The 83,891-nt window shown below is 30.9% G+C and carries 75 protein-coding genes, 1 pseudogene and 1 riboswitch; of the genes and pseudogenes, 10 read left to right on the top strand and 66 right to left on the bottom strand.

Annotated elements, in window-relative coordinates; all coding sequences use genetic code 11:
* From B2P65_RS12240 to B2P65_RS12120, 25 genes are all read right to left on the bottom strand, one after another.
* A partial coding sequence (locus B2P65_RS12240) for a flagellar export chaperone FliS (RefSeq protein ID WP_346880222.1) occupies nucleotides 1-195 on the bottom strand: 195 nt, incomplete at its 3' end.
* A gap of 15 nt (nucleotides 196-210) precedes the next feature.
* Nucleotides 211-558 carry a flagellar protein FlaG gene (locus B2P65_RS12235; protein ID WP_346880221.1) on the bottom strand — a complete coding sequence of 116 codons (348 nt, stop codon included), beginning with the start codon at nucleotides 556-558 and terminating at the stop codon, nucleotides 211-213.
* A 310-nt stretch (nucleotides 559-868) separates the two neighbouring features.
* Nucleotides 869-1,084: a carbon storage regulator CsrA gene (csrA, locus tag B2P65_RS12230; protein WP_346847866.1), complete on the bottom strand. Its 216-nt coding sequence runs from the start codon at nucleotides 1,082-1,084 to the stop codon at nucleotides 869-871.
* Nucleotides 1,085-1,088: 4 nt separating this feature from the next.
* Nucleotides 1,089-1,490: a flagellar assembly protein FliW gene (gene fliW / locus B2P65_RS12225; RefSeq protein WP_346880220.1), complete on the bottom strand. Its 402-nt coding sequence runs from the start codon at nucleotides 1,488-1,490 to the stop codon at nucleotides 1,089-1,091.
* A gap of 84 nt (nucleotides 1,491-1,574) precedes the next feature.
* The gene (gene flgL / locus B2P65_RS12220) at nucleotides 1,575-2,510 is read right to left on the bottom strand and encodes a flagellar hook-associated protein FlgL (protein WP_346877352.1); all 936 of its coding nucleotides are present in this window, start codon (nucleotides 2,508-2,510) and stop codon (nucleotides 1,575-1,577) included.
* A gap of 25 nt (nucleotides 2,511-2,535) precedes the next feature.
* Complete coding sequence (flgK, locus tag B2P65_RS12215) at nucleotides 2,536-4,224, bottom strand: flagellar hook-associated protein FlgK (protein ID WP_346878714.1); 1,689 nt, start codon at nucleotides 4,222-4,224, stop codon at nucleotides 2,536-2,538.
* A gap of 10 nt (nucleotides 4,225-4,234) precedes the next feature.
* Entirely contained in the window at nucleotides 4,235-4,645 is a 411-nt protein-coding gene (locus B2P65_RS12210; RefSeq protein ID WP_346877350.1) for a flagellar protein FlgN, read from the bottom strand.
* Nucleotides 4,646-4,933 carry a flagellar biosynthesis anti-sigma factor FlgM gene (gene flgM, locus B2P65_RS12205; protein ID WP_346847861.1) on the bottom strand — a complete coding sequence of 96 codons (288 nt, stop codon included), beginning with the start codon at nucleotides 4,931-4,933 and terminating at the stop codon, nucleotides 4,646-4,648. It lies immediately after the preceding gene.
* A gap of 121 nt (nucleotides 4,934-5,054) precedes the next feature.
* The gene (fliY, locus tag B2P65_RS12200) at nucleotides 5,055-6,239 is read right to left on the bottom strand and encodes a flagellar motor switch phosphatase FliY (RefSeq protein ID WP_346847860.1); all 1,185 of its coding nucleotides are present in this window, start codon (nucleotides 6,237-6,239) and stop codon (nucleotides 5,055-5,057) included.
* Complete coding sequence (gene fliM / locus B2P65_RS12195; protein WP_346877349.1) at nucleotides 6,232-7,227, bottom strand: flagellar motor switch protein FliM; 996 nt, start codon at nucleotides 7,225-7,227, stop codon at nucleotides 6,232-6,234. Before fliM ends, fliY begins: the two co-directional genes overlap by 8 nt.
* A gap of 26 nt (nucleotides 7,228-7,253) precedes the next feature.
* The gene (locus B2P65_RS12190; protein ID WP_346847858.1) at nucleotides 7,254-7,652 is read right to left on the bottom strand and encodes a chemotaxis protein CheW; all 399 of its coding nucleotides are present in this window, start codon (nucleotides 7,650-7,652) and stop codon (nucleotides 7,254-7,256) included.
* A 16-nt stretch (nucleotides 7,653-7,668) separates the two neighbouring features.
* A complete protein-coding gene (locus B2P65_RS12185) occupies nucleotides 7,669-8,028 on the bottom strand; it encodes a response regulator (protein WP_346847857.1) in 360 nt (119 codons plus the stop codon).
* A 17-nt stretch (nucleotides 8,029-8,045) separates the two neighbouring features.
* The gene (locus B2P65_RS12180; RefSeq protein ID WP_346847856.1) at nucleotides 8,046-8,639 is read right to left on the bottom strand and encodes a chemotaxis protein CheC; all 594 of its coding nucleotides are present in this window, start codon (nucleotides 8,637-8,639) and stop codon (nucleotides 8,046-8,048) included.
* Between the two features lie 10 nt (nucleotides 8,640-8,649).
* On the bottom strand, nucleotides 8,650-10,806 hold the full coding sequence (locus B2P65_RS12175; RefSeq protein ID WP_346880219.1) for a chemotaxis protein CheA: 2,157 nt from the start codon (nucleotides 10,804-10,806) through the stop codon (nucleotides 8,650-8,652).
* Nucleotides 10,807-10,817: 11 nt separating this feature from the next.
* Nucleotides 10,818-11,582 (bottom strand): protein-glutamate O-methyltransferase CheR, encoded by a 765-nt coding sequence (locus B2P65_RS12170; protein ID WP_346878712.1) that lies wholly within the window; start codon nucleotides 11,580-11,582, stop codon nucleotides 10,818-10,820.
* Nucleotides 11,582-12,709 carry a chemotaxis response regulator protein-glutamate methylesterase gene (locus tag B2P65_RS12165; protein ID WP_346880218.1) on the bottom strand — a complete coding sequence of 376 codons (1,128 nt, stop codon included), beginning with the start codon at nucleotides 12,707-12,709 and terminating at the stop codon, nucleotides 11,582-11,584. Before B2P65_RS12165 ends, B2P65_RS12170 begins: the two co-directional genes overlap by 1 nt.
* Nucleotides 12,710-12,734: 25 nt before the next feature.
* On the bottom strand, nucleotides 12,735-13,223 hold the full coding sequence (locus B2P65_RS12160; RefSeq protein ID WP_346880217.1) for a chemotaxis protein CheD: 489 nt from the start codon (nucleotides 13,221-13,223) through the stop codon (nucleotides 12,735-12,737).
* A gap of 3 nt (nucleotides 13,224-13,226) precedes the next feature.
* Nucleotides 13,227-13,685, bottom strand: coding sequence for a chemotaxis protein CheW (locus B2P65_RS12155; protein ID WP_346867717.1), 459 nt, complete (start codon nucleotides 13,683-13,685; stop codon nucleotides 13,227-13,229).
* Between the two features lie 11 nt (nucleotides 13,686-13,696).
* Nucleotides 13,697-15,460, bottom strand: a complete 1,764-nt coding sequence (locus B2P65_RS12150; protein ID WP_346880216.1) for a FapA family protein — start codon at nucleotides 15,458-15,460, stop codon at nucleotides 13,697-13,699.
* A gap of 93 nt (nucleotides 15,461-15,553) precedes the next feature.
* Complete coding sequence (locus B2P65_RS12145) at nucleotides 15,554-16,375, bottom strand: aminotransferase class IV (RefSeq protein WP_346880215.1); 822 nt, start codon at nucleotides 16,373-16,375, stop codon at nucleotides 15,554-15,556.
* 2 nt (nucleotides 16,376-16,377) lie between these two features.
* Nucleotides 16,378-17,016: an HAD-IB family hydrolase gene (locus B2P65_RS12140; protein ID WP_346880225.1), complete on the bottom strand. Its 639-nt coding sequence runs from the start codon at nucleotides 17,014-17,016 to the stop codon at nucleotides 16,378-16,380.
* A 140-nt stretch (nucleotides 17,017-17,156) separates the two neighbouring features.
* A complete protein-coding gene (locus tag B2P65_RS12135; protein WP_346847848.1) occupies nucleotides 17,157-17,549 on the bottom strand; it encodes a DUF1292 domain-containing protein in 393 nt (130 codons plus the stop codon).
* Nucleotides 17,550-17,722: 173 nt separating this feature from the next.
* On the bottom strand, nucleotides 17,723-21,235 hold the full coding sequence (gene nifJ / locus B2P65_RS12130; RefSeq protein WP_346880214.1) for a pyruvate:ferredoxin (flavodoxin) oxidoreductase: 3,513 nt from the start codon (nucleotides 21,233-21,235) through the stop codon (nucleotides 17,723-17,725).
* Nucleotides 21,236-21,459: 224 nt separating this feature from the next.
* On the bottom strand, nucleotides 21,460-22,860 hold the full coding sequence (locus tag B2P65_RS12125) for an MBL fold metallo-hydrolase (RefSeq protein ID WP_346880213.1): 1,401 nt from the start codon (nucleotides 22,858-22,860) through the stop codon (nucleotides 21,460-21,462).
* Nucleotides 22,861-23,075: 215 nt separating this feature from the next.
* Nucleotides 23,076-24,149, bottom strand: a complete 1,074-nt coding sequence (locus tag B2P65_RS12120; RefSeq protein WP_346880212.1) for an undecaprenyldiphospho-muramoylpentapeptide beta-N-acetylglucosaminyltransferase — start codon at nucleotides 24,147-24,149, stop codon at nucleotides 23,076-23,078.
* Between the two features lie 373 nt (nucleotides 24,150-24,522).
* Between B2P65_RS12120 and B2P65_RS12115 the strand changes: the two genes are divergently transcribed.
* Both B2P65_RS12115 and B2P65_RS12110 read left to right on the top strand, forming a co-directional pair.
* Nucleotides 24,523-24,726: a small, acid-soluble spore protein, alpha/beta type gene (locus B2P65_RS12115; RefSeq protein WP_150845036.1), complete on the top strand. Its 204-nt coding sequence runs from the start codon at nucleotides 24,523-24,525 to the stop codon at nucleotides 24,724-24,726.
* A gap of 128 nt (nucleotides 24,727-24,854) precedes the next feature.
* Nucleotides 24,855-25,046 carry an alpha/beta-type small acid-soluble spore protein gene (locus tag B2P65_RS12110; protein WP_035129176.1) on the top strand — a complete coding sequence of 64 codons (192 nt, stop codon included), beginning with the start codon at nucleotides 24,855-24,857 and terminating at the stop codon, nucleotides 25,044-25,046.
* A gap of 150 nt (nucleotides 25,047-25,196) precedes the next feature.
* On the opposite strand, the gene recJ is transcribed toward B2P65_RS12110, so the two are convergent.
* The 11 genes from recJ to B2P65_RS12055 form a co-directional block, all read right to left on the bottom strand.
* Nucleotides 25,197-26,972, bottom strand: coding sequence for a single-stranded-DNA-specific exonuclease RecJ (gene recJ, locus B2P65_RS12105; protein ID WP_346880211.1), 1,776 nt, complete (start codon nucleotides 26,970-26,972; stop codon nucleotides 25,197-25,199).
* Between the two features lie 15 nt (nucleotides 26,973-26,987).
* The gene (locus B2P65_RS12100) at nucleotides 26,988-28,307 is read right to left on the bottom strand and encodes a pitrilysin family protein (protein WP_346880210.1); all 1,320 of its coding nucleotides are present in this window, start codon (nucleotides 28,305-28,307) and stop codon (nucleotides 26,988-26,990) included.
* Between the two features lie 21 nt (nucleotides 28,308-28,328).
* Nucleotides 28,329-31,244 (bottom strand): DNA topoisomerase IV subunit A, encoded by a 2,916-nt coding sequence (locus B2P65_RS12095; RefSeq protein ID WP_346880209.1) that lies wholly within the window; start codon nucleotides 31,242-31,244, stop codon nucleotides 28,329-28,331.
* An 11-nt stretch (nucleotides 31,245-31,255) separates the two neighbouring features.
* Complete coding sequence (locus B2P65_RS12090) at nucleotides 31,256-33,211, bottom strand: DNA topoisomerase IV subunit B (RefSeq protein ID WP_346847842.1); 1,956 nt, start codon at nucleotides 33,209-33,211, stop codon at nucleotides 31,256-31,258.
* 403 nt (nucleotides 33,212-33,614) lie between these two features.
* Complete coding sequence (mnmH, locus tag B2P65_RS12085; RefSeq protein ID WP_346880208.1) at nucleotides 33,615-34,649, bottom strand: tRNA 2-selenouridine(34) synthase MnmH; 1,035 nt, start codon at nucleotides 34,647-34,649, stop codon at nucleotides 33,615-33,617.
* Nucleotides 34,650-34,830: 181 nt separating this feature from the next.
* Complete coding sequence (locus tag B2P65_RS12080) at nucleotides 34,831-35,772, bottom strand: alpha/beta hydrolase (protein WP_346847840.1); 942 nt, start codon at nucleotides 35,770-35,772, stop codon at nucleotides 34,831-34,833.
* 148 nt (nucleotides 35,773-35,920) lie between these two features.
* Nucleotides 35,921-37,321, bottom strand: coding sequence for an MATE family efflux transporter (locus tag B2P65_RS12075; RefSeq protein ID WP_346847839.1), 1,401 nt, complete (start codon nucleotides 37,319-37,321; stop codon nucleotides 35,921-35,923).
* A gap of 204 nt (nucleotides 37,322-37,525) precedes the next feature.
* On the bottom strand, nucleotides 37,526-38,800 hold the full coding sequence (locus B2P65_RS12070; protein ID WP_346847838.1) for a serine dehydratase subunit alpha family protein: 1,275 nt from the start codon (nucleotides 38,798-38,800) through the stop codon (nucleotides 37,526-37,528).
* Nucleotides 38,801-38,985: 185 nt separating this feature from the next.
* The gene (locus B2P65_RS12065) at nucleotides 38,986-39,855 is read right to left on the bottom strand and encodes a radical SAM protein (RefSeq protein WP_346877339.1); all 870 of its coding nucleotides are present in this window, start codon (nucleotides 39,853-39,855) and stop codon (nucleotides 38,986-38,988) included.
* 199 nt (nucleotides 39,856-40,054) lie between these two features.
* Nucleotides 40,055-40,852, bottom strand: a complete 798-nt coding sequence (locus tag B2P65_RS12060; RefSeq protein ID WP_346868479.1) for a hypothetical protein — start codon at nucleotides 40,850-40,852, stop codon at nucleotides 40,055-40,057.
* A gap of 209 nt (nucleotides 40,853-41,061) precedes the next feature.
* The gene (locus B2P65_RS12055) at nucleotides 41,062-42,237 is read right to left on the bottom strand and encodes an FprA family A-type flavoprotein (RefSeq protein ID WP_346877337.1); all 1,176 of its coding nucleotides are present in this window, start codon (nucleotides 42,235-42,237) and stop codon (nucleotides 41,062-41,064) included.
* Nucleotides 42,238-42,696: 459 nt separating this feature from the next.
* Here B2P65_RS12055 and B2P65_RS12050 point away from each other — a divergent pair, with 459 nt between their 5' ends.
* Nucleotides 42,697-43,275, top strand: coding sequence for a sigma-70 family RNA polymerase sigma factor (locus tag B2P65_RS12050; protein WP_346880207.1), 579 nt, complete (start codon nucleotides 42,697-42,699; stop codon nucleotides 43,273-43,275).
* A gap of 207 nt (nucleotides 43,276-43,482) precedes the next feature.
* Here the strand turns inward: B2P65_RS12050 and B2P65_RS12045 are convergent, their stop codons facing one another.
* Nucleotides 43,483-44,298, bottom strand: coding sequence for an SGNH/GDSL hydrolase family protein (locus B2P65_RS12045; RefSeq protein WP_346880206.1), 816 nt, complete (start codon nucleotides 44,296-44,298; stop codon nucleotides 43,483-43,485).
* A 363-nt stretch (nucleotides 44,299-44,661) separates the two neighbouring features.
* Between B2P65_RS12045 and B2P65_RS12040 the strand changes: the two genes are divergently transcribed.
* On the top strand, nucleotides 44,662-46,686 hold the full coding sequence (locus B2P65_RS12040) for a methyl-accepting chemotaxis protein (RefSeq protein WP_346880205.1): 2,025 nt from the start codon (nucleotides 44,662-44,664) through the stop codon (nucleotides 46,684-46,686).
* 173 nt (nucleotides 46,687-46,859) lie between these two features.
* Here the strand turns inward: B2P65_RS12040 and B2P65_RS12035 are convergent, their stop codons facing one another.
* On the bottom strand, nucleotides 46,860-49,670 hold the full coding sequence (locus B2P65_RS12035) for a M4 family metallopeptidase (protein WP_346880204.1): 2,811 nt from the start codon (nucleotides 49,668-49,670) through the stop codon (nucleotides 46,860-46,862).
* Nucleotides 49,671-49,959: 289 nt separating this feature from the next.
* Between B2P65_RS12035 and B2P65_RS12030 the strand changes: the two genes are divergently transcribed.
* Complete coding sequence (locus B2P65_RS12030; RefSeq protein ID WP_035129150.1) at nucleotides 49,960-50,388, top strand: CBS domain-containing protein; 429 nt, start codon at nucleotides 49,960-49,962, stop codon at nucleotides 50,386-50,388.
* A 65-nt stretch (nucleotides 50,389-50,453) separates the two neighbouring features.
* Here the strand turns inward: B2P65_RS12030 and B2P65_RS12025 are convergent, their stop codons facing one another.
* On the bottom strand, nucleotides 50,454-50,579 hold the full coding sequence (locus tag B2P65_RS12025) for a hypothetical protein (protein ID WP_346847830.1): 126 nt from the start codon (nucleotides 50,577-50,579) through the stop codon (nucleotides 50,454-50,456).
* A 419-nt stretch (nucleotides 50,580-50,998) separates the two neighbouring features.
* On the opposite strand from B2P65_RS12025, the gene B2P65_RS12020 reads away from it, so the two are divergent.
* From B2P65_RS12020 to B2P65_RS12005, 4 genes are all read left to right on the top strand, one after another.
* Nucleotides 50,999-51,346 carry a zinc ribbon domain-containing protein gene (locus tag B2P65_RS12020; protein WP_346847829.1) on the top strand — a complete coding sequence of 116 codons (348 nt, stop codon included), beginning with the start codon at nucleotides 50,999-51,001 and terminating at the stop codon, nucleotides 51,344-51,346.
* Nucleotides 51,347-51,523: 177 nt separating this feature from the next.
* Nucleotides 51,524-51,877, top strand: coding sequence for a DUF2085 domain-containing protein (locus B2P65_RS12015; RefSeq protein WP_346847828.1), 354 nt, complete (start codon nucleotides 51,524-51,526; stop codon nucleotides 51,875-51,877).
* Between the two features lie 29 nt (nucleotides 51,878-51,906).
* The gene (locus B2P65_RS12010) at nucleotides 51,907-52,758 is read left to right on the top strand and encodes a zinc ribbon domain-containing protein (RefSeq protein WP_346880203.1); all 852 of its coding nucleotides are present in this window, start codon (nucleotides 51,907-51,909) and stop codon (nucleotides 52,756-52,758) included.
* A gap of 33 nt (nucleotides 52,759-52,791) precedes the next feature.
* Nucleotides 52,792-53,139, top strand: coding sequence for a zinc ribbon domain-containing protein (locus B2P65_RS12005; RefSeq protein ID WP_346880202.1), 348 nt, complete (start codon nucleotides 52,792-52,794; stop codon nucleotides 53,137-53,139).
* A 157-nt stretch (nucleotides 53,140-53,296) separates the two neighbouring features.
* Here the strand turns inward: B2P65_RS12005 and B2P65_RS12000 are convergent.
* The 20 genes and pseudogenes from B2P65_RS12000 to B2P65_RS11905 all read right to left on the bottom strand — a co-directional run.
* Nucleotides 53,297-54,403 (bottom strand): annotated as a pseudogene (locus B2P65_RS12000) (UDP-N-acetylglucosamine 4,6-dehydratase family protein); the annotation flags it as partial.
* A 40-nt stretch (nucleotides 54,404-54,443) separates the two neighbouring features.
* Nucleotides 54,444-55,589, bottom strand: coding sequence for a non-hydrolyzing UDP-N-acetylglucosamine 2-epimerase (wecB, locus tag B2P65_RS11995; protein ID WP_346880201.1), 1,146 nt, complete (start codon nucleotides 55,587-55,589; stop codon nucleotides 54,444-54,446).
* A 205-nt stretch (nucleotides 55,590-55,794) separates the two neighbouring features.
* Nucleotides 55,795-56,853, bottom strand: coding sequence for a non-hydrolyzing UDP-N-acetylglucosamine 2-epimerase (wecB, locus tag B2P65_RS11990; RefSeq protein ID WP_346880200.1), 1,059 nt, complete (start codon nucleotides 56,851-56,853; stop codon nucleotides 55,795-55,797).
* Between the two features lie 266 nt (nucleotides 56,854-57,119).
* The gene (locus B2P65_RS11985) at nucleotides 57,120-58,370 is read right to left on the bottom strand and encodes a hypothetical protein (RefSeq protein ID WP_346880199.1); all 1,251 of its coding nucleotides are present in this window, start codon (nucleotides 58,368-58,370) and stop codon (nucleotides 57,120-57,122) included.
* On the bottom strand, nucleotides 58,360-59,727 hold the full coding sequence (locus tag B2P65_RS11980) for an O-antigen polymerase (RefSeq protein WP_346880198.1): 1,368 nt from the start codon (nucleotides 59,725-59,727) through the stop codon (nucleotides 58,360-58,362). The genes B2P65_RS11985 and B2P65_RS11980 overlap by 11 nt, the downstream gene beginning before the upstream one ends.
* Nucleotides 59,702-60,904 carry a glycosyltransferase family 4 protein gene (locus B2P65_RS11975; protein WP_346880197.1) on the bottom strand — a complete coding sequence of 401 codons (1,203 nt, stop codon included), beginning with the start codon at nucleotides 60,902-60,904 and terminating at the stop codon, nucleotides 59,702-59,704. The genes B2P65_RS11980 and B2P65_RS11975 overlap by 26 nt, the downstream gene beginning before the upstream one ends.
* A 26-nt stretch (nucleotides 60,905-60,930) precedes the next feature.
* Complete coding sequence (locus B2P65_RS11970) at nucleotides 60,931-62,010, bottom strand: capsular biosynthesis protein (protein ID WP_346880196.1); 1,080 nt, start codon at nucleotides 62,008-62,010, stop codon at nucleotides 60,931-60,933.
* Nucleotide 62,011: 1 nt separating this feature from the next.
* Nucleotides 62,012-63,136: a non-hydrolyzing UDP-N-acetylglucosamine 2-epimerase gene (wecB, locus tag B2P65_RS11965; RefSeq protein WP_346880195.1), complete on the bottom strand. Its 1,125-nt coding sequence runs from the start codon at nucleotides 63,134-63,136 to the stop codon at nucleotides 62,012-62,014.
* Nucleotides 63,137-63,139: 3 nt separating this feature from the next.
* The gene (locus B2P65_RS11960; protein ID WP_346880194.1) at nucleotides 63,140-64,249 is read right to left on the bottom strand and encodes a capsular polysaccharide biosynthesis protein CapF; all 1,110 of its coding nucleotides are present in this window, start codon (nucleotides 64,247-64,249) and stop codon (nucleotides 63,140-63,142) included.
* Between the two features lie 8 nt (nucleotides 64,250-64,257).
* Complete coding sequence (locus B2P65_RS11955; RefSeq protein ID WP_346880193.1) at nucleotides 64,258-65,313, bottom strand: nucleoside-diphosphate sugar epimerase/dehydratase; 1,056 nt, start codon at nucleotides 65,311-65,313, stop codon at nucleotides 64,258-64,260.
* Between the two features lie 6 nt (nucleotides 65,314-65,319).
* Nucleotides 65,320-66,555 (bottom strand): glycosyltransferase family 4 protein, encoded by a 1,236-nt coding sequence (locus B2P65_RS11950; protein WP_346880192.1) that lies wholly within the window; start codon nucleotides 66,553-66,555, stop codon nucleotides 65,320-65,322.
* Nucleotides 66,556-66,585: 30 nt separating this feature from the next.
* On the bottom strand, nucleotides 66,586-67,521 hold the full coding sequence (locus tag B2P65_RS11945; RefSeq protein ID WP_346880191.1) for an NAD(P)-dependent oxidoreductase: 936 nt from the start codon (nucleotides 67,519-67,521) through the stop codon (nucleotides 66,586-66,588).
* Nucleotides 67,518-68,384, bottom strand: coding sequence for a polysaccharide deacetylase family protein (locus B2P65_RS11940; protein ID WP_346880190.1), 867 nt, complete (start codon nucleotides 68,382-68,384; stop codon nucleotides 67,518-67,520). The genes B2P65_RS11945 and B2P65_RS11940 overlap by 4 nt, the downstream gene beginning before the upstream one ends.
* Nucleotides 68,381-69,160: a methionyl-tRNA formyltransferase gene (locus tag B2P65_RS11935; RefSeq protein ID WP_346880189.1), complete on the bottom strand. Its 780-nt coding sequence runs from the start codon at nucleotides 69,158-69,160 to the stop codon at nucleotides 68,381-68,383. Before B2P65_RS11935 ends, B2P65_RS11940 begins: the two co-directional genes overlap by 4 nt.
* Nucleotides 69,161-69,235: 75 nt before the next feature.
* Nucleotides 69,236-69,874, bottom strand: coding sequence for a sugar transferase (locus B2P65_RS11930; protein ID WP_346880188.1), 639 nt, complete (start codon nucleotides 69,872-69,874; stop codon nucleotides 69,236-69,238).
* Between the two features lie 44 nt (nucleotides 69,875-69,918).
* Nucleotides 69,919-70,446 (bottom strand): hypothetical protein, encoded by a 528-nt coding sequence (locus tag B2P65_RS11925; protein ID WP_346880187.1) that lies wholly within the window; start codon nucleotides 70,444-70,446, stop codon nucleotides 69,919-69,921.
* A 158-nt stretch (nucleotides 70,447-70,604) separates the two neighbouring features.
* A riboswitch (cyclic di-GMP riboswitch) is annotated at nucleotides 70,605-70,688 on the bottom strand.
* Between the two features lie 120 nt (nucleotides 70,689-70,808).
* Nucleotides 70,809-71,579 (bottom strand): tyrosine-protein phosphatase, encoded by a 771-nt coding sequence (locus B2P65_RS11920; RefSeq protein ID WP_346880186.1) that lies wholly within the window; start codon nucleotides 71,577-71,579, stop codon nucleotides 70,809-70,811.
* A gap of 36 nt (nucleotides 71,580-71,615) precedes the next feature.
* Complete coding sequence (locus B2P65_RS11915) at nucleotides 71,616-72,269, bottom strand: CpsD/CapB family tyrosine-protein kinase (RefSeq protein ID WP_346877313.1); 654 nt, start codon at nucleotides 72,267-72,269, stop codon at nucleotides 71,616-71,618.
* Between the two features lie 50 nt (nucleotides 72,270-72,319).
* A complete protein-coding gene (locus B2P65_RS11910) occupies nucleotides 72,320-72,994 on the bottom strand; it encodes a YveK family protein (protein WP_346880185.1) in 675 nt (224 codons plus the stop codon).
* A 50-nt stretch (nucleotides 72,995-73,044) separates the two neighbouring features.
* Nucleotides 73,045-73,719, bottom strand: coding sequence for a YveK family protein (locus B2P65_RS11905; protein WP_346880184.1), 675 nt, complete (start codon nucleotides 73,717-73,719; stop codon nucleotides 73,045-73,047).
* 429 nt (nucleotides 73,720-74,148) lie between these two features.
* Between B2P65_RS11905 and B2P65_RS11900 the strand changes: the two genes are divergently transcribed.
* On the top strand, nucleotides 74,149-75,120 hold the full coding sequence (locus B2P65_RS11900; RefSeq protein ID WP_346878673.1) for an LCP family protein: 972 nt from the start codon (nucleotides 74,149-74,151) through the stop codon (nucleotides 75,118-75,120).
* A 61-nt stretch (nucleotides 75,121-75,181) separates the two neighbouring features.
* On the opposite strand, the gene B2P65_RS11895 is transcribed toward B2P65_RS11900, so the two are convergent.
* From B2P65_RS11895 to B2P65_RS11865, 7 genes are all read right to left on the bottom strand, one after another.
* Nucleotides 75,182-76,507 carry a nucleotide sugar dehydrogenase gene (locus B2P65_RS11895; protein WP_346848500.1) on the bottom strand — a complete coding sequence of 442 codons (1,326 nt, stop codon included), beginning with the start codon at nucleotides 76,505-76,507 and terminating at the stop codon, nucleotides 75,182-75,184.
* A gap of 118 nt (nucleotides 76,508-76,625) precedes the next feature.
* Nucleotides 76,626-77,750: a DegT/DnrJ/EryC1/StrS family aminotransferase gene (locus tag B2P65_RS11890; RefSeq protein ID WP_346876511.1), complete on the bottom strand. Its 1,125-nt coding sequence runs from the start codon at nucleotides 77,748-77,750 to the stop codon at nucleotides 76,626-76,628.
* 276 nt (nucleotides 77,751-78,026) lie between these two features.
* Nucleotides 78,027-79,223 (bottom strand): hypothetical protein, encoded by a 1,197-nt coding sequence (locus tag B2P65_RS11885; RefSeq protein ID WP_346876510.1) that lies wholly within the window; start codon nucleotides 79,221-79,223, stop codon nucleotides 78,027-78,029.
* Between the two features lie 61 nt (nucleotides 79,224-79,284).
* Nucleotides 79,285-80,379, bottom strand: coding sequence for a glycosyltransferase (locus B2P65_RS11880; RefSeq protein WP_346876509.1), 1,095 nt, complete (start codon nucleotides 80,377-80,379; stop codon nucleotides 79,285-79,287).
* Between the two features lie 80 nt (nucleotides 80,380-80,459).
* Nucleotides 80,460-81,665: an O-antigen ligase family protein gene (locus B2P65_RS11875; RefSeq protein ID WP_346876508.1), complete on the bottom strand. Its 1,206-nt coding sequence runs from the start codon at nucleotides 81,663-81,665 to the stop codon at nucleotides 80,460-80,462.
* Nucleotides 81,666-81,731: 66 nt separating this feature from the next.
* Entirely contained in the window at nucleotides 81,732-82,853 is a 1,122-nt protein-coding gene (locus tag B2P65_RS11870; RefSeq protein ID WP_346880183.1) for a glycosyltransferase family 4 protein, read from the bottom strand.
* 1 nt (nucleotide 82,854) lies between these two features.
* Nucleotides 82,855-83,517: a sugar transferase gene (locus B2P65_RS11865; RefSeq protein ID WP_346876506.1), complete on the bottom strand. Its 663-nt coding sequence runs from the start codon at nucleotides 83,515-83,517 to the stop codon at nucleotides 82,855-82,857.
* Nucleotides 83,518-83,891: the final 374 nt, after the last annotated feature.

The raw sequence follows: 83,891 nt of genomic DNA, 5'->3' as shown, positions 1-83,891 counted from the left end.
TTCTGTAAATATATCTTGAGTCTTAACAAGATTTTCATGACTACTTTTTACATCTTTATCTAATATAGCTTGTCTAGCCATTTTAGCAAATTTTACAGCTCCATCTAAAAGCATTAATAATAACTGCTCCTTAGAAGCATAATTAACACTATTACTTTTGTACGCGTTATATGCATTAGCACCTGCATTATACATTTTATCTCCTCCAGTTTAGGCCTTTTTGTCTACAAGTATCCCCACCATTTCACACATTTTAGCAACCATATCTAGGATTTTTTTTGGTGGTACTTCAAGTAATACATCCTTGGTTTTATTATCTACTATTTTTATCATTATCTGATTAAATTTATCATGTACCTCATACTCTGCATGGATATCTTCGTCTTCCATAAATTTATTAAGTTTATCAACGGCCTTATGAATCTCTTCTAATTTATAATTTTGATTTTTATCTATAGCTTCCTGTGTCGTTGCATTATTTTGTGTTATAGGTTGAACTTCTCTTGCTGGAGTTACACCTTCCATGGCTCTTCCAACATTAACTCTACTAACTTCCATATTAATTCCCCCAAATTATAATATTTTATAATAAATGTTTCTGTAAATTATATTAATTATCTTCCCTGATTTTTATATATAAACAGAGTTCTTAGNNGACGTAGCAGCTCTTTACTCCTACTTCAAATAAGATGGAGTATTAGAGCTGGTAGTCATCGGATAAACCTCTAAACCCCGCACTATGACAACAACTAGTTAACTATTTAACTAGTTATATAGCTGTATAGTTTTATATTTATATAGCTAACTATTTATATAGTCATATAGTTAAAAGTGTGAATATTTAACTATTTGGGGGTTATGTATAAAATTATTTTTTTATTTTAGGTAATAGCTCCATGTTTATTTTAGAAGCATTGATGTTTTCTTCTCCTACTTCTTTATAAAGTTCACTTCTTAATATTTTAACTTCCTTAGGTGCATTGATAGATACCTTAACAGAGTTATCGTCAATTTTAACTATAGTTATCTCTACATTGTCTCCAATTTTAATTCCTTCACCTGGTTTTCTTGTTACCACTAGCATACTATCACTCCTTTATTAAGGGATGTTTAATGCTATAGTTTTCCCTATCTAGAATCATTTGATACCCTAGGTTATTTTTCAAATTTATTATAATAGGAGCCTTTAAATTAGTAGTTATCTTCTTAACATCGCTATTAAGAGTAACCGTATTTAAAATCAAAACATCTTCAGGAGCTTCTATCTTAAGAGAATTTATAACAGCCTCCGTTAACTTAACTTCATAATCCACTTTGAAATCAAAGGGAACTATAGTAACAAAGCCAATATTCTCATCCTCTGTAGACTTAAGGGTCTTAAAAGGCTCTGACCCTTCTATCTCCTCAAGAACAAAAGTTTTTAAACTCTCAAACCCCGGCAACCCATTATTAAAGGTAATAACATTCTTATCTTTTTTCTCTGCGGTCATCATAACACCTCTTATCTTTTTAGAGTTTCTTAATAAAAATTTTGCTTCAAGCACTTATCCTGTCACGGAAAAGAATTTCCAATCCTATAAAAAGTCTAGAATTGATGGCTGAAGGACTTTGGAGCTAGTTTGTAGGGATGCTACGTAGATGGTTCTTGCTACAGCCATCTCCATACTCTTTTCCATGAAATCTATATCTTCATTACCAGATAGTATTTCTGTAAGGTTTTCATTTTGTGCTGTATTCAGCTCCTTAGCACTTTCCATCCTATTTTGCACAGTACCAACCTTAGCACTTATACTAATCATATTTTCTATTACCTTATCCATCTGATCCAAGTTTTCTCCTACAACCTTAGACTTACCATTTACATCACTCAAGTTATGTAGAAGGTCATCAAAGAATTGTGTAACTTCAATATCATTACCTGCTTTGTCCTTAAACTTTAAAACTTCTACAGCATTTACATTGTAATCCACTTTAACACCAGAAGATATCTCTACTTTTAGAGATTTATTTATAATATTTTCATCTCCTGATATACTTATGGAATTTTCACCTGTTACCCCATCTAAATTTACTTCTACTGGTTTTAAAGCTCCATCTTTACCACCAAAGATATACTTTCCATCAAAGCTAGTATTTAAGATCTGTCCAAATTCTGCTACTCTCTCATTTATCTCTTCTTTAATAGCAGTAAGTTCTGATGAACCATAGGCAGCATTTCCAGAAGATACCATAAGTTCCCTTATTCTTTGAAGACACTTAGTACCATTGCTTAGAGCTGTGTCTGTGGTATCCATCCAGTTTATAGTATCCTTTATATTAGTGTTATATTGTTTATTAGCATTTATTTCTGAATACATCTGCATGGATCTTGCTACTTTAAAAGGGTCATCTGAAGGTTTTGAAAATACCTTACCAGTATTTAATTGCTTTTGTATTTTGTTTAAGCTATTTAAGTTAGTATTCATATCACCTAAAAAGCCACTAACCATTACACCATGAGTTATTCTCATTTTATCACCTCAACTTCTTATCTTTTTATCTAACTAGACCAATTACTACATCAAGGAGTTGATCTACCGTTGTTATTACCTTTGCATTAGCTTGGAAGGCATGTTGGAATTGTACAAGATTTATAGCTTCCTCATCTAAGGATACTCCTGAAGTTGAAAGTCTTCTTTCAACAAGTCCCTTTAACAAAGTGTTTTGGTTTTTAACAATTCTAGTAGCTTCCTCAGACTGAACTCCTAACTTATTTATAGTATTTTTAAAGAATCCCTCTACCTTGACTCCTCCATCTATAGTATTAAACTTTGGTACCTCTCCTCCAGCAGTAGTACCTAGATGTTCCTCTACAAAAGCTTTATAGTCATATACTGAGCCATCCTTCTTTTTACCACTTTGAATACTATCTATATTAAGTCCAAAGTCTCTTAGGCTTGCTAATGCTCCTGCTCTATCTCCATCAGTAGAACCTGAACCCTTACTTGCTCCAGCCTGAATTAGCATAACATTTTTTAGGATATCTGAATTCATTGTTATATTTCCTGCTGTAATACCATCGTAATCAAGAGGGTCATTTCCTGAATTAACAAAGAAGGCATACTGTTCACCTGCTGGAACTCCTTCTGTATGAATAGCATTTACTGCAAATGCTAAAGTCTTTGCCAAGGTATTAACTTGTTCGATGTAACTTTCAGCATCTTCGTGAATTGATTGAAGTCCACCTAGTCTTCCTGAGGATGGATTAAATATTTGATCATTATTTAATGCTCCACCTGTAAGATTCACACTTCCATCTTCTTCAGTAACAAGTACTCTTCCATTATTTAAATTTTCATATTGCTCATCAGAAATGGTAACTCCTGTTAATGTAACCTTATTTTTATCTGAAGTCATATCTCCATTTTTATAGTATTCTATATCATAACTTCCATCTGGATTTTTTGTTAGTTTATTTACAAATCCTAATTTATTAATATCTTGAGAATCTTTATTTCTTATTAGATTCATAGAGTCATTATCTTCTGGTTTACAAGTAATTCCATTAAGTATTTGATTTCTAGTATCGATACCAAACTTTGTACTTAGCTCATCTAAAAGTAAATCTCTGCTATCTAATAAGTCATTCGGATTGTTCCCTGCAATGGTAACAGTTATTATTTCTTTATTTATAGAATTTAATTGATCAAGAATAGTGTTTACTTCAAAAAGGTTGTTTTGTATTTCTTTAGCTGCATTATCCTTAGTATCATTTAACTTCTTATAAGTATGATTTAATTCATCTGCTAAAGCTTTTGCCTTTTGAGCTACTACTGTTCTAGCATCAGACTTTTCTGGATTTTTAGAAAGAGTTTGCCAAGCATCGAAAAACTCCGACATAAGTTCTGACATTCCTGTATCAGAAGGTTCATTAAAAATACCTTCAATTTCTGATAAGTAATCTTGTCTAACACCATAATTTCCAAGAAGAGAGCTTTCTTTTCTTATTTGAAAATCAAGAAACTGATTTCTTGTTCTTTCAATGGAACTTACTGTTACTCCTGTACCAATCTGTCCTACGCCCCCTGCTATGGTTTGAGGTCTTGCTGTTTGAAGTACAATATGTTGTCTTGAAAAACCTGGCGTATTAGCATTTGAAATATTATGGCTAGTTACATTGATATATTGCTGTTGAGCAAACATACCGCCCTTTGATGTATTTAATGTTGCAAATAATCCTGACATAACCTTCTCCTTATCTCTTTATTTTTCCATATCCATTATAAACTACCGGCTCTTTTTTAGGACTTATCATAGCTAACATAGAATTTGTATAGCTAAGACTTTGTTTTATTAGTAGTTCATTAGTTTCCTTTTGAATTACTAAAGCGTTAATAGCTTTAACCATCTCATCATATATATGAGTAATTTCCTTTTCATCTACTTCTTCTACTATTTTTTTAATAGATTCTTTACCTGTTAAGCTTCTTCTTAAACCTTCAGCTCTTGCTAAGTTTCTACTACAATCATCAATATCTTTAGTTATAGCTTCTAATTTAAACACATCTTGAAGAACCAATAGTTCATGTTGAGCTTCTAAAATATCTATAAGAGCCTTTATTGCCTTTAGCTCTTCTTCTAATATTCCTTTAAGCTGGTTTTTCATCTATTGTCCACCTTTCCCATATGCCATCATAGCCTTAGCCAAAACCTGTGAATCCACAGTATAGGTTCCTTTAGAAACTCTACTTTTTATCTTTTCTACTTCTTTATCACTGATACCAACACTTTCTTCTTCTAATGCTAATTTATTCAAGCTCTTTCCTAAAGTTGAAAGCTGACAAGTATCCTTAACCATATCCTTGTTTGATTTAGAATTTTCTGCTTTAGCATTTTCTTTAGTCTTATAGCTATTTACATATAGAGCGTGAATATTTCCATTATTAATTTTCATGTTTTCACTCCCAACTACTTCTCTCTACCTTTATACTCGAACCTATTTAATTAAAGTTTATAGGGTTTTTTAGTAAATTTTTTACAAACTTGTTATTGCCTCATTAATAGAAAAAAAGTCTTTACTTAGAAAGACTTTTTACTCTATCCTCTCCACTAGCAATTTCAGTAATTTTAACGCCAAAGTTTTCATCTACTACAACTACTTCACCATGGGCAATTCTTTTACCGTTGATAAAAATGTCTACTGGTTCCTCTGCTAGTTTGTTTAATTCAATTAAAGAACCTCTAGTAAGAGCTAGAATATCTCTTATATTCTTCTTTGTTCTACCAAGCTCTACTGATAATTCTAATGGAACATCTAATATTAAGTCTATATTTTTAGGCATTTCTGCACCTCTAATTTCTTCTAGTTGTCCAAAGGATGCTTGCTTCACGTTAACAGGTTCTTCATGATTTTCTACAATTCCTTGACCTTGAACACTGTAATTATTTTCATTTCTATTAGTGTCTTTTGAAGCTATTTCATTAGCTACAACTTCATTATTCATAGAAATTTCTTTAGGCTCAGCTACAACTTTCACTTCAGTTGATGCCTTTGTAGATTCTGATACTGGTGCACCTTCCTCAGTTCCCATCATAATACTTACAATTTTCTTTGCTGTAGCAATTGGTAATATTTGAACAATATTACTATCTACTAGATCACCTATAGTCATTCTAAAAGAAACATTCACTATTTCTTCGTCTGCAGATATATCTGTAGATATTTCCTCTGAATTTTCATCACAAACAGAAGATATAGGAGGTGATATATTTACCTCTCTACTGAACATAGTTGCCATGGAAGTTGCTGCTGAACCTATCATTTGGTTCATAGCCTCCTGAACAGCACTTATTTCTAATTCAGAAAGTTCATTTGGCGGCTCTACAACACCATCTCCACCCATCATTAAGTTTGCTATAACAGCTGAATCTTCAATATTTATTATAAATAGATTTCCCCCAACTATTCCACTGACAAATTGAACATCTAATACTATATTAGGTGTTTTAAAGCTTTTTTTCAGCTTATCTAATGTACTAAGAGTTATAGTTGGAGTTGTAATATTTACAGGTTTACCAACTACAGCTGAAAGCGCTGTGGCTGCTGTGCCCATAGATATATTTCCTACTTCACCTAATAAATCCTTTTCTAAATCTGATAATTCCTCAGCTGGTTCATTAACTGGTTCAGTTTCCGAAGAACCACCATCTCCATTTAGAAGTGCATCTATTTCCTCTTGTGAAAGAAACGAATTATCCATCATTCTCAACTCCCTTGTCAATATATTCAATTATTTGAACTGCCTTATTCTTACCCTTTAATCCTGGTTTAGCTTTAAATAGAAGTTCATCTTCAACATAAATATCAACTGTACTATCATAACTTCTATCTAGGGTAACAATGTCTCCTGTAAATAAATTCAAGAAGTCATTTACGGAAATCTTCGTTTCTCCAAGGACAGCCTTCATTGCTACATCTACATTTTTTATAGTTTTGTTTATATTTGCTTTTACCTCTTCACCTTGTTCATTATCTATGGTGCTGAACCAATTTTTTATAACCAAGTTGTCTAAAACTTTTTCTATGCTTAAATACGGAATACATATATTTATAAGTAAACTTGTATCAAACATATCTACACTAAAAGTTACTAATGCTACAGGCTCATTAGGAGCTAGAATTTGATTCAATGCTGGATTAGTTTCTATACTATCTAGAATTGGTTCTACTTCCATTACATCTTCCCAAGCTAACTTTAACTTAGAAATCATCTCCTGATTAACATGCTTAATAATGTTTTTTTCTATATCTGTGAGTTCCTTAAATTTAGGCTTTTTGTCTCCACTTCCTCCAGCTAGAACATCAAATATTCTAAGGACAAATTCCTCGTTAGTCTCTAATATTATTTGACCATCAAGGGGAGGCATTCTAAACAAATTAAGCACAGTGGTGCTTGGAATAGAATGTATAAATTCTTCATAGGTTATTTGTTCTACACTTTCTATCTTCACCTTAACATTACTTCTAAGCTGAGCTGTTAAGTAGTTAGATACTATCCTTGCATAATTATCGTGGATAACTTCTACTGCTCTAATAACATCCTTAGAAAACTTTTGTGGTCTTTTAAAATCATAATTTTTAATTTTAACGTTTTCTTCATCTTTTTCAATGTCACTTGGTTCTAAGTCACCAGAAGACAAGGCAGATAAAAGTGCATCTATTTCACTTTGCGATAAGGTTTCTGCCATATTCTACCTCTTTCTACCCAGTGGGTCTATTGTAGTAGTTTATCAATATCAATCATAGTTAATATTCTATTTTCAAGATTTATAAGTCCTTTTATAAAAGGCTTATTTTTATCTTCATGAACTCTTTTAATCATATCTTCTTCCACATTCATGACTTCTTCTACATGGTCTACAGTTATTCCAACCTGCTCACCATCTAAATCTATTACTATAATGTTATTATTGTTTTCATCACTTACATTCATACCTAAAAGAAGATTAATATCTAATACGGAAAGTATACTTCCCCTTAGATTTATAAGTCCTTTAATATATTTTTCCGCTTTGGGAACCTTTGTGATTTTCATTAGTCCGTTTATTCCTTGAACTTTGCTTGTCTCTACTGCGAATTCTTCGTCACCTATTGTAAAAACCACAACTTGCACTAAAATCCCTCCCATATTATCCTAATACTTTTTTTATAGCTTCAAGTACCCTGTCTGCTTGGAATGGTTTAACTATAAAATCCTTTGCTCCAGCCTTTATAGCATCCATAACCATGCTTTGTTGTCCCATTGCACTACACATAACTATCTTTGCACTTGGGTCAAATGCTTTTATTTGTTTAACTGCTTCTATTCCATCCATCTCAGGCATTGTAATATCCATGGTCACTATATCTGGTTTTTCTGCTTTATAGATCTCCACTGCCTTAATTCCGTTATTAGCTTCTCCAATAACTTCATATCCATTCTTCTCTAAAATATCCTTAACCATCATTCTCATAAAAGTCGCATCGTCTACTATTAATACTCTTGCCATTTTCTACATAACCTCCGTTAATTTAATCCTAATGATTCTAATATTCTTTCCAAAGACCCTGGCGCTGGGATAAAATAAAAATCACCTTTTAAGTCTTCATTCTCCTGAGAAAATCCTGTTTCTATATCTAATACATAGTCATTAAATTGACCAGATTCAATGAAAGTTGTGGAAAGCACTGCTGTAAGCATGTCCTTTGCTACTGCCGGTACCGACGGGAATAGCCTTAAATTAGTCATTTGACTTATGGCATTCATATAGGTTGCAAATATTATGTTACCTATTTCTCCAAGGGCTGAATAACCTAGTTCATTTAACTCTTCTCCCTCTTGCTTTCCAACTAACATTTCTGCAATCTTCATCATTGTAGCTGTATCAAACATAAATAATATATTTCCTGGGGCTTCACCAAGAACTCTTGCAATTACCGCATAAACTACAGTTTCTTCATCTACCCTTTCAAAAATATCCTCTAAGGAAATAACATTTACCCGGGGAACTGATATTTGAATCTCTTTCCCCAAGATTTGCGCCATGGCTGTAGCTGCATTTCCAAGACCTATATTGCCTATCTCTCTCAATGCATCTATTTGTAACTCGGTAAACTCCATAGCTCTCCTCCTAAATAAGTGCTGCTACATCTAAAATTAAGGTTACTAATCCATCACCTAATATGGTAGCTCCAATATATTCTTTTGTTGATTTTAGTATATTTCCAAATGTTTTAATAACTATTTCCTTTTGTCCTAATAATGAATCAACTAGTAAGGCAACTTCTTTTTCGCCAACCTTTGCAAGTATTACGTATTTTTTTCCATAATCCTTACTTTCTATATCTAATTTATCATTAATTCTTACTAATTTAAACACCTTATCATTATATACCACAATTTCTTTATTATTTGTTCTTTTAATTTCCTCTGGATTATATTCCATAACTCTATCTATAAATCCTAAGGATATAGCCATAGTCTCTGTTCCAATCTTAACAAGTAAGGATTGAATTATTTGTAGAGTTAAAGGCAACTTTATTATAAAGGAGGTTCCTTTTCCTTCTTCACTGAATACATCTACGGTTCCTCCAAGGCTTGAAATTTTTGTTTTTACAACATCCATTCCAACTCCTCTTCCTGATATATCAGTAACTACTTCATTAGTACTAAACCCTTGAGAGAAAATAAGATTTTTTATATCATTATCACTCATTCCTTCAGTATTAATACCAACTTTCTCTGCCTTAGCCTTAACCTTTTCTACATTGATACCACTACCATCATCTTCTACCTTTATAACAGCCTTGGTACCTTCAGAATAGGCAATTAATTTTATCTTTCCTGCTGCTGGCTTACCTTGACTAATTCTTTTTTCTGCTGACTCAACTCCATGGTCTGCAGCATTTCTAAGTAAATGTATTAAAGGTTCACCTATCTCTTCAATTACAGTTCTATCAAGCTCTGTATCCTGTCCTTGAATTTCAAAATCAATCTCTTTATTTAGTTCCATTGATAAATCTCTTATCATTCTTGGGAATCTATTAAATACTACATCTAAAGGTAACATTCTAATCTTCATAACTAAATCTTGAAGATCAGTAGTAGTTCTTGCTACTTCTTCTAAGGTTTCATTTAATTCCACAATCTTATGATTAGCACTTATTTGCTCTAATCTAGTTCTATGAATTACTAGCTCAGATACCATATTCATAAAGTTATCTAATCTTTCTAAATCCACTCTAACAGATTGTCCAACACCTTTATTTTTATGTTTTACTGGTTGTTTTTTATTTTCCTCTTTGGTACTAGGTGCTGTTTCTACAGTTTTTGCCTTAAGATTATTTTTTGAATCCTTCAGCTCTACTACTTTGTTAGAACTTTCTTTGTCTTTAGCAATTTCAGCAGTATTTGTAGCCTTAGTACTAGTAGCTAAAGCTGTGGCAGCAACTTCATTAGCTCCTTTAGCATCGTTAATACTTTTACCATTTATAACCAAGCCACTTATATCTCTTACATCTACTTGCCTTATTTCAGATATTCCATTAATAGAATTTCTTATTATGTCCTGAGATGTTTCTGTTACAAATACTAAATCAATATCAAAATCAAAATTTTCACTTTCTAAATCTTCAAGCTTTGGATTTGATTTTAGGATTTCTCCATTCTCCTCTAAAGTCTGAAATAAAATAAATGCTCTAGCAGATTTTAAAATAGTTTTTTCATCAAGTCCAACATGAACATGGAAGGTATTGAAATTATTCTTTAAAGCTTCCTTTAAGGTATCAATATCATATTCATCAAGACCTAAGTCTACAATCTCCTCACTGCCAATTATATCTTGTACCACTTCTTTATCTTTATTCTGAATTACCTCTGATGAATTTTCTTCCTTTTGGATGTTTTCATTTCCCTCTGCTATCTTTACTAGCTGAGTTACAATGTTATTAATCTCTAAGTCTCCATCACCTCCATCAGTAATATCACCTACCATGGATTCTAAAATATCTAAACAATTAAACAATACTGTTACCACTTCATGGGTTACTTTAAGTTGTCCCTCTCTAAACTTAGAAAGTACATCCTCCATCTTATGGGTAAGTTCTGCCATTTTAGTATAACCCATAGTAGCAGCCATTCCTTTAATGGTATGTGCAACTCTGAAAATCTGATTTAATATTTCCATATCTTCCGAATCATTTTCTAATATAAGTAATGACTCATTTAATAGTTGTAGATTATCACTTGACTCTTCTAAAAACATAGATAGATATTGAGAAGTGTCCATGTTACCCCTCCTTAAATTTTCTTATAGATAAATGTTGAAAGTTTCTCAAAACCAAAATTTTTATATCCATATATACTTTCTGTAGCACCTATAAATAATAAACCTCCTGGATTTAATGCTTTAGAAAACCTTTCATAAATTTTTTCTTTTACTTCATTAGTAAAATATATAACCACATTTCTACATACAATTATGTCAAAGCCACCTTCATAGCTATCTAATATAAGATCATGTTTTTTAAAGGTTACTAGATCTTTTACTTCCTGGTTAATTATAAATTTTTCCCCCTCATGTTTAAAATACTTATGAAGCTTAACTTTAGGTATGTTTTTAATATCTCCACTTACATACTCTCCTGCTTTTGCTCTTATTAAGATGTTAGTATCTATATCCGTAGCTAATATCTTATGCCTAACACTAGGAGTCATCTCCTTTAGCATCATAGATATAGAATAAGGTTCTGCACCAATAGAGCAAGCTGCACTCCATATTTTTAGTGGTCTGTTATAGGATAATTCACTTTTTATAAAATTTTCAAGTTCCTGAAATATTTGTGGGTTTCTATAGAACTCTGTTACATTTATCGTAACATAATCCAAAAACTTTTCCCTTATGACCTTATCTTTTTTTATTAATATCATATATTCATCTAAATCTTTAGCTCCAGCTCTAGACATAATAGTAAGTATTCTTCTATGTAACTGAGCTGATTTATAGCCAGACAAATCTAAATTAAACTCTCTTAATATAAAACTTTCAAACTTTGTAAAATCCATTAATTCTTCACATCCCCCAGTACTATATTAGCTATTCTTTTACTAATATCATAAAGTGGAATAACTTCGTCTATCATATTAGTTTCATAAGCTGCTTTAGGCATTCCATATATTATACAAGTAGACTCATCTTCTGATATAGTGGCTCCACCTGCTTTTTTAACTTCTATAATTCCATCAGCCCCATCTCTTCCCATGCCAGTGAGGATAATCCCTAATAAATTCTCTCCATATACCTTAGCTCCTGATATAAATAGCTTGTCTACAGCTGGCCTCACTCCCCACATTGGAGGTTCTAAATTTAAGGTTATAGTTTTGTTTCTACTTATCTCCATATGTTTACCACCAGGTGCTATATATACAACATCCTTTTCTATGGACATACCTTCCCTGGCTTCCACCACCTTAACCTTAGAAAATTTATCAAGTCTTTCAGCAAATGCTTTTGTAAAGCCTTCTGGCATATGCTGAACCACTAATACAGGAACTCCTAATTTTTCTGGAAGATTTGTAATGACATTAAATAATGCCTTAGGACCACCTGTAGATGCCCCCATTACAATTGCTGAGATTTTTTTATTACCTATCTCTTTACTTCTTATAGCTTTAGGCATTGAGTCTCTTTCTCTTATTTTCAATACTGTAGAAACTCTATGTATTTCTCTTTTTTTATCTTCTTTAATGTCAACATCTTTTGTGTTACTAACGGAAGAAGTCTTTCTAACAAATCTGATGCCTCTTATTTTTGAAACTAAAATTTCTCTAACTACATTAATGTTTAAAGAAATTGAACCTGATGGTTTTGGTACAAAATCTATAGCTCCATTTTCTAAACATTCCATAGTTTCCTCGGCACCATCTTGTGTTAAACTACTAATCATAATAACTTTAGTAGGTATCTTTAACTCCATTATTTTCTTCAAAGCTTCTATTCCATTCATCTTTGGCATTTCAATATCTAAAGTGATAACATCTGGAACCTGCTTTTTTAACTTTTCTAAAAGATCTTCTCCATTTCTTGCAATTGCTATCACTTCCATGTCATCTTCCATATTTATCATGTCTGATATCATCTTTCGCATTAAAGCGGAGTCATCTACAACCATAACTGAAACCTTTTGTACCATATGTAATCACTCCAATCATTAATTTCTATATAATTTTAATACCTTCTCCTACAGTTTTTACATATAGCTCCCCTGTTACTGTATCAAAGGTTATTGTTCTTCCTTTAGTTCCTCCAATTTCTTCACTATCTATAGGTATCTTTCTAGCCTTTAATATACCCTTAACTGCTAGGCTATTTCTAGCACCTATATCCATATTAACCTTACTGTCTGCAAAGTTAAACATAGACGCTCCACCAGCAATCTTGGCTCTTAGATCCTTTTCTCTTGCACCATTTTCTACCATTTCTTTAATCAGAATAGGTATTGCAAGATTAGCAAACTTTATTTCATTTGCTATCTTATTAAACTTTTCACTGTCTGGAAGCATAATATGGGCAAGGCCTCCAATTCCACTTTTTTTATCTATTATGGCAATACCAATACAAGAACCTAGCCCAATTGTCATAAGTCTATCTGGACATTTGGCTATTTTATAATCTGCAATGCCTACTTTTATCTCCTTGTATTCCATAGCTTACCTTTCTATTTTCTCCTTTTCATCCTTTGAAAGAAGTTCATTTAAATTTAAAAGTAAAATAATAGTATTTTTGTTCTTGTCTTTTATTATACCCTTCACATATCGCTTCGATATATTAGAAGATATATCTGGTGTGGGTTCTAAATCCTCAACTTTCCTAGATATAACTTCATTAACAGCTTCTACTATAACTCCCATGGCACCATCTTCGTTTCTAGCAACGATTATTGAACCATCCTTTTCTTTATCTTCCAGATTGTATATTCCAAATTTTTTAGCTAAACTAATAACTGGTAATATTCCATCTTGATAATTTATAACTCCTTGTAAAAAATCTTGTGAATCTGGAATTTTTGTTGGCTCTTCATAGTTTAGAATACGTTCTACCTCTCTAATATCTGCTGCAAAGCACTGGTCTCCTAATCTAAACACAAGTAATTTAAATTCCTCTGCCACTTTTACCCCTCCTAAATTTTAAACTTATCAACAATTAAATCTCGATTTTTATCTATATATACATGAACATTTTTGCATGTTTCATCCATTATAGTTTCCATATTTCCAACTATAAACTTAGTATTTAAGTAAGCAACATCACAATAAATATGTCCTTCCTTACCTACTACGACCTCCGTCATAACCCCCGAAGGTGAACCTACTACCTTAGCCTTAATTTCACTTTCCGCCTTAACTTTTCCACCTCGAAGCTCGCATTGACCTTCTCCTGTAAAATATATACCCTTTTCTGCGTAAACATTGGATTTATAAATGCCTTTTCCATTTATTGTCAAGACCCCAGAGCAAAATACTGTACAATCTTGAATGTACCCTATTGTAGCATCTGAATTAATATCTTTCATAGCTTCTATGGCCTTTATTTTCTCTTCTGCCAAAGTTTTAACCTTAATTAGTTCTTCTACACCACTTATTAACATGTAGTTCTTATTAGCATATTTAATCTTTAACACTCTAAATAATTCATTGTTATTATCATTAATTTCAACCATTGTATTTAATACTTTATTAATTATCTTTATTATCAAAGGAAATTTACTCTTTATAACAAGGGCTATAATATCACAATCTCTTATATTCCCCTTTATATCTCCACCTTCTTTAACAGCTATTACAGCCTTATACAAGCTATGAAAACTATCCACTATGGCAGATAACTCTTCTAAATATCCTTTAAACTCAGAGAACTCACTTCTAATCTTTATGGTAGATGAAATTGCACTACCAATAATTTGCATATCTCCCTCTGACCAAAGACTACATCTTACTGCATTTCCCTTTATAATTATGGTATTTCCTGATTTAACCTTCATACCTTCTTTAACATCAGCATTAATAATTACATCGCCTATAAAATTAATATCCCCTGTAGTTATATCTACATCACTAAGAACCTCATGAACATTATTAACCTGAAAAATACATCCCTTTACTTGAGGTTTTCCCTCCATTGTAGACACTATAGTATCCTTATCCTTAAATTTGCATCCTGATTTTACCATCATGTCCTTAACTTTTCTTTTCTTTGGTTGGATAGGTTGTGAAAATAGGTTAATACCTATGGTACCTTCTTTTCCTACAGTACGCTTTGCAAGGATATCATCTTTCTTCACACTTGTTATACTACCTATAGATTTAAAATCTACATTACCACTTTGGTCACTTTTAAATCCTTTATGGGTACTAGTATCAAAATATACTTCTAATACATCATCTATAGGTTCAATAGGTTCCTTTCCTCTAGCAACTACAACATTTTCTATCTTGTCCATATTTTTTATGTCATCTAACATCTTATTGTCAATCCCATAAACTATGTTCTTATCTTTAAGTTCTTTTAATAATTCATCTCTTGTATATTTAGGTGGAAATTTCTCTCCTTTTACCTTTGCATTTAATGTAATCATAGGTGCTTCTGGTGTATCTTCTAAAGTATAAATTACTTCTGGACTATAGTTTATTGATATACTAGCTGTCATTTTGTCTTCACTAATATTTATATTCAATTCTCTTATTGCCTTAGATTCATTAAAAATTATATCTATCTTACTTTCAGAGCTAACTCTAGCTCTTCCTTTTACTTCTTGTTCATCTACAAATAAACCAACATCCTTGCCCTTTACAATCCAAGGACCCTCAGAAATATTTTCTTCATCAGTAATAATCAGTTTGCCATCAAGTACTTTTGCAGTTCCCCTTAATGTCTTATTTTCCACATTATCACCCCTAATACATAATACAGATCATTTCCTTCTAAAATACAAAAACAATACTATAATATATTATCGTATTGTTTTTGACATACTTTACTATTTACTTGTTTTATAATTCTTCAAGTTTCTTGTAATTAATTCTTCAAACTTATCTTTTATATCATAAATTCTTTGATAAATTTTATCATATTTTATAATACCTTCAACTTCATTTATAGGTAGCACCTTAGGAGAAGTTCCAGATATAAATAATCCATCTAAATTTTTTATATGTTCATAATGAATATTTTCTTCTCTTACCTTTAAGCCCAATTCTTCACAAGCTTTTATTATCTCACTTCTAGTTATTCCTGGAAGTATCCCTTCTACTGGGGCTGTAATTATTTCATCACCCTTGATCATAAATATATTGGACTTGCTTCCCTCTGTAATGTACCCTTTACTATTTACTAAAATAGCTTCATAACTGCCACTAGCATCTATTTTTTCATTAACTTTTCCCCTAAAGGAATTATCTATAACCTTTGCATTAGGATTATGTCTTTCTCCAAAATAAAGAATAGTCTTTACTCCATTACTATACATATCCTTAGTTGGATAAGAATGCTTTATAAAAAATATAAATAGATTATCCTTATTTATTACAAGCTTTAAATTACCATTTTCAACTCTGTTTAGAGTTATTAACTTTCCTATGTACTCCTTAATCTTATCCATAGATATAAGTTCTTCTTTTTTTTCTAACTTTAAAGAATTTTCAAGCCTAGCTAAATGTTCATCTAAAAATAGAGGAGCTCCATCTATAACCCTAATAACTTCATATATGCACTTACCTTCTACCACATATATATCTTGAAATTCCTCCCTTTCATAAGCTTCATCATTTTTTATAAAGTAATCATTTATACAATTCTCCATAATTATCGCCACCTTAAAATCTCTAATTCATGATTCTTCTTATAATTTATTAAATATCCCTTGCCCACTAACTTCAAAAGAGGTAAATCCGAAAGAGAATCAGAAAACATATAGGAATTTTTAAAATCCACTTCTATATTGTCTTTTTTTAATTCCTCCATTAATCTTTTTACCTTTGCTTCACCTTTGCAATTTTCCCCTAAAATTTTAGGATTAAATTTTCCTTCATCAATATGAAACTTAGTTCCAATAACCTTATCTACTTCTTTTATACTATAAAATTCATTAACATAAAACTCAGGAGAGGCAGAAATTAAATATATCTTATAGCCCTTTTCCTTAAAGTCCTTAATTGCTTTAATTGCATCTTCATACAATATACTCTCTATCTTTTCCTTATAAAATCTTTTCACTAGCTTCTTTAAGTCTTCCTCACTGGTTCCTGCTAAAAATCTTAAAAAATTCTCCTTAGTTCTTCCAGCATTATAAACCTTTAAACCATAAAAAATACCAGTTATTATATGTGATGGTAAATACCTAAGTAACTTCCTATCCTTCTTAAGCATATATTTATATAATTCTATAGAAGTCTCCTTTTTAGTTAATGTATAATCAATATCAAATATAGCTAGTTTTTCCATGTGAAATTGACCTACTTTCATGTTATTCTTAACCATTGATCATCCATTCCATATCCTTCTTAATATATTATTTCCATAGGAGAATATGGAGTAGCTAAGCATAAAAGCCGCTATATAAATAGCGGCTCTTAAAAGTTTAATTAGTTTTCACTATTTTCATTTGCAAGTAATTCTTCGTAATATGCTTTTGCTGCATCATACTCTGAATCTTCTGGTACAACAAGTTCTCCTACTTCATCATCACCAACTACTTTAAATAAGTATATTGAACCATCATCTGGATTTTGTACTAAGGCATATTCATTTTCTTCAAATAAAAATCCATCAACTATTTCACATTGAGTTACATTTCCTTCTTCATCTTCTAACTCAACGAACATTGCTTCGTGCTCTCCGCAGCCACAACCACACTCTTCGTGCTCATGTTCATGGTCGTGTCCTCCACAGCAGCATTCATGACTTTCTTGCTCATGTCCTCCGCAGCATCCTGTTTCTTTTTTATCTTCATTATTTCCACAACAGTTATTTCCCATATTAATAGCCTCCTTAAATAATACTCCTCTTCATTGTACCCTTAATCTTCATATTTTAGAAGTGTTTTATAATATTTTAATACAAAGTTTTTATTTTCATCCAACAATTATCCTAATTTTGCATAAAGAAAAGGGCTGCCCCAAAACGGAGACAACCCTTAAATTATTTAAAACTATTGTTGAGCTGCAAGTTTTTTATAAGATTCTAATCTTTCTTTTGCATCTTGTTCAGTCTTAACAAATAATTCCTCAGCTACTTCTGGGAACATTTTTTGAAGTGATGCATATCTTACTTCGTTTAATAAGAAGTCTCTGAAAGATTCAGTTGGCTCTTTAGAATCTAAGCTAAATGGATTCTTACCTTCTTCTTTAAGAGTTGGGTTGAATCTATATAATCCCCAATATCCGCAAGCAACAGCTTTTTTAGATTCTAATTGAGTATTACCCATTCCGGTCTTAATTCCATGGTTGATACATGGAGCATAAGCAATTATTAAAGATGGACCTGGATATGCCTCTGCTTCTCTTATAGCTTTAAGAGTTTGAGCTTGGTCAGCTCCCATAGCTATTTGAGCAACATATACATAGCCATAGCTCATTGCCATCATTCCAAGATCTTTCTTCTTAGTTCTCTTACCTGAAGCTGCAAATTTAGCAATTGCTGCAGTTGGAGTAGCTTTAGAAGATTGTCCACCAGTGTTAGAGTAAACTTCTGTATCAAATACAAATACATTTACATCTTCTCCTGATGCTAGAACGTGGTCAACACCGCCATATCCAATGTCGTATGCCCAACCGTCTCCACCAAAGATCCATTGAGATCTCTTAACGAAGAAGTCTTTGAATTTATATAACTCTTCCATTGTTTCGCAGCAAGTTTTGTTTGCTTCGATTAATGGAAGTACTTTCTTAGTAGCAACTTTTGAAGCTTCTGCATTATCTTTATTCTCTAACCATTCATTTAAAGCAGCTTTTAACTCTTCATTACAACTTGTTGATACTGCTTTTTTAACTAAATCAGTAAGTTTTTCTCTTTGATGATTAGCACCTAAGAACATACCTAAACCGAATTCAGCGTTATCTTCAAATAATGAGTTAGCCCAAGCTGGTCCTTTACCTTCTTGATTCTTAGTGTATGGAGTTGAAGGAGCACTTCCTCCCCAAATTGAAGAACATCCTGTAGCATTAGCTATCATCATTCTGTCTCCAAATAATTGAGTTATAAGCTTAGCATATGGAGTTTCTCCACAACCTGCACAAGCACCTGAGAACTCTAGAAGTGGAGTCTCAAATTGGCTACCTTTAACTGAAGCAACACCTAATGGATTTTCAGGTTTTTTCATTTTAACTGTGAAATTCCAAGACTCTATTTGATCCTTTTGAGTATCAAGAGGTTTCATAACTAAAGCTTTTTGTTTAGCTGGACAAACTTGTGCACAGTTTCCACAGCCTGTACAATCTTGAACAGCTACAGACATTGTGAATTTTAAGCCTTTAAGTTGTCCGCCTTTTGCATCTGCAAGCTTAATAGCTGCTGGTGCATTAGCAAAATCTTCTTCTGTTCCAATAGATGGTCTTATTGTAGCATGAGGACATACATAAGAACATTGGTTACATTGGATACAATTTTCTGGAATCCATTCTGGTACGTTAACAGCTATTTCTCTCTTTTCATAAGCAGCTGTTCCATGGTCAAAAGTACCATCTTCTCTTCCTTCAAAAGCACTTACAGGAAGTTTGTCTCCTTCTTGTCTATTCATAACTTCAACGATGTTTTTAATGAAGTCAGGAGTATCCTTCTTACATTCATTTTTATCTTCTGCATTTTTCCAAGCTTCTGGAACGTTAACTTTAACTATAGCATTAACTCCAGCATCTATAGCATCGTTGTTCATTTTAACAATTTTTTCACCTTTTTTACCATAGGATGTTTGAACTGCATCTTTAAGGTATTTAATAGCTTCATCTACTGGAATAATTTCAGCTAATTTGAAGAAAGCAGCTTGACAAATCATGTTAATTCTTCCGCCAAGACCAATTTCTTGAGCAACTTTTACAGCATTTATTGTGTAGAAGTTTATGTTATGCTCAGCAATATATCTCTTCATTGATGCTGGTAAATGTTCTTCTAAATCTTTTTCATCCCAAATACAGTTTAATAGGAATGTACCACCATCTTTAATTCCAGCTAATACATCATAGCTATTAACATAAGATTGGTTATGACATCCAATGTAGTTAGCTTGGTTGATTAGGTATGGAGATTTAATCTCTTCTTTACCAAATCTTAAGTGAGACATTGTTACTCCACCAGATTTTTTAGAGTCATAAGCAAAGTATGCTTGAGCATACATGTCTGTATGGTCTCCTATAATTTTTATAGCACTCTTATTAGCTCCAACTGTTCCGTCAGATCCTAATCCCCAGAATTTACACTCAACAGTTCCTGCTGGTGTAGTAGCTATAGTTCTTGTAATGTCTAGTGATGTATTTGTAACATCATCAACTATTCCTATAGTGAATCCATTTTTAAGTTCTTTTTCTTTTAAGTGATCGAATACAGTAACTATTTGAGATGGAGTAGTATCTTTTGAACCTAATCCATATCTTCCACCAATAATAACTGGTCTTTCAGCTCTATCATAGAATGCATTTCTAACATCTTGATATAGTGGCTCTCCAGCAGATCCTGGCTCTTTTGTTCTATCTAATACAGCAATCTTTTTAACTGTTGCTGGCATATGTTTAAAGAAGTGTTCTAATGAGAATGGTCTATATAAGTGAACTTTAACTAGTCCAACTTTTTCTCCCTGAGCTGTTAAGTAATCAACTGTTTCCTCAGCAACATCACATACTGAACCCATTGCAACAATTACTCTCTCTGCATCTGGTGCTCCATAGTAATTGAATAGGTGGTAATCAGTACCAATTTCTTTATTGATCATTTCCATATATTTTTCTACAACTCCTGGAATTGCATTGTAGAATGGGTTTGAAGCTTCTCTAGCTTGGAAGTATATATCAGGGTTTTGAGCTGTTCCTCTAGTTACAGGATTCTCTGGGTTTAAAGCACTTGCTCTATATGCATCTACTGCATCCCTATTTAAGAATTTTCCTAGAGTTTCATAGTCCCAAGTTTGAATTTTTTGTATTTCATGTGATGTTCTAAATCCATCGAAGAAATGTAAGAATGGAACTCTACCTTCAATAGATGCTAAGTGAGCTACTGGAGCAAGGTCCATAACTTCTTGAACGCTATTAGTAGCAAGTAAAGCAAAACCTGTTTGTCTTGTAGCCATAACGTCTTGATGATCTCCAAATATGGATAAAGCTTGTGCTGCTAATGCTCTAGCACTTACATGTAAAACACCTGGAAGTAATTCTCCAGCAATCTTGTACATGTTTGGAACCATAAGTAATAATCCTTGAGATGCTGTGAAAGTAGTTGTTAATGCACCTGCTTGTAGTGAACCGTGAACTGCTCCAGCTGCGCCTGCCTCTGATTGCATTTCCATTATCTTTAGCTTTTGTCCGAATACATTTTCTCTACCTTGTGCTGCCCACTCATCACAGTGTTCAGCCATTGGTGATGAAGGAGTAATTGGGTATATAGCTGCTACATCAGTATATGCATAGGCTACGTGAGCTGCGGCGGTGTTACCGTCCATAGTTTTCATTTTTCTCATTGTAAGCAACCCTCTTTCTTCTATAAATATTTTATTAGCAAACTCATAATCTTATTTTTTCTTTGTGAAAATGCTATCATGAATTCACTTATATTTAGCTATTTCTCTAAGACATATTAATGCCAAACTAAAGGTTTGGTAATGTTTAACATGACCTTACATTTAAATTATACCTTAATTTTATTAAAATTCAACCCTAAAAATTAACACACTTTGTTAAGTTTTTAATTAATTTCTAAGGGAAATTCATCCAAAAAATCCGGTATAACTACGGAATAATTTTCACTTTTTAATTTATTAGTGAAGGATTCAATATTTTTTCCTTCACCATGAACTAGAAATATTTTCTTAGGTTTTTCCTTCATACTACTTACCCAATTATATAGTCCTGCCTTATCTGCATGACCTGATAGTCCATCCATATAAAAAACTTTTCCTTTAACCTCAATTTTCTCACCTTGGAGTTTAATTCTTTTATTTCCTTTTAACAATTTATTTCCAATGCTCTGGTTCCCTTGATAGGAGGTAATTAATACGCCACACTCTGGTCTAGGAAGATTATTTCTTAGATGGTTAGATATTCTCCCCCCATCATAAACTCCTCCAGCTACAATAATTATGGATTTTGACTTAACTTCATAAACCTTTTTTCCATCATCACTACTTTCAACAAAATGCAGTCCTTTAAAGCTCAATGGATCATCACCTTTTTCTATAAGAGCCTTAGCCTTCTTATCAAAGTATTCTTCATACTTTCTAAATATCTTGGTAATTCCTGCTGCCAAAGGACTATCTATATATACATTACAGCCCTGCACCTGTCCACTTTCTATAAAAGTATTTAGCATGTATATAATCTCCTGGGTTCTTCCTAAGGAAAAACAAGGAATTATTAAATTTCCGTCACCCTCCATGATATCCTTTACAATTTCTAGGAGTTTTGCATAATTATCTTTTTCTTCATGCATCTTATCTCCATAAGTACTTTCAAGGATTAAAAAATCTCCCTGGAGTTCCTTTTCTGGATTATTTAAAATATCTCTATTAATATTTCCTATATCTCCAGTATATATCAATTTAATCCAACTTTCACCACAATTTTTGATTAAAATTTCACATATTGCAGAACCTAATATATGACCTGCATCTCTAAAAATAACTTTTATATCCTCTTCCAATAGGATTTCCTCATTATATCCGTAGGTATAAAAACTTTTTAGAGCTAGTTCCACATCCTCTTCATCATATAAAGGACTTAAAGCTTTAACTCCCTTACCATGTCTAGAAAGATTTTCAAAATAAGTTTCCTCCTGTTGAATCCTAGCAGCGTCCTTAAGTAAATACCCACATAATTCCTTAGTAGGCTCAGTACAAATTACCTTCCCTTGAAATCCTAACTTAAAGAAAAGAGGTATCCTACCACTATGATCCACATGACTATGAGATAACACAATATAATCAATTTCCTTAGGATCCACATTCAATATATCATTACTATAAGACTTTAAATCATTACTTTGAAATAAACCACAATCTAAAAGTATTTTTTTATCATTAACAGTAAGTAAATGACTAGAGCCTGTAACACACTTAGTAGCTCCTAAGAACTTTAACTTTATCTCCATTGAAACTTCTCCTATCTTTCCTATGTTTAATATATTTACTATTATTCACTAATGCCATAGGATTTTATGTATGGACTATTTATATATTTATCATTTTCACTATATAAAAATATCCCTATATAACTATTTATATAGGGAAAATTTTATATATTTAACTATAAAACTATTTAACTAGTTAACTAGTTGTTGTCATAGTGCGGGTTTCAGGGATTTTCTTATTTTCTTTTACTGCTTTCAATTAGATCTATTATTTTTCCAAGGCTGTCCCTTTGTCTGCTTTTGCTCATGTTTTTAATATAAGTTTCTTTATCTCTATTAACTTCATCAATAGCTTCTAAAAGAGTCAATGCATTTAAATTTTCTTCCTCTATAACTTTACTATATCCTGATTTATTAAAAGACTTGGCATTTAAAATTTGATCTCCTCTACTTGCCTTAGCTGATAGCGGTATTAAAATATTTGGTTTCTTTAAAGCTAAAAGTTCAAATATAGTATTAGACCCTGCTCTAGAAACTACTATATCTGCCAATTGCATTAAATCTGATAACTGTTCTTTAATATAATCAAACTGAGCATATCCCTCAACTACATTAAAACTTTTATCTAAATTACCTTTTCCACATAGATGTATTACATTGAAAGTTTTAAGTATATCTTGTAGTGCTTCTCTAACACATTCATTTATAATTCTTGAACCTAAGCTTCCTCCAGTAACTAAAATTACAGGCTTATCATCTTTAAATTTACAAAATTCCTTAGCCTTTGTTTTGCTGCCCTTAAATAGTTCACTTCTAATTGGTGAACCTGTAAGTACAGCTTTCTTTTTATTAACATGATCCATAGCCTCTTCAAAGGTAACACAAATCTTTGTTGCATAGGGCATGGATATTTTATTTGCTAGACCAGGTGTAATATCTGACTCATGTATTATAATTGGAATTTTATTAAAATAAGCTCCTAACACCACTGGAACTGATACAAATCCTCCCTTTGAAAAAACTATGGCTGGTTTTTCTTTTTTTATAATTGACTTTGCTTCAAAAACCCCTTTAATAACCTTAAAAGGATCTGTAAAGTTCTTTACATCAAAATATCTTCTTAACTTACCACTAGAAATACTATGATATTTAATTTTTTCTGCTTCTATAAGTTTTCTTTCTATTCCATGTTCAGTACCTATATACTGTATTTCATATCCTAGCTCCTTTAGCTTGGGCACAAGTGCGATATTGGGAGTTACATGTCCAGCTGTTCCTCCACCTGTCATAATGATTTTTTTGTTACTCAATTTAAAAGTCCTCCTAAAATTACCTAGTAAAAGCTTTAATAGCTTTGAAATATTTAAAATAAAAATATCTAAGCCTTAGACGAGTATATGTAATCTCGCTAAAGCTAAAAATAATGTTATTACTATATAGATTTTATAGATTTTTATTATAATATGTTTTTTATTATATTAGATATATTATGCTCCTTATTAAGTTATGCCACATATGAAGACAAATGTAAATATAAAATATGAATTTTATATTTAAAACTATTGAATATATACATAAAAAGGTAATTGCTCATAATCTTTCATATGTTTCCACCCATTCTCTTAAATAATCTTCTTATATCCGGGTACAATACTATTATCAAAACAAAGGAGGTGAAAATACATGTCAAACAATAATAATAATTCTAATCAACCAGCAGTACCTCAAGCTAAAGCAGGTTTAAACAAATTTAAAATGGAGGCTGCTCAAGAAGTAGGAGTTAATCTTAAAGAAGGATATAACGGAGACCTAACTTCTAGAGAAGCTGGATCAGTTGGTGGTCAAATGGTTAAAAAAATGGTTGAAGCTTACGAAAAAAATCTTTAATCAAACATTTGTAAGTAGCGTGTGGTAAGTTTATTATTTAAGAAGTTAGCAAAGTTTGTTTAAATAATAAGAGGTTCACATTAATATGTTTGTTGACTTCTACTAATTTATTGGAGGAGGAATATAAAATGACAAGCAAAAGTAGATTATTAGTACCAGAAGCTAAAGCAGGTTTAGACAGATTTAAGATGGAAGCAGCTCAAGAAGTTGGAGTTAACCTAAAAGAAGGATATAATGGTGATTTAACTTCTAGAGAAGCTGGATCAATCGGCGGACAAATGGTTAAAAAAATGGTTGAAGCTTACGAAAGAAATTTATAGGATATATTAATATCTGAATAAATTATTTAATAGTAAGTAAACCCTAAATAGGAGATGCACCTTATAGGTGCATCTCTTTATTAATGGGATTTTAACTTTTAATTGACTTTCTTATATAAAACTTTTAATTACCTTTTACATCTTATACTTTTAGTTGCATTTTATATCTTTAAGTTTTAATTGCACACTTCTTCTTCCCATATATTCATTTATATCTGGCTGAAATAATATATTTAGAAATAGACCCTTCGGTCTTATATACCCACTTCCAATATCTCCATATTCATCTCCATAGACATCTTTTAAAATCTCAATAACTTCATCCCTTTTATTGAAATATAAACCATCTATCAGATTATTGGTACTTTCCACATTAAATCTAAATTTAACATGCTGATATTCATTTCCTAAAAATCTTATATCTGCCACTAAAACTCTATTAGCCTTTAGAATTGGCGTTGGATTTCCCTTTCCAAAGGGCTCTAATAACTTGAATTCTTCTACAACCTGTTCTGTTATATAATTTAACTTTATGGGAGAATCTACTCTCATTTTAGAAGCAAGATCTTCCTCACTTAAATAGCAGTTTTCATTTAATAATTGTCTAAACTTTGAAATATTTTTTTCTTCTATGGAAAGTCCTGCTGCCATTGGATGTCCACCAAACTTGCTTAGTAAATCCTTACATTTTAGCATTTCTTCAAACATATTATATTCTTCAATGGATCTACCTGAACCCTTTGGCATATCTTTTCCCTGGGTTAAAATAAAGGTTGGCTTACCATACCTTTCCTTAACTCTGCCTGCTACAATTCCTGCAATACTCTCATGGATATGCTGGTTATATACTACAAGTACTCTATCATTTATCAAAGAAGACCCTTCTATGTCAGCACAAACTTGTTCCACACTTTCTGTGGTAAGGTCTTGCCTTTCCTTATTAAGATTAAAAACCTTTGTAGCTATATCCATAGCCTGACCCATATCTTCACAAAGTAGTAGATCTAAGGATAGCTCAGCAGTTTCTAGCCTTCCTGTAGCATTGATACAAGGACCAATGTTAAAGCCAACATTATAACAAGTTACCTCATCCTTTATATCAATTATATGTTTTAAAGCTTTTATTCCTAAATTTCTTGTATTAGAAAGTATCTTTAGCCCTTCCTTTGCAATGATTCTATTTTCATCCATTAAATCTACCACATCGCATATAGTGCCAATGGCAGCTAATTCTAGAAGATCATCAGTATTTTTATCCTTCATATTCATAGCTCCATATAAAGCTAAAGAAAACTTATAAGCCACACCGGCTCCACATAAAAGTTTAAAGGGATAATTACAATCCTCCTGCTTAGGGTTTATTAAGGCATCACTACTTGGAATTACCATCTTTCTTTCTCCATCTATCTCCTCAAAGGGAAGTTCATGATGATCTGTGATAATAACCTTTAATCCAAGTTCCTTAGCTCTTTTTACCTCTTCTATAGCAGAAATCCCATTATCGCAACTTATTATAAGATTAAAGCCTTCCTCTGCTATGGTCTCTATTCTAGAAATACTCATACCATAGCCTTCATTTTCCCTATGTGGTATGTGATAAGCTACTATTCCACCACAGCTTTTTATAGCCTTATAAAGAATGGCAGTACTAGTAACTCCGTCTGCATCATAATCTCCGTAGACCATAATTTTTTCCTTATTATTTATAGCATCCACCATAATTTCTATGGCCTTATCCATATCCTTCATAAGATAAGGGTTATATAGCTTATTCAAAGAAGAATTTAAAAATTCATCTGCCTTTTCCTTAGTATCTATTCCTCTATTCATAAGCACCCTAAGAGTAATAGGAGTAACCTTTATATCCTTAAGTAGCTCCTTTAAAACCTCCATCGAGCACTGACTATCTTTCCAAACAGTATTCACCAAATCACCTTACCTTTAATTCCTTATGATTCCTATTGTTTCCTTAATAAATACCTTATCTATTACACTAAGGATTTCTTCTTCTGTGCAATTACTTAGGTTATAAAACTCATTTAAAAGTAATTCTCCACCACTGTGCATTATTTCATAGACAGCTAGGTGCATAGATAAAACTATGGATTTCTCTAGAGCTAACATTCTCTTTAAATTTTGACTCTTTATATATTTTTTAAAGAAATCTTCAGTAAATATGCCCTTTAAAGCTTTTACTTTATCAATGTTTTCTTTAATTATCTCTCTAACCAAATCAATATTTTCCTTAGATGTAGATAAAGTTATGGTATATAGTTTTATTCCCTTTTCTCCTTTAACCTTTCCTTGAATATCATATACTAAACCTCTCTTAGTTCTGATTTCATCATAGAGCAATGAGCTAGTGCCCCCTGCAAAATATTCATTAAATAATTGAAGTAAGGTAACTTCCCTTTCACTTAGGTTATGAATGGGAAATATATATTGAACCTTGCATCCATTAATTGAGAGATTCTCTTCAATATACACTCCAGCCTTGGGATTCTCGTAAAGGGAAAAAGTCTTTTCTTCTTGACTTTCCCTTGATGAAACTCTTTCAGAGCTCCTTTGGGTGAAGGATGATTTTACCCCTTCCAGGACTTCTATTTCACAGGTGTTATGCGTTAATAAAGGTTTTGTCTTATTCAAGGATGCTATTTCACCTTCAATAATTTCAATAACCTCACTTAGGTCTAAAGAAGTTACTACAGAAACTACACAGTTATCTAGGATGTAAAACTTCTCATGGTACTCCCTTATCTCTTCTAAGGTTAGAGCCTTTATAGTTTCTTCTCTACCTATGATTAACTCCTTTATTCTTCTTTTTTCAAAGGTTTCATAGAATAAAAAATCTTCACAGTGCTGAACTACATCATCACTCCACTCCTTAAGTTCCTCTATGATAACTGCCATTTCTTCCTTAAAACCTTCTTCTCTAAAGGCCGGATTAAATACTATATCAAAATATATATTAAAGGCATTTTTAAAATCTTCCTTTAAGGAGCTTCCATAATAAACTACATAGGGATAATTAGTCATAGCATTATGAAATCCTAGGTACTCATTGCATATCTCATTGATTTCCTTCTCGCTTTTACTATAGGTACCCTTAAATACCATGTGTTCTACAGCATGGGCAATGCCCAGATTATTAGAATTTTCACTATTAGCTCCTGCTTCTAACCCTATGGTAAAAGAAGTTATATTTCCTGGAACTCTTTCATAAAGCAACCTAACTCCATGTTTTAAAAATATCTTATCCATGCTACCCCCACTTTACTTCTATTACTTAATTAGCTCTACCTTTTCTATAAAGTCATCATCCATAAATACAATGACATTTTTACCTCTACCAGCTCTATTTTGAATTGGTAAGGCTCCTAAATCCACTATGTTCTCTTGCCCATTTTGGGTAGTTATTTTCAGGTTTTCTTCAAATAAGTCTACGCATAATTCATTATTTTTATTTGAAATAGCACCACTTCTTGCTTTTGCAAAGATAACTTTATCATCATCCTTTAAGCTAATTCCCATAACTCCAGTGGCATTTTTCCCCATGACATTTATAGCTTCTAAATCAAATTTAAGGCACATACCCTTTCTTGTGAATAGTAACCCTTCTCCTTTGTCAGCTTCAACCTCTACTTTAATTAGCTTATCCTCCGGAGTCTTAAATTTATATGCTGAGATATTAGTAAAATCACCAGTGAATTCTTCTATACTAGTTTTCTTTACTACACCCTTTTCAGTAAAGAAGTAGAAATTTTCTTTAGAGCTTCCTTCATTATCCACAGATATTATTGCAATCACCGGATCCTTAGAATTATAACCTTCAAATAGCTTTTCCAGTTCAATACCTTTTTTATCTATGTTTTGTATCATTAAGGCTGACATTTTAAACAACTCTCCACCAGCTGTAAATAGGAATAACTCACCGTTAGAGTTTGATGTAGTTATAACCGGTTCTCCGCTTCTTCTACTGGAAGTTCTTAAGATCCCCTTTTTATTAACAGTTATATAGAACTCTTTATAATTAAATTCATCTACATAACTACACTGAGTTATACTATCTCCATGGGTTAAATTAACTATAGGTTTTCCAACTATACCTCTATCCACTGGCTCAACCTTAGGCTCCTGTGCAATGAAGTTTAATCCCTTAGCAGTAGTTATTTCAATAAATCTTTCTTCTCTATCTTTATCCACTAATTCAGCACTTATCAATTCTTCATCCTTTTTAAGCTTAATACCTTGAAGTCTTGAATTATTAGTAATAAACTTGCTAAGTTCAGTTTTCTTGATAAGACCTCTAGAGGTCATAAGAAGCACATCCCTAGTAATAGAGAAATCCTGTACTACAAAGGCATTTACTATGAGTTCCTTATCTAAATCTAGAGTTCTAATAAATCCTTGAATTCTCTCACCCTTGTCTCTCCACTTAAACTCAATTAAATTTGCAACCTTACATTGATACATATTTCCCTGATTTGTAAAGATACATAGGGTATCTCTGGTATTACATTCAAAGAAGAATCTATTAAAGTCTCCTTCTCTATATTCTATATCCTCAGTATTTTGTGTTGTTCTAATAAAGGATTTTAAAGCAGTTCTCTTAACATATCCATCCTTAGACATGGTTACTACCACATCTTCCTCTACTATAAGTTCTTCTAATTGAATATTAGCATCACTATCATCTTCTAAAATAGTAGTTCTCCTTGGGTCATCATATTTTTCCTTAACCTCTAGAAGCTCCTTTTTAATAACTTTAATAAGCTCCTTTTCACTACTTAATACCTTCTTAAGTCCCCTAATCTTAGTCTCTAATTCCTTATGTTCCTTTTGGAATATCTTAATTTCAAGACCTGTAAGTCTATAAAGCATCAACTCTAAAATAGCTTCTGCTTGAGGGTTAGTAAAGCCAAATTTGCTTATTAAATTTTCTCCTGCATCCTTTTTAGATTTAGATGCCCTAATAGTTTTAATTATTTCATCCATGATTCCAATAGCTTTAATAAAGCCTTCTACAATATGGAATCTCTTTTCTGCTATTTCTAGCTCTCTTTTTGTTCTTCTTGTAATAACTTCCTTTTGATGTTCTATATAGTATTTAATTATAGTCCTAAGTCCCATGGTCCTAGGTTTTCCACCAGCTAAAGCCACCATGTTAAAGGATATATTACATTGAAGCTCCGTTCTCTTAAATAGATATTTAAGGACTCTATCCGCCGTTTCCTCTGTAGTGTTTTTCTTAAATTCTACAACGGCTCTAATACCATTTCTATCAGATTCATCTCTAATATCCGCAATGGCTTCCACTGCTTTGCTATGCTTTTTATCCCCTGTTAAATCAGATATGGCTTGAAGAAGCTTAGCCTTATTTTTTCTATAAGGAAACTCTGAAATAACAAGACCAAGTCTACCACTTTCCAAGGTTTCAAAATGAGTTTTAGCTCTTAAAACCACTTTTCCTTCCCCAGTTTCATAGGCAGCCACTAAAGAATCCTTTCCCATTAATATTCCACCAGTAGGTAAATCCGGTCCCTTTATGTATTCCATAAGTTCTCTAGTGGTTATTTCCTCATTATCTGCATAGGCAATGGCTCCATCAATAACCTCTCCTAAGTTATGGGGTGGAATATTGGTAGCCAATCCTACAGCAATACCAAAGGCTCCATTAACTAAGAGGTTTGGATATTTTGCAGGTAAAACTGTAGGTTCCTTTTCTGTATCAGAGTAGTTATCCATCATATCAACTACATCTTTATCAATATCTTTAAGCATTTCTAAGGCAATGCCAGATAGTCTAGCTTCTGTATAACGCATGGCAGCTGCACTATCTCCATCTATAGATCCCCAGTTTCCATGACCATCTATAAGGGGCTTTCTTGTAGTAAAATCCTGAGATAAAATTACCATGGCATCATAAACTGATGTATCTCCATGGGGATGGTACTTACCTAGAATATCTCCTACTATTCTGGCAGACTTATAATATGGCTTATCTGGGAATGCCTTAAGCATATAAGCTCCATATAAAATTCTTCTATGAACAGGCTTTAGTCCATCCCTTACGTCTGGAAGAGCTCTATCCTTTGATACTTCTACAGCATAGGGAAGATAGTTCTCTGGCATAGCCTCATCTATAGAAACATCTATAATATTATTATCTATTGGAATTGGTTCTTTTTTCTTTGCCATTGTAACACCTCCTAAAATTCACCGTGATTGTACATATAGTTTCTTCTTGGCTCTACCACATCTCCCATGAACAAGGAAATCATCTTTTCAGCCTTAGCAGCATCCTCAATGGTAACCCTTTGAAGAGTTCTAGTAGCCGGATTTAATGTAGTATCCCAAAGTTGGTCTGCATTCATCTCTCCCAACCCTTTGTACCTTTGAATTAATGCACCCTTACCAATTTCCTTCTTAGCCTTATTTAGCTCTTCATCATTATAAACGTACTTACTAACCTCACCATTTTTAGTGATTTTATAAACCTTATAAAGAGGTGGTAATGCAATAAATAAATTTCCATTTTGAATAAGTTGTCTCATATATCTATAAACATAAGTCATCCAAAGGGTTCTGATATGATATCCATCCACATCGGCATCACTTAGTATAATTATCTTTCCATACTTTAATTCCTCTGGTTTAAAGTTTTCTAAAACTCCAGTTCCTATGGCAGTATTAAAGATTCTAAGTTCTTCACTTGCAAGAACATTTTCTAATTTTTGTTTTTCCGTATTCATAATCTTACCCTTAGAAGGCATTATGGTTTGGAATCGTCTATCCCTTGCTTGTTTTGCAGAACCTCCCGCAGAATCTCCCTCCACCACTATAAACTCAGTAAATTCTCTGTCTTTCAAAGTACAGACAGCTATTTTTCCTGCCAGTGGTGCAGTACCATTTCCTATCTTTTTCTTCTCTGCTTCATTTATTTTCTTAATTTTCTCTCTTCTAGCTGCAGCTGAAATAGCATTATTAATAATTACAGTAGCTAGTTCTTTATTATCCTCTATCCATTCACCTAGCTTAGTATAGGCAAGGTCATTCATTGCAGAATAGGCTTCAACATTTCCTAGCTTAGTTTTAGTTTGACCCTCAAAGACTGGATTTGTAATTCTTACCTTTACAATGGCAGTCATACCTTCTCTAATATCGTCCCCTTCAAAGTCCTTATCCTTTTCCTTTAAAAGATTTAACTTCTTACTACCTTCTTTAAAGGCTCTAGTCATACCAGTCTTAAATCCTGTTTCATGAGTACCAGCTTCTTTTGTGGGAATATTATTTACATAGCTAGCAATATGCTCTGCCGTAGAATCTGTAAACTGTATGCATATTTCTCCCGATACCATAAGTCCATTAATTTCTCTTTCTCCTTGGAAAATTATTGGCTCTTTGTGAAGGACGGTTTTACTTTCATTTAAATAATCTATAAAGTCTAAAAGGCCTCTCTCTGAATGATATACTTTTTCTACAACATCATCTTTCCTTGCATCTCTTAGAATTAAGGTAATCCCTTTATTTTGAAAGGATAGCTCCTTTAATCTTTCATCAATTATTTCAAACTTATAATCTACATTTCCGAAAACTTCACCATCTGCTAAAAAAGTTACTTTAGTACCAGTTTCATTAGACTTTCCTACAATCTTCAAAGGTGTAGCTGGGGTTCCCGGCATGTCCCTTTTAAGTTCTTTGTCATATCCATAGTGAAATTTTTGCAGATAAATATTTCCTTTTTGTTTAACTTCTACCTCTAACCACTTAGACAGAGCATTTACAACAGCAGCTCCAACTCCATGAAGTCCTCCTGAGGTCTTATAGTTATTATTATTGAATTTACCTCCTGTGTGAAGTTCTGTATAAACCATCTCCACCCCAGATTTATTTTTAACAGGATGTATTCCTGTAGGTATTCCTCTTCCATTATCTTCTATAGTAACGGTTTTATCCTTACTTAAAGTAACTATTATCCTGTCTCCAAATCCATTGGCAACTTCATCAATAGAGTTATCTAGTATTTCCCATATACAATGGTGCAGACCCTTAGTACCCGTTGAGCCAATGTACATTCCAGGCCTAACCCTTACTGGCTCTAATTTTTCAAGAGATGTGAGATCTGTAACTTCATAAGTACCTCTATTATTCTCCTTTTGCGCCATATTATCCCTCCTTAAAAGTTGAGTTACATTTGTTATTGTATAACTTTATTCCAAAGGAGTAAAGTTTTTTCTTGAAATTCCAAAACAAACGTTCTTATTTTTGCGGTATTTTTTTATTATTTTTCTAATTACTTTAAAAAATGAAATTCTATCCCTTTAATGAACCGCAATGTTCTTTATTTAAAATATAGTAAATATTAAAATTTTACATGAAAAAGCCTATAATTACTGTTCTGCTATGTTTTCGTAAAATATATTGCTAATCTTATATGGAATATATAGCATGTGCTTTAATATTATCGTTAGGGAATAATATTAGTACGTGCTTAAGGTTTATTTAGATTAGTTTATTTTACAAAAGTCTCATAAACATTAATTATAAGCTTTACTTAATATACATATTTTATTCTTCACATTTTAAATTATTTATAAAGCTTTTTAATTCTTCTACTCCTTCATCTATGGAGTTTATCATAAGCTTTTTGTCATATTCATACTTATCAGAGCTGTGAGTATATAGTGGGTCATAATACCTTACCATAAGTTCCTTAACCACTTCTTCATACTGATCATTATTAACCATATCACAATATATTTCTATGTTTTTTTCACTGATGTGTTTCTTTAATCTTCTTAGTGCATCACAAATTTCTTCATTACAGCTATTATTTTTAGTGTATTCATCAATTATTATCTTACTTCTAAAATCTATTGGAGCATCTACAAATATGTGAAGTCCCCTTTTCATATCAGAATGTATATATTCCGGAATTAAAACCCTTCCTATCCTTCTACTTTCTGCTTCAATGAATACATATTTACCCTTAACAGCATTTAATTCCTCATAGATATTAGATTCAAACTGCTTTTGGCTAGTACCATCTCCAAGGCCTACAGCACCTAATATGGAGCCTCTATGATTAGCACATCCTTCTAAATCCAATACATCATATCCATCAGCTCTAAGTTTTTTTAAAATCTCAGTTTTTCCAACTCCCGTATTACCATGAAGTACTATATAGGTAACTTTTTCATTAACCTTAGGCAACTCCTCATTTATGAAGGCTCTATAGCCTTTATAACCATCCTTTATTCTGCTAACTCTCATGCCAAGGGCACCTAAAAGATCTGTAATAGATGCACTTCTCATGCCACCTCTAGCACAAAATAATACTACATTTTTATGTTGTTTTTCAAGCTCATGAATTTTATCATATATATAAGGTAGTTTTTTAGATACTGTCTCTACCCCTAATCTCTTTGCTTCCTCAGTACTTTTTCTAGTATATATGGTTCCAATAATTGCTCTTTCTTCATCATTAAAAAGAGGAATACTTACTGCACCGTTAATAGTAGCCTCATTAAATTCTCCTGTACTTCTCACATCAACAAGGACATAGTCTCCAGTTAGATCTTTATATTCTATGGTTTTTGACATAATCATTCCTCCAAATTAAGTAACATCTTTCCATAAGAAGTCATTTGTTTTACAATGGCAAAACTTCCTATAATTTTCTCATAAACAACACTTGCAAACCATAGTAAATTCAAATAACTACAACTCTATCTATTCTATATTGTAATGATTAATATGTCAAACTAGAGATAATCCTACTAATCTAATTATCCCCTTTAACCCAGCTATTTAAACACGCCTTAATATCTTCTGTAACCATATCCCTATTTATTTCATTTAATATTTCATGTCTTCCACCTTCATATAGTTTATAACTTAAATTTTTAATACCTAAACTTTTAAAAGTATCAACTAGAGATAATATTCCCTTGCCATAGTTTCCTACTGGGTCCTTATCACCACTAAACATGGTTATAGATAAGTTCTTTGGTATGCTAGCAAGATTGTCCTTTTTATGTATTGCCTTCATTCCCTTTAAAAAATCATAGAAAAAGGATACCGGAAACACTCCTCCACAATAGGGGTCTAGAATATATTTTTCTACTTCCTCCTCGTCCCTACTTAACCAATCATATTTAGTTTTTTGATTTTCTACTAGCTTATTGTAATTTCCAAAGCCTAAATCATCCATTAACTTTCCACTAGATCTTCTACCCCTAAGATTCATTATAACCTTTGACAAAAATATTCCCATATTCATTGAAGTATTAGGTTTACCACCAGTTCCAGATAAAATTACACCCTTAACAGTGTCTCCATATATCTCCATATACCTTTGTGCTATGAAAGACCCCATACTGTGACTAAAAATATAAATATCTAGTGATGGGTTTTCTTCTTTTATAAAATTATTTATTTCACGTTGATCATGAACCATGTCATGGAATCCATCATTATCGCTAATATATCCTAAAGCACTTAGGCTTTCTGCAGATTTTCCATGGCCTCTATGGTCATCAGCATAAACTATAAAACCATCCTTAACCAATTCCTTTGCAAATCTATCATATCTGCTACCATATTCAGCCATACCATGAATAAGTTGTATAACTCCCTTAGGTTTAACACCTTCATCTAGCTCCCATTTGTATAAATAAATCTCTTTTCCATCTCGCATTTTTAAATTCATTTCTTTATATGTCATAATATACCCCACCCAAAATATTTTATTTAAATAATTTTCAAATAATTCCCTTATAATAAATTATATATAAATTTTTTTCGGCTGACAACAGTTCACTAAAAAAATCGGTATGATAATTGCTAAGCAACACATACCGATACACAAAGAATTATATAACTATTTCTACACTTTCCTTAGAAACTTGATTTACTATATTATTTATCCACTTGTTACTTCTATATCTTCTAACTACAATAATACATTTTACAATTTCCTCTGCTGCAGTAACTGAAACCACCAAATATATTGGTAGATGTAATATAAAAGCTGCCACAAAAGATAATGGGATTCCGATGCCCCATAGAGTTATACCCTGTACAATGGCACCATATTTAGCATCACCGCCTCCTCTTAAGATTCCAACTACCAAAATTACTGTAAATACTCTAAGAGGCATTAGAGCAGAGTATACATATAGAATCCTTAAAGAATTTCTTAGCACTTCCTCAGAAACTTTAAACACAGTTAAAACTATTGGTGAAGTTATAGCTAAAACTACAGCTAATATAACTCCTGTAATCAAAGAAATTACACATAGTCTTCTAGCATAAAGTAATCCTCGCTTTTCTCTTCCAGCTCCAATTTCCTTACCTATAACTACCACCGCCACATTGGCAAGTCCAAAGGTTATAATCATAAATAGATTAAAGATGGTTGTACATATTTGTATAGATGCCGTAGCTTGAGTTCCTATTCTTCCATAAATTACTGCGTAGGTTAGGTTCCCCAACCCCCAACAAGCTTCATTTAAAAGCACTGGTATCATAGTTACAAATACACTTTTAGTCAGCTCTCTTGTAATATTAAATAAATCTTTAGCTTTGGCAGCTAAAATATTCTTAGAAGTATAGGTATATAAAACTAAAAGTGCACATTCTGAACCTCTAGCTATTATGGTGGCAATAGCTGCCCCCCTAACTCCCATTGCTGGAAAACCTAATAAACCAAATATAAGGACAGTATTAAGAACTCCATTTACAACTAACCCTAAAAAACTAGCTAGCATTGGAAGTACAGTATTTTCTACACTCCTTAAAGCAGCTGCATAGTTAAAAGATATAGCTGTAAAGATATAACTAAAACAAACTATTTTTAAATAGCTAGCCCCTATCTTAATAACTTGAGGATCTATGTTGAAAATTGAAATTATTTTCTCTGGAAATAATACTCCTACTAAATTAAAAACACTGGTTATAAGAACACTACTTATAATTCCTATACCTAAAACCTTCTGTATATTATTTTTATCTCTCTTCCCCCAAAGTTGAGCTATAAAAACTGCACATCCTGAACTTATTCCCATTATAAATAAGCTAAATATAAAATAAAATTGATTAGCAATACCTACTGCTGCTAACTCAACTTCTCCAACTCTTCCTATCATCAAAGTATCTAGCATATTTACTGAGGATGCTATTAGATTCTGCAATATAATTGGTAAAGCTAGAAATAATACCATCTTATAAAATTTCTTATCATAAAATAATTCTTTTAAAGTTTTCTTAGTCATAGATATTCTCCTTTCCGGCAAAAAAAAATACCACTTTGAAGGTTATCAAAGTGGTTTGCTTCAGCACTTGTATAATTTTAAAAATTACACTTCTATTTAGTTTTACAAAACTTAATTTCCTATAAAATTATAGATAATTTAAACCATACTGTCAACTATTACGAGTTAAAAATTTATCCCTTACAAGTTAAAAATTCATCCTTTTTACTTACACATCATCAAATTAAGGATAACTCTGTCTGCATCAGCCATTCCAACTACCCCTAAATCTGCCATATTCTTTATAGTTCTCTCCACATCCTCATGAACAATTCCATCATGAGATGATACTTCTACCCCTTCCAATGCAAGGGCTGCACATAGCACTGATGTACCTACTGCTGTAGAAATTTTTAGAGCACATCCTGGCTTTGCTCCATCACATACCATACCAGAAACGTCTGCCACCATATTTTTTATAGCTTTATTTATAGCACATAGTTCTCCTCCTAGCATATAAACAATGGCACAACTAGCTCCAATTGAAGCTGCAACTCCACATCCACATAGAGCTGAAAGTCTTCCTATAAAGCTTTTTACATGAATAGTTATAAGATCACTAAGGGCTACGGCTCTAACTAAAGTATCATCACTAACTCCTAGTTTTTCTGCCGCTGCAATTACAGGTAAAGTAGCTGTTAATCCTTGGTTTCCACTACCTGCTGTACTCATTACTGGCAGTGTACATCCATCCATTCTAGCATCAACGCCTGCAGCAGTTAATCCCATGGCATAGGTTTGAAGTGAATCTGCAAACATTTTACTGTTCTTTCCATCTAATAAAATTTTTCCTGCTTTAAGTCCATATTCTTCTTTTCTTCCAGCCTCTGAAACTCTACGATTCATTTCTATACCTTCCATTAAGAACTCTATATCCTCATAGGGTACAGTTTTTATGAATTCATATATATCTTTAACAGATAACTGTTCCTCGTCTCCATTATCCTCTGTAGCTACAGTTTTAACCTCTTCGATTTCAAACAATATCTCTTCATTTCTAGTAATTAAAACTATATTGTTATGTTTATTTTTAATTATTACAGAAGAGCTATCATGGCCCTTATGTCCAATAACCTCTACATAAAGTTTTTCCGGCGCTTTAGTAAGGTCTATTGTAACCTTGCCCTCTGCTAAATATTCCTTTGATTTATCAATATCTGACTTAGTAACATCCTTTAAAACCTCTAATCCTGCCTCTGCATTGCCACCAATAGCTCCAAGGGCTGCTGCAATATTTAAACCAACCATTCCTGTACCAGGTATTCCTACTCCCATACCATTTTTTAGAATATTACAGCTAACAAGAACCGTAACCCTATCTGGAACTCCTCCTAAAGCTTGACTACATTTCGCCGTTGCAAGGGCTAGAGCTATGGGCTCTGTACATCCTAAGGCTGGTATAACTTCTCTCTTAAGAATATTTATGTATGTATTTTTCATTATTAACATCCTTCCTTAATAGACTGTTTTTAATTTAAACAGCTCTTTAATTTAAATAGTACATTAATATTTAGGCTCTGTTGAAATTAGGTAATGGTTTACATTATGTGCTAACCTTCTCCATTAGGTTTTAAAGTTTTTTAACATCCTAATTATATCAAAGGGAGGGCTTTATTTCAATATTATTAAAGCCCTCTAAAATATTCTGGTTTAAAGTTATTTTGTCCTGCTAAAAAACCTTCTATATCTGAAAGTAATCTTTCCTTTTCTTTACCTAATACTGCAGCTAGTGGTGCATAGTTTGATGCATGATTGCTTCTAAATATGCAGTTTGTAAGATCTAGTTCTTTAACAAGGTGATAAACCTCCTCCATTACTTCCCTAGGATTTAAAAGCATAAGAGCTCCTCTTTTTATTTCTTCATATATAGGTGCATCTTCAGGAGTCATAAGAGTTAAAAGGCCTAGATAATCTGGATTTATGGCATTAATAACCTTTGCTGAGTTTAAAGCATGATTTTTCCAGTTTTCTAACCCACCTAAGCCACTTATTAGAGTGCAAGATAGTTTTATTCCACTATCCTTAATTTTTCTTCCAGCCTCAATAAGTTCCTTTGAGGTTGCTCCCTTATTCACTTTAAGCAGAACCTCATCATCTCCGCTTTCTATACCTAGATATACCATTTCCAAACCCTTACTTTTTAAAAGCTTTAGTTCTTCTGGAGTTTTAAGTAAAATAGACTTGGGACTAGCATATACAGTAATGCTTTTACATTCTGAAAATAATTCTTTAATTTTATCCAAAATTGTAATAAGTCTTTCTGTAGGCATAATAAGAGCATCACCATCAGCTATAAATATTTTTTCTATATATCCATACCTCTCCCTAGCCCAAACTAAATCCTCAATTACTTCTTCTAAATCCCTCATTCTAAACTGCTTTGCCTTATACATATTACAAAAACTACATTTGTTGTGAGAACAACCAATGGTAGCTTGAACTATTAAACTTCTTCCTTCACTAGGTGGTCTATAAACTGCACCTTCATATCTCATAAATTTTCCTCCTTCATATATAGAAATCCTTATCCTAGGATATAGAAGCTCTTTCCTCACCTTTAAATAAGATGGGAATACTAGAGCTGGTAGTCATGGAATAAAAAAGGAATACATCAAAATTTAACTAACCTTAATAGTTAGCATTTAATTCTGATGGATCCCTTAATTTTTTAACAAAAAGTCATGGTATACACTACTAATCATTAATATGTTCATGATTTTTCAAGTGATTCATGCAATATTCCTTATGTCCACTACATTTTGAACAATATCTAAACTCCATATTAGGGTCATCTCTTTCAGTTATTCCACATACAGTACATCTATGACGTACATAATCTTTCATCTCTATGACTTTAAATTTTTCCTTATTCCTCTTAACTTTCTTCTTAGTTTTAAATAACTCTATAAAGTCTTTTCCAAAGAAAATAAAGTAGTTAGCTAAGGATGCAAGGATCATGAGTTTTATTCCAACTCCACCCATTATAAACTGTTGTGCCAAAAGCACTGCATTTAAAATTCCTAAATACTTAACTTTAACTGGTAAAATGAAAAATAGTAAAACTTCATGGTTAGGATATATGGATGCAAAGGCTAAAAATAAAGTTAGATTTATAAATACCCCTGTAGCAGGACTACCTCCAATTAAAGAGACAATTATGGTAGCAATCATCCCTACTAAATAATATATATTAAATTTAAAGCTTCCCCAAGCCTGTTCTAACCCCATACCTATAATATAATAGAAATAAAGGGTAAAGAGTATCCAAAAGGCACTAGTTGCTGGTGGAATTAAAATAAAGGTAACTAACCTCCACACTTGACCTGCCATTACTGCCTGAGGTATTAACATTAGGTTTGCCTCTAACCCTGGATTTATAACCTCTAATAAAAATACAGCCAAATTAGCTGCTACAATGTATTTCATCAATCCACTAATGGCATACCTGCCATATTTTCTCTCTAATTTATTTAACCACTTCAATATAATCACTCCTATAAAAATGCAATGAAATTTATCAGCTTTCTTACATTTTACCATATTTTCTCTCTATAGCCTATTCCCTAATAAAATCTTTCATGTAAACATATTATTAAGTTTGTAATTAGTATTGGCTATGAAAAAAGGTATGGAATATAACATTTTTTATATTATATCTCATACCTTAATAATATACCATAATCTATTATTATATACTAAATTTATTTTAACATTCCAAGGAAGTTATCAGCAAATTCATCTGCTAGCTTAAGTTCTTCTTCACTTGGTACAAAGTTAAATTTAAAACCTGGATCAATTACATTAAATTTAAGGCTCTTTAATCTCTCTGAAAGCATAGGCACACTTTCTCCACTCCAACCATAAGATCCAAAAGCTCCAGCAATTTTACCTCTATTTACAATAGCACTAACATGAGCAAGTAAATTCCAAGCTGGCTCCACTGCATCTTGATTTATAGTAGGAGAACCTACTAATATACCACTTGACTTTTCTACAAGAGATACAAGTTCCTCTAAAGGTGTAGTTGTAATTTCATGAACTCCAGCCTTAATTCCTCTTTTTTCAATGGCATCCTTTAAATGATTTGCAACCTTTTCTGTATTTCCATAGGCAGAAACATAGAATATTTGGATGTTTTTTTCTTCAATAGCAGCTTCCTTAGCCCAAGTTTTATATAAATTTTTATAATACTCTCTATCATCAATATGAATTGGACCATGGCTAGGAGCAATAATTTCAGTTTCTATATTTTCAATCTTATCAAGGGCCGTATTAATAAATTTTTTGAAAGGTCCCATGATAACATCAAAATAATACTTCATTTCAGTTTCATAGTTTCCAGAACAACTATCAGTAATGCACCCACTTGGTGAATAATGACATCCCATAAAATCACATGTAAATAATATCTTTTCATCTGCTAAGTAAGTAAATATACTGTCAGGCCAGTGAAGATTTGGTGCATTTACGAATCTTAATGTCTTCTTTCCTATAGATAGCTCTCCTGAAGCATCTATAGACTTAAATTCCATGTTTATAATTCCTCTAAGATATCTTACTGCAGCCTTTGATCCAACAACCTGAGCTTCTGGATATTCCTTTAATAGTTCCTTTAATGAACCACTATGATCAAGTTCTGTATGCTGAACTACAATATAATCTATTTTTTTATCACCAATAATAGATTTAATATTCTTTAAATATTGTTCAAAGTATCCATCCTTAACTGTGTCAACAATAGTAATTTTCTCATCTTCAATTAAATAGGAATTATATGTAGTTCCCATTTTTGTTTCCATTATTATGTCAAATACTCTAAGTTCAGGATTATTAACCCCAACCCAATGAACTGAATTAGTTAATTTTAAAGGTTCCATTTCATTACCTCCGCATTCATATTATCTTCCATACTTACATATTAACAAACAATTATTATCTATTGCAAGATATTCTGCATTATTTTAAAATTTTTTTATAATACAGAAAGAATATATTCAAACCATTTAAATCTCTTATCTTTTGATAATATATATTATTCTGTTTTAATTATCAACTAATACAGTATATCAATATCCTGTATATTTCTCCCTTATATATTTCCCTTATATATATTGTTCCTCTTTCACTATATATTATAAGAAAACATATAAATATAAAATTAAAATTTTAATCCAGATATTTTTATTCAAATATTTTGTTCAGATATTTTTTATCCAAATATTTCAATTGTATATTTACACAAACTAATGTTTGTGTTAAAATTTTTTATCAGTTATATTTCCACTTTTTCAAAAAAATGCATATATATTATTAAAGTATTTTAGGGGGTTATATCTATGGATTATTCCAATTTAAAGAATCTTATATTAAAAGCAAAAAATAAAGACCAAAGTGCAATGGAAGAATTGATTAATGAATACAAATACCTAATAATTAAAGAAGCTTCAAAGGTTCATGTCCGAGGCTATGAAATGGAAGACTTAATTCAAATGGGAAACATAACCTTAATGCGTTGCCTTGAAAAATACACTCCGGAAAAAGGCAATTTTACAGCTTATATATCCTATGCAATAAAAAATAACTTTAATTACCTAATAAGGCAAAGAGCAAAAGATAATGAAGTACAAACCATCGAAGCTCCAATTGAAACTAACCTTAGAATAGAGGATACTTTAATAGCTGATGCATCAACTGAAGATAGTTTTATAGAAAAAGAAATGTATAAACTTATAAAAAGAGAAGTGGACAACCTCCAAGATAACCTAAGAGATCTAATAACCTTCATATACATAAATTGTGAAGGCAACCTAAAAGATTATTCAAAATCCAGAAACCTTAACTATTCAACAGCAGCAAAAAGAAGAACCGTAGCTCTTAACAAGCTAAGGTTCTCACTTAATTCTTTATGTGTATAAATACTTTCAAAATAATAAGCAATTTAAATAATTCCTATTGAAAATTCTTATTCATGACAAGTTAATCATTTGAAATCAAAATTTAATGGTTTCTGCATTGATTAACTTTTGTCATTTCTAAGAATTTTCATCTATATCACAAAATTACAATATTATTATGCATATCTACTTTAGCATATCTACTATGTGTATCCACTTTAGTATATCCTACTTAAATATCTCCTTTAAACCTTCGCTGATAGTCTTGGCTACTTTTTCGTTTCCAGCTTCATTTAGGTTCATATTATCTACAGTATAATCAGCTATGTTATCTGCTTCTATTCCACTTTCATTAAATAAGTCTATTACTGGTATAGAATTTTTATTACATACTTCTTTAATTGCCATGGAGTAATCCTCTAGACCAAGATCAATATTGTTTTTATCAGGATGGCTTGGCTGTCCTTCAATATATCCATGCTTTAACGGAGTTAAAAATACAAGTTTTGCCTCAGGCTTAGCCTTTTGTGATGTATTTATAACCGCTTGCACATCTCCGTAAAAAGATTCAACTTCTCCCCCATCATCTTTAGTTCCTAGAGCTCTTCCTTTAGTGTAGTCATTAGTACCTACCATAATAATTATAATATCTATATCCTTGAGGGCTTCTACATTAATTAAGTTAAGCATACTACTCATAACTAAGCCATTATTAGAGTTATTTGTTACACTTTTTAAATTCAAAAGAGTTTTTACCTTTTCTTGATATGTACTTCCTTTTGAAACTCCATCTCCAAGAGAAAGTAGAGTTTTTCCTTCCAAAATGAACTTTTCTTCACTTCCTTTGGTTTCTCTCTTAACATTACCTTCTTTTTTCTCTTCTCCCAGTTTAGATGTTAGATTTATTGAGCTTTCATATAGTTTCTTACTTTCTAAAATCTTTTCTTTTTCCTTCTTAGATCTATTTATACCTAAAGCTAAAGTAGCAATTAACGCAACGGATAATACTATGCATAATATGGTTTGTATCCTATCTTTTCTCATATATTCCCCTCCTTACCAGTATATTATATCCTATATTTGTATGTTTTCAAAGTAATATTGAAATTTAGAACTCCTATCTTCAATTTCTATAGGTTTAAGCTTCATTAGTTAACAACTTAAGCCTAACTTTTTTGATTGTTTAAGTTAAAAAATTAGTATTATTTGTATAAAATATTTTAATTCTGTTGTTTTATAGGATAATTTGTTATAATATGAATTGGAATACAAACTACATATTTTTCAATATTTATTTTTAAAGTAACCTATTTACACTATGTCGCATCTAGCATGTTATAAATATCTACCCTTAAGTAGTAGTTATTAAAATCAAAATCTATAGATTAATTAAATGGAGGGATGAAAATGAAAAATCTAAAAAACTTTAAAAAGAAGTTTAAAATAAAAAGTATTAAAACAAAATTAGTTATCTACTTCTCTGTGCTAATTTTATTATCATCAATTTCATTAGAGGTGATTTCTACACAAAATATTAATATTGCTCTTACAAAAGAAGCAGAAAAATCTCTAGTTTCACTAGCAGCCGAAGGAGCACGAGTAACAGAGAGTAGAAGTGAGACTCAAGAACAGTGCTTAAAAACAATAGCTCTATTAGACAAAATTAAGAGCATGGATTGGACATTACAACAACCTATACTACAAAGACAAGTAGAAGGACTAAATTTTCTTGATATTGCTGTGGTTGATCCTGATGGTACTGCCCGTTATTCAAATGGATCAACTAACCAATTAGGTGATAGAGAATATGTAAAAAAGGCTTTAAATGGCGAAGTGAATGTATCCGACTTATTAATTAGTCGTGTAACCAATGAAATTGTTTTAATGTATGCAGCCCCTATTGAGAGAGATGGTAAAGTTATAGGTGCTTTAATAGGGCGTAGAGACGGAAATGCTTTAAGTGAAATTATAGATGATATTGGATATGGTGATGAAGGATATAGCTATATTATTAATAGTAATGGAACAATAATTGCTCATCCAGACAGGGAAAAAGTATTAAATCAGTTTAATCCGTCTGAAGAAATGAAAAAAGATAAAAGTCTAACCTCAATGTCTACGCTACTTCAGAAAGCATTGAAAGATAAGAAAGGAGTTAGCACCTATTCCCTTGAAGGTAATGATTTATATGCTGGATTTGCTCCTATTGAAGGTACTGATTGGATATTTATTACTACTGCCAACAAGAGTGAGGTTTTATCTGCAATTCCTAGGCTACAAAAAACAATTATAATAGTTACTTCTATAATTTTATTTATTAGTATTGCTATTACATATTTAATTGGTAAGTCCATTACTAAACCTATTATAAAAACAATAAAACATTCAGAAAAAATAGCTAATTTAGATATTACAGAAGATATTTCTGAAGACTATCTTAAAAAAAATGATGAAATTGGAGCCTTAGCCCAAGCTCTACAAGGCATAATTAAAAATCTTAGGGATATTATTGACAAAGTCAGTGATTCTTCTGAACAAGTTACTGCTGCTTCAGAGGAGTTGATGGCTACTTCACAACAATCAGCCATAGCTGTAGACGAAGTATCAAAAACAGTAGAAGAAATAGCAATGGAAGCCTCTGAACAATCACTAATTACAGAAGAAGGTTCTTCAAAAGCTACTATATTAGGAGAAATTATTGAAAAAGATCAGAAAAATGTGAGAAATTTAAATACTGCTTCAATGAAGGTAGCAGAAGTGGTTAATGAGGGTTTAAATGACATTGATACCCTATCAAAAATAACAGAAGAAAGCAATGATGCAACAAAAGAGATATATGAAGTTATATTAAAAACTAATGATAGTTCTAATAAAATTGGACAAGCAAGTAATGTCATTGCCTCTATAGCAGAACAGACTAATTTATTAGCATTAAACGCAGCAATAGAAGCAGCAAGAGCCGGGGAAGCAGGTAGAGGTTTTACAGTGGTAGCAGATGAAATCAGAAAATTAGCCGAACAATCTTCAACTTCTACAAAAGAGATTGATGGAATGGTTAATGAATTGCAAAAAAATGCTAAAAATGCTGTAAATACAATGGAAAGGCTATCTAATATATCTAAAGAACAAGCTAGTAGTGTAATTAATACTAGAGATAAGTATATGTTAATTGCTGAATCAATGAAAGAATCTGGAAAAGTAGTTAAACAATTAAATGTTTCAGGAGAAAATATGGAAAAAACAAAATATGAAATACTAGATATTTTAGAAAAGCTTTCATCCCTTGCTGAAGAAAGTGCGGCTGCAACTGAAGAAGCAACAGCATCCATGGAAGAGCAAGTTGCCTCTATAGAAGAAATTGCAAATTCTAGTGAAAACCTATCAAATTTAGCACAAAACTTACAAACAATTATTATGAAATTTAAAGTTTAAAAAACAAAACTTATAAAATTTTTAAACATGAACTTCTGGTTTCTTTTGCCTCACAGCTCAGCATACATACTAATGATTTACACATAACAAAAGCTGGTGTGAAATACCACACCAGCTTTATATTCAAGTCTAAGAAATAGTAGTATCCTCAATACTTGGACTCTATTACTTAATTACTGTTGAATGCAACTTTTTAAAGAATTTACTGCTTTATCTGCAATTCCGCCACCAGTTCTTATGATTATATTTCCAAATCTCTTATCTAGTACAGTTTTTTGTTCTGTTGTTAAGTCATCATCTGATAAAACCACTGGTGATCCATTAAGGGCTGCAACTGGACCTGCTGCTAGAGCATCTATTAATTCATATCCTTTTGCTATATAAGTTTTATTTACAATACTTCCATAGAATTTATCTATAACCATGGCATTAGTTGCATATCTATCTTTGCCACCTAATCTATTCTTTGTTATATTTCCTGAAGTGATTCCATTAACCTTACTTAGTACATTGTCAGAAACTACCCCAGTACCACCTATGATATAGGCATTTTGTAGAGATTCTGATTGTAACCAACTATAAACTTTCGTTGGAATTGTATCCTTTTCTACTAAAACTATTGCCATCTTATCTCTACCTGCTACGGAAGCTATGGATAGAGCGTCTGCTTCACCATGTCCATTACTTATAACTACTTTACTTACTTCATAGCAATTTTTATCAATATACTTAGCAATCTCTAAAGATGTCTCATATCTATCTTTTCCACCAATTCTCTCCACGTTAGTTACACCTAGTGCTTTTAAATCCTTTATTACACTGTCATTAACTACTCCACTTCCACCTACAATAATAGCATTTTTTGCACCTAATCTCTTTATTTCACCTTTAGTTCCTTCTGGGAGACTACTTGCTTCTGTTAAAAGTAAAGGTGCTTTTTTAAAGGTTGCTAGTGGTGTAGCAGCTAATCCATCTGCTAAAGCTCCACCATTTGCTATCATTACAGTGTTTGCAGTTGTAAATTGACCCTTACTTAGTCTAACTGCTGTATCGTATCTATCAGTACCTATTAATGCATTAATTTGTACATTTCTAGCAACAACATTAATAACTCTAGGTATACTTACCTTGTTTCCATCGCTATCTGTTACTGTATAAGTTAAAGTGTATTTACCTACTTTATTTGTATTTATGGTTCCACTAACAGCTATTTTTGAAGTTAAGCTTCCGTCTTCAAGATCTGCAGCTGTAACTCCAGCTTTTGTATCAAACACATTTCCAACTGTTGCATTCTTAGCTGTAACTCCTGAAATAACTGGTTTCTGTCCTTTATATGCCACTCCAGTTGAAGCAAAACTATTCTTTATTACAGTGATCTCATTAGATCCTTTTCCATATAAGTCAGCTGCTGCTTGTACAAGGCAGTATGCTGCTTGTTGAAAATTAGTATCCGCATGCATGTACTGAGTTAATGCTCTGTAATATATCCTTGCAGTCTTATCCATTCCTATATTACTAGCTATATTATATGCTGCTTTATTTGGAATCCCTGAGTTAATATGAACTCCTCCCCAATCTTCATCTTTTGTATCAGCAAGCTCATAGTACTCAGTCATATGTGCTGGTTGACCATATAGGGTAGGGTCTTTTAAACTTCTTAAAGCATCACCTTGAATGTTAGGAGTATAAATATCATCTCCTACAACCCAATCAGCTGAGTCAAACTTCCAAGTTCCTCTATTAGCAACATTATACTTATCATAAGTTGAAATAAGTACTCCAAACACATCAGCCATAGATTCATTTAATGCACCCGATTGATTATGATATGCAAGGTCAGCTGTATACTCTATTACCCCATGAGTCATTTCATGGCCAACCACATCTAAATCTCCGCTAAGATATGTAAATTCTTCTCCATCTCCATCTCCATAAATCATTACACCACCACTCCAAAAGGCATTATTATAATTCAAGTCAAAGTGTGTAAAAGAGTGAACATCCATTCCATTGTTATCTAGACTATCTCTTTGAAATACATTTTTATAGAAGCTAATTACCTTACCCGCATTATGATGTGCGCTAACTGGCGACTTATCAGCTTCAGTTGTAAACTTTCCAGTAGTATTTGAAACTAAATCTCCATCACTAATGCCATTCTTTGCATCATAGGTATATATGCTACCCTTATTTGTTAAATCAATCATTTGATATTGATCTCCAGATTGATTCAAATTTAACTCTCTAGTTTTTCCAAGAACATCAATGCCTGTTCCAGTTACTGGATTATTATATCTAATCTTATCTTCTATTTTAATTACCTTACCAGAATTTACTTCAACAAAAACATCATAATTTCCTATGGTAGGCTCCATAAAGAAAATATTTATCTTGTAAACTTCATAGTTCACACCATCTTCAGTTATTACTAACTTTTCAGCCTTTGGCGTCTTTTTTAATTTTTTAATTTCAAATTGACTTTTTGCTATTTCAATAGCTTCCTCAGGAGAAATAACCTTACTACCAAGAGTAGTGATTTCTTTATTTTCTTCAAGGTTACCGTTAACACTAACTATAACTCCGTTTTTATCATAGTGCACATTTATTATGCTGTTATCAACTTCTGTTCCCTCAATAACTTGTGCAAACTTTACAAAAGTATCTCCTATGTCATCTTTATTTACTTCAACAACCTTTAGTTCCTCTTTTGTATTGTCAATTCCAAAGAGCTCTTTGTTTTCCTCTAAAAATTTAGTTGCTGAACCCTCGCCTGGAACTTCTTTATCAGAAAGCTCTCCTGATAAAAAGACTTGTCCATCATTTTCCTTTAGTTCCACTGTTTCATCACTTAGCTTTTCAAGTTTCTCTATAGCTTGTACTTTTTTTGTTTCTTTATCTACCTCTAATTCTGCAGCAAAGGCAGGTGCCGAAACAGTACAAGTTAATGATAAGCCTAAAATAAGTGAAATTAGTTTTTTTCCCATAATTATCCCCTCATTTCTCTAGCGAATGGTCTGACTTTAATAATTCAGTCAACCCCTATTTATCATATTACCATAAATATTAAAAAATTGTAACTATTTTGCTATAATTTATAGGTTGTTTTTAGGATATTTTGCATTTTTTAGGCTAATTTAAAAATCTTTTAGACTTTATTGACCTTTATAGCCTGATATATAGATCTATATCTAGTATGAATTTCACAAAAATTTCAGCATATCAAGCTAATAAATAATAATTTAATTGGTTACTCTATATATGGAGGTGAAATTTATGAAAGTAAAAGAAATCATGTCAAAAGATGTTGCTTGTTTAACCCCAGAGGATTCTATTGAAAAAGCTGCTCAACTTATGAAACAATATAATGTTGGCTCCATACCAGTATGTAGTAACAAAATGATAAATGGTATTGTTACTGATCGTGATATTGCTTTAAGGTCTGTAGCCTCAGGTCAGGATTCAGCTCAAACAAAAGTGAGAAATATCATGACTTCAAACCCTACTGTAGGGAACCCAGAAATGGATGTTCATGATGCTGCTGAAATAATGAGTAGAGAACAGATACGTAGACTTCCAATCGTAGAAAATAATAGTCTTGTAGGTATTGTTTCACTAGGAGATATTTCCCTTGAACCTATTCTTTCTGACAATGCCCAAGATGCTCTTAAGAGTATATCTGAACCAACAGGTAACCAAATGTAATTAAAAATCGGGGTCAGACTTTCTCCCATTTTATGGAACAAATCTGACCCCATAGTAAACTAACGCTATTCTACCCCTGATTTATTAGGTATATAATTTTCTGTTGCTAATAAATAACTTCCAAAAGCACATAAGGCTATAACATCATAGAGCATATCAATATCTATTCCACTATCTTTAATTAATTTCATAATATCATCCATTATTATTGTCATCTCATTATAATCTTCTATGTTTATTTTATCATGATTATAAGCTTTATCTATATATTTTAATGTTTCTCCTTTAATTTCCTTTAATCTCCTCTAATTTCCTTTAATTTGATAAATTCAAACCCTGGTGAGGAAGCAAAATTCTTTCTACCTACCGGCTCACCATAAATGCTCGTTGTAGAGAAAAAAGAGTTCCTGGAATTAAATGGGCTCCGTTATGCTGCATCCACTTACTATAAGTACAACAATAATTATGAACAAGTCGTGAATATGTCTTATTTTGCCTCAGCAGGCTTAGGGAGTTACTTTTGTACCTAAATTGTTTACTATTTCTACAATAAATGATACAATTGTTAATGGAATTTATACAATATTTTAATTTTAAGGGGGATATATACATGTTTTGTTCAAAATGCGGGAAATCAATTCCTGACAATGCCATCTACTGTCCTGAATGTGGCAATAATACAAATCCAACTAGCCAACAACAATCAATGGGAAATATTCAAAATACATATAACAATGGGCAACCAATTGTTAACGATGAGCCAAACACCCTTGCAAACATAGCAAGTTGTTGTTTTCCAATAGTTGGACTAGTACTTTATTTAGTTTGGAAGGATACAAAACCAAAGAGTTCAAGTGCAGTTTGCAAATGGGCCATCGGTGGGGTTATTGCCGTAGTTATTATATACATACTCTGTATTATATTAGGCTTAGCTGGAAGTTCATTTTCTTCTTACTAGAATAACTGTAAACTTTTAATTATTTTTTATATTATAATGTTTTGATTAAAGTAGTAGCTTAATATATTAGCTACTACTTTAATCAAAATCCGCATAAAATCATAATTGTATACATATTATTCATTGTGTTTAGGCTAGCAACTAATGGGTTTTAATGAGAAAGGAAAAAATCAAAATATGAAAATACTTGACTATCTTTTTATATGTCACAAGCTACCTGAGCGTTCATTCTTTTATAAAGGAAAGCAGTTTCCTATTTGTGCTCGTTGCACTGGTATATTAATTGGATACTTAATAGCATTACTAATGGCATTTTTCATAGAAATACCCTTGATGTTTAGTTTTGTTCTATTGATACCTATCGGAATTGATGGTATAGGACAATACTTAGGAAAGTGGACAAGTACAAATACAAGAAGGCTAATCACAGGTATTTTAGCTGGCATTGCTACAATATATATTATTATTTTTATTGGAAAACTTGGTTATAGTCATGGAGTTAAATTGCAAAAAATTTTGAGGGGCCTATAATATATGCCTCATTGGAGGAATTAAATAGAATGATTAATTATGATAAAAAATCCATTAATACTAAAAAAATAATTTGTCTTGTCATTGCCACTTCTATAGCTATAATTACATCTTTAATTATAGATTTTGTACCTTTTAATGATGTACTTTATGAGGTTATATTATGCTTCCTCTTAGCAATTCTAGTGTTTATAGGGTATGCTTCCTCTAACATCTTAGACGTGGGATTAAGTACTTGCATTTTTTTATTTCTAGGTCCAATTTTAGCTATACCCATAAATATGTTCAAAAATGATATTAGCATAGATAATGTGCCATTCCTATTATTAGAATTATGTTATTACGGAATATATATTATTACGATTCTAATATCATACTTGATAAGTTCATATTTCAAAAATAAATCTAAAACTATTGACTTAGTTATACAAATATTATTAATAAACCTTGGGATTATAACATCATTTTCATTATACTCTTTTATCAGATGTTTTGTATTGAGTATGACTTTTAATGATAATTATTTTACTGGCTTGGGTGATTTCATTTTTGGAAACCTTAAGTATTCTCCAATACTTATATTGTTCATTTCATTAACTTTATTTATTAGTAAATTGATATTTAAAAAGAGAGTTATCACAAATTCTATAAACTTTAATGAAAAACTTGTACTAGATAATCTCGATAATGTTTGTAGAAACTGTAAAACCCCACTTAACCCTGACAGTAAATTCTGCACAACTTGTGGTACTCCTATAGTGAGTGATACAAATGCCATTTCAAATATGGATGAAAATGAAACTCTTTGTAATAATTGCAAAAAAATAATAAGTGTTGATGCTAAATTCTGTATACACTGTGGTAACCCAAAAATCAAATAAAAAACTAACTTAATTTTTAAGGAGGATTCGCATATGTATTGTTCTAAATGTGGAAAAGAAATTCTAGATAACGTCACCTTCTGTCCTGAATGTGGCAATGCTACAAATCCAAATAACCAGCAATCAATGAATAATAATAATTCATATAATTATGGCCATCCAATAGTAAAAGATGAGCCTGACACCATTGCAAATATAATAGCTTGTTGCTTTCCTATCGTTGGAATAATAGTTTATTTTATGTGGAAGGATAATAAACCAAGAAGTTCAGATGCTATAGGTAAATGGTCATTGTTTGGATTCATAGCTTCAATCATTTTTACCGTTGCTATATATATATTCTTCTTTATAATTGCACTAGCATGTAGTACGCCTTACTAATAATATAATAAAATGTAATGGGGTCAGACCTCATTACATTTTATTATATTTAACTATTTAAAATTTTCCTTAGGAAACTATATAAATATAAAGCTATAAACCTAGTTAACTTTATCCATATTTAACTATAAAACTATATAACTAGTTAACTAGTTGTTTACGTAGCAAGGGTTTGCGAGATTTCAGCTATTGGGGATACCCCGTAATCTAATCCCATAGGGTAGTAAGTAGGAACCTTTTCTTGCATTAATTTTATAATTTCTTCTTTAGACATATTGTCCACATTTTTAAATTCTTTTATAGATATTTCTATAAAGGTTATATTTGCTTCTTTAGGTTTTTCTACAAAGATTTTATCGTGTTCTGTAGAAGTTAAGGCAACTTCATCCATGAGTAGTTCTTCATAAAGTTTTTCTCCTGGTCTTAGTCCTATATACTCTATCTTTATATCAACCTCTGGTTTATAACCTGAAAGAGCTATTAATTCCTTAGCTAGGTCCACCATCTTCACTGGTTTACCCATATCAAGGACAAAGATTTCTCCACCCTCTGCAAAGCCTCCTGCTTGAATTACAAGCTGAGCTGCTTCTGGTATAGTCATGAAGAACCTAGTTATCTCTGGATGTGTAACTGTGACAGGTCCACCTTTTTCAATCTGCCTTTTAAATAGTGGTATCACAGAACCATTACTTCCTAAAACATTTCCAAATCTCACAGCTACAAAATCAGTTTTACTAACTTCATTAAAAGCTTGTACTATAAGTTCACAAAACCTCTTAGTAGCTCCCATTATATTAGTAGGATTCACAGCTTTATCTGTACTTATTAATACAAACTTATCTACTACATACTTATGGGCGCACTTAACAACATTATATGTGCCTATTATGTTGTTTTTAATTGCATCAGCCATATTCTCTTCCATCAGAGGAACATGCTTATGAGCAGCAGCATGAAATACCACATCAGGTCTATACTGACAAAACACCTGATCCATTCTCACTAAATCCCTCACTGAAGTAATTATCACACTTTTACACAGCTGGGGACAGTCTCTATTAAGCTCCATTTGTAAATCATAAGCATTGTTTTCATATATATCTAAAATAAGAATTTTCTTTGGTGAAAATTTAGTTATTTGCCTAATTATCTCTGAACCAATACTTCCTCCACCGCCGGTTACAAGAATAACCTTATCCTTGATATATCTATCAATATGGTCTGATTTAAGTTGTATTGCATCCCTACCTAATAAATTTCTAATATCTATATCCTTCATATTTCAATCTCCTAGTATTTAAAGACTATTTTGAAGCAGCAACTTCCTCTAATGTTTCAGCTTCTTGGACAGAAGTGCCTAGACCCTCCAAAATATCTGCTATTCTCTTACTTGCAAAACCATCACCATATGGATTACTTGCATGGCTCATTTTTTCATATTCTAATTTATCCTCAAGTAATAACTTAAATGTATTATAAATAATCTCTTCATCAGTTCCCACTAATTTTAACGTACCAGCGGCTATTCCTTCAGGTCTCTCTGTGGTATCACGCATAACAAGGACAGGCTTACCTAAACTTGGAGCTTCTTCCTGGATACCACCACTATCAGTTAAAATCAAATGAGACCTAGAAAGGAAATTATGAAAATCTAATACATCAAGTGGCTCAATTATTCTAATCCTATCACAATCTCCAAGAATTTCATTTGCAGCTTGTCTTACTACAGGATTCATATGAATAGGATAAATAGCTTTAATATCTGGTGTTTCATCTACTATCCTTTTAATGGCCCTAAACATATTTCTCATAGGCTCACCTAGATTCTCTCTTCTATGAGCAGTTATCATAATAAGTCTACTACCTTCTGCCCATTTAAGTTGGTCATGAGTATAATCTTCCCTAACAGTAGTTTTTAAGGCATCTATGGCAGTATTTCCAGTAACATAGATAGATTTATATTTTTTACCTTCTTTAAGTAAATTTTCTTTTGATAACTCAGTGGGAGAAAAATTATACTTTGCTATAATACCAACAGCCTGTCTGTTAAACTCTTCTGGATATGGTGAATATATATTATAGGTTCTGAGTCCAGCTTCAACATGTCCAATTGGAATCTGTAAGTAAAAACAAGCTAAAGCTGTAACAAAGGTTGTAGATGTATCTCCATGAACTAGCACCACATCTGGTTTTACTGCTTCTAATACTTCTTTAATTCTGTTTAAAATATTAGTTGTTACATCAAAAAGAGTTTGTTTATCTTTCATTATAGATAAATCATAATCAGGAGCAACATCAAAAGCTTCAAGTACCTGATCAAGCATTTGACGATGTTGTCCAGTAACACAAACAATTGTTTTAATATTTTTTCGTGTCTTCAGTTCTTTTACCAAAGGACACATTTTTATTGCTTCTGGTCTTGTACCAAAGATGAGCATTACTTTTTTCATTTTGAGATTCACTTCTTTTCTTTGTTATATTTTAAAAATAATTCTAGATTTTGGAATCCAATCAATATTTGCGCCAAAAATTACTACTCTGCTCTATAACATTTACATGTGTAGTGTAATTGAGTCTTCATTTTAGAAGTATCCACATAACAATTGAATACATCATCGAATGAACTAATATTTCATATATTAATTTAATACACTATTAATTATGTCCTGTTAAAATAGAAAGTATTTTTGTTGCTGCATTACCATCCCCAAAAATATTATCCTGTTCTCCGTGTGGTTTAAAAGTCTTGATACCACCTATAATTTTATTTTTATCTGTTCCAACTATTATGTTCCATCCTTTTTCAACTGTTTCAATCCACTCCGTCTGATCTCTCATTGTAATACAAGGTTTTTTCATGAAAAATGCTTCCTTTTGTACTCCTCCACTATCAGTCACTATTTTTTCAGCATTCATTTCAAGATTTATCATGTCTAGATATCCAATAGGATTTATTACAGAAATATTTTCTCCTATGCTTAACCCATAATTATCTATATATTTTTTTGTACGTGGATGCATTGGTAATATAATCCTTGCTTTACTTTCATTAAGGGCTTCAATAATATTTTTAAGTCTATTAATATCATTTGTATTTTCTGCTCTATGTATTGTAGTTAATATATATTGATTTCGTTTTAAATTAAGATCATTTATAATTGTTGATTTTTCCTTAGCAATTTTTTTGAAGTACAAAACAGCATCATACATAACATCTCCAACATTATATACATCCTTATTTATGCCTTCATTATGGAGATTATTAATTGCAGTTTCTGTAGGTGCAAATAGTTTATTTGCTATATGGTCTGTAAGTATCCTATTTTGCTCTTCAGGCATAGCCATATTAAAACTTCTAAGCCCAGCTTCCACATGGGCTACTGGTATTAAAAGTTTACTTGCTGCTAAAGCACCTGCAAAAGTTGAATTTGTATCACCATAAACTAAAACCATATCTGGTTTTTCCTTTAAATATATTTCTTCAAGTTTGATAATCATTCTACCTGTTTGCAGACCATGATTTCCTGAACCTACTTCAAGATTATAATCTGGCTTAGGAATATTAAGTTCTTTAAAAAATACTTCTGACATATTTTCATCATAATGCTGTCCTGTATGAATAATAATTTCTTTATATTTTTGTCTTATAATATTTGAAACAGCGGCGGCTTTTATAAACTGCGGTCTTGCTCCAACTACTGTTATTATTTTCATTGTAACCCTCCAATTCTTTATAACAATTACTTATTTCAATTTTGATAATTTCATAACTATAAAATAACAATAACCTATTTCTGTTTGCTTTTGGTAAAGATTCATAGCTTAGCCCTATAACAACTATATCGTTCGTTTTACTTTATATTTTCTAATTAACTCATTTCTAAGCTTTTATATTTTGTTTATTGTTCCTAAATATGTATTAGGTATACTATTAGTAAATACTTTTAATCACCCCAAACGATAGCCTATATTACTAAATCTCATTTTATACTTATTATTTTATTTCGGTTTAATTTTGAATTATTATACAAAGTCCACGTTGTAATAATCATCATTATTACAATTTTTGCTATATTAGCTATCAGAACTGAATAGCAAAATCCTATAAGCCCGTAATGTCTCATCCCAATAATTCCCAATGCCATATATAAAATAAAATATATTCCTTGGATAATAGGTTGCCATTTTGAACTGCAAAATCTTATTAAAGTTGGTTGTATTATATTGCCTAGCATAAAAATAGTAGTTGCTAAATTTGCTATTGCAAAAATTGGTATAGTACTATCAACAATTTTAGGATATAATACCTTAGTAACAGGCAATCCCACTAAAAGAATTGCACTATAGAACAATGTTGAAGCCCCTACAAATATTCCAATTTGTTTATAAAACTGAGAAAGACTTAATTGATTTTCTTTAGCATAATAAGTTAGTAAAACACCTGCAATTGGATTCATGACAATACCAGCCGTTTTTCCTAAAAAAGAAGCTACATTATATATAGAAACTTGCTCAGGTCCCAATATAGGATATATAAAAAAACGATCCATATACATCATCATTGTGGAAATAATTGCAGCAAACATAAGAAGTGAATATTTTTTTAAACTTATTTTAAACAATTTTGTAATTTTAAATTTGTCATGTATAATTGCAGCTGTAAAATATACGTATAAACATGAAAATAATTCTCCAAATAAAAAAGTGAATATCCATACGCCCGTGATAGAAGTAATCCCAATTCCAACTATATATCCTAACAAACCAAACATACTTGAATAAAGATTTTTTTTATAATTAATTTTTATCCTATAACTAGCAGAATAATATGATCGAAATAATACTAATATTGAAATACCAGTACATCCAATAACTAATAACCATTCATTATCTAAAACAATACTAGATAATGAAGATACAACAATTATATCAATTAATACACAAACTATAAATATTACGTTATAGTCACCATTTAAATGTTGTTTTTTATATTGTGTTTCTAATAAAATACGTGTATTATTAAGTGGATTACCTAATGACACTCCTACAGCATTGACAATTCCCATAACAGTTAATAGCAAGCCATACTCCTTATTTGATATTATTCTGCTTAAATAAGGATATGCTATGATTTGAGTCGCTAAAGTTAATATAATTGATGCAATTATATTAAGTGTAAAATCTTTATAAATTCCTATCTTATTATTTCCACAAATATATTTATGCTTCATGTAGCTTCTCCTTATTTAATGTTGTTTGATTGGCATGTTCAATTTTCTTTATCAACCTATTGCTAGGTACATTTATTGAACTAGTCTCCTTTTCGGCACTAGAATTAAATAACAATAATAAAAGAATTACTAACCACAGCCCACCAGTTAGTAAAGTAGTCAATAGTGCTGTATCATTAAGAATAAAAATCATATAACTAACTGAACCAACTGATATATGCAAAGGTATTTTTTCTGTAATTGAATCAATAAAATTAAGAATAATTCCAAAAACAATAGCTATACTAATCATTAAAATTATTCCACCATTAGCATATGCATCGGAAAAAATCCCAGTATTCGAATTAGATCCCAATCCATTATGTGAAAAATAACTTCCAATTACAAAAGATATATTTTGTGAAAAAGGACTTTGTATATTTAATAATTTGCCAATAATACCATCAGCAAAAAATAATTTTTCTCTATTACTAAAAAATTCATAGTATTGAAATTGTATTTGTGCTGGAATAAAAGTAAGTCTATATGGTATTGCAGTACGCAGTGAATCAGAAATCCCAAAATTAGATAAAAAATATGCAGTAATATTTAATCCAGTCATACACAAAACCATTTCTCGTATATATCTGCCTCTTTTAGTAATAACAATACCCATAAATATTACCCCTATAGACAATAAAAATGCTTTATTTCCAAAACTCAAATACATCATTAATTGCAATAATATAACAGATAACATAATTATATATTTTTTTCTATAGTAAAAATATGCTAAAAAAAATGGACAAAGGGCTTTAGTACTCCAATTCATTAGATATCCAGTAAATCCTGATATTTGATTCTCAGCTCTTAAATCATATATTAAATCAAAATTTAATGCACGAATATCAATTCCACCCCTTTTAACAATTAGATATATGGTACTAAATACATAAGTAACAAATATCATATTTAACCAAATTTTTGCTGTTCTACTTTTTATTTTAATAGGAATTGGTTTCGCTTTTAATATAATTGAAATTATTATTGATGATACTGTAACAAACGTAGTGTAAATAATACTCTGAGTATTCATCCAATAATATGATAATATCGGAATAATTATAAACATTTCCATCATTATAAATAAATACGTTGACGCCCTCTTCTTATCTTTAGGAGAACTAATTACAATAAACAAAAGATAGCAAGTAGAGAGTAAATATCCATATTTATTAATATTTAATGTCAATCCACTATAACTGTATAATGGTGCAATAACATATGCGTACATGAATTCAATTAAAACTTTATATAAAAACAAATAACAGAATAATTCTCTAATTATAAATTTATGATGATTTTTTTTCTCTATCAATTTTTTCTACCTCTCCTAAAAGTATATTCGTATATTGTAGTGCGATATTTTCATAATTATATTTAGACTTAACAAAGTTTAAAGCATTTATAGACATCTGTTCATACTCTATTTTCTCCATTTCTACAAATTCTACTATTTTTGTTCTAAAGTCTTCAATAGACCCAGCTTTAAAATTAGTTCCATTCCCGTACTTTACTCTATCTATATTTATACTATTATCTTCAGACAAAACAGGTAATCCACAAGCTTGAGCATCATAAAAACTTAAACTACACTGTCTAGGAAAAATTGATAAATCTGATACTTGATAAAATTTAGGTAAATCATTGTATTTCTGTGTGGGGAATCTGATTACTCTATTTTTAGATTTTTCTAAAACTTGTTCAACTTCTTTACCATACTCTCCATTTGCGTTTCCAACTACTATAAGTACTACTGACCTTTTTGTTTCAAACTTTTTTTGAAATGCCTCTGCTAACAGCATACCGCCTTTAAACTCATCTATTTTGCCAGTATAAACTATCACAAAATCATTTTCGTGTATATCATTTTCCTTTCTAAAATTTGACTTTACCGTCTTATCTGGATGAAACAATAGTATGTCTGAACCAAATGAAATAGATGGACACTGCTGAAGTGGGATACCTAAAAACTTTTCAACATATCTATCATCTGTTGTGCGAATAACTGGTATTGAATTTTTTATTAGTTTTGGTGCAAAGAATTTTTTATAGATTACTCTAAATACTTTATTAAACCTATTAACCGAAGCCATTTCAAGCATATGGCTATCCATAACAAGTGGATAATCAATTTTTTTAAGTCTTAGTAAATATCGCATTGCAGTTAATGTATCATTCCCATGTACATATAAAATGTCAGGCTTCAAGTTTTCTATAACTTTAAATATATCTTTTGTAAATACTGCTCTACCACTTATAAAACCGTTAATCTTTAACCTTATAATAGTCACACCTGTCATTCTATAATATTCAGCATCACGCCTTTCAATATCATCTTTACCAAAAAAAGCAGTTAAATCATTTGGCACCTTGTCCATTTTGGATGTAACAATTGTTACTTTATTCCCTTGCTTCGCCATATACTTGGGCAAAATATTAATTTGATAACCTGCGTCAGGGTGAAAAAAATCTTCTATGTGCACAATATTCATAATCAAATACCTTTCTAATAATAATTTTATATATAAATTTCATTAATAAAACTTTTTACTACATCATTGAATAATTTATTATTTTTATTAACTTCTTTAATAAACTCATCACATTTACAATTAAACTCATACCAATTTATATAATTGTAATAATCAAATAAGTTATCACATTCTTTCGTATTATTAATATTAAATGAATACCCAAATCCATATCTTTCACTTACTTCTTCCATATAAGTATTGGGACACACTAAGATAGGTATCTTCAATTTAGCTGCATAATACAATTTATTAGATAGAGCATAATCTAGTAAGGGGGTGTTATTCCCATAAAGATTATAAATAAAATCAGTGTCATAATAATAATCTAAGGTTTTCTCTGGTGGAAATCTATCTATTAATTCAACATTATTAATACTATTTTTTTCACAAAATTCTTTTAATGCAAATGCATCCTTTCCAATAAACCTCAATAAAAATCTACTATCATTTTTAAACTTTAGAATTACTTTTTTATTTTGTTCATGAAATCTTATTAACCCAATATATGATATAACAATTTTATCCTTATTACGTTTTCTATTCTCAAATTTTTTAATGATTGCTTCATCTATTTCACAATCATTATGAACCAAAGTATAATTATGTTTAGGTAAAAAACTTTCATAACCTTTTGATGATATAACTGCATGTGCCGAATTTTCAATTAGCCCTTTTTCAACTGCAAAAAATAAAGGATTATTTTCCATAGTATAGTCTCTTATATCTACAATGTATTTGCCTTTGTAATGTTTTTTTAAAAATGAATTTAAAATTATACCGGCACTTGTTTGTAGTAAAATTATACCATCATAATTATTTCCCCTAATTTTATCTAAAACATATTTTCTAAACTTTAAATATCCCTGTAGCTTACTTAATTTTCCTAAACCTTCATCCATTTTATTGCGATAGGCATACACTTGTTTTGCATCAATATTTTCTTCTATTCCATGTCTATCCCAATATATCACATCATAATCGCATTCTAGCAACGAAATATATTTTGATATATATGGGCATAAATATAAGTTTACCAGGGATACAAAACAAATTTTTTTATTCATCTCATTTCCCCCAAACTACTCTATTTACATAATCCGTATAAGACAATATTATTCTTAATACTTTATCAGAAACATTAGGCATACTATAATCAGAAACTCTTCTTAAAGTTCTTCCTTCTTGTGTTTCTAGTACCTCTAACCCTTGCAATATTCTCTCTTTCATAAGCCCCACCATCATTACTGAAGCCTCTTCCATTGCCTCTGGCCTTTCATGAGCTTGTCTTATATTAAGAGCTCTAAAACCTAAAATTGAAGATTCTTCACTTATAGTTCCACTATCACTAAGTACAGCCTTTGATTTAGTTTGAAGCTTCACATAATCATTAAATCCAAGAGGTTTCATTAGTGATATTACGGGGTTAAATTTTATTTCCTTTGAATCTATCATTTTTCTAGTTCTAGGATGAGTACTTACTATAACAGGCATATTATATTTTTCTGCAACTGCATTTAAGCTTTCAACTAAATCTAAGAAGTTCACTTCTAAACTTATGTTTTCTTCTCTATGAGCTGAAACTACAAAGTATTGTCCTTCTTTTAAATTTAATCTTTCAAGTACATCTGATTTTTCTATATCTTCTTTTCTTGAGTTAATTACTTCAAACATTGGACTTCCTGTTTTTATTATTCTATCTGATGGAAAGCCTTCTCTTAGTAAATATTCTCTTGCTATATCACTATAAGTTAAATTTATATCTGAAGTATGATCTACTATTTTTCTATTAGTTTCTTCCGGAACCCTTACATCAAAGCATCTATTTCCAGCTTCCATATGGAATATCGGAATATGTCTTCTCTTAGCTGCTATGGCTGTAAGACAACTATTTGTATCTCCAAGTACTAAGAATGCATCTGGTTTTACTTCCTCCATAATTGGATCTATCTTAACTAAAATATTTCCTATAGTTTCTACTGCTGTTCCAGTTGCTGCATTTAGAAAATAATCTGGTTTTTTCAATTTAAAATCATTGAAAAACACTTCATTTAATTCATAATCATAATTTTGGCCAGTATGAACCAAAATATGTTCAATAGCTTCTGATTCTTCTAATTTATTAATAACAGCAGACAATCTTATTATTTCTGGTCTTGTACCAACTACCGTCATTACCTTTAGTTTCTTCATATCTTAAACCTCCAAAAAGTACGTATCTGGTTTTTCAGGATTAAAGGCTTCATTTGCCCACATTACTGTAACCATATCAGTATCTCCAATATTTACTATAGAGTGAGTATATCCTGTTGGTATATCTACCACTTGAAGTTTTTCTCCACTTACTTTATATTCTATGATTTCATCGGAACATATTTTTCTAAAACGAATAAGTCCAGTACCACTTACCACTAAAAACTTTTCATTCTTAGTATGATGCCAGTGATTTCCCTTTGTTATTCCTGGCTTTGCTACATTTACTGAAATTTGTCCTCTTTCTGGTGTTCTTATAAACTCCGTAAAAGATCCCCTGTTATCACAGTTCATTTTTAAATCATAAGAAAATTCATCTTCTGGTAGAAAGCTTAAATATGTACTATAAAGTTTTTTAGTTAGTTCATCTTCCATATTAGCAATACTTAAATCTTTTCTACTTTCTTTAAAACTTCTTATTCTATCTGCTAAATCCCCTAATTTAATCTTATGGATTACTGGAACACAACAGTACTTACCATTTACAGTTTCATTACCTTCAAGTGCTCTTATAAATTCTTCTAAAACATCATCTATATAGCATAATGTAAGCTCTGCATCTTCATTATTTACTTGTATGTCTAAGCCCCTAGCTATGTTATGACAATAAGTTGCTACTACAGTATTATAATTTGGCCTACTCCACTTACCAAAAAGATTTGGTAATCTATATACTAAAGCTTTGGCTCCCGATTCCTTACTATAGTTAAATAGCAATTCTTCACCAGCTCTTTTACTATTCCCATAAAGGTTATCCTTTTCCGCTTGAATTGAAGAAGTAATTAAAATTGAAGATTTATTATTATGTTTTTTCAAAAGTTCTAAAAGCTCTGAAGTAAATCCAAAATTACCTTCCATAAATTCTTTTTCATTTTTAGGTCTATTTACACCTGCTAAATGAAATACAAATTCACACTTCTCAGCATATTCATTTAATAAAGTCTTGTCTGTGTCTATATCAAATTTATATATGTCATTAAAACCCCTATTATTAAGCTCTGCTATAAGGTTTCTACCTACAAACCCATTTGCTCCGGTAACAAGTATTTTCATAATCGTTCCTACCTTTCTTTAGCGTAAGTAACATCAACTTCATTTAAAGTTTGCCAGAATTCCAACTCTTCTTTAATATAATCTAGTGTTAAAAGTTTTGCTTTTACTTCTTCTACATTTAAAAGTTCCGTATTATTAGAGTTATATCCTTCAAGTTGTGTTCTTCCTTCATTTCCATCAGTAAAGTACTTATCATAATTTAAATCTCTTTTATCTGCTGGTACTCTATAGAAATCTCCCATATCCATAGCATTTGCACATTCCTCATTAGTTAAAAGTGTTTCATACATCTTTTCTCCATGACGAATACCTATTATTTTTGTTTCAGATTCTACTCCAAATAACTCTTTTACAGCTTGAGCTAAAACTTCAATTGTGCAAGCTGGTGCCTTTTGAACCATAATGTCTCCACTTTCTGCATTTTCAAAAGCAAAGGCAACTAACTCTACAGCCTCTTCTAGACTCATTATATACCTTGTCATCTTTGGTTCTGTTATTGTAAGTGGCTTTCCACTCTTTAATTGCTCTATAAATAGAGGCACAACTGACCCCCTTGAACATAGAACATTTCCATATCTAGTTCCACAGATTAAAGTCTTCTTTGGTGATACTGTTCTTGATTTAGCTACAAAAACTTTTTCCATCATAGCTTTAGAAGTTCCCATAGCATTTACAGGATAAGCTGCTTTATCTGTAGATAGACATATTACCTTTTTTACTCCTGCTTCTATGGCTGCTGTAAGTACATTATCAGTTCCTATAACATTTGTTTTTACTGCCTCTAAAGGGAAGAACTCACAACTAGGAACTTGTTTTAATGCTGCTGCATGAAATACATAATCTACATCATACATAGCAGCTTTAATACTTTGTAAATCTCTTACATCACCTATGTAAAACTTTATTTTACTATCATTATATTTTTTTCTCATATCATCTTGCTTTTTTTCATCACGAGAAAATATACGAATCTCACCAATATCAGTGTTTAAAAATCTATCTAACACTGCATTTCCAAAAGAACCAGTTCCTCCTGTAATTAATAGTGTCTTATTTTTGAACATATTAAATTACCCCTCCAATACTTTTTTTATCATATCTACATATTGCTGAGTACACTTTTCCTTAGTATACCTTTCAAGGAATATCTTTCTGCAATTTTCCCCCATAAGCTTTCTATTATCACTATTGCTATATAATTCTTTAATAGCATTTACTAGCTTTGAATGCTCTCCAACTTCCATTGTATAGCCACAACTATGTTGCTCTAATTCTCTAACTATATCTGAATCTTTTCCCATTATTGCTATAATAGGTTTACCAGCCATCATATAACTATAAGTTTTACTTGGTACACAAAGCCCTGTCAGCCCTTCTGTTAGACTTACAAGAAAGCAATCACTTATTTTTAATGCATCTTCAAAATCTTGTCCATGTAAAAAGTCATATATGGTAATATTATACAACTTTTCTTCTTTAACAATTTCTTTGAGCTTACCCATTTTGTTACCGTGACCTGCAAACACAAATTTTATTTTATTGTTATCCTTTAATTGCCTTATAGCATTTACAATAGTGTCCATATCTTGGCATATACCCATGTTTCCAAAATAAGATACCACCAAGTTATCTTCTCCCTTTATGCTCTTTAAAGTAGCATTTTGAATATCATTACTTTTATTTTCCTTAATTTTATCCTCAAACCAGTTTGGTATTACTTCTATTTGCTCATTACTTAAAGTTGATCTACAATTTAATAAATAAGCTTTCATTTCACTTGATAATGCGACAACCTTTTCTAGTCTTTTAAAAATTATCTTATTGGCACACTTCATTGCTTTGCTTATCATTCCACTCTCTGAAATACTTTTAGTAATATGAGCCATTTCTGGATACACATCATAACTAACAAATACTACTTTTGTTCCAAAAAATTTGTTAGCCAATGCCGGTATTACTGGAAGTATCGGTGGATTGGAATATACTATTACTGATTTATACTTCTTGAATTCACCCAAATTCATTACTACCTTCATAGTAAATGAAAAGTAGTTTATTAGCCTACCTATTGTGTTACTTCTTTTTTTCTGGCTATATTTTAATCTTTTTATTTCAATATCTTCATATACTTCTTTCAATGGTACTTCATCTGCTAAATTATATTCCTTGGGATACCCACTTAAAGCGCCTACTGAAAATCCTGCTTTTGATAAAGCAATAGCTGTATCTGTAGGTAGTGTAGCAGATGATACGTACTCTGGATAAAAAAATTGGCAAAGAAATAGTATGTCTTTTTTTTGCTTCATCAACGTTTTCTCCTATTTTTAACATCTAATCTATTCATAATATCTTTTAGCATCCTTAAGTCCCCTGACCAAAAAATACTTTCTCTCATATCCTAACAATTTATCAGCCTTCTCATTAGAAACTATCTTTGTTTCACCTGCCACTGCAAGTTTCTTAATAGGACCAAGTTTTGATGCGATATTTTTACAAAACCATCCTGGAATATATAATCTGAATGGATTAATTTCAAAAATGCTACAAATAGCATCTATCATTTCTTTATATCCAAAATCCCCTGATGAAATATTAAATATTTCACCATTAAGATTATTTTCACAATCTACATATCTTTTAACAGCTTGTACAATATCTTTTGTGTAAAGTAATGCTTTTTTATTAGCTCCATTTCCAATCATAGGAACTATTCCTTTTTTGCATAGATCTATTAAGGATTTCATACTGCCCTTATCATTTTCTCCATAAACTGAAGCTGGTCTAAATATGCATACTGCCGTATTACTTTTCTTTGAATTCTCTAATAGATACTGCTCAGCTAAAAGCTTACTCTTACCATAAATCCCTTGTGGATTTATTGGTGTATCTTCAGTTATTAATTTATCTGAAGCTTTATAAACATCATTTGTACTGAAAAATAAAAATCTCTCAACTCCATGTTTTGTACATACTTCATATAACTTTCTTGTACCTTCTGCATTAGTATCTATGAATTGTTGCTCTTCTTCTTTATTCTTTGGCCTCCAGTGAACTGCTGCTGCTAAATGCACCACCGTATTAACTCCATCCAAGTTATTTTCCCATTTTAATATATCATTCAAGCTACCTTTTAAAACAATAGCACTATTCTTAAATTTATCAATCTTATCTGTATAAGGGTCAACTAAAATCAAATCATATTTATCAATAAATTCATTTACTATAGAACTTCCTATCATACCATTTGCTCCGGTAATCAATATGCGTTTCATAGGTTCATACCTTCTTTACCAGTTTCTTTCCCAATATAATCCTCAAACTTCATAAACTCCACATCTTGCTTCTTGAGCCACTTTATGTACTTAAGTAACTTCTTCTGCAATGTAGGTCTACCCACTTGGAATCTAAAGTAATTTTTCTTACCCATTTTCTTTCCATTATCAAGTGTTTCACCAACCACTTCAAATGGATGTATATAGAATATGAAGTTATCTTCCTTCTCCCAGTGCTTTTTCATAAAATACTTCATAAGCCATAGCGGGAATAATCTAAAGTATCCACCTCCTGAGATTGGAATGGATTTACCCATTATATCTAAAGTAGGAGTTTCAAACTCATACTTATATTCTCTTCTATAAATCATACTTTCCACTTTTTCAAAGGAAGACATGTCCATTACATTATACAGTTTATGCTCCTTAAATCTTATAAGACTTGCATCATATTTAAATCCTAAATCCCATAGTACATCAAGCTTTTCATTTTCCATGGAAAAGCAAGGTGCTCTATAACCTTTAACTGGTTGTCCTGTTATTTCTTCAAGAGTTTTCTTTGATTCACCGATTATCTTTCTAAACTCTTCAGTTTTAACTTCATAAACTAACTCATGTTGCTTCCCATGACATGCTACTTCATGTCCCATTTTAGCTATTTCTCCAACTACTTCTGGGTTACTTTTAGCCACCTCTTCAAGTACAAAGACTGTAAGATAAACTCCCTCTTGTGCCATTTTCTTAAGAAATGGTATAACTTCAGGTGCAAATCTTTGATTTGATCCAATTACATCTTTAAATTCTTTTAGATATTCAAGATGGTACCACTCTTCAAGATCCAGTGTTAAAAAATACTTTTTCATATTAAACGCTTCCTTTTAGCTCTAAATTCTTTACCTTGCTCTGCCGTAGGCCATGTAAAGTATCTACCTTCAGATACAATATTAGGTCTTCTTTCTAATTTACCAGTTTCCATAGCCTTGATAGCCTTAACCATCATATCTCCACCAACTCTTTTTGTTTTTTCCATAAGTTCAAACATTGATTTACAATTACCTATATAAACTTTATCTTGAGCTACTATATCTCCATCATCTATCTTTGCAGACATGTAGTGAACTGTAGCTCCACCATATTCTTCTTCATTAAATATGTACCAGAAACTTGGCATACATCCTCTATAATCTGGTAATAAACTACCATGAACATTCAAAATCCCATACTTTGGACATGAAAGTAATGGCTCTTTAATAACTTGAGGAGCTGAAAAAGATAAAATGACATCCGGCTTTAGTTCTTTTACCTCTTTATAAAATTCTTCACTATTAGAAGAATGAATTACCTTATAGGGTATATTGTTCTTTTTTGCTACGTATTCTACTCCGCATAATCCGTTATAAAGTTTATATCCTGTAAACTTATCTAACTTACCCATCAATGAACGTAGAACTGTAACTATACCCATTTTTCCTACTTGAAAAACACCAAACCATTTTATAAAGTCAGAAATTTTATTTTGCAATGAACTTTTACATTCAACATTAACTACTTCTAACACTTCAGAATTATCAATTATTTTTTGTATATTCTTTGGGATGTAAAACCTATCTTGCTGAGTCATAATTATTACTTTTAGCATAACATCCCCTCCTCTCGATTGTAGATAATTTAAACTTAATTCTCCTACTATTTATTAAAAAGTTAACTCAACTTATCAAAAGGACACTGAATCCCTCTGTACCTCAACTTCATTCCCCTTAACAACTTCCTTAACTCCACCTTCTAGTACTCCATCTCTCTTTAGTACAGAAACAACAGTTCCAAAGAAGCATTTCGCATCCATTTTTACTCCCAAATTTTCAACATAATTTCCGTCATATCTTGCTTTGTCTTCAATGGATACTGTATCTCTTCCATTGATCTGTGCCCATCCAGTAAGACCAGGACGTATGTTATTAGCTCCATACTTGTCCCTTTCTGCTATTAAATCATATTGATTCCATAGAGCAGGTCTAGGTCCAACTATTGCCATGGAGCCAGCTATTATATTCAAAATTTGTGGCAATTCATCTAAACTAGTTTTTCTTAAGAATTTACCTACCTTAGTTATATACTGCTCTGGATTTTTAAGGAGATGGGTTGGCATATCCTTAGGTGTATCTATTCTCATGGTGCGAAATTTCAGAATATTAAAGTGAGTTTTATTAAACCCTACTCTCTTTTGTTTAAAGAAAACAGGACCTTTAGAGTCAAGTTTTATAGCTATAATAATTATCAAAAATAATGGCGATAGTAAAATTAATCCTATAAGTGCAAGTATAAAGTCAAATAATCTTTTTACTTTTAAATACATATCAATTCCTCCCTTAAGTTAAAGTAATATTATGATCTATTACTTCATCCCTTTAAATTATTATATTCTATAACCTGACCACTATTAATTTTAGATAAGGCAGCAATGATGCAGTTAGACTTTACCACTGCTCCACAGTCCACATGACATCCATAACCAATGGTAGCATCATGATCAATAATAGTTCCAATACTTATAATAGAACCCTTTCCAATCTTTGAGTTTGTATTTATAACTGCTTTAGCTTCTACTACTGTACCTAAAGATACTGTAGCTGATGGACTAATATATGCTGTAGGATGAATTAAAGTTGGAATTTGAAATTTATTCTTTTCAAGTTTTTCAATCCACTCCATACGTAGTTTATTGTTTCCAAAGGCTGGTATTGCATAGGTGTATTCTTCTATAAATTTCGAATTTTCAGAGCATAACCCTATGGCTTCATTAGAATTATCATCTAAAAAATCTATTTTATTAAATATCCCCATAGCTTCTGCAACTTCCTTAACTACATGACCATGGCCACCAGCACCTAGAATTATTAAATTCTTATTTGAGTTATGATTTGCCATATAATAACCCCCTAAAACTTTATCTTTTATACTTTCCTTAATTAAGACTGCCCACCAATTCTTAATTTATAAAACCAGATAAAAATAACCCACCGCTATCTTTCACTAACTCATATACCATAAATTTCCCCTTCAAACTTATAGTTACCCCGAATTAATAAGATAAAGGTGGGTTGCGCTACTAACTCCCTGTAGTCCAAGCGCCCAAGTACAGACTACAGTTCATAATTCCCTTTAAATTTAAGTTATTTATGTCGAATTTTATTTAACCCCTATCGATTCTAAAAAGTTCCCCCAATTTCCCGACTTTTATATAACCGATACACCCAGTTTAAATTTATGTATATTGAACAATGTTCAACTTATCTTTTAAATATATTAAAAATTCCACCTTGTTTTCTAATTCTTTCTCCTCTAAATTCAACCTTATTATTCATTAAGATTTCCTGAGAAATGTTCTCCATCTCCCTTGCATATCCAGGGTTTATTTTTTCTATAGCTTTTATCCCCGCTATCATATCTGTGGTTCTAACTTGTGATCTATGACCATCGGAACCTATAGTGCTATATATTTTATGTTTTACAAATAATTTTGCAGTCTTTTTAACTCCACCACCAAAATCTCCTGTTATGCTCCCTGTGTTTAGTTGAAATAAAAACCCCTCTTCAATAAACTTATTTATCAATTCTGGGGCTTCTATAAATGTTTTATACCGCTCAGGATGAGCGATGATAGGTACAACTCCCTTTAATTGAAGTTCATAGATGTCATTTATAACTTCATCCACAGAAAACTCTCTTAAAGGAAATTCTATTAACATATATCTACTGTTTTCTATGGTACCTATATCACCACATTGAAAGCTCTCTAGAATTCTACTAGTATAGTAAACCTCTTGCCCACAATATATTTCTATATCTATATCTTTATTTTTAGCTAAAATTTTCAACTTAGCTACTTCTTTTTTAATTTCTTCATAAGGTACTTGAAACCTACCCCTAAAAAAATGGGAAGTGGCAACAATTCCTGTGGTTCCTGACTTTTTTGCTAATTTAAGCATGTCTACAGTCATATCTTCATCTTTAGATCCATCATCCACTCCATGAAGTATATGGCTATGAAAATCTATCATAAGCACTCCTCCAACCTTTAAGTGAAATTTTATATATTATTTATCACCATAATAGTAATAATAGCTGTTTCTTTTAGTGTCTACTCCATTTAATATGGTACCGATGATATTTGCATTAACCTTTTTTAAAAGATTAATAGAATTTACAACAGAATCTTTTTTTGTTTTTTCTGCTCTAATGACAAGTAATGTTCCATCGGCTCTAGTAGATAGTATTTGCGCATCAGTAACGGCTTGTACTGGTGGCGTATCTAATATTACATAATCAAAAACCTTTTTTAAGGCATCTATGAGAGCCTTCATAGATTTTGAACCTAACATCTCAGATGGATTAGGTGGAATCTTACCTGAGGTCAATACGGTAAGATTATTATTGTATCTATGACCTACTACAGAAATGCTCTCTTTCCCAACTATTACATCAGAAAGTCCTGCAGTATTAGATATTTCAAATTTTTTATGTAGTGATGGTTTTCTTAAGTCACAATCTATAAGTACCACCTTTTTATCTCCTTCAGCTATGGATAATGCTAAGTTTCCTGCTGTAGTACTCTTTCCTTCTCCTGGTTCTGCACTAGTTACTACTATTACTTTATATTCCTCATCAAAGGATGAATATTGCAAATTTGTTCTTAGAGTCCTATAACTTTCTGAAGCTATAGACCTGGGATCTTTTTCTACTATAAACATTAATTTCTCTCCTTAAGTAAAAATCTATTAAGATTATCTGCTGTAACTTTCTACTGCTCAGTGTGAGGTATAGTTCCTATTACAGGAATATCTAATTCCTTTTCTAATTGTTCCCTATTTTTATATGTATTATCTAAAAACTCAAGTAAAAAGCTTACTCCTACACTTACCATTAATCCTAATAAAAAGGCTATAGCTATATTCATTTTTTTATTAGGGCTCACTGGTATTTCTGGAACTTTTACTGATTCTATAACTTTTATATTACCATTTGGCACCAAAACCTTAGATGTAGTTACAAACTCATTAGTTATAGCTTGTACCATAGTTGCTGCCATAGTTGGGTCCTTATCATCAATTTTAATTTGAAGGATTTGTGTATCAGCTACAGTTACCACTGTAAGCTTCTTAAGAACTTCATCTTCTGTTAGATTACTGTTTGCAACATTTATAGCTCTACCAACTAAATCTCTAGTTTTTATGGCTTCAGAATAAGTCTTCATTAACTTTTGATACATGGCTATCTCACTTTGATCATAACCTGCCTCTGCTCCTGCTTCTTTACCTATAAATAACTTAGTACTTGCTTCATACTTAGGACTTATTAAGAAAAAGCTTACCAAACCTGATACTAAAGTCGCTAATAAAGTTACTATTAGTATCAACTTCCACCTTTTCTTTAACACTTCTAGAATTTCTCCAAGGCTAATTACTTGTTCTTCCAAAATTATTATTCCTCCGTTTCCATCTTGTGTTAATCATCCTACTTAAGATTTTATAGGTCTATCTTTGGTATTATTCCTAAAACTGGTATGTTTAATTCTTCTTCTAGCCTATCTTTATTTTTATAGGTGTTATCCAGAAACTCTATAAGGAAGATAACTCCTATTCCTATAAACACTCCCAATACTATAGCTATTATAAGCCCCATACTCTTGTTAGGACTTACTGCTCTTAATGGAAATCTAGGTTCTTCTAGGACTTGTACATTTCCATTAGGAACTAATTCTGTTGATAATTTAACAAATTCATCTTTTATAGCAGATACTAACTTTACAGCTTCTTCTGGTGAGCTGCTTTTATACTTTATTTCAATAATTTGTGTATCAGCTAGGGATACCACTGTTAAATTTTCAACTGTCTCTTTAGGCTTTATTTCGAATCCTGTTTTATCTATAGCTTTTTTTACCAAATCTTCAGTTTTAATAATTTCAGCATAGGTCTTTAATAATTTTTGATACATTTGTATATCTAAAATATTATATCCTTCCTGCTGACTTTCTTCTTTACCTATAAATACCTTAGTGGTTGATTCATATTGTGGAGTTATTAGTAAAAATAATGCTATTGATGCTACTAAAGTAGAGGTCAAAGCAAATACCAATATAATTTTCCACTTTCTTTTTAAAATTTCGAAGATGTCATTTAAACTAATAATATTCTCTTCCAAATTAATTCTCCTTACAAAATCAATTTATACATATTACAACATTTTATGTATATTTTTACCATGTAAAAATATAATTTGAATACCTAGTTGTAACATCCGTATAATAGTACATATTTCTTTATATTTCAATTGCATACATAACTGTCACATTTGTATAATATCATATTTCCAGTAACATTACTAGTAAAAAACCAATGTTACTAGTAATATTATGTATAATTATGAATAATAACCTAATGTATTCTACAATATCCTTGATTTTGCGCCTATATATACTATTATTTTTATTATTAGTTCATAATTATATCATCGTATCATGTTCATAAAAATTTATAATAAACTTCATGGAATAATTGACCATTATGCTTTTCTTTATATTTACACCTTTAACATATGATGATAGAATTAGGTACAGAGAGGAGTGTAACTATGTCACAAAACAGAATTGATCCTGAAAAAAAGAAAAATAAAAGAAGAAAAAAGAAAAAACGCTCACTGGGATTTAAAATTTCAATGGGAATTCTAGGAGTGTTGATATTTATAATAGCTATTGGAGGAGGATATTTTTATTCATTATATAATAAGATGGATAAAGTAGAGATTGACAAATCTAAGTTAGGTATTGCTTCAAAGGATGCCTTTAAAGAATACGACAACCATGAATCCATAAAAAATATAGCTTTATATGGTATTGATGCAGAAGAAGGACAAGCTGGTCGTTCTGACTCCATAATGATAGCTACCATTGATTCCGCTCATAATAAGGTTAAAGTAACATCTATTATGAGGGATTCTTATGTTAATATCCCAGACCGTGGTATGGATAAAATAAATCATGCCTATGCCTTTGGAGGGCCAACCTTAGCTTTAAGAACTTTAAATGAAAACTTTGGCCTTAATGTAGAGGATTTTGTATCAGTAAACTTTTCTTCATTGCCAGAAATTATTGATATCCTTGGTGGAATTACAATAGATATTACTGAAGAGGAAGTATCTCATATTCCTGGAGTAAGTTCTACAGGCCCTACCTTATTAACAGGTAATCAAGCCTTGGCCTATTCTAGAATAAGATATGCTAGTGGTGGAGATTATGAAAGAACCCACAGACATAGAAATGTAATGTCTGCAGTGTTTAATAAAGCTCTTGCTGCATCTCCTACATCTTATCCTAGTATTCTAAATAACATCCTTCCTTTAGTTCAAACTAACCTAAGTTCTGGTGATTTTATATCTCTAGCAACTAAGGTAGCCGGTTTAGGAAATGGGAATTTAGAGCAAGAAAGATTCCCAAGGGATGGAGATGGAGCTGGTGATATGAGCACTGGAATATACTACCTAAAGTTTGATATTGAAACTGTTAAAAAACAAATGAGAGATTATATATTTGCCGATAAAAAATAATAGTAAAAACACCGAATATCTAAGATATTCGGTGTTTTATTTATGTTGTTTATTTTTTATATTACAATCTCCAGTAAACCACAGAATCTGTATCTACACTATGTCTATCAATGATGCCTTTTACATCTATGAACACATCTTTTTCTACTTCATCCTTAGCTGCTGCTACTTCATCTAAAGCTTCGCTTCTATATAGTGGAGCAAAGTCTTTAATGGTCATTTCTCTGTAATTATGATGAGATACAGCAAGTATAATAGCATCTACCTCTTTAATATCTTCCATAGAAACCATATCTATTCCATACTCATGTTTAATTTCTTCTTTACATGCTACAGGATCTGTGGCTAATACATTAACTCCATAATCTTTAAGTTCATCTATAATATCCACTACCTTTGTATTTCTTGTATCTGGACAATCTTCCTTAAAGGTAAGTCCAAGAACTGCTACCTTTGCATTTTTAACTCTCTTATTAGCTTTTATTAAACTTTTCACTGTGTTCTCTGCGATATACTTAGCCATTCCATCATTTATGTTTCTTCCAGCAGCTATAACCTTTGATTCAACACCAACCTCTTTAGCTCTGTGGATTAGGTAATATGGATCTACTCCAATACAGTGTCCTCCTACTAAACCTGGGTTTAGCTTTATAAAGTTCCACTTACTACCTGCAGCATCTATTACAGCTTTAGTATCTATACCCATTCTATCAAAGATCATAGCAAGTTCATTAACGAAGGCTATGTTAACATCTCTTTGACAGTTTTCTATTAATTTAGCTGCTTCTGCAACCTTTATGCTTTCAGCTCTATATACTCCAGCTTCTATAACTAGTTCATAAGCTTTAGCAACTGTATCTAGAGTTTCTTCATCCATACCAGATACTATCTTCATTATGTTTTCTAATCTATGAACCTTATCACCTGGGTTTATTCTCTCTGGAGAATATCCTATTTTAAAATCTTGTCCACAGATAAGTCCAGATTGTCTTTCTAATATTGGTACACAGATTTCCTCTGTTACCCCTGGATATACTGTAGATTCATATACTACTATAGAACCTTTAGTTAAGTTTCTTCCTAAAATTTCACTAGCACCTATAACTGGTCTTAGATCTGGAGTTTTATCTTCATTAGTTGGAGTTGGCACTGCAACTATATGGAAGTTACATCCTCTTAGTTTTGTTTCATCACTTGTAAAATCTACTGTAGATGCTTTAATAGCCTCATCGCCAACTTCATTAGTCACATCTACTCCGCTTAAGTACTTATTTATCTTTTCCTTGTTTACATCAAATCCAACTACAGGAACCTTTTTAGCAAAAGCTACTGCTAAAGGCATTCCTACATAGCCAAGTCCTACTAAGGATATTTTTAAATCTTTCATTATATCGTCTCCTACTGTTCAAATTAGCAATTACTATTTTAATAAATATTGATACTTTTTTAACAATTAATTAGGTTTATCCAACAACCTGGTTGTTGTTGGATAAACAAAGCCTTTATTAATTATAAAATTCTTTTATACATTCACATATATATTCAACTTCTTCATTAGTAAGCTCTGGATATATAGGTAATGCAAGAATTTGCTTACACATCTTTTCAGTTACTGGGAACTGACCTTCTTTGTATCCTAGGTATTCAAAACACTTTTGTAGGTGTAATGGCTTTGGATAGTATATACTAGTTGCCACACCTTTAGATTTCAAGAATTCAGCAAGACCATCTCTGTTTTCAGCAAAGATATTAAATACATAATAAACATTCTTTTGGTTTGCAGCCTTAATACCTTGAACTTTTACACCTTCTACATTTTTTAATCCTTCAGTGTAGAGCTTAGCAACTCTTCCTCTATTTTCTATGGCATTGTTTATATATTTAAGTTTAACCCTTAAAACAGCTGCTTGCATAGCATCTAATCTTGAGTTATAGCCTACATAGTCATAGTGATATTTCTTTGATGCTCCATGAACTCTAAACATACGGCACATATCTGCTAGTTCATCACTATTAGTAACTATCATTCCACCGTCACCATATCCACCTAAGGTTTTAGTAGGGAAAAATGAAAACACACCCATATCTCCAATGGTTCCTGCGTGTCTATACCTTTCTTCACCTTGCATCTGCCATCTCATTCCAAAGGCTTCAGCAGCATCTTCTAGCACCTTTAAATCATGTTTCTTAGCAATTTCCATTATCTTATCCATATCACACATTTGATTGAATAAATGTATTGGAAGTACTCCTACGGTATTATCATTAATAGCAGCCTCTAATTGAGCTACATCCATACCACAGGACTCTTCATCTATATCAACAAATACAGGTTTACCACCATGCTTTGCAAGACAAGATGTCGAAGCTAAAAAAGTAAAAGGTGTGGTTACTATTTCCTTATTATCACTAAAACCAAGGATATCTGATGCTATAACTAAAGCATCCGTTCCTGATGCCACTCCTATGGCATGTTTAGCTCCAGTAAAATCTTTTATTTCTTCCTCAAAGATTTTAACTTCATTTCCTAATATAAAAGCTCCACTATCTATTATATTTTTTATAGCTCCATCAAACTCATGTTTTTTTTCTTTATATTCTCTTTGTGATTCATAAAAATTGATCTTCATTCTTCTTCCTCCTATTTTTACACATACAATTGTACACCAATTTATAAAAAAGTAAAATATTTTTTTCTTATGTTTAATAAAATTTTATACTTAACAAATATACCACAAATTAGGCTTTATATCATCTATTAATATATTATCAGTTTTTTTCTCTAAGATTATGATAATTTTATTAATAATATTGATGTGGGGATTAAATTGAGATTTATTATGTAGATTTATAAATTCTTAAAATCTAATCAATATCTTATAAAATCTTATTTCATTAAATGCATTTTAATTCTTTATATAATGATACGCAACTATTTCCATCATAATAAATTTAATACTATTTGCTATGATTCCTGCAATACAAAATCCATAAACTCCCCATTTAATCATTAATAATATACTACATCCTAGGTATATTATACAATACACAATCTGTATAACATTTTGCCACCACATAGGAGCATTTTTTAATAATAAAGGATTAATTATAGTACCACATATCATTATAATTACTGATAAATTTGCAAAATTAAAATAAGGTTTAGCTAATAAATAATCCCCAGAATAAAGTATCCTTACAATAATAGGTGTTAAAGGTATTGATATTAAATAAATACTTATACCCATAATAATAGATGTTAAAGATAATATATAAAATATTTTTTTAGAATTTTTGCTTTTTATTTTAGCTAAGTATGTTAATAATATTGATGTTATTGGATTCATTACTATACCAATGGTTTTACCAACTACAGAAGCAATATAATATAAAGCTACATTAGATGCTCCCAAAATAGGATTTATTAGTAATCTATCTAAATATAAAAGTAAATTAGATATGCAATTAGAAGTAGCTAATTGTATATATTCCTTTTGAATTTTATCAAACTTATCAGATTTAACTTTTTTTTCTAGTTTAAAATCAGTTGTTCTATATGCATATATAAATGCAAAAACTTCTCCTAAACAAAAAACTAGAGGCCATATTTTTATGTATCTAAATATAATTAGTCCTAGCATATATCCTAATGCAGTTACAGCCAAATGCTTAATTATTTTAAAATAGTCCAATTGTATTCTATAATATACATTCATATAACTTCTTAGCATTAAAAAGACTGTAGTCACTATCAAAAATACTGTTTCTAAATTATTCAATTGTTTATGAAAAGTAATTGTAACTATTACCATAGACACAACAGTAATAACTACAACTTTATTTATTATTATAGCAAAATCCTTAAAATTATTCTGTTTATAATAATCTTGGTTTATTAATTTTATATTATTTAATGAATTACCAAATATGCCAGTAATAGCATTAGCAATTCCCATTAGTGTCAGCAAACTTCCAAATTGAGTTATTGGCATACCCGATGATAATATTGGATATATTATTAATTGCAGTATAGCCGTTAAAACAAAATAACCTATCATATTTAACATTAAATCTTTTATTACCTTTTTCTTAGTTATATCCATAATGCTATGTAACCTCCTGATTAAGTAACCTCATCTATCTATAAATACTTATTTACTTTATCTATTTAAAATTAATAGCATACATAATTTTCTTTATTTGACTATGCCATGTTAATCTTTCAGCATCATTTCTTATTTCAGTATCTAGTATATTACATGAATCGTAAAATTCCAAAATATCTTTTATATTAATATGTTCATCATTATTAGGTACCTTTATAACATAGTTAGAATTTATAAATGAGTTATCATAATATCCTAGTATAAATGGTATTCCTCTAGCAGTATACTCTCTTGCTTTTAATATAGAAACTTGATTAAGTCCTATTCTATATATCCCCAAAGATGCTACACCCATTTGACACTTTTTATATACATCAGTTAATTCTTCACCATGTTTACTACCATAAAATATTACCTTTTCATTCAATCCTAAGTTATTAACTAATTGTTTTAATTTATTTGCTTCTAAACTTTCACCTACAATATGAAAATATACATCTCTTTCCCAATCATTTTTATAGTATTCTGATAAACCATTTATCAATCTATCATATCCATGTGCAAAAGTTACATTTGCTACTGCAATTAAATTAAGTTCTTTCTGTTTAACATATCCTGTAAATTCAATTTTTTCCAAATCTATACCATTTTCTATACTTATAGTCTTTATACCATATATTTCTTCATCATTTGTAAAACAAATAATATTCTCTACATATTTATGAATATTCTTACTAACGTAATTATCTGCAATATTCATTAAAAATTTTAAAACAGGTGAATATATGTTTAATTCTTTTTTATATGGATATGTAGGCAATTCCAAAATCACCTTTATATTTAATTTGTAAAATATCTTACATAATTTTAATAGAAATATGTTAGCAACTGAATATCTAATGTAAACAAACTTATACTCATCACAATTTCCCTTAAAAAATTCACATAATCTTTTAAAAAAATATAATGAATTATTTTTCCTTACCATTTTTATTTTTTCATTATTTCTATAAATATAATTATCTTTCATAAAAATAAAATCCATATCAACTTCTTCACTTTTAAATCCATCTAATTGTCCATATATTTTATTAAGCACACCCAAATCTCTTGGTCTGTTTTTTGTTATAGAAGCAATGTATAATCCCTTCATGTTCTTCCTCCCTATTGTAACTTAAGTTACTGCGTAGAATTATTTATATACGTTAAAATGCCAAATTAAGATTAAGTCTTTTACATATGCTCCTGCTCACATCCGATTGCACTATACTTTATTATCATAGTTCCTAATATGTAAAACTGAAAATTATCTAACACATTGTTTCCTGAAAGCATAGCATTTAATAAATACATTATAAATAACATAATTAAAATTGAAATATTACTATTCTTATACTTTTCCAATATATTTTTAATAACATAATAAATGAAAAGTGCAAAGAACATAAATCCAATAATACCCAATTCACACATGAATTCCAATATTATATTATGTGGATATGTAAAAGTAAATTCTGCGTATTGATAAAAATAATTACCTATTCCACATCCTAAAAAAACATTCTGCATAAATAATTCTATAGCTTTAGAGTAAAGAGAAACTCTACCTGCTCCACCATAAGAACTCTCTGACAATAGTCTTTCTTTAATAAATTCAACTGGCACATACTTTATCAAAATAAAAAGGGTCACACTTAATATAATTAAAGTCAATATTATTGAATTTTTAATTATGCTTTTCATTTCAATGCTATTCTTATTTTTTAATAAACTCTTAATTTTTTTCACCATCAATATTAAATAAACTAGACTCAGTCCAATAATTACGCCTTTAGATCCCGTACCTATTATTAATAAAAACATAATAATATTAACTATTGTTTTAACTATCTTGTTATTAAAACACATTAATGATAAAACTGCTATTTCAGCAAAGAAACGACCTAACCATATAGATGTAATAGATTTAGTAGAAATTCTCCATCCCACCAACATTCTGTAAATCCACTCATCATAATACCTTATAATCAGAATAGTAAATATTATAATATTAAGAGTAAAAAAAACTCTTGCAAAAATTATTATATTTTTAGAATTTAAATTAGACATTAGAATCAATAAAATTGTTATACACACTAATATAAATTCAATACTTTTAATCCAACCTTCATAATTACTAAAAGATTTAAGAAATAAATTTATTAATAAGTAAACTATAAATATCCCAATAACATAAATGAACTTCAATAAATCTTTTTTATTTATTTCTAATTGTTTAAATAGAATTAAACAAATTAGATACATAGTCAACCCTATTAAAAGAAATACATGAGAAATCACTTTTCTTTCAGTAACAGCTGAAATCACATTAGAATTATAAGCAATATATAAAAATGTAAATGATATTATTAATTTAATATTTAATTGTTTTTTTTTCATATTTAACTCCATTTTCATCTTCGATATGTATTTTGTAACAAATCCCCATGCCATATCCCAATAACATTATTCTCTAAGATACATCTGATAAATCTTATTCATCTCTTCCATAACACTTTTTAGCTTATATTTTTCTACTTCATCCAAAGTATTTTTTCTTAAAAAATCTATTTTTTCTTTATTTTCTATTAAATCTATTAAATACCTTCTAGTATCACAAAAATCATTTAAGCCAACCAAATACCCATTAAAACCATGCTTTATTAAGTCTTTATTACCTCTAACATCTGTTGCAATGACTGGTTTTCCCAATATCATAGCTTCCATTATATTTTTAGGCAATCCTTCTCTTTGTGAAAATGAACATATAATATCAGATGCTTCTATTATGTTGTATATATCATTTCTCCACCCTAAAAACATTATATTATTACTGATTCCCAGCTTTTCTGCTTCTTCTTTTAAGTTACTAATCTCTTCCCCTTCTCCTGCAAATATAACTTTAACATTACTATGATTACAAATAATTTCTGGAAGAGATTTTACTAATTGCATTTGATTTTTGTTTTTATTTAATTCCCCTATCATCGTAATAACAAAATCACTATTTCCTAACTCTAGTTCTTTCCTAACATCTTTCTCTTCATCAAAATTATTAAATTCTACTCCTACACCATTAACCTTGAATACACTATTATTCCTAACCTTTAATTTACTTTTAGCAGCTACATAATCCTCTTTATTAATAGTTATCAATCCATCTGTCCACCTTGAAGCTATTCTCTCAGCAATATAATATGTTAACCAATAACTTAATGGAGCACCTTTGTAAAAATGAAATCCATGAGCTGTGTATAGTACTGGACCCGAACCACTTATTTTAGCTGCCAATCTACCTAAAAATCCACCTACTGGAGTATGGACATGAATAAGATTAAAATTCACTTCTTTCATAAGTGTTTTCAACTCTTTTAACGCACTAAAAGCCTTGTATGAGTAAGGAGTTCTTGGAATATCAACATCCACCCATTTAATATTCTTATCTTCTTTTATATAATCATATCTATCTCTATTTAATTTTGTTGCAATAAATACTGTATATCCTCTTTCTTTAAAATACTCAATATAATGCATATGAAAATTCACAATATGACTTTGTAAATGCGCTACAAATAAAACATTTTTCATACTATCTAGCTCCATCTCCTGTAAAAACTACTGCAATAGTCCTAAACAAAACTTTAATATCTATAATAATGCTTCTTATTTCTATATATTCTATATCATATTTAAGCTTTTCTTCTGGCAATAAATCGTAGCCACCATTTACCTGTGCCCATCCTGTTAAACCAGGTTTTACAGCTAGTCTATCTCTAAAGTTTGGTATAGTCTTTTCAAACTTTCTATAGAAAAATTCCAACTCTGGTCTTGGCCCTACTACACTCATATCGCCTTTTAAAACATTTAGCAATTGTGGTAATTCATCAATCCTAGTTTTTCTTATAAATTTACCAAAGGTAGTTATTCGACAATCATCCTTGCTTGCCCACTTAAATCCTTCAGATTCTGCATTGTAAACCATAGATCTAATTTTATACATAGTAAATTCCTCATTATTAATCCCAACTCTCTTTTGAGCAAATATAGGGCTTTTAAAATCTTGGAAAAATACTATGAGCATTGATATTATAAGTATTGGACTAGTAACTATAATTACTATTATGCTAAATACAATATCAAACCCTCTTTTTAATAGATTATAAATAAATAAACTTGATTTCTTTTCGGTATAATCTAAATTTTCTTTATAATTTACATTAATTTCTTCACTATGCAAGCTTGCCTTTTCCATAGTTCTTACCTCCAAACAAAATAATACTAAACTTCCCTTATATAATATACGATATTAAAAGAGACATATTACCTATAACACCATATATTTCATTTCATCTTCTGTAATGAGTTTTATTTTCTATATTTTATTTATGTACAACTAATAAGCTTGTCTAATTTTTAGACTCCTCGAATCTTTGTTAACCTACACAATTACTAGCTTCCGTTAACAAGAACATTTTATTTCTGTCGTTACTCAAAAAATTATATCACAATTTATAATAATTTGCCATATATTTTACTGTTTACCCGCGGGGTTATATCCAAATATATCCTTTAATTAAATATTTTATATAAACTTTAATATATTCAAAACAATACTATATTCCTATG

This window comes from Clostridium sp. UBA3061 (assembly GCF_002367465.1).
GTDB lineage: Bacteria > Bacillota > Clostridia > Clostridiales > Clostridiaceae > Clostridium_J > Clostridium_J sulfidigenes.
This window is presented reverse-complemented; position numbering and strand designations above follow the sequence as displayed.

What these genes read in the sequence shown, in the direction of transcription:
- B2P65_RS12235 (WP_346880221.1), bottom strand. Translation starts at nt 558, where the DNA reads ATGGAAGTTAGTAGAGTTAATGTTGGAAGAGCCATGGAAGGTGTAACT.
- csrA (WP_346847866.1), bottom strand. Translation starts at nt 1,084, where the DNA reads ATGCTAGTGGTAACAAGAAAACCAGGTGAAGGAATTAAAATTGGAGAC.
- fliW (WP_346880220.1), bottom strand. Translation starts at nt 1,490, where the DNA reads ATGACCGCAGAGAAAAAAGATAAGAATGTTATTACCTTTAATAATGGG.
- flgL (WP_346877352.1), bottom strand. Translation starts at nt 2,510, where the DNA reads ATGAGAATAACTCATGGTGTAATGGTTAGTGGCTTTTTAGGTGATATG.
- flgK (WP_346878714.1), bottom strand. Translation starts at nt 4,224, where the DNA reads ATGTCAGGATTATTTGCAACATTAAATACATCAAAGGGCGGTATGTTT.
- B2P65_RS12210 (WP_346877350.1), bottom strand. Translation starts at nt 4,645, where the DNA reads ATGAAAAACCAGCTTAAAGGAATATTAGAAGAAGAGCTAAAGGCAATA.
- flgM (WP_346847861.1), bottom strand. Translation starts at nt 4,933, where the DNA reads ATGAAAATTAATAATGGAAATATTCACGCTCTATATGTAAATAGCTAT.
- fliY (WP_346847860.1), bottom strand. Translation starts at nt 6,239, where the DNA reads ATGGATAATTCGTTTCTTTCACAAGAGGAAATAGATGCACTTCTAAAT.
- fliM (WP_346877349.1), bottom strand. Translation starts at nt 7,227, where the DNA reads ATGGCAGAAACCTTATCGCAAAGTGAAATAGATGCACTTTTATCTGCC.
- B2P65_RS12185 (WP_346847857.1), bottom strand. Translation starts at nt 8,028, where the DNA reads ATGGCAAGAGTATTAATAGTAGACGATGCGACTTTTATGAGAATGATG.
- B2P65_RS12180 (WP_346847856.1), bottom strand. Translation starts at nt 8,639, where the DNA reads ATGGAGTTTACCGAGTTACAAATAGATGCATTGAGAGAGATAGGCAAT.
- B2P65_RS12175 (WP_346880219.1), bottom strand. Translation starts at nt 10,806, where the DNA reads ATGGACACTTCTCAATATCTATCTATGTTTTTAGAAGAGTCAAGTGAT.
- B2P65_RS12170 (WP_346878712.1), bottom strand. Translation starts at nt 11,582, where the DNA reads ATGGATTTTACAAAGTTTGAAAGTTTTATATTAAGAGAGTTTAATTTA.
- B2P65_RS12165 (WP_346880218.1), bottom strand. Translation starts at nt 12,709, where the DNA reads ATGGTACAAAAGGTTTCAGTTATGGTTGTAGATGACTCCGCTTTAATG.
- B2P65_RS12160 (WP_346880217.1), bottom strand. Translation starts at nt 13,223, where the DNA reads ATGGAATACAAGGAGATAAAAGTAGGCATTGCAGATTATAAAATAGCC.
- B2P65_RS12145 (WP_346880215.1), bottom strand. Translation starts at nt 16,375, where the DNA reads ATGGAGAATTGTATAAATGATTACTTTATAAAAAATGATGAAGCTTAT.
- B2P65_RS12140 (WP_346880225.1), bottom strand. Translation starts at nt 17,016, where the DNA reads ATGGAAAAACTAGCTATATTTGATATTGATTATACATTAACTAAAAAG.
- B2P65_RS12135 (WP_346847848.1), bottom strand. Translation starts at nt 17,549, where the DNA reads ATGGGAAATAACTGTTGTGGAAATAATGAAGATAAAAAAGAAACAGGA.
- nifJ (WP_346880214.1), bottom strand. Translation starts at nt 21,235, where the DNA reads ATGAGAAAAATGAAAACTATGGACGGTAACACCGCCGCAGCTCACGTA.
- B2P65_RS12125 (WP_346880213.1), bottom strand. Translation starts at nt 22,860, where the DNA reads ATGGAGATAAAGTTAAAGTTCTTAGGAGCTACTAAGTGTGTTACAGGC.
- B2P65_RS12115 (WP_150845036.1), top strand. Translation starts at nt 24,523, where the DNA reads ATGTCAAACAATAATAATAATTCTAATCAACCAGCAGTACCTCAAGCT.
- B2P65_RS12110 (WP_035129176.1), top strand. Translation starts at nt 24,855, where the DNA reads ATGACAAGCAAAAGTAGATTATTAGTACCAGAAGCTAAAGCAGGTTTA.
- B2P65_RS12100 (WP_346880210.1), bottom strand. Translation starts at nt 28,307, where the DNA reads ATGGATAAGATATTTTTAAAACATGGAGTTAGGTTGCTTTATGAAAGA.
- B2P65_RS12095 (WP_346880209.1), bottom strand. Translation starts at nt 31,244, where the DNA reads ATGGCAAAGAAAAAAGAACCAATTCCAATAGATAATAATATTATAGAT.
- B2P65_RS12090 (WP_346847842.1), bottom strand. Translation starts at nt 33,211, where the DNA reads ATGGCGCAAAAGGAGAATAATAGAGGTACTTATGAAGTTACAGATCTC.
- mnmH (WP_346880208.1), bottom strand. Translation starts at nt 34,649, where the DNA reads ATGTCAAAAACCATAGAATATAAAGATCTAACTGGAGACTATGTCCTT.
- B2P65_RS12080 (WP_346847840.1), bottom strand. Translation starts at nt 35,772, where the DNA reads ATGACATATAAAGAAATGAATTTAAAAATGCGAGATGGAAAAGAGATT.
- B2P65_RS12075 (WP_346847839.1), bottom strand. Translation starts at nt 37,321, where the DNA reads ATGACTAAGAAAACTTTAAAAGAATTATTTTATGATAAGAAATTTTAT.
- B2P65_RS12070 (WP_346847838.1), bottom strand. Translation starts at nt 38,800, where the DNA reads ATGAAAAATACATACATAAATATTCTTAAGAGAGAAGTTATACCAGCC.
- B2P65_RS12065 (WP_346877339.1), bottom strand. Translation starts at nt 39,855, where the DNA reads ATGAGATATGAAGGTGCAGTTTATAGACCACCTAGTGAAGGAAGAAGT.
- B2P65_RS12055 (WP_346877337.1), bottom strand. Translation starts at nt 42,237, where the DNA reads ATGGAACCTTTAAAATTAACTAATTCAGTTCATTGGGTTGGGGTTAAT.
- B2P65_RS12050 (WP_346880207.1), top strand. Translation starts at nt 42,697, where the DNA reads ATGGATTATTCCAATTTAAAGAATCTTATATTAAAAGCAAAAAATAAA.
- B2P65_RS12045 (WP_346880206.1), bottom strand. Translation starts at nt 44,298, where the DNA reads ATGAGAAAAGATAGGATACAAACCATATTATGCATAGTATTATCCGTT.
- B2P65_RS12040 (WP_346880205.1), top strand. Translation starts at nt 44,662, where the DNA reads ATGAAAAATCTAAAAAACTTTAAAAAGAAGTTTAAAATAAAAAGTATT.
- B2P65_RS12035 (WP_346880204.1), bottom strand. Translation starts at nt 49,670, where the DNA reads ATGGGAAAAAAACTAATTTCACTTATTTTAGGCTTATCATTAACTTGT.
- B2P65_RS12030 (WP_035129150.1), top strand. Translation starts at nt 49,960, where the DNA reads ATGAAAGTAAAAGAAATCATGTCAAAAGATGTTGCTTGTTTAACCCCA.
- B2P65_RS12025 (WP_346847830.1), bottom strand. Translation starts at nt 50,579, where the DNA reads ATGAAATTAATTAAAGATAGTGGAATAGATATTGATATGCTCTATGAT.
- B2P65_RS12020 (WP_346847829.1), top strand. Translation starts at nt 50,999, where the DNA reads ATGTTTTGTTCAAAATGCGGGAAATCAATTCCTGACAATGCCATCTAC.
- B2P65_RS12015 (WP_346847828.1), top strand. Translation starts at nt 51,524, where the DNA reads ATGAAAATACTTGACTATCTTTTTATATGTCACAAGCTACCTGAGCGT.
- B2P65_RS12010 (WP_346880203.1), top strand. Translation starts at nt 51,907, where the DNA reads ATGATTAATTATGATAAAAAATCCATTAATACTAAAAAAATAATTTGT.
- B2P65_RS12005 (WP_346880202.1), top strand. Translation starts at nt 52,792, where the DNA reads ATGTATTGTTCTAAATGTGGAAAAGAAATTCTAGATAACGTCACCTTC.
- wecB (WP_346880201.1), bottom strand. Translation starts at nt 55,589, where the DNA reads ATGAAAAAAGTAATGCTCATCTTTGGTACAAGACCAGAAGCAATAAAA.
- wecB (WP_346880200.1), bottom strand. Translation starts at nt 56,853, where the DNA reads ATGAAAATAATAACAGTAGTTGGAGCAAGACCGCAGTTTATAAAAGCC.
- B2P65_RS11985 (WP_346880199.1), bottom strand. Translation starts at nt 58,370, where the DNA reads ATGAAGCATAAATATATTTGTGGAAATAATAAGATAGGAATTTATAAA.
- B2P65_RS11975 (WP_346880197.1), bottom strand. Translation starts at nt 60,904, where the DNA reads ATGAATATTGTGCACATAGAAGATTTTTTTCACCCTGACGCAGGTTAT.
- B2P65_RS11970 (WP_346880196.1), bottom strand. Translation starts at nt 62,010, where the DNA reads ATGAATAAAAAAATTTGTTTTGTATCCCTGGTAAACTTATATTTATGC.
- wecB (WP_346880195.1), bottom strand. Translation starts at nt 63,136, where the DNA reads ATGAAGAAACTAAAGGTAATGACGGTAGTTGGTACAAGACCAGAAATA.
- B2P65_RS11960 (WP_346880194.1), bottom strand. Translation starts at nt 64,249, where the DNA reads ATGAAAATACTTGTTACCGGAGCAAATGGGTTTGTAGGTAGAAACCTT.
- B2P65_RS11955 (WP_346880193.1), bottom strand. Translation starts at nt 65,313, where the DNA reads ATGTTCAAAAATAAGACACTATTAATTACAGGAGGAACTGGTTCTTTT.
- B2P65_RS11950 (WP_346880192.1), bottom strand. Translation starts at nt 66,555, where the DNA reads ATGAAGCAAAAAAAAGACATACTATTTCTTTGCCAATTTTTTTATCCA.
- B2P65_RS11945 (WP_346880191.1), bottom strand. Translation starts at nt 67,521, where the DNA reads ATGAAACGCATATTGATTACCGGAGCAAATGGTATGATAGGAAGTTCT.
- B2P65_RS11940 (WP_346880190.1), bottom strand. Translation starts at nt 68,384, where the DNA reads ATGAAAAAGTATTTTTTAACACTGGATCTTGAAGAGTGGTACCATCTT.
- B2P65_RS11935 (WP_346880189.1), bottom strand. Translation starts at nt 69,160, where the DNA reads ATGCTAAAAGTAATAATTATGACTCAGCAAGATAGGTTTTACATCCCA.
- B2P65_RS11930 (WP_346880188.1), bottom strand. Translation starts at nt 69,874, where the DNA reads ATGTATTTAAAAGTAAAAAGATTATTTGACTTTATACTTGCACTTATA.
- B2P65_RS11925 (WP_346880187.1), bottom strand. Translation starts at nt 70,446, where the DNA reads ATGGCAAATCATAACTCAAATAAGAATTTAATAATTCTAGGTGCTGGT.
- B2P65_RS11920 (WP_346880186.1), bottom strand. Translation starts at nt 71,579, where the DNA reads ATGATAGATTTTCATAGCCATATACTTCATGGAGTGGATGATGGATCT.
- B2P65_RS11915 (WP_346877313.1), bottom strand. Translation starts at nt 72,269, where the DNA reads ATGTTTATAGTAGAAAAAGATCCCAGGTCTATAGCTTCAGAAAGTTAT.
- B2P65_RS11900 (WP_346878673.1), top strand. Translation starts at nt 74,149, where the DNA reads ATGTCACAAAACAGAATTGATCCTGAAAAAAAGAAAAATAAAAGAAGA.
- B2P65_RS11895 (WP_346848500.1), bottom strand. Translation starts at nt 76,507, where the DNA reads ATGAAAGATTTAAAAATATCCTTAGTAGGACTTGGCTATGTAGGAATG.
- B2P65_RS11890 (WP_346876511.1), bottom strand. Translation starts at nt 77,750, where the DNA reads ATGAAGATCAATTTTTATGAATCACAAAGAGAATATAAAGAAAAAAAA.
- B2P65_RS11885 (WP_346876510.1), bottom strand. Translation starts at nt 79,223, where the DNA reads ATGGATATAACTAAGAAAAAGGTAATAAAAGATTTAATGTTAAATATG.
- B2P65_RS11880 (WP_346876509.1), bottom strand. Translation starts at nt 80,379, where the DNA reads ATGAAGGGATTATACATTGCTTCTATAACAAAAAACAGACCAAGAGAT.
- B2P65_RS11875 (WP_346876508.1), bottom strand. Translation starts at nt 81,665, where the DNA reads ATGAAAAAAAAACAATTAAATATTAAATTAATAATATCATTTACATTT.
- B2P65_RS11870 (WP_346880183.1), bottom strand. Translation starts at nt 82,853, where the DNA reads ATGAAAAATGTTTTATTTGTAGCGCATTTACAAAGTCATATTGTGAAT.
- B2P65_RS11865 (WP_346876506.1), bottom strand. Translation starts at nt 83,517, where the DNA reads ATGGAAAAGGCAAGCTTGCATAGTGAAGAAATTAATGTAAATTATAAA.